This window comes from Nonomuraea sp. NPDC051191, from assembly GCF_044455665.1.
Classification (GTDB): domain Bacteria; phylum Actinomycetota; class Actinomycetes; order Streptosporangiales; family Streptosporangiaceae; genus Nonomuraea.
In genome coordinates this window covers 1-115,343 of record NZ_JBITEZ010000023.1, presented here as the reverse complement: position 1 = coordinate 115,343, position 115,343 = coordinate 1, and the positions used below count along the sequence as shown (strand labels likewise).

Below are 115,343 nucleotides of genomic sequence, written 5' to 3'. Positions count from 1 at the left end.
TTCGGCACGTGCGGCCGCTTCGAGGAGATCTCGACCGGGCGTGACCACGAGCAGTTGATGGTCAACGTGGTCGCCCTCGTGGACCTCACCCACGAACTCCTGCCCAGCATGCTCGCGCGCGGCGGCGGCTCGGTCATCAACGTGGCCTCGAACGCCGGGTTCCAGCCTTCGCCGTACTTCGCGGTATACGGAGCGTCCAAGGCGTTCGTCCTGAACTTCGGTCTCGCTCTCCGCCAGGAGTACCGTAAGCGCGGCATCCGCGTGCTCACCCTGTGCCCCGGCCCGGTTGAGACCGGCTTCTTCGAGGCCATCGGCACCCGCAACGCCGCCGTCACCGGCTCGTTCACCACGCCGAAGCCGGTCGTGCGCGCCACGTTGCGGGCGCTGGAGCGCGGGCGCGGCTACGTCGTCCCCGGGTTCGGCAACGCGCTGGGCGCGCACCTGACGCCGCGCCGTCCCCGCATGCTGGTCGCGGCGATCGCCGAGCGCGTCACCCGCAAGGTCCTGGTCGCCGAGGGCAAGGCTCCGGTGGCCTCCGCCGAGTCCGCAGCGTGAAGCTCTCCGCTCCCCTCGCCGCGGGCTCGGCGATGCTGCTCGTCGGCACCTCGACCGCGGTATCGGCGACCGTCGCCGCCTACCCCGTCTTCACCGGCCAGGCCCTGCGTTACGCGCTCGCCGCGGTGATCCTCCTGTTCGTCGTCCGTCGTCAGCGGCTCCCCCGCGTCCGGCTGAACGCGCGTGACGTGCTGCTGCTGTTCGCGCTGGCCGGCACCGGCCTCGCCGGGTTCAACCTCTTCCTCGTCGAGGCCACCAGACACGCGGGCCCCGCGATGATCGGCACGGTCATCGGCGCGGTGCCGCTGGTCATGGCGCTCGTGGGACCGTTGTTGGAAGGACGGCGTCCCGCGCTCCGCACGGTCGGCGCGGCCCTCGTGGTCGCGCTCGGCGCGGCGGTCGCCGCCGGGCTCGGATCGGGAAGCGTGAAGGGCCTGCTGCTGTCGCTGGGCGCGCTCGCCGGTGAGGTGGCCTTCTCGCTGCTGGCCGTGCCCTTGCTGCCCAAGCTCGGCCCGCTGCGGGTCGCGGCCTATCCCGCGGCATTGTCGGTGCCGATGCTGCTGGTGGCGGGGCTCCTGCTGGAGGGCACGTCGGCGCTTCGGCTGCCGACGGCCGGGGAAGCGGCCGGTTTCGTCTACCTCGGCGCGGTCGTGACGGCCGCGGCCTTCTTCCTCTGGTACGACGCGCTGCGCCGGCTCGGCGCCGACCGCGCGGGACTGTTCGCCGGGCTCGTGCCGGTGGGCGCGTTGCTCACGACCGTCGCCCTCGGCCTCGGCGAGGCGGGTCTCGCCGACGTGGCGGGAGCGCTGGTCGTAGCCCTGGGCGTGGTGCTCGGGGGGCGCGGTCAGCGGGCACCGAGAAGGCGGTTGACCGCCGTGACGACGGGCGCCGCGCCGTCCTCGGCCGCCACGCCCGCAGCCGGCGCTTCGGCCCGTTGACGGAAGCCGGGCTCGGTGAGCGCGGCGGTGAGGGCGTCGGCCAGGCGGGCGGGCGTCAGGCGGCGGAACGGGATCGGCGGCGGCGCCACGCCGAGCGCCGCCAGCCTCGACGCCCAGAACGGCTGGTCGTTCATGACCGGCACCGCCACGGCGGGCACGCCCGCCCGCGCCACGGCTCCCGTCGTGCCGCCGCCGCAGTGGTGGGCCACCGCCGCCACCTGGGGGAACAGCGAGTCGTGCGGGACGTCGCCGACGCCCAGCACGTCGTCGGTGATCGGCCCCTCTCTACCTGTCTGCACCACTCCGCGCAGACCCGCCCGCCGCAGGGCGTCCACGACCAGTTCCGTGTACGGCTCGGCCCGCGTGCCCGCCAGGCTGCCGAAGCCGACGAACACCGGCGCGGGACCCGCGCCCAGGAAGTCCGTCAGCACGGGATCCGGCTGCCAGCCCCTCGGACGGACCGGTCACCAGTAGCCGGTGACCTCCAGCCCGGGACGCCAGCCGGTCGGCCGGGGCACGACGAGCGGGCTGAAGCCGTGGAAGTCCGGCCGTCCGGGAGCCCCCGGTTACTCACAGCTACTTTGCGTCTGGTGGCACGGACCCGAGCGGAGGGCCATGTTGGCGAAGCGGGCGAGCGCCTCCGCCGTACGGCCGCCGGAGTGCAGCGCCTCGATCAGCGGCGCCAGCGCTGCCACGGCCGCGCCCGGATCGGTCTCGGTCACGGCGCGCGCCCAGCGCGGCGAGACCTCCTTGCGCTCCTCGCCCAGCGCCCTTCGGGCCCGTTCCACCCACTCGCCGGGCACCCCCGCCAGCGGTTCGCCGCGCCACAGCGTGAGCGCCTCCTCCAGCAGTGGCCCCGGATCGGGTGCGGTGACCGCGCGCTCGGCCGGCGTGCGGAAGCGGGTGACGTCGACTGCTGACTCGTCCACGTCGAGCAGGTAGCCGCCCAGCCTGCCTAACACGTCGCCGTCGTCGCCGAGCACCTCGCCGTGGACCTGGGTAATGATCGTGTACAGGGTCTTCCTGGCGCCGTTCGGCACCTGCTCTCCCCAGATCCTGTTCTACAGCGTCTCCTCCGATACGACGTGCCCGACCTTCCAGGCCAGCGCGGCCAGTGCGAGCGCCACCTGCGGAGGACGTATCGGGATGATCTTGCCCGCGCGTTCCAGTTCGACCGGCCCAAGCAACCGAATCAGCACGATCTTCGAGCGTAGTCATTGAGATGGCGTTGAGAATTCGCTGAGAACGACGGGCCATACTGCGTGCGGTGTCGTCGTGGACGGAGACGGTGATCATGCTTTACGTTGCTGTTGGGTGTCGTGTGCTGCTGGTCATCGTGTTCGCGGTGGCGCTGGCGAGCAAGGTCTCCGGGCGCGAGGCGTGGCGGCGTTTCGCCACGTCGGTGACGGACATGACGACCTGGCGCTCGCCGGCCGTCCCGTTCGCCGTGGCGGCGGGCGAGGCCGCGGTGATCGTGCTGACCGCGGTGCCGTTGGGGTGGGCGGGCGCGGCCGGGTTCACGCTGGCGGCCGTGCTGCTGGGCGGGTTCACCGTCGCTACCCTGCTGGTCATGCGGCGGGGCGCCGCGGTGCCCTGCCGGTGCTTCGGCGCTTCGGAGACACCGCTCGGGGTGCCGCACGTCGTCCGTAACCTGGTGCTCGTTTCGCTGGCCGTACTGGGACTGGTGGCTACGGCGGGATCGGGTGCCGCGGACGTGGGGATCGCGGTGCTGGCCGGGCTGCTCGGCGCGGCGCTCGGGGTGCTCTTCACCCGCTGGGACGACCTGGTGTCACTGGTCTAGGTTGGCCGGGTTCTCGCTGTCCGGAGCCTGCGTGGCCGGGATGATCGGGGCGAGGGCGGAGGCGGGGCTGCCCGCGAGCGCGGCCCTCTCTCCCACGCTGCGCAGGATCGTGCCGCGCGGCGGACCGCCTCGGCCTGCGGGGCGGGCAGGTGGCGGCGCATGGTCCGCTCCTTGCGCCACCGCTCGCGTGCCCTGGCCCTGCGCTCGGCGCGCAGGTACCCGACCAGGCGGTCCAGGTGCCTGCGCAGCTCGCCGTACAGCGGGCGCTGCTCCTCGTCGGGCGGGTTCTCGCGCAGGGCGGCGACCAGGCGGTCGCGGTCCTGGGTGGCGCGGCGCAGCAGCCGTTTCAGCTCGCGTTCCTGCTCCTCGACGTGCGAGCCGAAGCGTAAAGGCTGCGCGCGATGGTCGACGCTCTGCCGGACGGCCCCCCCGCAGGACGGCGTGACCGCGCCGTCCTGGTGCTCGGCTTCGCGTTGATGGGCCCGCCGCTCGCAGATCGCCGACATCGACATCGGCGACCTCACCTTTACCGCCGACGGCCTGGAGCTGTACGTCCCCTTCAGCAAGACTGACCAGGACGCCCATGGCGAGATCGTCGCCATCCCCTACGGCCAGCATCCGCAGACCTGCCCCGTCCGGGTGACCCGCGCATGGCTCGCCGACCTGGCGGGCGCCGGCCTGACGACCGGGCCGCTGTTTCGCCCGATCGACCGGCACGGCCGCATCGCCGCCCGCGCCCATCCGGCTGCCGGTCGCGGCCGCCGCGAACGGCTGCCCCCGCAGACCGTCAACCTGATCGTCAAACGCGCCGCCGCAGCCGCCGGCCTCTACCACGCCGAGGCCTACACCGCCCACGGCCTGCGCGCCGGCGGCGCCACCTCCGCTGCCAAGGCCGGCGCGCCCATGTCCGCGATCACCCGCCATGGACGCTGGGCCGACGGTTCCCCCGTCGTTGCCGGCTACATCTGCCAGGCCGACAAGTGGAACGACAACCCCCTGCACGGGATCGGACTATGAGATCGGCGGCAGCCAGTCCGCGGTACACCGACAGGTTGGAGATCCGCTTCGTCCGGCCTCGAATATTACGGGTGTTGAGGCATCTGGCGGTACACCGCCGATTCTCACTTGTTGTAGCAGCTTCGGGAGTCTTGAGCTGATCCCGGTGGATGCGTGTCGTGGGTCGGGCGGGGCAGGGGGCAGAGTGGGCGACGGCGGTGACCATGTCGCGTGGCCTGCGGCTGGTCCCAAAACGCGGCCGAGGCGATGGGGGCTCGCCGGGTAGGGTCTGGAGGAGCCGGCGGTAGAAGTCGGCGCCGAGCCGAAGAGGTACGGCTAGATCTTCCGGGCATGGCATCTGCTCGTGTCCGTGCTGCTCAGATCTCGCCAAGCGCCGCTGCCGACGGAGAATCCGGTTCCACGGTGTAGAGGCCGAGCGTCTGGCGTGGGGCCCCGGCCGAGGTGAAGGCCTCGAAGCCGAGGGTGAGTTCGCCGGCGCGACAACCTGCAGGACGTCCGCTCATCCTGTCCCGATGCCGTGCGTCACGGTTCAGGATCCGAAGTCGTTCGAGGCGTCAGCCGATGGCCTGTCGCCACGCCGGGGCGAGCGCGATCCGCCGGAGTTGCTCAAGAGTCAGCGCCGGTACGCTGCGGTCGGCGGGAAGACGGTAGGCGCCCGCGTTGAGTGCCGAGATCACCACCCTCAGGCCGTCCGCGCCGAGGGTGTCGACGGTCCATTCGATCGCGCCCGCTCCCCCGCGCGGCGCCGGCCCCTGGCGCACCCCGACGCGAGTGCCGTCAGGCAGTGTGGCGGCGTTCCGGAACACCTGTGCCATGGCAGCGTCACCCGGCTTCCACTGCTGGACGTTCACGGCGACCAGGCTCTTGCCGTGGCCGTCGTCGGCCGTGACATGCCCGAAGCCGTCGGCACCGCCCGGTCGCCCGGCGCGCACGCCTGCCGGAAGCAGTCGCTCGATGACGCGACTGATCTGCGGCGCGGTCAGCCGGGGTACCGATCCGGTACGGGAAGCGGCAGGGGGCGCGGGCATGGCCACGAGAACCGGGTGCCACACGGGAGAGGTCGCCACGGCGGCGAGTTGCTGATGAGTCAGAGGAAGAGTGGACCGACCGGCCGCCGACACGAAGACCTGCCTGCCGTCCCCGTAAGTGAGCAGAGCACTGAGGAGTTCGCCCCCTGACGGGTTGTTCTCATCGCTCGGGGAGCGGTCCAGCACGAGCCTGGCCCCGCTGGGCAGGACGGTCAGGATGCAGCGGCTGTAGGGGTGATAGGCGGAGTCCGGGCACTGGGCGTACTGGACCGGAACGGGGACGGGCCATCTGTTGAGCTTCACCACTACTTTCGCCGAGCTCCCGCCCGTCTCGAAGAGCACTTGAGCGGAGGGCGCCGGACCGGGCTCGGCGCTCAGTCCCCGTCCCTGCTGCCCTGAGAGTCTTCCCGGCGGAAGCTGGGTCTGGAGCAGATGAACCATCTGCTGGGCGGATACACCCGCTGCGGCGGATTCCGCGGGCCGAGCGGCAGCGCAGCCGGCGACGGCGAGGACGGACGTTGCGATCGAGGCGAGCAAGCGGACTGTTCTGCGCGGCCAGACTGGCATGGCGGGCCTCCGTTCATTCGATTCACCGGGCCTGCCCGGGGGGCGTCCGCCCCCCGGGCAGGGACAGGTCAGGCTCCGGGGTAGGAGATCGAGCTGATGGAGTTGTCGTAGGGGTAGTCCAGCGCGTTCCAGACGGAGTTCGGCGCGAAGTAGCCGTAGGTGCCCTGGAAGTTGACGTTCGTCCAGGCCTCGATGGCGACCGAGTTGGTCTTGATGGAGGAGATGGCGTCGTTGTAGGCCCAGGCGCGCAGGTCGGGCACCCTGGGCGGGTTGGTGTTGGTGCCGGTCAGGCAGGCGCGGGTGATCTCCCACATGTTCCAGTCGTCGCACAGCTTCCACGTGCCGGTGGCGGCGGCAGCGGGGCCGGCCGCGACGCCGATGATCCCGATGCCCAGGACCAGGCTCGTAGCGGTCGCGATCAGGGCCTTACGGAAACCTTGCATGAGAACTCCTCCTTCGGTTCTTTCCTCCGCCCCTTGACGGAGGCTGTTCGGACGTGGTCGAGGACGGGCTTGTCATCGAACCCTGAGTGGATCTGGCCTCTATGCACCATCCGCCGATACCTGCATCACTTCCAGTGAATGATTGGATACTCTGGGCAACCTCGAAAGGGAGGGCTTCGAGCCGATCCGGAGCGTTCCTTCGCGCCGGATCCGAGCGGAACAGTGCCGGAACGTCATGGGAGCGCCGCTTCGGGCGCCTACGCTGCAGAGCTGAAGTGGTCAGGTCTCCGGCGTGGACTCAGCGGGACTCGACGCCGTCGGCCGGCTGCGCTTCGAAGTAGTCACCGTCTGGTGGTAGTTGCCCTGCGCGCCGGTGCCGGTGGCGGTGCGGATGGGCCGGGAAGCGGTCGTGACAGTCGCGGCCTGCTTGTCCCCGGTGGAGGTGGCCTGGTCGGACATCTCTGCTCCTTTCCGTAGCCACCGGGCTCGCTCGTCCGGGTCGCTGGGGGCTGATGTCCTCACGATCGCGCGCGGTCGGCTCGCTTCGCGCCCGTGGTGGTCCCTGGCCCTACCCTGGCCGCCCCGAGGCCGATCGGACGGGCGGCTGTCGTACCGTCGCGGGCCCGATGGCCCGCAGCGCTCGCGCCAGTTCCTTGCGCGAGGTGATGGCCAGCTTGATGAACACCTCGCGCAGGTGCCATTCGACCGTGCGGTGGCTCAGGAACACCCGCGCGGCGATCTCCGGATTGGTGTGCCCGTCGCGGGCCGACTGCGCGATCTGCGCTTCCTGCGGGTCAGCTGCACGCCCGGGTCACCGGTTCGCCTGTGCACGGTGTCCCCGGTTTTCCCGGCTGAGTGCTGTCGGACGCCACCCTGTGACCACCGTTCGTCGGCAGCAGGCTCGTCGATCGGCCCGGATCAGGGCGTCGTCGACGGCCGCTGCGCGATGACGTTCGCGAAGTCCTGAGCCGCCGGCGACATCAGGCTCGCGCCCAGGCCGTGGCCTTCTCCACGGGTGAGACGCCGTACTCGGCCTCGACCGCTGCCGCGATCAGGTGGCAGAACAGGTAGCGCTGGAGTGGTGCGAGCCCGAGTCTGGCCAGGTGGCCGTAGAGCATGTTGATGGCCAGCCGGTGACCGAGGAACCAGTCGGAGCCGAGCACCTCGTTCTTGTACCGTCCGGTGGCCAGCAGGATCTCGTGGAAGTCGATGGTGTGGAGCTGGCGCATCTCGGGTTCGGGCGCGGCGGCGTCGAGGTCGATCTTCCTGTCGCGGATGAGGGGTGCGGCCATGGCCTTCCTGCGCTCGACGTAGTCGAGCCATTCACGGACGTGCGGCGGGGTGCGGCCCTCGTCCACCTCGGCCACCCGGCGGCGCACCAGGGCGCGGAGCTGCCGCTCCTGCTCGCGGTACTTGGCCTCGAAGCCGGCGCGCACGCCGTCGCGGTCCACGCAGTAGGAGGCGAAGGCGTCGGCGTGGGAGCGGAAGGACATGTACCCGCGCGAGATCGGCGGCACGCTGGTGTGCGCGAAGGCGATCATCAGGTCGAGGCTGAGCTGGAAGAGTGACAGCTCGCCCCGGCGGATGGCGGCCAGCGTCCCGAACGCCATCCGGGTGCTCTCGGCGTGGTAGGAGTCGAGCAGGTCCCGCAGGGTACGGCTGCCGAGCACGTGCAGGCGGTCCTCGTACGGTTCAGTCTGGAGCGTGTTGTCCGGATGCCACGGCCGCAGCGGTCCGTGGTCGCTCTCCCGGACGGCGAGCGCCCGGTGGGCCTGCTCCAGCGCGGCCTCGTCCAGAACCGCCCGAGAAGGGTGTTCGCGCAGGTAGCGGCCGAGCCGGTCGGTGGCCAGCGGCAGGATGTCCGAGTGCCAGGCGTCGGCGGGGGCCTGGAGGTTGAGTCGCAGGTGCGGCCCGCGCCGCCAATGACGTACGAAGTACGGTCGCCGCACCCGCTCCCCCAGTTCCTCCAGCAGCGGTCGCACGGCGTCGAGGATCAGCCCGTCCTGGTCGGCCTGGTAGTAGCGGACCTGGATGCTGTGCCAGGGGGTCGTGAGGTCGTTCACCGGTGCTCCAGTTCGCGGTAGGTGGTGCCGACGAGGTGACGCAGGTGCGACTCGTGCCCGCCCGACAGGCCGAGCCGGTTGCACAGCAGGTGGACGCAGCGCAGGAGGAGGACCAGCAGGTCGCCGCGCGGCCGGGTGACGCCGGAGGGGACGAAGGTGGATTGTGCGGGTTCCGGATTGAATCGGCCGGTGGCCTGGAGGTCCAGGACACGATGACGAAGGGTGTCGATCGAGCGCCACCAGGCGCCGAGCGGATCGCCGGCGCGGGGGTGTTCCTCGCCGCCGGCGATGCGGTGGCTGCGCAGGAGCTGCGCGGCGAGCGCGGCCCGCTGCCCATCGGAAGGCCCCGGCTGGTCGGACGGTTCTCCAGGGGCGCAGCGGCGGTCGCGGGTGGTGGAAAGCGTACGGGCGAGGCGGGCGGGGTCCGGTTCCCAGGCGGCCAGGGTGAGCATCAGGGCGAAGGCGGCGAACCCGGCCCGGCGTCCGGGCCCGATCTCGCCCTCCAGCAGGGCGAGCGCGATGCGGCTGGAATCGTGGAAGTGCCGCTCGGCGGCCTCGACCGCCTCCGGCCCGCCGTACGTCCCGTACTCGGGGCGGTACGCGATGGCCTCCACGTCGTCGCGGACGCGTACCCGCCGGTCGTAGTGGAGGAGGTGCTCGGCTCTGGCGTACCGTTCGGCCGTGGCGGCGTACCGGCCGGGGTCCCAGGAGGCCGGCGAGGGGTGGGCGGCGAGGTGCCGTTCCAGCGCCGCCGTGGCACGCTCGGCCACCTCCTGCGGGCGGGCGGACGGCAGGAGCCGCAGCCGCAGATGCGGCCCGCCCTCCCAGTAGCGCAGGAAGAAGTAGCCCGTCAGCAGGCCGTTGGCGGCGAGCTCGCGAACCAGCCCGCCGACCGCCTGGACGATCAGCCGGTCGGTGCCGCCCTGATGGAAGGCGTGCAGTGAGATCCACGGCTCAGCCATCGCCCACCTCCACCACGTACTCCGTGACGTGGCCGTCGCCCGGCTCGGGCAGCACCTCCTGGAACGCCGTACAGGTGCCGCTGTCGCCGAGCTGCCGGTCGAAGGCGGCGACCAGGGAGGGGTCGGCCAAGTCCAGGAAGGTCGGTTTCGCCAGCCGTGCCGTACGCATGGGGTCCTGTCCCCACGTGCCCGGGTCCAGGGAGAAGACGAAGCAGCGGGGCGGGATGCCGGACGCGGCGAACCAGCGGGCCAGCGCCAGCAGGTGCTCGGTCTCGGGCTCGCCGGGCCGGCGTCGAGGGACGTCGGTCGTGGCCGCGTACCAGGTGGCGCGGGCCACGACGACCGGGCCCAGCCACACCCTGGACCTGCTCACGACCGCTTCAGGCGGCTGACGTGGCGGCTCGGCGAACAACGCCCAGGTCGGCACCGCGACGTTGGGCTGGTCGCCGAACAGGTGCAGCAGCAGCCGGGCCGTACGCGGCAGGAACGGCGTGGCGATCAGGCCCGTGTGGCGGGGCAGGACGCGGCGGCCGTCGGCGGCGCGTACCAGCTCCAGCTCCCCTGCGGCGGGATCGTGGCGGACGGCCAGCTCGCCCAGCGTGAGGCGCGCGCCGGGCGGCCGGTCGGAGACCGCGCCCGGATAGCTCAGCTCGTGGACGGTCGTGGCCGAGCGCAGGTTGACGTTGTGACCGAACAACCCGGTCATCTCGACCGGAAGCCCGCCGTTCTCGGGTTCGGCGGGATTCGGCTCGTCCGTGAGACCCGCGACCGTCAGGAGCCGGTGGACCCGGCTGCGCGCGGCGCCATGACCGGCTGCCACGCTGTTGAGCACCAGCCGCACGGGCCCGTCCCCCGGCAGAACCTGCACGTAGCACGCCAGCGAGCGCACCGGCCGGGCGCTGCCCGGCCGCCCGGACAGCCAGTCGGCCAGCATCTCCGGCTGCTCGTGCAACACGCTCAGCGTACGGTCGCGGAACCGCCGCAACTCGACCGCCGCGGGCAGTGTGCTCACACTCTCCGCCGCCGCGCCGCCGCGATGGAGCAGACTGTGCAGCGCCTGGCCCTCGGGGGTGGCGAGCTGCGCGGCCAGCGTCCGGTGGAACCGGACGAACGGGACCTGCACCCCGGCGCCGGACGCCCGTACGAAGAGGTCGGCGGCCAGCAGCCGGATCTCGTTGTCGCGCTGGAAGACCCCCAGCAGCTCGCGGAGCAGGTGAAGGTCGTCCAGCGCCGCCCGCCAGGCCCCCTCCCCCAGGCGCACGGCGGGTGCGACGAAGACGGCGTTGTCGCGGAAGAGGTTCTTGTCCGGGAGGCGCGTGCCGGGCGGGGCCAGGCGGCGCAGCGCGGTGCGGGCCTCGTCCTGGAGGGCCAGCTGCCCGGACAGCCCCGCCGCGCCGGGAGCGCGGGCCACCACCCGCGCGAACGCGGTGAGCACGTCGGCGGCGGGACGCGGCGCCAGCCCGCGGGCCAGGTCGGCGAGATGGGCGGCGGACTGATCGGCGACCGGCGCGAACCTCTCCAGCACCTCCAGCTCGATCAGCCGGGCGAGCGTGTCGGGCGGGACGAGCCGCCGCGCCTCGCCGAGCGTGGTCCCGTCGGTCAGCGAGTTCAGGAGCCTACGCAGCGGCGGCGTGGCCCGGACGCTCCGGTAGGCGTCCTCGGTACGGCTGAGGTACCACAGGCGGTCGTCTTCCCCGGTCAGGCTGGCGTTGGGCCTGACCAGGAAGCGGGCCGCGAGGTCGTCGTCGGTCGCGGCAAGGTCGCCGAGCAGCCTGCGCAGCAGCCACAGGTCGGGCTCGGCCGCGACGCGCCAGTTCCCCTCGCCGGTCGCGGTGACCGGTTCCGGCCCGGGATCCCAGCGTCCGAGCCCCATCATGGTGAACGTCGAGTACGGGCTCGTCTTGGCCGCCACCCGCGAGAGGTACCGGCTCAGCCGCAGGTCCAGCCGCCGGGACGGCGTGGGTACGGGCGAGTCGAGCCAGCGCCGCAGCGCCTCGGCCAGCGACGGGCTGGCCTGGACCAGGCCGTGGGTGAAGACGTCGGCCGAGGCCCATTTACGAAGGTTGCGATGCCTGTCCTGGCGTTCCTCCTTCAGGAGTGCGGGCAGCGCGGCCCGCAGCCGCTCGTTCTCTCGCGACGTCTTCAGCCACCGCCGGACCCGCCGGTCCAGCTCGGCCGGAAGCTCGGCCGAGCCGGCGAACGCCGCAGGACGGCGTCCGTTGTACAGCGCCCGGCGGAGGGCGACCAGGCGGGACCTCGCCCGCCCCGAAGGGACGTCCGCGATGCACGGCTCCAGGGCGAGCGCCAGCTCGCGCCCTTCCGCCGCCAGCCCGGCCTGCTCCTTGAGAATCACCTGGACGGTCTGCCAGGTACGGCCGCACCGCAGATCGTCAAGAACGGCCGCGGGCAGGGCGGCGACCCTGACCACCACGATGTCCGGGCGCCGACGCCGGATCGCCATGCGGATTCCGCTGCTCTTCTAGATCAGCCAGCTCTTGCCCGAGGTGCATCCCGACGCACCGATCTCGGTGTTGCCCAGGCCCATGGCCACGGCCTCGACGAGCACCTCGGAGCCGGGAAGCTCCACAGTGGCGACGTCAAGCGCGTCCAGGTCAAGGGCTTCTTCGTGCAGGTCCATGCTGCCTCCGTTTCCGAACGGGCGCCGTTCGCGCCGCGACACTCTGTCAAGAGATCACGGAAAACGGCACTCGTCCACATTTCGGCATATATCGGACGGCCTGGAAATTGCGGATAAATGCCGCCGTAGTCGCCTGCTCAACGATGAAATCGAACGACGCAGCCGGGGCGACGGCGGCCCACTCTGGAACGAGAAACGGCGCAGCCCTGCGCGCAGCCGACGCCTTCCGCGCGGACGCGATCCGCTTCCGAGACTTGGTCACGGCAGAAGCCACCCAAACCAGGGGTGAAGACCCTCTTCGCCCAGGGACTGCAGACGCGGGGGCCACTCGAACTCAACCTGGGCGACCGCCTCGGCGACCTGTGAAGATCAACGCAACGTGAGCCCGCTTCCTCTGTGGACGACCCCGAGAGCACGCTCGACCGTCTCGTCGTTCTCTCCGACCGGCGCGACATAGTCGAGCACAGCACGGGCCGCCGACTCACCGAGTGTGCGGGTGATCACCCACGTGGCAAGGTACTGCGACGCAAGGCACCCACCAGCCGTCGCGATGTTTCCCTGGGCATGGAAGGGCACATCCAGGACCGTGACATTCTCCGCCTCGACGAACGGCCGACTCGTCCGGTCAGTGCAGACCGGCATACCGCCCAGCAACCCCAGGCGCGCCAGCACCAGTGCCCCGGAACACTGCGATCCGATGAGCTGCCTTCCGGGATCGAGCGGCAGCATGGACAGCAGCCGATCGTCGGCGACCACGTCGCGGGTCTTCACCCCGCTCCCGATGAGCACGACCTCGGCCTCGGTCACGAACTCGATCGGCCGCTGCCCGGTCACCGGAACGCCGTTCATCGACGTGACGACGGGCGTCGGCGTGGTGATGAACGCTTCCAGCCCGTCGGCCCGGCACCGGTTGATCAGCGCCGAGGCGATGAAACTGTCCAACTCGTTGAACCCGTCGAAGGTGACCACCGCTACCCGCATGACGACTCCCCGAAATCAGACCCGACAGCTGCGGCCAGGTTGGCGCGCGCCATCCTGACATCATCACCCATCTATGGCCTTTTGCTCTATCGGGGCAGATGTTGGATCGAGCTGGAGTCCTTGAGCCCCGCAGGTGACGACCGCGACTTCGCCGTCCGTGACCACACCGGCTTCGGAACCGCCCCGCTGGGCAGATGGTCCACCTCCAGAAGGATCACGGTGCCCTCGATCGTCGGCAGCCCAGCCGAATCGACCCAGGCCGCACGGCGGGTCAACCGCGGGTGCAGCCGATCCCAAGACCAGGCGGTGGCGCGCCCATACAGGCGGGTTTCAGCTTCGGTGGCCACGTCAGGCTCGTCCCAACTGCCCAGGTCACCGAAGACGAACTCGACCCCATGACGCGGCAGCTGGCCGTTGGTCCCCGGCACCCGCGCTGGGGCCGACCAGCGCAGCACCCGATCCGAACGCATCCTGGCCGGGATCTGGATGGGCAGATCACGCAACAACCATGCCAAGCGCGGTCCGTCATGACCCGCATCGGCCACGATCAGGATGTCGGGGTCACCGCACTGCCAATGCCCGGCAGCCATGAGCCGCTCGAGCACCTCGCGCAGCTGGGCGGCGGTCACTGCGGCCAGATCATCTCCCGGCGCCAGCCGGAGCGCATCCAGCGGTGTCGTCCACGAGCCGTGGCCCGTCTCCAACGCCACCACTAACGAGTACTGCCAGCCCGGGATCATGATGTGCTGGTCCTTACCCCGCCCATAGGTGTGGCACAAGATCCGCTCCGGCGAGGTGTGCGCGTCCGGCCGCAGCCGGCAAGTCACATCCACTGCCAGCACCAACCACCCGTCTGCCGCTCTGGGCAAGGGCACTGTGCTCAACGCCTGACGCAGGCGCCCCACGTCGAGCCGGCCCCGATTCAACGCCGCATACAGCGCCCCATGGCCTCGACGGTACTCACCGACCAGGGACAACTCCACCAGCGAACACACTGGTGCATCACTGCATAACACCGCCTCCCCGTGCATCAACCGGACATAGATAGGCACACTAGTCGTCACGACAGCCCTTGGTCATGAATCTTCTTCCCTCGACAAGGAGAATGATCACCCAAGGGCCGTCTTGTTGAGGAATCTGGCCCGGCCTCACCAGCCACCAAGGTTGCAATCAAGCTAGAACAACATCCCCGACCTTCAAGAGCTCAGCTCAGGACAGCAACCGACTCTCCAGTAGAGGGCCTGACCTCGGCAATGAGTGCTCGTTTGGGCTGGTGACACGTTCGTCAACGACCTCCCGAACCCTCCTGGACGCTGGTCGCCGTCCAGGACAAGGCCAGCTCGCTCAAGCTGGAGCTCTCCATGTACAAGCATGCCAAGTCCACGGGTACGAGACCACCGCCTCTCACGTCCCGATGATCAGTCAGTCATCCTTGGTCACCGCATCATCCAGAACGCCGCCCGCTCTCTCAGCTGATCTCAGATCGCCACGTTCGGCGAGGGAGGCCGGATACGGGCAGGTATTCATGTTGCCTGCGAACGTCCGGCGGAGCTCCGGTCACTCGGCCGACCTGGAGATCCACCGTTCATCGATCTCTCTCACAGCAGGCCGCGCAGCACCGGCTGGAGGGCGCGGTGGAAGGTCGGGTACGCGAAGTGCATCTCCGCCAGCGTCGCGATCGGGACCTGCGCGTGGATCGCGGTAACGAGGGCGGATAACACCTCGCCACCCATGCTGCCGACGACGGTCCCGCCGATCAGCACACCCCGCTCCACGTCGGCCACGAGTTTGATCGGGCCGCTCTCGCCGGCGATCCAGCCGCGCGTGCCCAGGTCGCCGGTCGCCGTCCTGACGTCGACGCCGCGTTCGCGGGCCGCTGCCTCGGTGAGGCCGACGGAGCCGACCTCGGGCGCGGTGAAGGTGACACGGCCGACGGCCCGGTAGTCGGCCCAAGGGCCGTCGGCACCGGTCAAGTCGCGGATGACGAGGTCGGCCTGGTACATCGACATGTGCGTGAAGGCGCCCTTGCCGGTGATGTCGCCGATGGCCCAGACGCCGTCGGCGACGCGCATCCGCTCGTCGGGGTCCAGGACGCGGGCCTGCGGGTCCAGCCCGACGTGCTCCAGGCCGAGATCGCTCAGGTTGTTGCGTCGGCCAGCGGCGACCAGCAGGCGTTCCGCGATGACCACGTCATCGTCGAGGTGGATGCTGAAGCGGTCGCCGTCGTGCTCGACGCGTTCGGCTCGCGCCGACGTACGCACGGTGATGCGGTCGGCGGCGAAGGCCGCCGCGACCACGGCGGACGCCTCGGGCTCCTCCACGGCGAGCAGCCGATCGGAGGCCTCGATCACCGTCACCTCGACTCCGAAGGCGGCCAGGGCCTGGGCGAGTTCGCTGCCGATCGCGCCGCCGCCGAGAATGGCCAGGGAGGCGGGCAGTTCGGTGAGCCGGACGACGTCCCTGTTGGTCCAGTACGGGGTGCCGGCCAGGCCCGGGATCGGCGGCGCGGACGGCGATGTGCCGGTGTTGAGCACGATGCCGCGCCGGGCCGTGTAGGACGTCGTCGACCCGTCGGCCGCGGTGACGGTGACCGTACGGGGCCCGGTGATACGGCCACGGCCGCGCGCGAAGACGGCCCCGGCGGCGACCAGCCGGTCGACGGCGATCTGGTCGTTCCAGTCGTCGGTGGCCTCGTCGCGGATGCGGTCGGCGACCGGTCTCCAGTCGGGGTGGACGCTCGCCGTCTTGGCGTGCCGGGCCGTGCGGAGCTTGTCGGCCGCGGCGATCATCATCTTGCTGGGAACGCACCCGAAGTACGGGCATTCGCCACCCACTAAGCGCTCGTCCACGCCGACGACCGACAGGCCGGCCTTGGCCAGGCTCCCGGCCACGTGCTCGCCGCCGGGGCCCAAGCCGATCACTACGACATCGCACTCCATGACCTTGTCCCTTTCCTGTGGGTCTGTCTTGTCCTATGACCATGCAGTACCTCCCCGTCGCGTCGCACCCGTGTTCGCCCCTGGGCCGTAGGCCAGGGCTCGTCCCTGGTGCGACGGGAGCGCCGCCCGGACCAAGCTGAGGGCGTTCATGAAGGAGGAAGACATGATCACCACCAAGACCATCACCGTGGACGGGCTCACCGTCCGCTACGCCGAGACTGAGCCGGGCGGTCCCCACGCGCTGCTCCTCAGCCCATGGCCTGAGAGCCTGTACGCCTTCGAGCCGATGTGGGAGGAACTGGCGGGCGGCGTCCACCTGGTTGCCGTCGACCTGCCCGGGTTCGGCCGTTCGCAGGGTCGCCCGGACGTCCTCACCCCACGCGCCACCGGCGCCTTCATGCTCCGGCTCATGGACGCCCTCGGGCTCGACCAGACTCACGTCGTCGGGCCGGACGTGGGCACCAGCGCCTCGCTGTTCGCGGCGGCCAGCCGGCCCGAGCGCTTCCACAGCCTCGTCATCGGCGGCGGAGCCGCCTCCGCAAGCCTGGAGATCGGCGAACCGCTCGCCGCCTGGGTCCGTGACCCCGACCTGACCTGGTACGAGCGCAACGCCCCCGAGATCATGCGAATGACCCTGGACAACATCTACCCGGCCACGCCGCTGCCCGAGCACGTGCGCGAGGACTACACCGCCTCCTACGCCGGGCTCCGCTTCGCCGAATCGATGCAGTACGTCCGCACCTACCCGACCGAGCTCGACGCCCTCGAACCGCTGCTCCCGGCCATCCGCACCCCGGTCCGGATCATCGCCCCCGCGAAGGACCTGGTCGTCCCGCGCGCCCACGGCGAGTTCCTCGCCACCCGGCTGCCCAACAGCACGCTCGACGTCGTCGACGCCGGGCACTTCGCCTGGGAGGAAGCCCCGAAGGCCTACGCCTCCCTCGTCCTGGACTGGTGGGACCGCCACCAGCCCACGGAAACCGGAAGGTGAACATTATGAAGCGGACGGACCTCAAGGTCGAAGCCGTCGTCATCCCCGTATCCGACGTCGACCGTTCCAAGAAGTTCTACCAGGACCTGGGCTGGCGGCTGGACGCCGACTTCGCCTTCGACAACGGCTTCCGCGTCGTCCAGGTCACCCCGCCGGGATCGCCCGCCTCCATCCAGTTCGGCACTCTGATCACCGGCCAGAAGCCCGGCACCGCCGAAGGCGTCTACCTGGTCGTCTCCGACATCGCCGCCGCCCGCGAACAGCTCGTGGCCCTCGGCGCCGACGTCAGCGAGGTCTTCCACCCGGACGCGCCCGGCGCCCAGTTCGGCCAGGTCCCCGGCGGCCAGGCCGACGGACCGGCGCCAGAGCAGGCCAGCTACGGCTCCTTCGCGACCTTCCACGATCTGGACGGCAACGCCTACCTGATCCAGGAAGTCACCACCCGCCTGCCCGGACGGATGGAGGGCGACGCCACCACCTACACGACGGAGCATGACCTGGCCGGCGCGCTCGGGAGGGCCGCGACCGCACACGGCGAGCATGAGGCGCGCAACGGCGGCGCCTTCGACGAGAACTGGCCGGACTGGTACGCGGCCTACCTCGTCGCCGAGCAGCACGGCGGCCCGCTGCCTCGATGAGGACAGGCCCATGCCAGCCGGGCGAAATGATCCCTAGACTCGGGGTGTGGCAGCAGCGCCGATCCTTCACGGACGCCGAACCGAACGCGAACAGCTGGATCAGGCGCTGCGCCGGGTCAGACAGGGCCAGAGCGCCGCGCTGGTCCTGCGCGGCGAGGCGGGCACGGGCAAGACCACGCTGCTGCACCACCTCGAAAGCCAGGCCGACCACTGCAGGATCGTCCGGCTCACCGGCGTCGAGTCCGAGCTTGAGCTGCCATTCGCCGCACTCCACCAGCTCTGCGCCCCGATGCTCGCCGCCTCCTCCACCCTTCCGGAGCCGCAGCGGCAGGCGCTGAAGGTGACCTTCGGATACGCGGCCGGAGCAGTCCCCGACCGGATGGTTCTCGGTCTCGCGGTGCTGGGGCTGCTCGCCGAGGCGGCCACCGAGCAGCCGCTCGTCTGCCTCGTCGACGACGCCCAGTGGCTCGACGCCGCCTCCAGGCAGGTGCTCGGCTTCGTCGCCAGGCGACTGCTCGGCGAGGCGGTGCTTCTGGTCTTCGCCGTCAGAGAGCCGAACCAGGACACGCTGCTGGCCGGGCTGCCTTCCATGACCGTGGACGGCCTGGCTGAAGCCGACGCGCGTGAGCTACTGGCCGCGGCCACCCCTGGACGGCTGGACAGCCGCGTGCTCGACCGCATCGTGGCCGAGACCCGCGGCAACCCCCTGGCCCTGCTGGAACTGTCCCGCAGCGGCCGGGCAGAACTCCTCGGCGGCTTCGCCCTCCCGGCCACCGGCGCCGACGCCCTCCAGGACCGCTACGAGCGCCGCATCCATGCGCTGCCGGAACCGGCCCGCCTCCTGCTCCTGCTCGCCGCCGCCGACCCGACCGGCGACGCCACCCTGCTCTGGCGCGTCGCCCACGAACTCGGCCTCGGACCACACGCGGTGGCCCCGGCGCAGGAGGCTCAGCTCGTCGAGATCGGAAGCGGCGTCCTGTTCCGGCACCCGCTGATCCGCTCGGCCGCCTACGCCGCCGGCACCGCAGGGGAACGACGGGCCGCGCACCAGGCGCTCGCCGCCGCCCTGGACCGTGAGACCGACCGGCAGCGACGGCTGTGGCACTTGGCGGCGGCGGCTGAAGCCCCCGACGACCCGCTCGCCACCGACCTCGCCGAAGCCGCGCAGGACGCCCGCACTCGCGGCGGGATGGCTGCCGCAGCTGCCCTGCTGCGCTGCGCGGCAGAACTCACCACCGACCCCTGGCTCCAGGTCGAGCGCACGCTGGCCGCCGCACAGGCCAGCCTTGACGCGGGAGCCTTCTCCGCCGCGCTCGGCCTGCTCGCCCGAGCCGAAGGCCTGCCCGCCGACGACCTGCAAAGCGCCAGGATCGACCTGATCCGCGGCCGCACCGACCGAGCCGCCCATTCCGGCAGGCAAGCGCCCGCCGTACTGCTTCGGGCCGCCAGGCGGCTCGAACCCCTGGACGCCCGGCTCGCTCGGCGCACCTACCTCGACGCGTGGAGCGCGGCCCTCGTCGCGGGTGGCCTCGCCCACCCCGGCAGCGACCTGGCCGCCGTCTGCGCCGCCGCCCGCCAGGCGCCGCCTGGAGCCGAGAGCGCGGCCGATCACTTGCTGGACGGCCTGGCGGCCCTCATCACCGACGGGCCTTCGGCGAGTCGTCCGCCGTTGCGCGAAGCCGTCATGGGTTTCCTCGACCACGACGTACCGGCCACCCTGTGGCTGGACTGCGGCGTGCTGGTCGCCAACGCGGCCCTGACGCTCTGGGACTACGAGCGCTGGGAGGCGGCCAACGCCCGGCACATCGAACTCGCCCGCGCCGACGGCGCGCTCGCGCCGCTCGCCAACGCGCTCAACGTACGGCGGGTCATCGCGCTGTGGCGCGGCGACCTGCGGCAGGCCCGGGAGCTGGGCTTGGAGGAGTCGACCGTCAAGCACGTCACCGGCACGCGCCGGGCTTCCTACGGTGAGTTGTTCCTGCTCGCCTACCAGGGGCACGCGGACCAGGCACTGCCGCTCATCGTGGAGGCGGCCAGAGAGGCCACCGAACGCGGTGAAGGGCTCGGTCTCTACTTCACCGACCGGGCCACCGCTCTGCTGCACCTGGGACTCGGGCACTACGCCGAGGCGATGGCCGCCGCCGTACGAGCCGCGAGCGGCAACCTCGGCCCCTTCACCGCCCAAGCCCTTCCCGACCTGGTCGAAGCCGCCGCGCGCAGCGGCGAGGCCGCGCTCGCGCACACCGCGCTCGCCCGCCTCACGGCCTTCACGGAGAACGCCGACCAGAACTGGGCGCGTGGCCTGGAGGTCCGTTCACGAGCCCTCGTCAGCCACACAGACGAGGCCGACCGGTACTACGCCGAGGCCGTCGAACGGCTCAGCCGTACCCGGCTCTCCTTCGAGCTGGCCAGGACACAGCTGCTGTACGGCGAGTGGCTGCGCCGCGAGCGCCGCCGCATCGACGCCCGCCACCACCTGAAGCCGGCGTTCGAGGCGTTCGTCGACATGCGCGCCGACGGCTTCGCCGAACGCGCCCGCCACGAACTCCTGGCCACCGGCGAGAAGGTCCGCAAACGCACCGCCGACACCGTGGACGACCTGACACCGCAGGAGGAGCACATCGCCCGCCTCGCCCAGGACGGCCATACGAACGCGGAGATCGGCGCCGAGCTCTATCTCAGCGCCCGCACCGTCGAGTGGCACCTGCGCAAGGTTTTCGCCAAACTGGGCGTCACCTCCCGCAAGGAGCTTCGCGACACCCCGATCCACCCGCCCAGACGCTGACACAGTGACCAGCTCAGAGCCGCACCCCAACCGCTCGGAGGAACTGGGTGTGGAGGCCGGCACAGACTCTATGTTCGGCGGTCTCGCACCCCTGGACGGCCCAGATCCGCGGCCAGTGTGCGGCGGACCCGGCGCAGTCCATCCGGCGAGCTGGAGGTCAGGCAACTGCGCCTGACCTCCGCATGCGCTTGCCAAGCAGGAGTCGGCGACCTGGACGACCTCGCGCCAACCCGGCCGGACCGGCACGCAGACTTTCCAGAAGATCGTCACATTGCGCTCCAGGACGGCCCGGACGCCGATGGGCGGCGGCCGCGGGCCCGCGTTCTTCGCTCATGGCAGGGGTCTTCCATCGAGCCTGGCCGAGGCCTCGCCGAACACCGCCTGGTCGGTCTGGGCGAGGAAGTCGCCGGGAAAGCCGAGGGTGAAGTCGGTGGCCGCCTCCAGGCGTCGTACGGCGTGGTCGGGCAGGGTGAGGTCCAGGGCGCCGAGGGTGTCTTGGAGTTGCGCTGCGCTTCTGGCGCCCAGGATCGGGTGCACGGCGGCTGATCGCGCCCGGGTCCAGGCGATGGCCACCTGCGCGGAGGTGGCGCCGATCTCGTCTGCGACCTCCCGCACCGCCTGGGCGACGGCGTGCTCGCGGGCTCCGAGGGAGCGCGGGCTGACCCGGGTGCTGGCTTGTGGCCCGCCGGCGAAGGTGAACTTGCCCGACAGGACGCCGTGGGCAAGCGGTCCCCAGGCGGCGACCGTCAGGTCGAGCGTCTGGGCCATGGGCAGCAGTTCTCGTTCGATGTCCCGGTTGAGCAGGCTGTAAGGAGCCTGCAGGGCCGCGAACGGGGTCCAGCCGCGCCACTCGGCCAGGGTGTTGGCCTGCGCGATAACCCAGGCAGGCGCGTCGGACATGCCGATATGGAGGATCTTCCCGGCGCGGACGGTGTCGTCCAGCGCCCGCATGGTCTCCTGGATCGGGGTGTGCCGGTCCCACAGATGGACCCAGTACAGGTCGAGATAGTCGGTACGCAGCCGGCGCAGGCTGGCTTCCAGGGACAGGGTGAGGTTCTTGCGGTGACTGCCCGCGGCGTTGGGATCACTGCCGTCGCGTGAGACGGTGTACTTGCTGGCCAGGACGAACCGGTCGCGGCGGCCGGTCAGCAGTTCGCCGAGGATGGTCTCGCTGCGCCCGCCCGAGTAGAAGTTCGCGGTGTCGATGAGGTTGCCGCCGACCTCGCCGTACAGGTCCAGGATGCGGCGGGCCTCCTGGGGCGAGGCGCCGAGCTCTTCCTCGCCGAAGGTCATCGCGCCGAGGAAGACCTCCGAGACCCGCAGTCCGGTACGGCCAAGCAGCCGGTATCGCATGCTCATGCGCCCACCGCCTTTTCCTGGCGCAGCGGCTGCAGCGCTCGGGACCAGGCGATGACCTCGTCGAGCAACTCGTTCAGGGTCGGCTCCTGGTGCAGGCCGGGGGCGATGGTGCCGGGCTCGGCCGGATCGGTGATCTCGAAATCGGTGAAGGCCGACAGCGCGACCTGGGTGCGCACGTTGGCGACCTGGAGTTCGGTCATGATCTGCCGCAGATGTTCCACGGCGCGCACGCCGCCGTGGACGCCGTGGCTGACGAACCCGGCGGCCTTGTTGTTCCACTCGGCGAACAGGAAGTCGATGGCGTTCTTCAGCGCGGCCGGGGCCGAGTGGTTGTACTCGGGGGTGACGAACACGAACCCGTCGAAGGAGGCGATGGTCTCGGCCCACCGGTTGGTGTGCGGATGGTGGTAGTCGCCGAACAGGGCGGCCAGCGGCTCATCCAGTATCGACAGGCCGTATTCGACCAGGTCGACGACCTCGAAGGCGACCTCTCCCGAGGTGACGGCGGGGTGCCGGGCGGCGACATCGGCGACCCAGCGGGCCGCTACGGCGGTCCGGCGGCGCGGACGGGTGCTGCCGATGACAATGGCGATCTTGATCATGCGTGGTTCTCCTCACAAGGTGCCGCCTGGGTGGGGCGTGAGGTAAAGTACAACGTGCATGGCAAAAAGTAAAACGATCAATGCAAAACTGTCGGAGGACCCCAGATGACCACGGACGACAGCACGACACCCCGCCCTCGCCGAGGGCCGACCGGCAAGCGGCAGGCGATCCTGGACGGAGCCCTGACGGTTTTCGCCCGCGACGGCTACACCCGTTCCAGCGTGGACGCGATCTCGTCCGAAGCGGGGGTGTCGACCCGGACCATTTACAACCACTTCACCGACAAAGCCGAGCTGTTCGGCGTCGTGATTCAGGAAAGCGCCAAACAGGCCGCCGACATCCAGATCGCGATCATCGACCGCCACCTGCGCAAGGTCACCGACGTGGAGAGCGACCTCATCGAGTTCGGGCGGGACTGGGTGACACCGAGGCCCGACAGCGCCGCCCATTTCTCCCTGGTCAGACAGATCAACGCCGAAGCGGACCACATCCCTCAGGAAGCCATCGACACCTGGCAGGAGACCGGACCCCGGCGGGTCCGCCGCGAACTGGCCGCCCACCTGCGGCAGTTGGCGAACCAAGGGATGCTCCGCATCGACGACCCCGACCGCGCGGCGCTACACCTGCTCCTGCTGATCTCAGCCGGGTTGCCGGCGCCGCACACCACCCTGTCCGCCGAGAAGATCACCGAGACGATCACCGCGGGCGTCCATGCCTTCCTGCACGGTCACCTGTAACACAGCAGCACGCCCGGACACGAGTGACACCTGACGCAGATGGCGCGAAGACAGTGTGCAGCCGCTGACGCGAGCTGAAGAGGGCCCCTTGAGCAGAACTCCGAGCTGGGATCGGGGTCCTCTGGCTGCCGACCTCAGACTCCACGTCCCAAGGCTTGGCATGTACTTCGCTGATTTCACTAATGCTCAACCGAGCGCTCCCGGCACTGGGCATCAGCGCCCTCTAGATCAAGCAGCCAGCTCGACGTCGGTGAAGTCGACCTCTTTGAGCAAGGGGTCGAACGGGTCTGGCCGATGGCGCAGCTCGTCGGTGGCGTACGCGCCGAAGCGGCTGATATGGGCTCGCAGGTAGGGGGCGATCTGGCCGAGCCGGTCGGCGATGATCCGCCAGCCCTCGGCCACCATCTGCCGCACGACGTCGGAGATGTCCAGGGCGTTGTGGAAGACGACCAAGTTGGCCAGCAGCGTGTTGAACTTGATCAGTTTCTCCTGCTCTTCGGGGTCGTTGTCGGCCAGCATCTCGGCCAAGTCGTCGCGGGTGAGGCCGGCGCGCAGGAAGTGCCCCAACAGCCCCCCTGGTGGGCTAGATCAGATCCGTCAACCGCGCCGAACGTCCGGCCCGAACTGAGCAGGGCCTGACGTTCGCGTCCATGCGAGATTCACCGCGCTGCCTGGTAGATCACAGGACCGCAGCCGTAGTGAATCTCTGCAGCCTGGGTTTGGACGGATCACTATCTCAGACCGCTCTGAACGCGATCACGCCGCTTTGGCCTGGTCTTCTCTACTCCAGAAGCACCAGTTTCGCCCCTCGCAGAGCGCTATCTCAGCGTTCGTCGCGCAATTCCGGGAGGGGTGGCGTTGTCGCCGCAGGTGGACTGGAAGGGGTAGCCCGGAAAGTAGGTGGCCCAGTTCTCCGGCGTGAGGCCTTGGCCTGCTCGTCGGCAGATGGTGGCCGCTGCGGCCGCCGAAGTGAGGTCGAATCGCTGGTAAGGGATGCGCCCGGCCGATACGTACAGGGCGTTGTCGCGCAGGGTCATGGCCAAGACCATGCTGCCGGGAGTCATGACGGGTGCTCCGATGGGTTGCCGGGTATCGGTGTCCCACAGCTGAATCGCGCCGTTGGTCATCCCGACGGCGAGCACCCGCGCATCCGGGGAGAAGGCGAGGGCGCTCACTTCCGCGGCCGAGGCCGTGGAAGTGAGCGTGCCGAGGTAGCGTTGCACTTTGCCGTCCCACAGCGCGGTCTGCCCGCTCCCCTTGCCGACGGCGAGGTAGCGTCCGTCCGGGCTGAAGGCCAGCGCGTTGGCCACACCGATTCCGCCCGCGCGGCGGACTGGCACTCCCGTCGGGGTGAGATCGGCGACGTGCCCCTTCGAACTGACCAGCAGACGCTCGGTGGGATCGACGGCGAGGCGGCCGCCGATGACAGGCACGGTCGCGGCAATGCGGCCCTTGGCCGGATCCCAGACGGTGGTCATTTGGGCCCGGAGGACATCGCCGGTGGATGTGGTGACCAGCAGGCCGGGGCCCGCGAAGGCGAGGCCACCTCCTCCCAATCTCAGGGGAGGCGAGGTCGCGCTGACGCGCCGGCTGTCAAGGTCCCACATCCATGCCCTGCGCAGCGGGGCTTGAAGCATGTTGCTGTAGGCCAGGACCCGGCCGTCGCGTCGGAAGGCGGCGATCGCCCAGCATCCGGACGTGCCTGTGATGGTTGCCGAGCAGCGCAGTGGCGGCGGGCCGGGTAGGCGCTGCCCGCTGGTGCCGTCGCGTACCTCCACGCGGTTGTCGTACATGGTGGCAAGGCGGCGGCCGTCGGGGCTGAAGGTCGCGCCGATGGCCAGGCCGCCTCCCCAGTCGCTGTCGAAGACGGCGTTGAGTCGGAGAGTGCGGACGGTGTTCAGTGTCGAGAAGATGGAACTGTTGAGCGTCCCGGCCAGGTAGCGGATTCGGCCGGCGGCCGGGTCGATCCTCAGGTCGAACGCGAGTTCCTCGCCTAGCGGCTGCCGGAACAGGGGCGCATCGGTCTGACTCAACCGCCATACCAGGAGCTCATCGAGGCTGGCCGTAGCCAGGAAGGAGCCGTCCTGGCTGAACCCGACCTCATACACCCCCGGCGTGGCGAGGGCAGTGGCCTCCTTGCCGTCGGGCAGGTGCCACTGCCGGACCCGGCCGTCTTCGGCCAGTAGCAGGCGTTGTCCGTCCGGAGCAAGGAACAGTCGCCCTTCCTGACACTGGCGGGCCGAGAGTGTCGGTGCCCAAGATGTCGCCGTGCTCTCGCGGCCGTTGTCCAGGTTCCACAGCTGGATCGGTGCGCCGGGCACGCACAGCGCCATGATCTTGCCGTTCGCGCTGATCGTGGCGTCGGGAGCGCCGGATTCGAGGACCTCCCGCCCTTGGGCGCGCGCCATGGCCACCGGGCGGACATCTCCCCGTTCGTGCGGCCCAGACTTCTTTCGGGGAGTGCTCACCTGCAGCGTCTCCTGCCGGGTGGCAAGGTCCCACAGGCGGACGCGGTAGCGGGCGCCGTCCGCACGGTAGGTGATGACGTGATCTCCGCTCCGGGTGACCTCGACGCCCTGATCGGCGGCGTCCAACGGCGAGGGTTCTTGACGACCAGTGGTCATGTCCCACAGCGTCACGTTCCGCTTGTTTGATCGGCCATGCCGCAGAGGGAGCCAGCGGGCATCGCCCATACCCATCGCGGCGTCGGGCAGGCGCTCGGCGAGACCGGGAGCGGTGGAGATCGTCCGGTGGCTGTCCACATCCCAGCGCGTGACGCCGGAGGCGCCCGCACTGACGAGCGTGCGGCCGTCGGTGCTGAGCCAGCGCAGGGTGGCCAGGTCGGGGTCGGGGTCGGTGAAGGTGTCCTGCTGGGCCTGCCGGCTCGCGGTCAGCAACGCGCCGCGGGTCTCTGGTAGGTCGGCCAGGTGCCAGGCGGCCAGGCTGAGCTGCATGGCCAGGCGCGGGTCGGACTGGCGCAGGCTCTCGGCGGTGCCGATCATCTGGCGGGCATACGCCTCGCGCTGCCGCCTGCTGCTGACGGTGTTCTGCTGCCAGGCCAGCGACGCCGCCACCAGCGCGAGCGTTGCCACGACCGACAGGACCAAGGTACGCAGGCGGCTTCGGCGGCGTGCGCCGTGGTGGGCGGCTGAGCTGGCCTGCAGAAAGGTCCGCTCCTCGGGGGTGAGCGTGTCGAGGTGCTGGGTGAGGTGTTCGCGGGCGGTGGCCAGTTGCAGCCCGCGGTAGAGGGTTCCGGGGTCGCGGGCGTGGTCGTTCCAGGCGGTGGCCGCTTCGGTCAGGCGGCGGTGGACGCGCAGACGTTCGCGGTCTTCTTCCACCCAGGCGCGCAGGCGGGGCCAGGCGGTCAGCAGCGCCTCGTGGGCCAGGTCGGCGGTGTCGTCGTCCAGGGTGATCAGGCGCGCGGCGGCCAGTCGTTCGAGCAGGACGGGACCGGGGTCGTGCGGGTCGCCGGTGAGCAGTTCGGCGCGCCGTACCGGGCGGCGGGTGTCCAGCGCGCCCACCTCACCCGGCGTGACCAGGCGCAGCAGCAGCTCGCGCAACCGCGACCGCTCGACGGCGGCGAGGTCGGCGTAGAGGTTCTCGGCAGTGTGGGCGACGGCGCCGTGGATGCCGCCGGTGGCCTCGTAGTCGGCCAGGGTGAGCGCCTTGCCGTGGTGGCGGCGCCAGGTCTCCAGCAGGGCGTGCGACATCAGCGGCAGCCCGCCGGGCTCGCCCGCCACCTCCTCGATGACGGTGGCGGTCAGTTCACGCTGGACGATCAGCCCGGCGGCCGCCGCCGGTCTGGTGATCGCCTCACGCAGCTCCGCTCGGCTCATCGGGCCGACCGGGACCGTGGAGTCCCGGACGGCTTCCATCAATGCGGGATGGCGCGCGCAGTGGTCGAAGAAGTCCGCGCGGACGGCCAGGACCACCCGGCTGCCCCGATCTCCGGTGCCGGCGTTGACCAGGGCGTCGATGAAGGCACGCTGTTCGTCCGGGTCCTGGCACAGCGTGAACGTCTCCTCGAACTGGTCGACCACGATCACCCTCCCCGCGGCCGCCTCCGGCAGCGCCGCCCGCGGATGGGAGCCCGGTGTCACCACCCGCACCGTGCGCGGCCGCAGCTTCGGCACCAGCCCGGCGCGCAGCAGCGAGGACTTGCCGCAGCCTGACGGGCCCACCACCACGACCAGACGATGTGCCTCCACCAGCTCGGCCACCCGCTCGACCAGCGCGGTCCGGCCGAAGAAGTACGCCTGATCGGCGGTCTCGAACCTGGCCAGCCCCCGATACGGCGCCCTGGCCGCATCCCCGCCCGAGCCGGTGGCCACACGGACGGCGGCAAGGGCCTCCTCCCACCGGGTCCGCCACTGCTCGACGTCCCCGCCGCACGCCTGCACATAGGCCAGCGTGACCGGCAGGGTCGGCAACCGGTCTCCCGCGGCGGCCTGCGCCAGCGTGGCGGCCGAACACGGCACCCGCGCGGCCATCGCGCGATACGACAACCCGCCTGCCTCATGCCGGAGCTTGCGCAACTCCACTGCGAAGGCGGCTACCGGACCGTCCGCCGGATCGACCGGCCGTTCACGACGTCCCACACGATCCCCCATATCCCCGAATACGGGCAAACCAGCACAACGTACCCAGCCATGTGGAAGTGATCAAGTTTTGTCCAGGCGGCGAGTCGGGGTTCCAGACAATCCATCAGCCATCAAAACTGGGGCCCTGATGCCCCTGCTCGAGCGCACCTCCTTCACCGAATGACGAGAGGGAAATCGTGATCAAAAAGATGCCGATCCGACGTCTGACCGCAGGTCTGGGTAGTGCCGTCGTAACGCTGGCAGGCGTCGCTGTTCTGTTCACCACCGCTCCCGCAGGAGCCTCGACCAGCACAGCCGCCAGCCTGAGATACGCATGCAAGTACGACGGCAGCATCATTCGTAGTTCTCCCTCCATCCAGCTCAACACCGTCGTCGCGGAGTGCCGGGCGGGAACGACCCTCTTCCCGAACTGCTGGGTGCGTGGAGAATCCAGCGGAGGCGACAACCGCTGGTACACCTGGGCCAACAGGTCTCGCTACATCCACTTCAGCCAGGTCACCACCTCCGGGACCGGCGGTGGAATGGCTCAATGCAGCTAGTTCCCGGCGCAGCCGCTAGTGCCGGTGGACCCACGAGTAGGCGGCAAACCCGTTCAGGAAGCTGGTGTTGATCCGGAAGTCGGTCCCTTCCGACTCGGTCACGTACCAGGACGCGGACAGGTTGTGCCGTGACCGGGCCGAACAGGCCACGCCGGATCACGCACCCCTGTCCTGGGTGCCCTTCACATCCAGGCCGCTGACCCGATCCGGGCGTGTGGCGCGGACCGGGATGGCGAAAACGTGAGCGAGCGGGACACGGCGTCCACAGTCGGGCCAAGCACGGTGAAGTCCGACCACTGGCCGACGTGCAACGCCCGACAGATGCAGAGCCATGAGATGTCCGTCCCGGCTCAGGCTGGAACAGCGGGACATGCGGCGGCCCCGCGTTGCGCACTGAATCCGTGCCCGCCCTGGGCATGGGCGGACATCACACATCAAGAGTGACGAGAGGTGACGACATAACCAAGACGACGCTCAACCTGGCCGCGATCGGGCTGCTGACCGCAGCCGGACTCGCCATGGCCGCCGGCCCCGCAGCCGCCAAGGAGGAACCCTGGCCCAGCTCGGGCGGGATCGCCCCCATGGGCAACGACTACTGGCCCCACAGCGGCGGGATCGCCCCGAAGGACGACTACTACCCCGGCAACGGCGGCTGAGGTCCGTGCTGGATTCCCGGCCCGGACCATGAGCAAGGCCAGGCTCGCGCCCTCACCGAGGGAGAGCGAGCCTGGCGCCCGCAGGTAGGAAGGGCCCCTGCCCTCCTCGCGTTTCGCAACCCGCCCACATGCTCCTCGGCTGCCGTGTCCGCCTGGGCGAGCGCCCACCTCACCGCCCGCACCTCTGCGCGGGGCGGCCCTGATGCCCGATGTGCCAGGTTCGGGGATCCCCCGACGACGTAGACCTGGCACCCATCGGGAACGGCCAGTGAGGATCGGCGTTCCGAAGGTTCGCAAGCCGCCTATGCGCCCGCCCGCGGGCGCATACCGTCAGGGGGCGTGACCAGCCTGCCTGCACCCCCGCACGCCTTCATCAAGCCGCTCGACCCAGTCGACCGGGTCAACGTCGTCACCGATCCCGGATGAGGCGCGGCGCATGGTTTCGGCGGTGCCGAAGCCGCACCGCCTGGCGATGACGTCGACGCCCTCCCGGCTGCTTTCCAGCGACATCCGGGCAGCTTCGACGCGAACGCGTTCTACATAACGGCCAGAGGCGTGCCCAGTTCGCGAGCGAAGAGTCGGTTGACGTGCCGGGGACTGATCGACAGCCGGTCGGCCATCGTCGAGACGGACAGATCGGCGGCCGGGTCGGCGGCGATGTCCACGAGCAGCTGGCGTAGCGCGTCGTCGCCAGGTGCCCGGGCACGGGACCACGTGCTGAACTGGGGCTGTGCGCCTGCCGATAACTACATCCGCCCAGGTCATGGCTCTGCAAGGGCTTCGCCTTGGTGTACGCGAGTTCCGGTCACCCGGGTGACGGAAACGGGTACGGCAGGATGATCCGCTGTGCTGCTTCGCTTGGCCTGTCTGACTGTCACGAACGCCTTCGCCGCGCTGCGGTTGCTGCCCATGAGCGATCGAGACAAGGACGTGGAGATTCTCGTTCTGCGTCACCAGATCACCGTCCTGCATCGGCAACTCGTCGCTGACACCCGAGTGCGATCCGTGCCCGAAGACAGGGCCCTTCTCGCCGCGCTCCTGGCCTCACTGCCCCGCGAGTCCTTACACCGGCTACGGCTCCTCGTCCAGCCGGACACCGTCCTGCACTGGCACCGCGGCCTGATGAGACGTCGTCACGCCCGTACCTGCCAGCCCAGCGGCCCGGGCGCTCACCGAACCGAGCTGGGGCTACCGGCGGATCCACGGAGAGCTCACCACGCTCGGCATCAAAGGCGCACCGTCCACCGTCTGGGAAACCCTCAAAAGGGCAGGCCTCGACCTGGCACCCGAACGAGCCTCCACCACCTGGGGGAAGTTCCCTGCGCTCATGGACGAGGTCCTCGTCGAGGCCGGCATCAACATAGTGCTCACCGGCATTCGGATGCCGCGAATGAACTCCATCATGGAGCGATGGGTGCAGTCCTGCCGTCACGAACTGCTCGACCGCTGCCTCGTCTGGAACGAACGCCACCTACGGCACGCCCTGCGCGAGTACGAACACTTCTACAACCACCACCGAGCCCACCAAGCCCTGAACCAAGCCGCCCCGCTGCGTACCACCCCGGACCCGATCACAGACCTCGGACGAATCACCAACCTGACCATACGTCGCATGCCGCTTGACCAGCATGGACGTAATTCTCGACAGGCGCAGTCCCGGCCATCTGCCCCCATCTGAACACCGCCACCAACCCCCACACCCGCTGTCTCTTCCCTGGCCGCCGAGCCGACCAACCCACCAACCCCGGCACGCTCCGCGAACATCTACGCCTCGCTGTATTCCTCACTGGCACCGCACGACCAGCAGGACTGCGCCAACTCGTCCTCCAGGCCCCCGCACTGGTCATTGCCAGCGCCCTCGGCTTCCACGACAAAACCACCACCCGAGTCGCGGCTGACGCAGGCGGGAACCTGGAACCGCCACGCCCCGAATGACCACTCACAGTGAACGAGATCAGGGTGACCGGCTCGAATACAGACCACTTGATCAACGGCTTCTACCAGTCTCGACCCCGGTGGTGCCGCATCACCAGGGTCGGCAGATCCGGCTGGGCGACCCCGAGCACGCCCCCGCCCACGGCCGCGCCCTGGCCGCGGGGCCCGTGGCAGGGCCCCGTCCCGTCTGCCACCGTCCCCAAAGACGCCAAGGATCCTCTGAGCATCGGACTGCAGGCCCGCAGCCGCCTGCCGGCCGTAGCGCTGGACCGGGGACGTCCCCGTCTGGGCAGGCTGAGGAATCTCGCCGCCCGGCTGAAGGTGATCGGGTTGCCCGCGGAGGATTAGCCGTGACGCAGGAGCAGCACTCCGCACTTACGGTACTCGGCGGCGCTCAGGGCGGTCTCGTTGATGTCGGCGAGGGTGACCGCGGCGCCGGACTCGGCGAAGGCGCGGGCGGCTCGATCAAGACCGTGTGAAGTTTGTCCATCTTGGACGTAGGGTGGCCCGATGCCCGGATCCTTGCGTGCGGCCGTGCTGGCAGGAGTGTCGATCCTCCTCTGCGGCTGCTCGGCCACGCCGGCGGCGGCCCCACCGTCCCCGACCGCCCTGGCAAAGCCGACATCCACCCCCATCTGTGACGGCCAGCTGCCGCCCACGGGGCCGGAGAAGACCGCCTACACCGATCACATCGATGACTGGCAGCTCGCCAAAGCCGTCAAGGACGGGTTTCCCGACGACCTGGCGGTCAAGCGGGACGGGACGGTATGGGTGGTCGGCATGGCCGAGGTGCCGGTAAAGCCCCATCTGGACAAGGAGCAGGGGTGCCTGGTCACGACCGACACCGAGCGCCGGGGGAAGGTGTGGCGGTACGACGCGGGTACGTGGCATGTGGTCGCTCCGCCGCGGAGGTGCTCGGACCACCTGTCCAAGGTCGACGTGACCGAGGACGGCAGCCTGTGGGTGTACGGCAAGCGACTGGAGAAGGATGACCAGGTGTCCTGCGTGGCTCGATGGAACGGCAGCGGATGGGAGGCGCGGACCGTCCGAACGGAGAACCCGGCCGAGGAGACCAAGGCGCTGACCGTCAGCGGCACCGATCCGTGGTTCATCGACTCCCGGGGGAGAACCGTCCGGCTGACCAAGGGGAAGCTCTCCGCTCACACACCGGTTGCGGAGGCTGACGTGCTCGCGCGAGGGCAGGGAGGCGCGCTCTGGGCGGCGGGAGTCCAGGGTGCACATCGCATCCAGCTCGCACGATGGGATCGCGGGCGGTGGCAGCGCGTTCCCGACCTGGCGCTGCCCCATCCGAAGGGAGAGCCGAGGGCCTGGCTCGCGTGCGACAGCATGGTCGCGACCGGGCCTGATGACGTCTGGGTGGCCGCCTCCTGGACCTGGTACGCGAGCGACGAGTCGGAGCCCGGGCGGCAGGTCCTGGCCCATTGGAACGGCTCGGCCTGGTCATGGCACACGGGCAGGGTGGCACTGCCGGACAGAGAGGCCGACCTCGCCCCGGATGGGCAGGGTGGCGTCTGGCTCACCTCCCTCGACGACACCGCCCTCGAACACGTCACCGGCCGGCGTCACGAGCCGATCAAGCTACCCGATACGGAGGAGGATTTCGGGCTGGGCATGCGGCTGTCCCAGCGTCCCGGCACCCACGAGGTCTGGGTGCTGAGCCAGGGGAACCTCTGGGTCACTCGGAGGGAAACTGGCTAGCGAACGGCTACTTGGCGGCCGAGGTTGCCCAGCGCCTGACCTTCGCCGTGCCGGTCGTCCAGCTCCGGGCGGCGTTCAGCGCGATGCCCGTGACAGTGAGCATGTCGCCGAGGTGTCGACGCCAGGCCCCATACACCTGGAAGCACTCCACCAGGGTGTGATGACGGCGCGGAGACGACCAGTCTGGTGGGCGTGTGGCGGCGACCAGGTTTGAGGCGTTCCGTGTCGAACCAAGCCGGCGCGGCAGCTCGGTCAACGAACATCTCGGGCGTCTCCTGGCCGGGAAGCGCCCGCAGCCAAGCGGGAGCCGCGTACGCCGCGGGTAGTACGCGAAAAGCCGGTCCAGCGCCACCTCCCGCCCATCGTCAAGGGGTCCCGGTAGCAATGGAGCAGAATCCAACGGTGCTGCTGCTGACCTGCGGGAACTCCTTGAGAAACACCATCGCGGGACGGCTGCCCCGGAGCCCGTCGATGCAGGTCAGGCGCATATCCGTTGGATCTTCCGCTCAGCGGGGCGCGTGCTGACCACGGTCAATGAGCTGCGCGACCGCGGCATCACGGTGGTGTCGCTGCCGGAGAACGTCGATCTGGGCACCAAAGAGTGCCGGTTCATGTTGGGGTGCCGGTAAGAAGCGTGTCATGAGCCCCAAACGGCGTTGATCTTGCTGTGACTTGCCTGGTCAAGGCTGGGCGGTCATGAAACACCCCCGATGCCCACCCCACCCGTGAAGGTCACGGTTTACGACAACCTCCGCACACCGGGATCTGCGGATTCTGACCGCGATCGGCAGCGGATCGGTTCAGTTGCACCCCGCTAAGGGCGGCGTCTGATGCGCGGGGAGAGAAACACGCCGACCTGCTCGCTGGCGCGGGTGGTCAGGGGCTGACCGAAGGGCTGGCCGGTGACGGTGTCCCACAACCGCACTGTTGTGTCCGTGCTGCTGGAGGGACTCTCCCCGCCGGGAGGCGCATGGCCGGCGTCGCGGACTTGCCTTTGGTTGGAGTAGGTGCGTCCTGCACCCCGGCCCATGCCGTAGACGTTCTGCGGCACGAACCTGACCGGGTCGGGCAGATGGAGGTCCCCGTGTTCGGGATGGGACAGCAGGGGCCCAGTGGTGGTTGTCGGGCAGGTCGCCCTTGCCGTCATGCGGGGCGGTGGCCGCGATCGCGTACACCTCGCCGCCCAGGAGTCGGCCAGGACGGACCGCGGCCACCCTCGTCGCGGCGGCCGAGCCCAATGGGGGTGGCCGCCAGGTAAGACAGACGTGACATTTCATGCGGGCGGCGCTTCAATGGCTCGATTATGGACGATGCCGAAATGACGGCGGAGCGGGTGGTCTCGCCCGTCCTCGTCGGCCGGGACGCGGAGCTGCGGCGGCTGCGGGCGGCGGTGCGGCGTCCCCCGGCCGTCGTCATGATCGAGGGCGAGGCCGGCATCGGCAAGACGCGGCTGGTCAGCGAACTGGCCGCCGAGCTGCGTGACCGGCCGTCGCCCGTCGCCGAGCCGCCTGATCGGCCGCCGCTCGTCGGTGGGTGCCCGCAGATTCGGGAGCCGTTCCCGCTCGGGCCCGTCATCGAGGCGTTGCGCGGCGCGGCCGGGAGGTTGCCCGAGGGCGGCCTGTCGCCGGTGACCGGCGCGCTGCGCCCGCTGCTGCCCGAGCTCGCCGCCGTCCTCCCGGCCGAGCCCGGCCCGCTGGACGACCCCGCCGGGCTGCGGCATCGCGTGTTCCGCGGGCTCGCGGAGCTGCTCGCCGCGCTCGGCCGGGCCGTCCTGGTGCTGGAGGATCTGCACTGGGCCGACGAGCAGACGGTCGAGTTCCTCGGCTACCTGCTCGCCGACCCGCCGCCCGGGCTCGTCCTCGTGCTCACGTTCCGTGGTGAGGAGGCTGGTCCCGGGCTGCGGGCGCTCACCGCGCGGTTACGTCCTGAGCTCGCCCATGCCCACCTCGTGCTGGCCCCGCTGGACGCCGCCCGGACGAACGAGCTGACGGCCTCGATCCTGGGCACCGCGCAGGTGTCGGACGAGTTCGCCGCCTACCTGTGCGAGCGTACGTCGGGCCTGCCGTACGCCATCCAGGAGCTGGTCGCGCTGCTGCGGGCCCGCGGCGTCCTGGTCCAGCGCGGTACCAGGTGGGCGCGCAAGACGCTCGACGAGCTGGGCGTACCGGCCGGGGTGCGCGACTCCGTACTGGAACGGGTGCGCGGCCTGAGCGCGAACGCGCAGGCGGTGGCGGAGGCCGCGGCGGTGCTGCGGGTGGCCGTGCCGGTGCCCGATCTCGTGGCCACCTGCCGCGTACCGGAGCAGGACGCCCACGAGGGCCTGGACGAGCTCCTCGACCGCGGCCTGTTCGCCGAGCACGCCGGTACGGCGGGCTTCAGGCACGCGCTGGCCGTCCAGGCGGTGTACGGGAGCATCCCGCTGCCCAGACGCCAGGACCTGCACGTCCGCGCGGCCAAGGCGGTGGCGCGGCAGAATCCCACGCCGCTCGGCCAGATCGCCCACCACCACCGTCACGCCGGTCAGCACGACGCGTGGGTGGACGCCGCGGAGGAGGCGGCCGACCGGGCCGTGGCCCTCGCCAACGACGCGGAGGCCGAACGCCTGCTGGAGGCGGTCCTTCGGCACGCGCCCCTCGCCCCGGAACGCGAGGGCAGGCTGGCGGCGAAACTGGGCTGGGCGGGCGGTTACGCGCTGGGCGCCGACGAGCTCATCGGCCTGCTGCGCGCCGCCGCCGCCCGCCAGCCGCCCGGACCGGCGCGCGGCGAGCTGAACTACCTCATCGGGCTGAAGCTGGAGGCCGGGGGTGCCGCGCCGGAGCTCATCCGCGAGGCCATGATCGAGGCGGTCGCCGATCTCGCCGACCGCCCGGTGCTGGCCGCGTACGCGATGGTGGGCCTGGGCATGCCGAGAACGCCCGGTGTCCCGCTCGCCGAGCACCTGCGCTGGCTCGACCTGGCGCTCGAACGGCTGCCCGTGATCGCGGAGCCCGAGCGGCGCATCTCCGTGCTCGGCAAGGTCGCCATGGTGCTGACCCTCGTCGGCGACCCGCGCGGGGCGAGCCTGACCGGGCAGGTCGTGGCGCGGACCGGCGGCCGTCCGACGAACCGGTGGGAGGTGGTGGCCTACGACTCGATCGGCGAGGTCGCCTGCCTGGCCGGACATCACGACACCGCGTACCGCCTGCTGGACGCCGCGCTGGCCGAGGCGGCCGAGCACGACGTCACCGGCCTGATCGAGTCCAGGTGCCGGTTGAACCTGGCGACTCTGGCGTACTGCCGGGGTTCCTGGGACGGCGTGGCGGACGAGCTCGAAGCGTTACGGGTGCGTTTCGCCGACCTGCCCAGTTTCCGCCTCACCGCGGACACCGTGTCCGGCTGCCTGGCCCTCGCGCGCGGGCGGGCCGACGCCGCGCGGCTCGACGACCTGGTGCGCGCGAACCTGGAGACGGGCGCGGCCGACGTGCTCGCGCTGCCGGTGAGCGCGCTGCTGCGGCTGGCCGTCGCACAGGACCGGGCCGGGGAGGCCGTGGCGCGTACCGGCGAGGCGTTCTCGTTGTGGGCGGCCAAGGGGTTGTGGCCGGTGGGTGTTCGGGCGGTTCCCGCGCTGGTCGAAGCCCTGGTGGGGCTCGGCAGGGTCGAGGAGGCCGGGGAGCTGGTGTCACGTCTCGAAGGCGAGCTCGCCGCGCTGGACGCGCCGCTCGCGCGGGCGGCGCTCGGCCATGCGCGGGGCTTCCTGTCCGCCGACGCCGTGCGCTTCATGGACGCGGCGGCGTCGTACGAACGGCTGGGGGCGCCGTACGAGGCGGCGCAGGCGCGCGAGCACGCGGCCGGGCTGCTGCTCACCGCCGGTGACGAGCGGGGGGCGTCGATGCTGGAGGCCGCCCTGCACGCGTACGGCGGGCTCGGCGCCGCCTGGGACCTCGACCGGGCGGGCCGGCTGAGCAGGCGCTGGGGCCTGCCCGTACCGGCCCGGCATCGCGGCGGCCCGCGCGGTTACGGGTCCGCGCTCTCCCCCAGGGAGGACGCGGTGGCCAGGCTGGCCGCCACCGGCCTGACCAACAAGGAGATCGCCAAGGAGCTGTTCCTGTCGGCCAAGACCGTGGACAAGCACCTGGGGTCGGCCATGCGCAAGCTGGGCCTGCGCTCCCGCGCGGGGCTGGCGCACCGCCTCGACGCCTGACTATTGGGGTGTTTGCCCCATAGGTAGCCATCTGTCGCTCCTGTGACGCTAGGCGCATGCCCGAAGAGCCCGATCCGAAGGACGAGCAGGACACACCCGAGCCCGAGGCCGAACCCGAGGCCGAACTCGAAGAGGGCTGGGTCGACGCATGAGGAGAGAGGCAGAACCCCCGATGCCAACCACCAGAAGGCGGCCGTGGCCGCGCGTGTTAGCGGGCGCGGCCGTAACGGCACTGGCCGCGGGCCTGCTCACCCCGGCGACGGCCCTCGCCGCGCCCGACGAGGGCGACACCGGCGTCGTCACGCTCCCCGGGGCCGCCGGCGGCGAATGGAAGCTCACCCTGATCACCGGCGACACCGTCCACCTCGCCAGGGACGGCGACGGACGCTACACCGCGACCCCCGAGGCCGTCCGCCGCCCCGACGGTCACACCCCGTTGTTCCGCAGCGAGGCCGGCCCGGAGGGGATCTTCGTGATCCCGGACGACGCCCAGCCCGCCCTCGACGCGGGCGTCCTGGACCTCAAGCTGTTCGACGTCCGCTACCTGGCCGAGAACGGCTACGCCGACGGCACGGCCGACCGCCTACCGCTGATCGTCCAGTACCAGGGCACCCAGAAGAGCACCGCCCGCGCCCTGCCCGACAGCACCACCACCCGGTCGCTGCCGAGCATCCACGGCGCCGCGCTCACGGTCGACAAGGCGAAGGCGGACGAGTTCTGGGCCACCCTGCGCGACTCGGCCAATGGCAGGACGAAGCTGGCCGGCGGCGTCGGCAAGGTCTGGCTGGACGCCAAGGTCAAGGCGGACCTGGCCGAGAGCGTGCCGCTGATCGGCGCCCCCGAGGCGTGGAAGGCCGGCTTCGACGGCTCCGGCACGACGGTCGCCGTGCTGGACACCGGCGTCGACGCCACCCACCCCGACCTGGCCGGCCGGATCGCCGACAGCCGCAGCTTCGTCGAGGGCCAGGAGGTGACCGACCACCACGGCCACGGCACCCACGTCGCCGCGACCGTGGGGGGCTCGGGCGCGGGCTCGGACGGCACGCGCAAGGGCGTCGCCCCCGGCGCCAGGCTCGTCATCGGCAAGGTGCTGGGCGACTCGGGCTCGGGCGACACCTCCGACATCATCGCCGGCATGGAGTGGGCCGCCACCGAGGAGAAGGCGAAGATCGTCTCGATGAGCCTCGGCGGCAACCCCACCGACGGCACCGACCCGCTGTCCCAGTCCGTCAACGACCTGAGCGCCTCGACGGGCACGCTGTTCGTGGTCGCCGCGGGCAACGACGGCCCCGGCAAGGAGACGATCGGCGCGCCCGGCGCCGCCGCGTCCGCGCTGACGGTCGCCGCCACCGACAAGTCCGACCGGCTCGCGAGCTTCTCCAGCCGCGGGCCGAGGGCCGTGGACGGCGCGCTCAAGCCGGACATCGCCGCCCCGGGCGTGGGCATCGTCGCCGCCCGCGCCGCCGGAACCTCGCTGGGCAGCCCGGCCGACGCCCTCTACACCAGCCTGAACGGCACCTCGATGGCGACCCCGCACGTCGCGGGCGCGGCCGCGCTGCTGGCCCAGGAACATCCGTCCTGGGACGGCCGGCGGCTCAAGGCGGCGCTGATGTCGACCGCCAAGGACGCTGGATACTCCGCCTACGAGCAGGGCGCCGGCCGCGTCGACGTGGCCAGGGCCGTCTCCCAGGCCGTCGTCTCCACCACGCCGAACCTGGACTACGGCGTCATCCCCGTAGACGTGAACGACACGGTGGACAAGACCGTCACCTACGCCAACGACGGCGCCGCCGAGGTGACGCTGACCCTCGCCGCCACCCTGGGCGAGGCCAAGGACGCGCTGACGTTCAGCGCCCCGTCGGTGACCGTCCCGGCGGGCGGCACCGCGTCCGTCACCGTCACCCTGCGCCCGGACGGCCTGCCCAAGGGCGGCTACACCGGCGCCGTGGTCGCCACAGGCCCGTCCGGTACGCACGTCACGACCCCGGTGGGGCTGCGCCGAGGGCCCAAGAAGGTGCCGCTGACCGTGCACCTCATCGACAGGTACGGCAACCCGCCCTCGCCGGTGGTGACCTGGGTGGACGCGAGCGCGGTCGACGTCCCCGACACCTACGGCGTCAGCTCGGCCGAGTTCGTCAGCGACGGCGTCTACCGCTACATGGTCGAGCCGGGCACCTACAGCGTCCAGGCCGGCATCCAGCACAACACGACCGACAGCGGGCCTCCTCCGGTCGCGCAGCTGTACGACCCCGAGGTGGTCGTGCCGGAGGAGGGCGCCGAGATCACCCTCGACGCCCGCGAAGCCGTGCTGCTGCGCGTCCAGACGCCCAAGCCGATCGACTGGCGGCACGCCAGAGGCACCATCTCTTTCGTGCGCACCGCCTGGGACGGCACTTCGCTGTCGTCCGGGAACATGGGCGCCCTCGGCATGAACGACTGGTACATCAGCCCCACCAAGAAGGTCACCAAGGGGAAGCTGCTGTTCTCGGTGCAGGCCACGGCCGCCAACCCGCAACTGGCCGTGCGCGCCGTGTCCCCGCGGAAGTACACGATCGACGCCAGAACCTATGAGTACTTCGACCGTGGGCTGAGCTTCGACCTCGGCTGGGACATCCCGTTCCCGGCCGGCACCCGCCGCTACGACCTCGCGTACGTCGGCGGCGGCGCGAACCCGAAGGGCGACCTGCGCGGCAAGCTCGCGCTGATGACGATCGACCCCGATGACGCCTGCCTCATCGAACTCGAGCGTCTCCAGGCGCTGAAGGCCGCGGGCGCCGCAGGGGTCGTGCTCTTCGCCAACCGCGTGTACCCCGGCTGCTCGATCCCCGCCCCGCCCAGCGGGGACGAAAAGCCGGAACTGCCGGTGATTCAGATCTTCAAGGCCGTCGGTGACCAGCTCCGCGCCCAGCTCGCGGCCAGCCGGGTCACGCTGGAGATCACCAGCCAACCGATCATCGACTACACCTACCAGCTCCTGAAGTACGAGGACGGCAGGGTCCCCGACCCCGTCTACCGCTTCACCGACAGCGGCCTGCGGGCCGTGGACACCGCTTACCACACGCCGATGAGCCTCGACAACCAGATGGAGATCTGGCACAGCCGCAAGCCGCTGGAGCGGGTCACGTTCTCGACGGCCTTCCACTTCGCCGCCCCCTCCAGGCGGATCGAGTACTTCAGCCTGTCCGGCGCGGACACGCTGCGCGAGGGGACCGTCAGCGGCACCGACACGAAGACCTGGGGACTGGAGACGACGATCGAGAAGCCCGGCAGGGAGACCAGGCGCTGGGGCACCGGCCCGGGCACCCCGGGCGGCATGGTGATCCCGCAGGTCCCCGGCGTCGAGGAGAAGGTGTTGTGCGCGATGTGCCGGCGCGGCGACACGTTCCTGCCCGCCTACACCTTCGTGACCGGCGACGGGCGGCTGGCCATGACCGGCGGCAGCGTCAACACCAACGCGAAGCTGTTCAGGGACGGCAAGGAGATCCCGCGCGTCGCCGGCGCCGCGTTCCCGATGTACACGCTGACCAAGGAGGAGGGCGTCTACCGGCTCGAACAGAGCGGCTCGGGCTCCGTCAACGCCTGGACCTTCCACTCCAGGGCCCGTGACGAGGACACCGTCCCGCCCACGACCGCCTGCCACCCGACCATGGGCTCGTCCGGTTCGTGCAACCCGCAGCCGCTGGTGTTCGTCGGCTACGACCTGCGTGACACCCAGGCCCTGGACACCTCCGTACGGGCCGGTGGCCGGCACACGTTCCAGATCGACGTGACCCATTCCCCGTCGGCCGAGCGGATGCCGGCCGTCGCGGGGCTGAAGCTGGCCTACAGCACCGACGATGGCCAGACCTGGAAGGACGCCAAGGTCCGCCGGGTGGCTACCGGCATCTACACCACCACACTCACCTACCCCGCCCTCGCGGATACGAAGGGCGCCGTAACCCTCAAGGCCGAAGCCTGGGACACCGAAGGCAACAAGGTCGAACAGACCACCACCCGCGCCTTCCCCCTGCGCTGACCCCTGGACCCGAATCCGTGCCCGCCACCCACCCAGGGCGGCGGGCACCTGCCTGACCGCCGCAGGACATCGCATCTCGTACCGGAGCGGCGGGTGACGCGGGTGGAGGGTCGGGATGCCGGCGTCGGCTGGTCCTGCGGAACCCTCTCCACCCTGGCGATATGCGCATATACCGCGACAAGCTTCTCGGTCGTCGTCCGTTACAGTTTTTCCATGCTGCGGGGGCGGGATGACGATCAGCGTGCTGTCGACGAGGTACTTGAGGGCGCGCGGGCTGGGCGAAGCGGGGTTCTCGTCATCTATGGAGACCCGGGGATCGGTAAGACCGCGCTGCTCTCCTATGTGACGGGCCGGGCCGCCGACGCGCGGGTCCTGCGGTGCGCCGGGGTGGAGACCGAGGCCGAGTTGCCGTTCGCTGCCCTGCATCAGCTCCTGCGTCCCGCTCTGGCGCGGGTGGACTCCCTGCCCGAGCCGCAGGCGGCGGCCCTGCGCGGGGCGCTGGGTCTTGGCGCGGGCGGGGGTGAGGACCGCTTCGTGATCGGCCTGGCGACGCTCTCCCTGCTGTCGGAGCTCGCCGAGGAGGGCCCGCTGGTCTGCCTGGTGGACGACGCCCACTGGCTGGATCGGGCGTCCGCCGACGCGTTGCTGTTCGCGGCGAGGCGGCTGGACGCCGAGGGCATCGCGTTCATCTTCGCTTCGCGCGACGGCTTCCGCGCGCCCGGCCTGCCGGAACGGCGCCTGCGGCCGTTGGCCCCTGAGGCTGCCGCCGCGCTGCTGCGCGACTGCGACCCTGACCTGGCCGACGCGGTGAGGGCCAGGGTTCTCGCGGAGAGCGGCGGCAACCCGCTTGCGTTGATCGAGCTGCCCCGCACCGGGGACCGGCTCGCGCCCGCGCCTCTGCCGCGCCGCATCCAGGAAACCTACGGGGCCCGCATCGACGCGCTGCCGCGCCAGACGCGGCTGATGATCCTGGTCGCCGCGGTCGAGGGCACAGGGGACCTGGGTGTCGTCCTGCGCGGAGCCGAGTCGCTGGGCGTCGGCCCGGAGGCGTTCGGCGCCGCCGAAGGTCTGGTCGCGGTCGATGGCGGCACGGTGACCTTCGCGCACCCGCTGATGCGGGCCGCCGCCCTCCACGTGGGCCTCCTGGACGAGCGCCTCGCCGTGCATCGCGCGCTGGCCGAGGTGCTGCATGACCAGGAGGACCGGCGGGCCTGGCATCTGGCCGCGGCGGCGCTCGGCCCCGACGAGCACGCGGCGGCCGCGCTGGAACGTACCGCGGAACGGGCCAGGGAACGGCAGGGGCACGCGGCCGCCGCCGCCGCGCTCGAACGGGCCGCGGAGCTGACTGCCGACCGCGTTCAGCTCGCCAGGCGGCTCACCGAGGCCGCCGTGGCCGCGGCGGACGCCGGTTCGCCCGAGCGGGCCCAGGAGCTGGCCGAACGCGCCGCTCCCCTGATCGACGCCCCTCGTCCCGCCGCTCGGCTGGCCGGGCTGCGCGCCAGGATCGCCTTCGAGCGCGGAGCTGTCCACACCGCGCACGACCAGCTCCTGGCGGGGGCCGTGCGCATCGCCGAACTGGACCCGGGCGCGGCCGGGCTCATGCTGGTGGACGCGGCACGCAACGCCTCGCAGCTCGGCGACCCCGCGCTGCTCGTAGAGGCGTCGAACCGGTTGCACGAGCTCCGTCTGGGCCCGGAACACGGGCTGGACTCCGCCGTGGCGGCCGTCGCCGCCCGCGCGGAGTCGCTCATCGCGGGCCCGGCCAGGGCCCTGCCCGCCATGCGGCCGCTGGTGACCGACGCGCGCCGCATCGAACGCGGCTCGTACGGCCTGCGTCTCAACGCCGCGTTCGTCGCGGGGCTCGTCGGCGACTTCCCCGCGCAGCAGGAGATCTGCGCCGCCCTCGTCGAGGAGTGCCGCTCGCTGGGGACGACCGGGTGGTTGCCGATCGCGTACGCGACGCTGGCCTCCGCCGAGCTGCACCTGAACAGGTTTCGCAGCGCCATGTCCGATGCTGAGGAGGGGTTGCGGATCGCGCTGGACAGCGGCCAGCCCCACCGGACCGGCTATCTGGAGGGTGTCCTGGCCTGGCTGGCCGCCGTGCAGGGCGACGACGCGCGGTGTGCGGAGTTGGCCGTCCGGTGCCGGAATCAGTTCGCCCTGACCGGGATCGTGCACGGAATGGCCTGGGGTGAGTGGGCGCTGGCCATGCTCGACCTGAGCCGCGGCCGGCACGCGCTGGTGCTCGACCGGCTGGAGGAGGCTCAGGCCGGGCCGGTACGCCACCAGAACCAGGCCGTCTACTTCGCCGCCGACCAGGTGGAGGCCGCTGTGCGGGCCGGTGAGCCCGGACGGGCGGCGGAACCGCTGGCCCGGTTCGCCGAGTGGGCGGCCGCCGCCAGGATGGATTGGGCCGATGCCGTGCTGGCGCGCTGCAGGGCTCTGATGTCGGGGCAGGAGCAGCATTTCGTGACCGCCCTGCGGCTGCACGGGCCGCGCGAACGTCCTATGGAGCGGGCCAGGACGGAGCTGCTCTACGGCGAGTGGCTGCGCCGCGAGCGCCGCAACAGGGATGCCCGCACGCACCTGCGGGCCGCGGTGGAGATCTTCCAGCGGCTAGGCGCGCAGCCGTGGGCCGAGCGGGCGGCCGGGGAGCTGCGCGCGGCCGGCGACAGCGGCGCCGTGTCCGTTCCCGCCGACAGGCGCGGCGACCTGTCGCCCCAGGAGCTGCAGATCGTCCGGCTGGCCGTGACGGGGCTGACCAACAGGGAGATCGGTGCTCGCCTGTTCATCAGCCCCAAGACCGTCAGCTACCACCTCTATCGCGCCTTTCCCAAGCTGGGCGTCTCCTCCAGGGTGGAGCTGGCCCGACTCGACCTCGGTGAGAACTAGCGAGGGCGTCGCAGGGCGGGCACAATCGAGGCGAGTACGCCGAGGAACGCGCATCCTCCAGCCACAGCGGCGACCGAGGACCACGGCAGGCTGATCGAGACCGGCCCCGCGAGCTGCACCAGGGAAGCCCACAGTCCGGCGAGGCTGACCGCCGCCACACCCGCGGCCAGGACGACGCCGATGGCGACGACCAGCAGAGCCTCGCCCGCGGCGTAGCGGAGCACCTGGTCGTGGGTCGCGCCGAGCAGGCGCAGCGTGCCACGCTCGGCCTTGCGGCCGGAGGCCGCCATCAGCAGCGTGTTGACCAGCGCGATCGCAGCATAGGCCAGGATGATGCCGAGGACGACGAGCAGCCCGAGCCTGCTGGCCGAGCCACGCCGATCCCTGGTCTCCGCCACCCAGCTCGCCTTGGTGACGGCTCGCGCGTTGTGTCCGGAGACGGCGCGCTCCAATGCCGCCCGAACGGCGGCCGGTGATGCTCCCGGACGGAGCTTGAGGTAGGCGGCGGCCGTCGGCGCGGAGCGGGCCTGCGCTCGGGTGATGTAGGAATCGGCCGGTGCGTCGGCGCCGAGCAGTCCGACGACCTTGAGTGAGGCTTTGCTGCCGTCCGCGCGCCACACCTTCGCGGTCGCACCGAGCCTCATCTGCCAGGTCTCGGAGACGATGATGCCGTCATCGTCCAGATCGGCGAACGACCCCGCCGTCAGCGCCACATCCAGTACGGCGGGCAGCCGGGCCGGGTCGACGGCCTCGGCCGGGCGTTGGATGAGCACGGCGTCGCCTTCGAGGGTGTAGAGGCTGGTCGGCGCCGTGACCGCGACATCCACGCCGGGAAGTGCGCGCAGGCGTTCGACGAGCTTGCGGTCCAGTCCTGCGCCACCGGTGGGGAGAACCAGGTAGTCGGCGCGCACCGGAGCCGCCTGCGCCGCGGCCTTGGCGGTGTCGGTCATCGCGGCGCCGCCGAGCAGCGCGGCGGCCAGGCCGACGGCGATGAGCACGGGAGCGGCGACCGCGGCGGTCTGCCGGGCGGAGGCGACGGCGGCGGCGGGCACCAGGGTTCCGCCCGCGCCGCGCAGGTGGTCCATCGGGGCGGCCAGGAGCCGGGTGACCGGCCGCACCAGGGCGGGGGCGAGTATCCCCGCACCGGCGACCAGCAGCATCACGATCGGCATGAACGACTTGTTGTTCGTCGCTCCTGCCGGGTCGCCGATGGCGGTCACAGCCATGCTGACCAGCGCCGTCCCGACGACGGCCGCGCCCACCACCCAGCGGCCCCACGTCATCGCTCGCGGCTCGACGGCCACCTCGCGCATGGCCTCGGCCGGACGCACCCGCCCCGCCCGCCCGGCCGCGAGCGCCACCCCGGAAAGTGCGACCACCACGCCGGTCGTGAAGGCCACGACGGACGGCCAGGTGTCGGTGCTCGGCACCAGCCAGCTCGGTGCCATCCCCAGCCCGACCAGCCAGTCCAGGATCGGACCTGCCAGGAAGGGGCCGATGACGGCGCCGGTCGCCGCCGCGATCACAGCGACGATTCCGGCCTCGCCGTACAGCATCCTGCGTACCTGACCCGCGGTGGCGCCGACGGTGCGCAGCAGCGCGAACTCGCGCCGGCGCTGCACGACCGCGAAGGCGAACGTCGAGGACACCACGAAGATCGCGATGAATACGGCGAACCCTGCGGCGATGCCGACAATCGTGCCGGCGTTGTTCCTCGCCTGCTCGTCGCTGTCCCTGGTGGGGTCGAGGAGAGCTCGATCCTGCCCGGTCAGCACCCTGGCGGTGCTCCCGACCGCGGCGCGCACCTCCTGCGGCGGGAGCCACAGCGCCAGCGCGTCGATCCGCGACGAGAGCCTGGCCGCCTCCGCGTCGCTGAAGAACACGGTGCCCGGCGCGGTCGTCACCCCCACGACTGTGTACGGTTTCGCGCCCTGGGCCGTCACCACCCGCACCAGGTCGCCGACCCGGGCTCCCCCACTCACGACGATTTCCCGTGGCCCCGCCGGCGCGCCGCCTTCGACAAGCCGCTGGGGCGCGGTGCGTGAGGCGGACCAGGGACGCCCGACGGCGGCGGGGCCACCGGCGAGCTGCGCGGCGAAAACCCGGTCGGCGACCGCGTCGGGGAAGCGTCCGGCCAGGCTCGCCGGCAGTCCGCGCGGCTCGGCCAACGGGGCGCTGGTCTCGCCCAGGTGGCCCTCGACTCTCAGCCGGTCGTCGGGCACCACTACCACGGGGGCCGAGGCATAGCGCTGCGGCCCCCTTTCCGGCGAGCCGACCGTAGTGGCAAGGACCTGCCCCATCGCGGCCATCAGCGCCGCGCCGAGCGCCAAGGCCAGGAACGTGCCGGCGAAGGACACCATGCGGGTACGCAGGGTGCTGAAGGCAATGGTCAGCATGCTTCCTCCAGCAGGAGCATCCGGGCGGCCACGACCTCGGCAGTGGGGTCGGGGAGCTCTCCGCAGATCCTGCCGTCGGCCAGGAACAGCACTCGGTCGGCGTACGCGGCGGCCACGGGGTCGTGGGTCACCATCACGATCGTCTGCGCGTGCAGGTCGACCAGGCCGCGCAGCAGGCGCAGCACGTCCCTGCTGGTGTTGGTGTCCAGGGCGCCGGTCGGCTCGTCCGCGAACAGCACGGCCGGCCTGGTCACCAGCGCCCGCGCGACGGCCACCCGCTGTTGCTGCCCGCCGGACAGTTCGGCGGGGCGGTGTCCCGCGCGGTCGGCGAGCCCGACCGCGTCCAGGCTGTGCCTGACCAACTCAGGGTCGGGACGACGGCCGGTCAGCCGCAGCGGCAACGCCACGTTCTGGGCGGCGGTGAGCGACGGCAGCAGGTTGAACGACTGGAAGACGAACCCGATCCGGTCGCGGCGCAGCAGGGTCAGCTTCCGCTCGCTCATCTTCGTCAGGTCCCTGCCGTCCACCATGACCTGGCCCGAGGTGGGTCTGTCCAGCCCGGCCGCGCACTGCAGCAAGGTCGACTTCCCTGAGCCGGACGGGCCCATCACGGCGGTGAAAGTGGCCTGGCGGAAGCCGACGCTCACGTCGTTGAGTGCGACGACACCGTGTGCGTAGTGTCTGCTCACCGACGTCAGCTCGACGGAGGTCTCAAGGCGTTCCATCAGTTTCACAGCGGTCCTGTCCGTTCCCATCAGCAGCGATATCTGTCACGAACGATAGAGAGGCCGGTCATCCCTCCGGTATCGGACAAGTGACTAGGAACTGCTCCGCCACGGACTAGACGGTCACCCGATTCCGGCGGCGCGCCGGCGTTCGTAGCGTTCCCTCATGACTTCCCCCTACCGCTTCGCCAGCCTCGCTGATCAGCGGGCTTGCGGACGATCTCCAACGTTGTAAGCAGGGTGTCACGGACCCAGTCCACCAACCGGCCGGCAAACCCCTGGTCGGCGAAGACGTGCCGGATCGGGGTCGTCAGACACGCCGACAGCAAGGCGGTCTTGGCACCGTCACGGTCCTGTCGGCTCGCCGCCATCACCGCGACGGTGACCAGCAGGCCGGTGGTGTCGGTGATGATGAACCGCTTGCGGCCGTTGACCTTCCTACCGGCGTCATAGCCGCGGCTGTCACGCCCGACGGTGTCGGCGCCCTTGACGCTCTGGGAGTCGATGATGCCGGCGGACGGCTCGTCGTCGCGGCCGTCCTGGCGGCGGGCCTTGATGCGCAGCTCGCGCAGCAGGGCCTCGGTCACGCCGGCCTGCCTTCTCTGGACGGCCGCCGCTGTTGGGCTCGGGAAGCAGAGGCGTGATGAGGTCCCATTGGGCGTCGGTCGGGTCTGAGGGGTAGCGCTGCGCCCAAACACGCTCCAACTCTGTCGGGGGCTCCCCTATGCTCTGGCCACCGGCCGGGTTCGTCCCACCTGCGCAACCGTGCGGCTCCTGGCGTTTACGGCATGAGAGCGATGATTGCTGAACGCCTTGGCGAACCCGATGTCCTGACCCCCGCCGACCTTCCCGACCCGACGCCGGGCCCCGGCCAGATCCCCCTTGACGTCGAGGCCGCCGGTCCCAACTTCGCCGACGCCGAAACCTGCCGCTCCAACTGCCGTTTATTCCCGGCGGCGAGGTCGTCGGCCGCGCCCCGGACGGTCGCCGCATGCTCGCCTTCGCCAGTGGCGCCTTCGCCACCAAGGCGCTGGTGCGGGACCCGGCCGAGATCCCCGAGGACCCCTCCGCGAGTGCCGCACTCGCCCTCCCGGTCCAGGGCCTGACCGCCTGGCACCTGCTGCGTACGGCCGCGCGGGTCAGCCCCGGCGAAACCGTCGTCGTCGACGCCGCCGCCGGAGGCGTCGGCACCTGGCGATCCAGCCGGCCAAGGAGTTCGACGCTGGACGGGTCATCGGCACCGCCTCCACCCCCGACAAGCGTGGCCTGGTCCTCCGGCTCGGCGCCGACGCCGCCCCCATAGACCCCAGGATCCTGGGCGAGCGCAACATCGCCGTCGGCGGCTACTGGCTGGGCGCCCACCTGGACGCGGCGGCGGCCAGACTGGCCGACAGCGGCATCCACCCGTGTGACGAGGTCGCGATGAGGCATCCCTCCTCGGCCACCGGCTCAGTTGCGGACGGCTCGTTGCAGGACGGCTTGGATGTGATCCGGGTCGGCGGGAACGTTGTCGAGGAGGATCGCGGTGCACAGCCCGTCGGAGGCCGCGACGAGGGCGGCGATGGCCGCGGGGTCGTCGGTCAGCGTGGTGGCGAGTTCGGCGATGTTCTGCCGCCAGCGTCGTGCCACGGGTCGCAGTGCGGGGCGGCGGGCGGCCAGGGTCGCCAGCTCGCGTTCGGCCAGGGCGCGTTCACGTCCGGAGCCGGCGGACTCGGCGATGAGGTGGGCCAGGCCGCTGAGCTTGTCGCCGGGTTTGTCGATGATGTCGCGGATGCGGGCGGTGTAGGCGTCGGCGACCGTCGTGAGGGCGGCGACGAGCAGGTCGTCGAGGGTCGCGAAGTAGTAGGTGCTCAGGGACGTCGTGGTGCCGGCCTGCTTGGCGACCGTGCGGTGGGTGACGCCGGCCGCGCCGTCGCGGGTGACCACGGCAAGGGTGGCCTCGATGATCTCCGCGCGCCGTTTCTCGCCGCGCGCGCGGCGTCCGTCGACGTGCTCGCTGTCGTCGGCGGTGTCGTCCTTGCTGCTCCTCGGCACGACGCCCAGGATAGTCGGACCGTCGTTCAACCGTCGGTGTCACGGTTCTGCGTCTCCCCGAGCGCGGGCACGTGACGCAGCATCCAGAAGCACAGCGCCGTGGCGGCGGCGATGGCGACCCCCGCGACCAGGGAAGCGACATTGAGCCCGCTGGCGAAGGCCCGCTGCGCCGCCTCGACGGTCCCGGGCGGAAGGCTGCCGCTGATCGCCGTGGTCGCGTTCAGGCTGTCGGTGAGGGCGCCGGAGCTCTCCGGCGTCAGACCTTCGGGCACTGTCACCTGGGTGCGGTAGACGGCGGTGGTGAGGCTGCCGAGCAGGGCGACGCCGATGGCGATGCCGAGCTCCTGGACCGTCTCGGAGATCGACGCCGCCGACCCGGACCGTGCTGCCGGCACCGCGCCCACCACCATGTCGGTGCCCAGAGCGGCGAGGGCGCCCAGCCCGAGATAGACGAACGTGAAGCCGGCCGCCACGGACACCTCGTCGTCGAGTCCCGCGGTGGCGAGCAGCGCGTAGCCGGCGAGGGACGCCCCGAGGGCGGCGCCCATGACCGAGCCGGGGCGGAAGCGCCGGGCGACCAGAGGAGCGCCGATGGCGGCGGCGACCATCGCCAGCGCCGGCGGCCCCATCCAGAGCCCCGCCTCGAAGGGTGTGAGCCCCTCGACGAGCTGGAGGTACTGCGTGACCAGGTACATCGAGCCCCCGACTCCGACCAGGCCGATGAGCAGCACGCCCAGGGCCACGACGAAGGCCCGGTTCCCGAACAGTGCCACGTCCAGCAGCGGATCGGGGAGGCGGCGTTGGCGGCGTACGAACACGATCGCGGCCAGAACGCCCGCCATGGCACAGACGAGGGCCGGGCCGCCGGAACCGTCGGAGGCGATGTGCTTGACGGCGTAGATGACCGGAAGGATCGCCGCCAGCGACAGGCACACGCTGACCGGGTCGAGCCTTCCGCTGGACGGGGCCGCGTACTCGGGGAGCAGGGCGCGTGCCCCGGCCAGGACGATGAGGGCGACGGGCACCGCCGCCAGGAACGGCGCTCCCCACCAGAAGGAGTCCACCAGGGCTCCGCCCACGATCGGCCCGGCGGCCATGCCGAGCGCGAACATCGTGGCCCACACCCCGATCGCGACCGCGCGCTGACGCGCGTCGGGGAACAGGTTCGAGATCAGCGACAGCGTGGAGGGCATGAGCGTCGCCCCGGCCACCCCCAGCAGGGCTCGCGCGAGGATCAGCAGCTCGGCCGTGGGGGCGAAGGCGGCGAACACCGAGACCGCGGCGAAGGCGATCATCCCGGCCTTCAGCAACCGGCGCCGCCCGATCCGGTCGCCCAGCGTGCCCATGGTGATGAGGAACCCGGCGACGAGGAACCCGTAGGCGTCCATGATCCACAGCAGTTGGGTGGCCGACGGTGACAGGTCGGCCGCCATGCTCGGTGCCACCAGGTACAGGACGGTCACGTCCAGCCCCAGCAGCACCGTCGGCATGGCCAGCAGTCCGAGGCCGGCCCACTGGCGCGTCCCTGCCCGCGTGAACTGTTGCCGCGTCATCACGTCCCCTTCACTCTCATCATGTTGAACGCTAGTACAACTTGTACGAACGTTCAACATGATGGGTGTGGCGGGCTCGCGGAACCTGAGTCAGTGATCGCCGTGCGCGCCGGTGATGGTGGCGCCGATCTCCGTCATCCGCTCGGCCGCGTAGCCGGGGTCGATCAGCGCCTCGGGGGTGTGGAGGCCGGGCGGCACGGGGGCGCCGCGCAGGCCGAGCAGCCGCTCGACGCCCAGGGCGATGCCGAGCGCCGTCAAGGGGCGCTGGCCCTCCGGGTGGAGGAGGTAGCGGGTCGTCCTGTGCGGTGCGCCCGCGCGGTCCACGCCTTCGAGGTCGATCCTGACCTCCGTGGACGCGGGCCCGCCGCGCCGCCTGCCCGACGACTCGCCGACCGCGAACGCGAAGCGCACGTTGGGCGCGCCCGTCGCGAGGGCCAGGCTCGGCACGTCGAGGATGGGGACGATCTGGCCGGGCAGCACGGTGCCGTCGACGCCGGTGACCTCCACCTCCGCGTCGGGGCCGGTGACCCAGTGGAAGACGCCGTCGCGGCGGAGGTGTCCCGCCGAGGTGGCGGCCAGCAGGCGTGCCATGTCGGCCGTGGCCGCGGGGCCGCCGCTGTCCTGTTCGTCCAGCACGCCGCCGATCTCGATGGTGTCGAGCCGGTCGAACTCCCCGGCGAGGCCGAGCACCGCGAGGACGACGAGGCCCGCGTACCAGTGGCTGGCCAGCAGGATCGGTGACGCGCCGGCGCGCAGGCCGGCGGCGACGATCTCGGGTCCGATGTCGACCAGGCCGCTGGAGATGCTGACGTACGGCAGGCCGCGGTCCTGTGCGTAACGCAGCCCGTTCAGGTGGCTGTCCCACACGGTCGCCACGACCGCCGAGTAGCCGTCGCTCCCCTTCAGGCCGAGGTCGCCTCTGCGCAGGTCGATGGTCGCGGCCGTCGCGCCGCCGAGTTCGTCGGCGACCCGCCGGGCGCGGCCGAGGTCGCGGCCCGCGATGGTCAGCGGCAGCTCCGGGTGCCAGCGGCGCAGGAGGGCCGCGGTCCCCGCGCCCGCCTGGCCGGATCCGCCCATGATCAGTACGGAGTGCTCCATGGTGATGTCCTCTCCTTAACCTACATTCTGTAAGTTACATTTTGTAGCTTAAGATGGGAGGCGACGCAAGGGAGGACGATGACCACCGGATCGACACGCCTGTCCAAGCCGGCCAGACGGGAGCAGCTGCTCGACACCGCCATGGCGCTCGTGCGCGCCCACGGCACCGACGGCCTCACGCTGCTCAGCCTGGCCGAGGCCGCCGGGGTCAGCAGGCCGGTCGTCTACGACCACTTCGGCACCCGTCCCGGCCTGCTGATCGCGCTCTACCGGCGGCTCGACGAGCGGCACCGGGCCGCCGCGGAGCAGGCCCTGCGCGACGCCCCGGCGCTCCCCCGCGAGATCGCGCGCGTCCTGAGCGCCGCCTACTTCGCCTGCGCCACCGACATGCCCGAGTGGACCGCCATCTCGGCCGCGCTCAAGGGGAACCAGGAGATGGAGGCGATCGAGCGCGACCTGCTCGACGGCTACACGGAGCTGATGGCCACCGCCCTGCGGCCGTACTCCGGGCTCACGCGGGAAGCCCTCCGACTGCGCTGCGTCGGCGTGCTGGGCGCGGCCGAAGCGATCGCCGCGGAGCTGAACCGGGGACGTGCCACCGCCACCACGGCCATCGCGGCGCTGACCGACCTGACCGTCGGCAGCATTGACGCCGCAGCTCAGACCTGACGCTGTCGCGGGGCCAGCACTTGGCCGTGAGCGTGGGACCGGTCAGCACGGTGGTGCCGCTGGTGACCACGCGGAAGGTGTTCTTCTTCATGCTCTTGCACGTCGCCCGGACGTGGAAGGCCCCCGTCTGGTCGCTGCGCAGCGTCCGGCCCGCCAGCCGCTGCCAGTGCGGGATACCGAGGATCTTCGTCTTCTTCTGCAGCGCCATCCACCACGAGCCGTTCCTGCTGCCCTCAGGTGCCGCTCTCCGTGCCGGAGCGCGCCGGGAGATGGCGATCCCGGCGCGCTCCAGGGGCTGCGGCGTCAGGTCACGGGTTGGCCTTCGGGGTGATCAGGTGCAGCAGGCCCGGCGTCATGGCGTTGCGCATGGCGTAGACCATCTGGTCGATCGTCATGTAGTGGTGCTTGGCCTCCTGCGGGTCCCACACCCGGAATCGGTACGTCTGGCCGCCGCCGCTCGTCGGCTGGGTGGAGAAGCCGTGGATGACCACGTAGTGCCGCAGCAGGCCGTTGTTGACATCGACCCAGGGCAGGTAGTCGGACTTGGCGAGCAGGATGGACGGCTGGCCCTTGGTCGTCAGCGACCACCACACCGCGCTGAAGGTGTTGGCGATGGCCACCGCGTTGTCCTCGTCGGTGTTGCGCAGGTAGTTCTGGTTGTAGGTGTAGCCGACGATCGTGTTGCCGTAGTGGGCCATGTTGGTGGGCAGGGTGCCGAGCTGGCTGGTACCGACCTCGTCGGCGATCTCCCGCTGGGAGGGCACGGGATCGGCGCCGGTGGTGGACAGCACCGCTTGCATCGCCGTCGGCCCGCAGAAGGTGTTGTTCTCCTGGGCCGTGCCGCGGAAGCGCAGGTCGCCGACGTTGCGGTTCTGGGTGTCGCCGTTGAAGGCGTAGGCGACGCTCAGCTCCACCGTTCCGATGAACTGAGGACGCCAGGCCGTGGCGCAGGACCGTACCGAGTCCAGCAGGGCCGATTCGCAGCGCACCTCCACGCTGGAGCCCGATCCCGGCAGGTCGGACAATCGCAGGTTCAGGTGCGCGCGGGTGACGGTCGGCCTGGCCGGGAAGACGTAGGCGACGCCGCGCACCTCCTCCCAGCCGCGCTCCTTGCGGAACTCCAGGCAGGTCATGTTCCAGCCGCCGCCGGGCACGGTGTCGAGCCTGGTGGTGCAGTTCTCCTTGTCCGGCTCGTCGTAGCCGGGGTCGCCGGACCGCTCCCAGACCGTGGAGGAGTCGGCCAGCGGCGAGACCACCGCGTAGATCGGCGAGCCGTGCCCGCCGGGGTGGGCGCCGTACGGGGAGAAGGAGGTGACCTTCGTGACCGCGTTGCCGTAGTTGCCCTCGATGGTGGTGATCAGTCCGTTGCCGTCCACCTCCACCACCACACCGACATGGGTGCTGTTGCCCGCGCTCGTGCCGTACAGCACCAGGTCGCCCGGTCGGATGTCGCTGAGCGAGCGCAACGTGCCGCGGCTCTTGCCCCACCAGTAGAAGTCGCCGCTGTAGGGCAGGAACACGTCGATGCCGGCGTGCCGCCACGTCCAGCTCGCGAACATGCTGCACCAGGCCCAGCCGCACTTGACCGAGCCGCCCGAGCCGTAGGGGTTGCAGTTGTCGCCCCACTCGGCGACGCCGAGCTGGCTGTAGGCGGCCCGCACGATCTGGTCGCGCACGTTGCCGCGGTCGACGGTGCCGCTGCCCGGAGGCATCGGCGTGCCGGGGTTTCCGGTGCCGCCACCGCCCCCCGCGGGCTTGGGGTCGTTGTCGCAGCGCGGCAGGATGATGTCGGACGAGCCGGTCTTGACGTAGTAGTCGGCCACCCACAGCCCGTCGAGGGTTTTGTCCCAGACGGCCGAGCCGCCGTAGTTGAACTCACCGTAGGCCTGGCAGACGATCGCGATGTAGCTGTTGCCGGCGTACCTGTCCTCCTCGCGGGCCGAGCTCAGGCTCTTGCCGTGGTAGCCGTTGAGCGTGGTGCGCACCAGGTAGCGGTTCCCGCCGCCGCCCGAGGGGCCGTCGTTGTCGCAGCGGTTCATGACGATGTCGGTGGAGCCGGTGCGCACGTAGTAGTCGGCCACCCAGAGCCCGTCGACGGTCTTGTCCCAGACGGTTGAGCCGCCGTAGTTCGTCTCGCCGTAGGCCTGGCAGACGATGGTGATGTAGCTCTCCTCGGAGTACTTGTCCTCCTCGCGGGCCGAGCCCAGGCTCTTGCCGTGGTAGCCGTTGAGCGTCGTGCGGATCGGGAACTGGCGGCCGCCGCCCGGCTGCGTGCCGCCGCCGCCCGGGATGCCGAGCGAGGAGCAGGAGGGCATGCCCGGGATCCAGCCGGTGGTGCCGGTGCTGATGTGGACGTCGGGCACCCACAGCCCCTGGGAGGTGTAGTCCCACAGCGTGCTGCCGTTGACGGCGCCGCCGTAGTCCTGGCACTTGATGAGGATCTGGCTGTCACGCATGTAGGCGTCGATCCGTACCCGGTCGTCGGGGTTGGCGCTGCCCCTGCCGTCCAGGTCGACCTTGACCCGGTACGGTCCGTGCAGCGAGCCCTTGTTCGCGTAGCCGTCGATCCCGATCGACAGGCAGCGGGGGACGTCGGGCAGGAAGCCGTCGATCCCGGTGCGCACGTAGGTGTCGGGCACCCACACCTTCTTGGTGGTGTAGTCCCAGACGGCGCTCCCGCCGACCGCCGGACCGGTGTCCTGGCAGACGATGATGACGTCGGCGTCGGCGAGGTAGGCGTCGGTGCTGACGCGGTCGTCCGGGTCCATGCTGCCCCGGCCGTCGATGTCGACCTTCGCCTTGTACGGCCCCGCGTCCGCCACCGCCGTGGTGACGCTGACCAGCGACAACGGCCAGATGACCGACAAGGCGAGCACAATCGTCACTAACTTGCGAAGAACGTGTCCCATACGCGCGGAACTCCCTGGGTGGCGAGGAACGATGCACGATCACGGGGCATGCTGATCATCGTCGCCGTGGCGGCCGACCTCGCTCATCGCCCACACCCCGACAGCTTGCTACGGCGGCGCGCCGCGGTCGTTAGCGTGGGACGCAGACTTTCTACGCACCAGGCGCACTCCGCGCTTCCCGCAGCGCCGTCACGCTGTGGCGGTAGTGCCTGGGCGACATCCCGTACGCCGCGCGGAAGGACCGGCTGAAGTCGGCGGCCCGCGGGAAGCCCCAGCGGGCCGCGACGGCCTGGATCGACAACGTGTGCAGGCGCGGATCGGCCAGGTCGGCGCGGCAATGTTCGAGGCGCCGCCGCCTGATCCAGTCGGTCAGTGTGGTGCCCTGACGCTGGAAGAGCACCTGCAGGTGACGCACGGAGATGTGGTGACGGGCCGCGACGACCCCAGGCCCCAGTTGGGCGTCACCCAGATGGTGCTCGACGAACGCGCAGATCTGCGCCATGAGGCTCCGGTCCCGGGTCTCGGGCGCCAGCCGGTACTGGGCGTTCAGCCGGTGGGCCAGGAAGGCGTGGGCCAGGTCCAGGGTGGTCGCGCCCAGCCGGGTCGCGTCCTGAGGAGACATGGCGGGAACCTCGCGCACCAGGGTCCTGAGGTAGGTGGCGAGCACCGCGCTCAGCCCCCCGGTGGCGGGCATCCTGCGCGACAGCAGGCCGTCGACCTGCCGTTCGGGCAGCGGCAGCCCGGCGCGCGGCAGGTGCATCATGATGGCCTGCGCCTGGTGCGGCCCGTCGAAGGCACCGCCGTCGTAGGGACGCGAGGTCTGCCACATCACCAGGTCACCGGCGGTCATCCGGGTGTCGTCCCGGTTCTGGCAGATCCACATCTCGCCGCCCACGATCAGCGTCAGCTCGTACGCCTCGGGGTCGGAGCGGCGGATCAGCGCCGGGGTCCGCACCGACGTGAGCGCCGGGAAGGAGGTGGTGGTGAGCTGGACGACGCCCAGGTCGATGACTCCGGCGGTGGCACGGAAGTCGGCCATGTGGTCGCTCGTGATGCGGGTGGGTCCCACATCCCGGCTGATCATGTCGCACCACCAGCCGAAGCGTTCCTCGGCCGGCAGGTCCGTGCTCTTCAGGACGACGAAGCTCATCTGCGCAACCTCCACTACTGGACGACCGCCGGCTCCCATGATCGACCAGCGGCGAAGAGCCGGCAGCCTCTGATCGGAGGGCGATGCCGGGCGGGGACTTGAGCAGCGGCGCGACGCCGGCGGACCCACGCCTGAAACCGTGCTCGTCTACCCGATCAGCCGACAGGCCAGACATGGCATCGGCATGAGCCCGCCGGGACATGGCTCTTGGGAACCCTTGATCGGAACCACTCGCGCAGCCGTGCTCCACGCTGTCGGCTCCGGCGCCACCACCACCTCACCTCGCTGGGTGCCGACCTTCACCAGCAAGCCGCACTCCCCAAGATGCCGACCGGGCCCTGGCACGTTTGGGCGAAGTCGCTCGCGCCGCAGCCTCCCAGGGCGCTGGACAGAAGGAACTGCGAGCTTCGGAGCGACGTTGACGGCCCTGGCAGTCTCCCCCGGACCTTCGCCCCGGAGCCGTCCGCCCCGGGACGGAACTCGCCGATCGGGCTCGCCGGAGCGGGCCGGACGGCGAGGGCTACGGGCGCTCGGGCGTACCCAGCAGGCCGCGGTTGTACGCCTCCGCCACCGCCGACGCGCGGTCGTTGACGTCGAGTTTCGCGTAGATGTTCAGCAGGTGCGTCTTGACCGTGGCCTCGGTGATGAACAGCCGGGCGGCCGCCTTGCGGTTGCTGTGGCTGGCCGCGACCAGCCGTAACACCTCCAGCTCGCGCTGGCTCAACGGCCCGGTCGAAGGCGCCGGGGTGCGGAGCCGGCTCATCAGGCGGGCGGCCACCGACGGCGAGAGCGCGGCCTCGCCGCGCGCGGCCGAGCGTACGGCACGGACGAGTTCCTCGCGCGGCGCGTCCTTGAGCAGGTAGCCGGTGGCGCCCGCCTCGATCGCGGGCAGCACGTGGCTGTCGGTGTCGTACGTCGTCAGCACCAGCACCCGGGCCGGCACACCGCGCCTGGCCAGCTCGCCGATCGCGGTGACGCCGTCCATACCCGGCATCCGCAGGTCCATCAGGATCACGTCCGGCGCGAGGGCCTCGGCCAGCCGAACCGCCTCGGCCCCGTCCGACGCCTCCCCCACCACGGTGAACTCCGGATCGCGGGCGAACATGCTGCTCAGCCCGTCACGCACGACCGGGTGGTCGTCGACGACGAGCAGCTTGATCGCGTCACTCATGTGCCTGCCTCCGGCGTGTGCGCGGGCAGGCAGGCCGAGATCCCGGTCCCGCCGCCCAGCTCCGATTCGATTCGCAAAGCGCCCGACAGCGCCTCGATCCGCTGCCGCATCGCCACCAGCCCGAAGCCCCCGTCGTGACCGGCGCGCGCGTCCAGGTCGAAGCCGGGGCCGTCGTCGCGGACGTCGAGCACCGCCTGCCGGTCGGTGTAGGAGAGGGTGAGGCCGACGCGGGTGGCGGTGGGCGCGTGCTTGGCGACGTTGGCCAGCGCCTCCTGGGCGACCCGTAACAGGGCGACCTCGGCCTGCGGGGGCATCGTCCGGGTCTCGCCGGTGACGGCCACCTGGACCGGAAGGCCGTGGCGCGCCGACCACTTGGCCGCCACCTCGGTGACGGCGTCGGCCAGCCGGCCGGGCTCCAGGGGTTCGGGACGCAGCTCGTTCACCGAGCGCCGCGCCTCGGTGAGGCTCTCCCTGGCCAGCGCGGTCGCCGCCGCGTGGTGCCGCCGCCACGCGGCCGGGTCGTCGGCCGCCTGCTCGGCCGCCTGCAACTGCGTGACGATGCCGGTCAGGCCCTGGGCCAGGATGTCGTGGATCTCCCGCGCCATCCGGGCCCGCTCGTCCAGGACGCCGGTCTCATGAGCCTGCTCGACCAGCCGTTCCTGGAGTGCCGCGTTCTCGGCCAGGGCCGCGGCCAGCCGGGCGTTGGCCTCCCTGCTCTCGCGCAGCGCCGTCTCCCGTGCCGCGTAGTAGCGTGCGCCGACCTCGCTGAGCCAGGCCATCAGGCACATCGGCACGACGTTGACGGTCAGGACCCCCAGGTACTCCAGCAGGCCCGTCCAGGTGCCGAAGTCCAGGCCGGCCGACTGCGCCGTGCCCGCCACCACCGCGACGCCCGCGATGAAGTACAGCTCACGCGGCCAGCCGATGATCCGGAAGGCGTAGAAGTACAGCGCGGGCGTGTAGACGCCGAACCACGGATCGCGTACGACCATGACCAGCCCGAACAGGATCAGGCCCGCGATGAACACGCTCATCACGCCGACTCGCCCGCGCCACTGCGGGTGCAGCGTGAAGAGCACGAGCTTCCACACCGCGGCTGCCGCGCAGAGCGCGAGGTCGAGGGCGAGCGAGCCCGGCTGGTCGTGCTTGACGACGATCGTCAGGGCGGCCATGACGGCCAGCAGCACGTACGGGACCACGGTGATCATGGGAAGGAGCCGTCGCTCCCAGCCCGCCGGCGCGGCCATCCGCCAATTGTCCATCGCTCACCTGCTCCCAGAACAATCTAGCCGCCGCCGTCGAGACTCCCGCGCCGCTGGAAGCACCGTCCGGCGCACTCGGGTCGGCGCGCTCAGCCCCGGTCCGCCGGCCGCCGGTTGAGCTGGACGACCACGGGCAGCAGGAGCAGGCCGCAGACACCCTGCTCCAGCTTGAACCACAGCGGGAACAGACCGGGCAACGCGATGATCACCACGATCGCGACCAGCATGATCGAGGTGACGATCCGCAGCCGCAGCAGCATCTTCCGCTCACCCCTGGCCGCCCGTACCGCGAACAACCAGGTGACCAGCGAAGCGACGGCGACGAGCGTGCCGCGGACCCACACCGAGTCGGGGACCATCGCCGCGTCGTTCCGGAACACGACCATCGTCACCAGCGTCAGCACGCTGACCACGACGTACCCTCTGACCAGCCACACCATGTTGCGCATCTCGACCATCTCCGTCCTTGCTGCTCACCGACGGGATTCAGCGTCGCAACAGAGGCGCCCTGCGCGGATCGCCCGATCCGCCGATTGGGCGGTGGATTCGCGCGACCGTTCAAGTGGTGGAGCCGATCAACCGATCGGTGGAGCACGCCCTGGCTGAACGCCCCGGTCCGGGACGACCGTCCCGGACGCGAGGACGGTGAGCGCTCAGAGGAGACCGCACGCGCGGCAACCCACACCAGCGGTGCCTTCAGATGCGTGTGCCCAGCGTGCGGAGACGGCGAGCAGACCGGCGGCCAGGGCGCGGCCGTGCGCGGCGGCGTGCTCGCCGTCGCCCAGCCGGATCCGCCGGTCTTCGTGGTGCAGCACCCACGGCGCCGTCCGGCTGCCGGGCGACTGCGATGCCTGCGCCGGCCAACCTCACCCCGCGAGCCCCCTCACCGAGGTCGCCGCTGAGGTCGGCCAGTTCGGGCAGCACCAGCCCGGCAGCGGTCTGGGCGGCGGCCAGCCGCTCACGTAGCTCCCGCACCTGTTCCTTGAGCTTGCTTTCGGCCCGGGCGGCGCGGGCCTGCAGCCGCGCGGCGAGCACGAACCCCGCCAGCACATCGGTCTCGAACTCAGCCAGCTCCTGCGGCCCGGCCGAGCCGCGTGCCTCGCGAAGATCCCGCACGACCGACAGGCTCAACCCACGTCTCCTCGTCTTCGACGCCGATGTCAGACGATCGAGGAGGACGATGGACCTTCACAATCTGCGAAGTCTCATCAACTCTGAGAATTCTCGGAGCTTCAGGAAGAAGCCCCAGGTCCAGAGGCAAGACCGGCCACAGAGACGTCAAGGAACCCAAGGCTTACCTCCTGGTAGCCGGCACGTCGATCGCGTGCCCGTCCTGGGTGGCCTTGTACCAGACCTCCCGATCTGGGCGTCAACTCTGCCCGTGCTCAGCCGCGGGGAATCGACCTACAGTTTTGGCCTTGCACCCACAACGAGCCCTCTGCCCAGCCGGTGTGACAGGCGTAGTAGATCTGACCTGCCGCGCCGATGACGAAGTTGCTCAGGGGACCCCAGTGGCCCGTGTTGCAGCTGGTTCCCCGGACGGTGGATTCAGAGGCATCGACGGATTCGCATGTTATGACGGTGGCGGCGTGGGCTGCAGGGAGCGGTGCGGCGGCTATCGCAGCAGCAGCGACGAGAGGGGCCAGCAGGGGCAGAGCGAGTCGCATGATCGGATCCCTTCCGGAGGTGTGGGCGTGGCGGACGCCACTCCATCAATCATTAACTCTATGTAGTTATATGGCCACTATCTGTAGCGGAAGGTTTGACATACTCGCCCGCGCTCTCGGCAAAATCAGAACAGCCCGGCGAACCCCATCGCCTCCTCATCAAACGCCACCACAGGAACGGGCACCCCATTTCCCAGCCCGCGTCTCTCCCGATCAGACGTCCTGGTCCTGGCCCAGCCGCCCCACGATTCGAGCCTCACGCCGCACCCATCATCCCGGCGCCGGAACTCCTCCCCGCCCGCGCCACGAGCCGCTCTCCTGCTCGGTCTCGAAGAAGTCCGGACCGATGCTGATCTCCCGGGACCGGCCCGTCCCCCTACCTCCTGGGAGATCGTCGTGGTGTCGGCGGTACGCACCGGACGCCTTGTTGTCCCAGGTGGCCGGAGGCCCGCCGCGCCGCTTGACGGAGAAGCGCACGCTGCTCTTCTTCGCGAACTGCTGCTCGACCGCCTCGGCGACGGAGTCGAGGGACTGCGACCCGGGAGCCGCATCACCAGCACGGCACTACCTCGCCACGGCAGCGTGGCACGCCCCGGGAGGGGTAGCCCGGTCGGCAGGCAAGCCGGTGGCCTACCGCCGACGCCACCCGCGAGGACCTGCCCGACTTCGCTGCTTCCCACGCGAGACCTGGCTGGTCGGCGCGCTGCCGGCCGAGCAGACCGACGAACGGACCGAAGCACGCCGCAACATGGGCTTGGACGTCCTGGCCGAAGCCCGTATCCAGCCGATCCCGACCAGCGCAGCGCAGACACTTACCCGCTTGACCTGCAGAAACGGGCGGCCCCGCCCCTTCCGCCGCGGCGAGCGGAGAGGACGGGGACGGGTTCCCTCGGCGGTGAGCGGTCAGAAGGACGGATGCGTGTGCACCCGTCGTCCCTCCACGTAGGTGGCGAGGACGGTGATACCGCCCAGGTCACCGGGAGGGACGGCGAACGGGTCGGCGTCGGTGACGATGAAGTCGGCGAGCTTGCCGGGCTCGATGGTCCCCGTCCGGGTGTCGAGGTGGTTGATCCGGGCGGTGCCGATCGTGTACGCCGACAGGGCCGCCGCCACCGGGAGGCGCTGCGCGGGCAGGAACGGCCGCCCCGATCCGTCGGGGAGCATCCGGTTGACGGCGACGTGGATGCCGAGGAACGGATCCGGGCTGCTCACCGGCCAGTCGCTGCCCGCGGCGAGGGCGGCGCCCGAGCGCAGGAGGTCGCCGAAGGGGTACTGCCAGGTGGCGCGCCGGTCGCCGAGGAAGGGAATGGTCAGCTGGTCCATCTGCGGCTCGTGCGCCGCCCACAACGGCTGGATGTTGGCGGTGACCTCCAGGGCCGCGAACCGCGGCACGTCGTCGGGATGGACGACCTGGAGGTGGGCGATGTGATGCCGGTTGCCCTTGCGCCCGTTGACCTTGAGCGCCGCCTCGAACGCGTCCAGCGCCTCCCGGGCGGCTCGGTCGCCGACCGCGTGCACGTGGATCTGGACCCCGACGGCGTCCAGCCGGGTGATGTGGGCGCGCAGGTCCTCGGGTCCGATGAAGCTGATGCCGCTGTTGCCGGTCCGGCATCCGCAGCCGTCCAGGTAGGGGGAGGTCATGGCGGCGGTGTAGTTCTCCGCCACGCCGTCCTGCATGATTTTCACGCTGGTGGCTCTGAACCGTCCGGTGGTGGTACGGCGGGCGAGCAGTTCGGGGATCTGCTCCTCGCCCCGATCCCGGTCCCACCACAGGGCGCCGACCACGCGCCCGGTGAGCATCGAGGCGTCGGCGGCGGCCTGGTAGGCGCGCTGGACCTCCGGGCTGACCATCGCGTCCTGCCATGCCGTCACTCCGGCCTGGTGCAGGCGTCGCTGGCCCGCCTGGAGGCCGCGGAGCAGGTCCTCGTCCGTCGGTTCGGGCACGTGCCTGCCCACGAGCGAGGCGGCGCCCTCGTGCAGGGTTCCTTGGGGGGTGCCGTCCGGTTCGCGTTCGATGCGGCCATCGGCCGGGTCGGGGGTGCCGTGGTCGACGCCGCACAGTCGCAGGGCCTCGGTGTTGACCCATGCGCCGTGCCCGTCCCTGTTGGTCAGGTAGACCGGCCGGTCGGGGACGACCTCGTCGAGCGCGATCCGGCTCGGTGTGCCGCCGGGGAACCATTCCATGGACCATCCGCCGCCGGAGATCCAGCGCGTCTCGGGATTGGCCGCGGCGTACGCGCGGACCGCGGCGAGGGCGTCGGCGGCGTCCCGCGCCTCGTGCAGGTCGCACCGGGTCATGGTGAGCCCGGCCAGGACCGGGTGCACGTGGGCGTCCTGGAATCCGGGAAGCAGGGTCCGGCCGGCCAGGTCGACGACCTCGGTCCGCGGGCCCGCAAGGTCGCGCATCTCCTCGTCGTCGCCGAGTGCCAGGATCCGCCCCTCGCGTACGGCCACCGCACGGCTCGGAGTGCCGGCCATGGGGCGTACTCGGCCGTTGACGAACAGGATGTCGGCAGAAGTCATGAAACTCTCCTCAGAGCTGCGGGCGGGTGGACCACGGCAGGACGCGTTCGACGGCGGCGCCGATGTGGAAGACGGTCGCGTCGTCGTAGCTGCGGCCGACGATCTGCACTCCGGTCGGCACGCCGTATGACGACAGGCCCGACGGGACGTTGAGCACGGGGCAGCGGCTGGCGATGTTGAACACGGGCGTCAGCGAATACTCCAGGTAGTGGTCGAGCTGGACGCCGTTGACCGTCAGCTTCGTGTCCACGTAGTCCTCGCCCGCGGGCAGCGCGGCGGCGCCGGCGGTGGGGCAGATCAGCGCGTCGTACCGGTCGAGCAGGTCACCGATCACGGCGTAGACGCGGCCCTCCAGCTCCAGCCCGGCCAGGAAGCCGTCGCGCGCCAGCGCGGCGCGAGAGTCCTCGGCGAAGGCGAGGGCGTAGGGCGTGAGCTCGTCGCGGTGCGCGTCGGCCACGCCGGCGACCATGGGCCCGAAGATGGCGCCGAAGTGGATGAAGGCCGCGCGCATGACGTCGGCGCGCCGCAACGGCACTTCCACCTGCTCCACGACGGCCCCGGCCGTGGCCAGCGCGTCGGCGACCGCGCGGGTGTTGGCCGCGACGTCCGGCTCGATCTCCCAGTTCCCCAGGTCCGGTGAGTACGCGATGCGCAGCCCTGCGACGTCGCCGAGGCGTTCGGGGACGTGTACGGCGGGGCGGATGGAGACGACGTCGGCCGGGTGCGGCCCGACGATGACGTTCTGCAGGAGCGCGCAGTCGGCGACGGTGCGGGCCATCGGGCCGTCATGGCAGTAGTGGTCCAGGTTGTACGGCGACATCGCGGGCACCCGCCCGTAAGGCGGCTTGTATCCGACCGTTCCGGTGGCCGCGGCGGGCAGGCGGATCGAGCCGCCGATGTCGGACCCCGTGGCCAGCGTCGCCGTCCCCGACGCCAGGGCCGCGCCCGCGCCGCCGGAGGAGCCGCCGGGCGAGTAGTCCAGGTTCCAGGGGTTACGGGTGATGCCCCACAGCCGGGAGTGCGTGTAGGCGGCGCAGCAGAACTCCGGCGTGGTGGTGCGGGCGTGGACGATCCCGCCGGCGGCGATGACGCGCTCCACGACCGGGTGGGTGGCGTCGGCGACGTGGCCGGCGTAGGCCAGGGAGCCGTCGCTGGCCCGCCTTCCCGCGATCGGCTGCTCGTCCTTGGTGGCGACCGGGAGCCCTTCGAGCGGTCGCGGCGACCCGTGGACGTAGGCGTGCTCGGCCTTCCTGGCCTGGTCGAGCGCCTGCTCGAACATCGTCTCGCTGAGCGCGTTGACCCGGGGCTCGACGGCCTCGGCCCGCTCGATGACCGCGGTCATGAGCTCGACGGGCGACAGAGCCCGGGTCCTGAACAGCTCCAGGGCTTGCGTGGCGGGCAGGTGCGCGAGGTCACTCACATGATCTCCTGAAGGGCGCGCCGGTCGGCGGCGATCTGTACGGGGTCCCAGCCGGGCCGCGGCACGGAATGCAGCAGCAGGCGGGTGTAGGGGTGCTGGGGGGCGGCCAGGACCTGCTCGGTCGGCCCGGCCTCGACGACCTTGCCGCGGTACAGCACGACGATGTCGTCGGCCGCGTGCCGGACCAGGGCCAGGTCGTGGGTGATGAACAGGTAGGCGATGTCGAGAGTGCGGCGGATCCGCGCCAGCAGGTCGAGGATCTGCGCCTGGATGGACACGTCGAGCGCCGAGGTGGCCTCGTCCAGGATGAGCACCTTCGGTTCGGTGGCGAGCGCGCGGGCGATGGCGACCCGCTGGCGTTGCCCGCCGGACAGCCGTCTGGGCAGCGCGGCCGCCTCGCGTTCGCCGAGCCCGACGCGTTCCAGCAGCTCATCGCGCCGGGCCTGCCGGGCCTGCCGGTCCATGGCGAAATGCAGGCGCAGCGACTCCTCCACGCATTCGCTCACGCTGATGCGCGGATCGAGGGAGAGGTAGGGGTCCTGGAAGACCATCTGGATCTCCCGCGCCCGCGCGAGCCTGGCCCGGCGGCCGCGCGGGACGCGCGAGCGGTCGCGGCCCTCGACGCCTATCCGTCCCGCGTCCGGGATCTCCAGGCCGACGAGCATGCGCGCGGTCGTCGTCTTGCCCGATCCCGACTCGCCCACCACGGCGAGCGAACTGCCCGCCCGCAGCGAGAAGGAGACGCCGTCCACGGCGGTCTTGCCGCCGAACGCCTTGCGCAGCCCCTCGACCTCCAGCACGTTCTCAGTCATGGACCGGCTCTCCCGCTCTCAGGCACGCCACCTGGGCGTGCTCCAGGGTCTCCAGCACGGGCCGCCGCTCCCGGCACCGCTCGACGGCCAGGTGGCAGCGGGCCGCGAACGCGCAGCCGTCCGGCGACTCCGCGAGCGACAGGGGCCTGCCCGGCACCCCGTGCGGGGGCTCGTGCGACTCCAGCCGGGGCGTGGCCGCCAGCAGCCCGGCCGTGTACGGGTGGCGGGGCCGGGCGAAGAGCTCGCCGGTGGCCTGCTCCTCGACGATCCGGCCCGCGTACATCACGTAGATGCGATCGCAGATGGCCGCGGCCAGCTCCAGGTCGTGGGTGACGAACAACATGCCCATCCCGCGCTCGGTTCTCAGGTGCGACAGGATCGCGATGACTTCCGCCTGTGTGGTGACGTCCAGCGCGGTCGTCGGCTCGTCGGCGAGCAGCAGGTCGGGCTCGGCGGCGAGCGCCCCGGCGATCATCACCCGTTGCAGCATCCCGCCGGAGAACTCGTGCGGGTGGCGGCGCAGCGCGGCTCGCGGGTCCTCGATTCCCACCGCCTCCAGCAGCCCCTCCGCACGATCGAGGGCCTGCCGGTACGGCAGGCCGCCCGCCCGCAGCCCCTCGGTGACGAAGTCGCCGATCCGCCGGACGGGATTGATCGACGCCCGCGGATCCTGGAAGATCATCGCCACTCGGCGACGGCGCAGGTCACGCAGTCCCGCGGCGGTCTGCGACAGCACGTCCTGGCCGTCGACCAGGACGCGCCCGCTCACGGCGGTCTGCCGGGGCAGCAGGCCGAGCACGGCCCGGCAGGTGACGGACTTGCCCGACCCGGACTCGCCGACGAGCCCGACGGCCTCGCCCTGGGCGACCTTCAGCGACACCGCGTCCAGGATGGGCCGTGCGGCCTGGCCGGGCGCCAGCCGTACGGTCAGGTCGTTGATCTGGAGCATCAGCGCTCCCTCCCGGAGACGCGGTCGGCGATGCCCTCGCCGACGATGCTGAAGGCCACCACCGTGACCACGACGGCGGCGCCGGGGACCAGCGCGGGCAGCATGGCGCCCTGCAGCAGCGCGGACGCGCCCTCGTTGATCATGGCGCCCCAGTCCGGGACGGGCGGCTGCGTGCCGAACCCGAGGAAGGACAGCGCCGCGAGGTCCATGAGCGCGTACCCGAAGTTGATCGCCGACTGCGCGAGGATCAGCGGCACGACGTTCGGGACCAGGTGTCTCAGGCAGATGACCCAGCCGGACCAGCCCTGCACCCGGTAGGCGTGGATGTAGGGACGGGACATCTCCCGCAGGGCGACGCCGCGCGCCAGCCGTCCGACGTAGGGGGTGTACGCGATGCTCATCGCCACGACGGGCGCGGTCAGACCGGGCCCGAACATGGCCACCAGGCTGATCGCCAGCAGCAGCGCGGGGAAGGCGAAGACGAAGTCCATCGCGCGCGACAGGACCGCGTCGGCGACCCCGCCGGTCCAGGCGGCGAGGACGCCGAGCAGGGTGCCCGCCACCGTCGACAGGGTCACCACCAGGAGAGGGCCGAGCAGTCCCGCCCGCGCGCCGAAGATCAGGCGGGACAGGACGTCGCGGCCGGACTGGTCGGCGCCGAGCAGGTGATCGGCGCTCGGGCCGCTCAGCGCGGCCGAGAAGTCGATGGCGAGCGGGTCGTGCGGCGCCACGACCGGGGCGAGGATCGCCACCGCCACCAGGACGGCCAGGACGGCGACGCCGGCGACGGTCGTCCTGTCGGCCGGGAGCCGGTATCGGCGGTGGAGGGTCACGGCTGTCAAGGGGACTCCTTCGCTACGCCCTGCGCAGGCGCGGATCAATGGCCGGTTGGACCAGGTCGACCAGCAGGTTGGCGCCCACGAAGACGACGACGATCAAGGTGGTGACGGCCTGCACGACCGGGAAGTCCTTGACGGTGACCGAGCTGACCAGCAGCTGCCCGATCCCGGACAGGCCGAAGGCGGTCTCCACGATCGAGGTGGCGACGAGCAGCCCGGCGATCACCGTGCCGGTGACCGTGCTGATCGGGCCGAGCGAGTTGCGCAGGACGTGGCGCCGGATCACCGCGTTCTCCTGGACGCCGCGCGAGCGCGCCACCTCGACGTGCTCGCGGGCCAGCTCCTCCAGCATGGACGCGCGGGTGACCCGGGCCAGCAGGCCGGCGAACGTCAGGGCGAGCGCGGCCGCGGGCAGGGTCAGATGCCAGAGCCGGTCGACCAGCCCCTCACCGTTGCCGAAGGCGGGGAACCAGCCGAGCTGGACGGAGAACAGCGAGATCAGGCCGATCGCCGCGACGAACGAGGGGGTCGCGGTGGCCACCCCGGTGCCGATGAGGACGACCCTGTCGAGCGGGCCCGGCCGCAGCGCGGCCAAGGCGCCGAGGATCAGCCCCGCGGCCACGATGAGCAGCCCGGCGTAGCCGACCAGGAAGAGCGTGGTGGGCAGCCTGGCCAGGAGCAGACCTGTCACGTCCTGGCGGAACTGCACCGAGCGGCCGAAGTCCCCGGTCACCGCGCCGCCGACCCATTTGAGGTACTGCGTGAGGAACGGATCGTCCAGGTGGTACTGGGCCCTGATCGCCGCGATCGCCTCCGGGGACGCCGAACGCCCTTGGGTGAGGAACGAGGCCGGGTCGCCGGGAGCCAGGTACACGGCGGAGAACACCGCGAACGAGGCCCCCAGCAGGGTCGCGACCAGCCCGGCGAGCCTGCGGGCCAGGAAGGCGCCCATCAGTCGGCCGACCCGAGCACCGCGGCCCAGGGATAGACGAGCTGGGTGATGCCGGTGGGCGCGCCGGTGAGCCGCTTGTTGAGGAACATGCTGTGCGGCACCTCGTACAGCGGGATCCACACCATGTCCCGGACGGCGATCTCCTGCAGCTCGGCGACGACGGCGGCGCGGGCCGCGGGGTCGGCCTCGGCGCTCGCCCGGTCGACGAGCTTGTCGTAGTCGGGGTTGGAGTAGCCGCCGTAGTTGGCGAAGTTGCCGGTCTGCAGGATCCCGTAGAACTCCAGCGGGTCGGGGGTCGAGTCGTACCAGATGGTCATGACCAGGTCGATGCCCTCGCGGGCCTTGGGGTCGGAGAACAGCGCGGAGTAGGCGTCGGGGGCCACCGCCTTCTGCTCGACCTGGAGTCCGATGGCCTGGCCCGCGGCCTGGACGGCGTTGGCGATGACGCCGATGTCGGGAGCCATCGTGCTCGTGGCGATCACGATCTTCCTGCCTGTGCCGCCGGCCTCCTTGACCAGCTTCTTGGCCGCTTCGAGGTCGGTGTTCAGCTCGGGGAGCTTGGCGTAGTACTGCTGGGCGGCCTCGGGGGCGATCCCCCACGCGCCGATCGCCGCCGGCGCCTTGGCCGGTGTGGCGACCCCGGCCACGCTGGCCTTGAGGATGTCCTTGCGGTCGAGCGCCATGGACAGCGCCTTGCGCAGCCTCAGGTCGCCGAGCGTGCCCTTGAGGTCGAGCGGGATGAGGCTGACGGCGGCGGTGTTGGGGCCGAAGTACAGTTTGCCGCTGGAGGCGGCGCCCAGGCGGGTGAAGCCGGTGGTGGGGACCAGGTAGCTGCCGTCCGCCTCGCCCGAGAGCAGGGCGTTGACGCGGGCCGCCGGGTCGGAGATGAAGACGTTCCGGACGGTCGCGGCCCTGGCCTTGAGCGCGGCGTCCCAGTAGCCGTCGAAGCGCTTGAGGTTGATCGCCTGGCCCTTGTCCCACCTGTCGAGCGAGTACGGCCCGGTGCAGTTCACGCCCTTGTCCGGGGTGCCGTACCCGGTGCCCTCGCGGGCCAGGAACGCGGCGCTCTCGATGGTCCCGGCCGATGTGCCCATCTGCTCGTTGAACAGCTGGTCGGGCTTCTTCATGTGGACGGTGACCTCCATGGGGCCCGTCTTCTCCACCGATTTGACGTTCTGGTAGGACGAGACCCAGTACGACCCCACCTTCGGATCCATGTGCCGGCGCATGCTGGCGACCACGTCGTCGGCGGTGAGCGGCGAGCCGTCGTGGAAGCGCACGCCCTCGCGGATCGTGTACACCCAGCGCCCGGGGTCGGGCGATTCGGCCTTGCTCGCGAGCCCCGGCTCGACCCGGAAGTCGGGCGTGATCCGCATGAGCTGCTCGCACACGTTGGCGAGCACGGTGTTGGGCGGGTAATCGAAGGCGTAGGCGTAGTCGAGCGACTGCGGCTCCGCGTAGAGCGCCCAGGTCACGGCGTCCACCGGGCCCTTGGCCGGCGGGAGGTCCGCCGTGACGGTGAAGGCGCCGGCTCCGGACGCCTTCGGAGCGGCCGTGCCGCCTCCGCAGGCAGCGGCCGCCAGTACGGTCAGCGCCGCGGCGGCGAGACGAGCGGTACGCATCGGACCACCTCTTCCTCGTGCGGGAAAGTGCCACGAGTATTGGTGAAGGAACGTTCCTGCACAAGACACTGAAGGAACGATTCAGCAACGGTCAGCGAGGTGGCGAATTGCCTGACATCCTGCAAAGATCGGACCCATGGAAGAGCCAGAGCGTAAGGTCGGCGCGCGCGTGCGCCTGGTCGACGTCGCCCGCGCGGCGGGGGTGTCCAAGACCACCGTCTCGGACGCGCTCAACGGCGCGGGCCGCCTCCCCGACGCCACCCGCGAGCACGTCCGGCAGGTGGCGCGCCGGCTCGGATACCGGCCGAACGCCACGGCGCGGCGGCTGCGCGCCGGGCGCTCACGCCTGCTCGGCCTCGCCGCCCGCGAGTTCGTCGAGCATCCGTGGTTCTACACCGAGCTCGCCTACTTCGCCCGGCTGACCGCCGCCACGACCCGCGCGGGCATGACCCACGGATACGGCGTGGTGCTGCTGCCCACCACCGGCCCCGACGACTACTGGACGGACCTGCCTCTCGACGGCGTGTTCGTGGTGGATCCGGTCGAGGGAGACCCCCTGGTCGGAGACTTTCTCGCCGCGGGAGTGGCCGTGGTCTCCGACCGCAGAGCCGTGGCGGGGACACCGTGGCCATGGGTCGACTTCGACTACGGCGCGGCCCTGCGCGGTGTGCTCGACCACCTGGCGGCGGCGGGCGCCCGGCGGATCGCCGCGGTCGGCGCCCCGACCACGGCCTGCTACCACCGGGATTCCGTCCAGGCCTACCTCGACTGGTCTGCGGAGAGGGGCCGCGTCCCGTTGCTGGCCCAGCTCGGCGGGCCCGGCTTCGAGCCGACGCTGGCCGCGGTGGAGAGGTTGCTGGGCGATCCCGAGCCGCCGGACGCGCTGGTCGTGCTCGTCGAGGTCAGCCCGTCCCTGCTCCTGGACAGGATCCGCAAGCTCGGCAGGTCGGTGCCCGGCGACCTGCTACTGGTCTGCGCGACGGAGGATCCCACAGCGCCGTTCACGGATCCGCCCGTCAGCACGCTCAGCTTCCTGCCGGTCGAGACGGCCGACATCGCGGTCGGGATGCTCGTCGACCTCATCGAGGGCCGCGGTGTCGCGGGCGGCCGGCTGCTCCAGGCGAGGTTCGACATCCGCGCCTCCTCCGATCCCCGCTCTGCGCCGGGAGGCTGATCACTTTCGAGCCGGGCGCAGGGTCGTCCACGCCAGGGTGAGGGCGGTGCGGAAGGTGTCGGCCTGGTCGGGCGACAGGCCCGAGATCATGCGGTCCTCAAGTTCGGCGGCGGCCTCGGCGTGGGCGTCGAGGAGCGCCCGGCCCTCGTCGGTGAGGTAGAGCAGCAGTTCGCGCTTGTTGGCCGGGTTGGGCGAGCGGCGGATGAGGTGACGCCGGTCGAGGGCGCCGATCAGGTCGGCCATGGCCTGCGGGGTGACGAAGGAGTCGCGGGCGAGCTGGGCGGCGGTCATCCCGTCCTTGTGCTGCAGCACGGTGAGCGCCGTGTACTGCGGCGTGGTCACGCCCGAGTCGCGCAGCATCTCGTCCAGGCGCGACTTGATCGCCAGTTCGAGCCGTTTGACGGCGTACAGCAGCGACGGGGTGGGGCGGGGCGGGGCGCTGGCCATGACGAACAGTATCCCAGCCAGTCATTGACAGGAAACCTGATGATACTTCAGCCTTCTTCATCAGGATTCCTGTCAATTGGAGAGCCTGTGATCCCTCCCTGCCCTGACCTGCCCCCCTCACTGGCCCCGTCACTGCCCTCGTCACTGGCGCTGGAGCGTCACGGGGACGTCGCGGTGCTGTCGTTGAACCGGCCGGCCAAACGCAACGCGCTGGACGAGGCCACGATCGCCGGGCTCGGCGCCTTCTTCGCCGCCCCGCCCCCGTGGGCCATGGCCGCGGTGCTCGCCGCCGAGGGCGCACACTTCTCCGCCGGGCTCGACCTCGGCGAGCTCACCGTACGAGACGCCGTCGGCGGCCTGCACCACTCGCGCGGGTGGCACGAGGCGATGGACCGGATCGGCCACGGTGTCCTGCCGGTGATCGCGGTCCTGAAGGGCGCCGTCATCGGCGGCGGCCTGGAACTGGCCGCGGCCGCGCACCTGCGCGTCGCCGAGGAGTCGGCCTTCTTCGCCTTCCCCGAGGGCAGCCGGGGGCTCTTCGTGGGCGGCGGCGCCTCGGTCCGGGTCTCCCGGCTGATCGGAGCTCAGCCGATGATCGACATGATGCTCACCGGAAGGGTCCTGACGGCCGCGGAAGGCGAGGCCCGCGGCCTGGTCGACTACCGGGTGGCCGAAGGCGACGGGATCACCAAGGCCCTGGCCCTGGCCCGGCAGGTCATCGGGAACTCGCCGATCGCCAACTACGCCGTCCTGCACGCCCTGCCGCGCATCGCCGACGCCGACGCCGAGACGGGGCTGCTCCTGGAATCCCTCATGTCGGCCGTGGCACAGAGCAGCACGGAGGCCAAGGCCCGGATACAGGACTTCCTCGACGGCAGGGCCGCCAAAGTCGGCCCTCCGGGAGCCGCCCGATGAGCACCCCCCTCCCCCCGACAGAGCCGCTGTACGTCCCCGGCCCCGAGCAGATCGCCAGGGCGCACGCCACCGGCTTCATCGGCTGGCTCGCCCGCGAGCGCGGCGTGACCGTACCGACCTGGAACGAGCTGCGGCACTGGTCGGTCACCAGCATCGAGGACTTCTGGGCAGCGGTGTGGGACTACTTCGAGATCAAGGCCCACGCGCCCTACGACAGCGTCCTGGCCGAACCGGGCATGCCCGGCGCCCGCTGGTTCCCGGGAGCGACCCTCAACTACGCCGAGCACTGCCTCGGTACGCCCGAGGACGCCGGCCAGGTCGCGGTCGTCGGCCATTCCCAGACCCGGCCGCGCGTCGAACTCACCTTCGCCGAGCTCGCCGAGCAGGTCCGGCGCGTCCGGGCCGGCCTGCGGCGGCTCGGGGTGCGGCGCGGCACCCGGGTGGTCGCCTACCTGCCCAACTGCCCGGAGACACTGATCGCGTTCCTGGCCACGGCGAGCCTCGGCGGCATCTGGGCGAGCTGCGCCCCGGAGTTCGCCGCCCCCGCCGTGGTGGACCGGTTCGGCCAGATCGAGCCGGCCGTCCTGCTCGCGGTGGCGGGCTGCACCTACGGGGACAAGAAGATCGACCGGCGCGAGCAGGTCCAGGCGATCCGGGACGGCATCCCCTCGCTGGAGCACGTCGTGCACGTCCCGTACGGCGGGCTCGACCTCCCCGGCGCCTTGTCCTGGACGGAGCTCGCCGCGCCCACGGACCAGGCGCTGAGGTTCGAGCCGGTGCCCTTCGACCATCCCCTGTACGTGCTGTTCTCCTCCGGTACCACCGGTAAGCCGAAGGCCATCGTGCACGGCCACGGCGGCATCCTGCTGGAGCACCTGAAGAACCACGCCTTCCACTGGGACCTGGGCCCCGGCGACCGGCTGCTGTGGTTCACCACGACGGCGTGGATGATGTGGAACACGCTGGTCTCCGCGCTGCTCGTGCGCTCCTCGATCGTGATGATCGACGGCAACCCGCTCCACCCCGACCTGCGCGCGCAGTGGCGGCTCGCGCAGGAGACCGGCGCCACCCTCATGGGCGCCAGCCCCGGCTACCTGATGGCCTGCCGCAAGGAAGGGGTGCGGCCGGGTGAGGAGTTCGACCTGTCCCGGCTGCGGCAGATCGGCGTGGCCGGCAGCCCGTTCTCCGTCGAGGGTTTCCGGTGGGTGGCCGAACAGTTCGGCCCCGCTGTCCTGCTGAACGTCGGCAGCGGCGGCACCGACGTGTGCACCGGCCTCGTCCAGGGATCGCCGTTGCAGCCCGTGTGGGAGGGGGAGATGTCCGGGCCGAGCCTCGGCGTGGACGCCAAGGCGTTCGACGAGCACGGCAACGTGGTGGTCGGCGGCGTCGGCGAGCTCGTCATCACCACGCCGATGCCCTCGATGCCGGTACGCCTGTGGGGCGACGAGGACGGCCGCCGGATGCGCGAGACCTACTTCAGCCGTTATCCCGGCGTCTTCCGCTTCGGCGACTGGTGCCGTTTCTCCTCCCACGGCTCCTGCGTCATCACCGGCCGATCGGATGCCACGCTCAACCGCGGCGGCGTCCGGCTGGGCACCGCCGAGTTCTACCGGGCCTTGCAGGACGTCGAAGAGGTCACCGACAGCCTCGTCGTCCACTTGGAGAGCAAGGAGGGCGACATGGGAGAGCTGATCCTGTTCGTCACCCTCGCCGACGGGCTCGTCCTGGACGAGCCGTTACGCGCCCGCCTGATCGCGCGTATCCGCGCCACACTGTCCCCGCGGCACGTGCCCGACGCCGTCCTGGCCGTCCCCGCGATGCCCTACGGACGAACCGGCAAGAAGCTCGAAGTCCCCGTCAAGAAGATCCTGTTGGGCGCCGCCCCTGACGAGGTCGCCTCGGCCGGCTCCCTCCTGGACCCGGCGGCGCTCGACGCGTTCACCGCCATCGCCCGCGACCGCGCGAGGCAGGCGTGAAGAGCCCGGCGGACCAGCCGGTCGCCGTCATCGGCACGGGCGTCATCGGCGCCGGATGGGCAGCTCTGTTCCTCGCCCGCGGCCTCGACGTCACCGCCTTCGACCCCGTCCCGGACGCCGAGGAACGGTTGAGGGCCGCGCTCGACCTGGCCTGGCCCGCGCTCACCCGGATCGGCCTCGCCGACGGCGCCTCCCGCGACCGGCTCACTTTCACCGCGACCGCAGGTGACGCCGTCGCCGGAGCGCGGTTCGTCCAGGAGAGCGGGCCGGAACGCGTCGACCTCAAGCGCACACTGCTGGCCACGCTGGACGAGGCGACTCCGCCGAGCGCCCCGATCGCCAGCAGTTCGTCGGGCCTGATGCCCAGCCACCTACAGGAGATGTGTCCCGCTCATCCCGAAAGGGTGCTCGTCGGACACCCGTTCAACCCCGCCCACCTGATCCCGCTGGTGGAAGTCGTGGCCGGCGAGCGCACCGGCCTCGACATCACCCGGCAGACGATGGACTTCTACCGCTCCGCCGGCAAGCGGCCGGTGCTCGTGCGGCGTGAGGTTCCCGGGCACCTCGCCAACCGGCTCCAGGCCGCCCTGTGGCGGGAGGCGTACTCGCTGGTGGAGCGGGGAGTCGCGAGCGTCGCCGACATCGACGCCGCCATCGCGCACGGCCCCGGCCTGCGGTGGGCCCTGCTCGGCCCGCTGGTCAACCAGCACCTCTCGGGCGGACCCGGCGGGATGGCGCACACCCTGCGCCACCTCGGCCCGCCGGCCCAGACCTGGATGGACGACCTCGGCACGCCGCGGCTCACCCCCGAACTCGCCGGCCTGCTCGTCGACGGCGTGCGCGACGAGCTCGACGGCATCGACCAGGAAGCCATGACGGCCGACCGCGACGCGCTGCTCGTCGGCCTGCTGCAGGCCAAGCGCCGGCACCACGCCCTTCCCTGACACACCGAGAAGGAACGATGATCTACACCCCGCGCATCGACCCGGACGCCATCGTGGCCCTGGACGTCCACGCCCACATCGAGGCCGACCACCACGGCCGCCTCTCCCTCGACGCCGAGCTGATGGCGGCCTCGGCGAAGTACTTCAAAGCCGGTCAGGACCGCACCCCGACGATCGACCGCGTCGCCGCCTACTACCGGCAGCGGAACATGGCCGCGGTGGTCTTCACCGTCGACGCCTCCACCGAACTCGGCCACCCGGCCCTGTCCAGCGAGGAGATCGCCCGTCAGGCGGCCGAGCACGCCGACGTCCTCATCCCCTTCGGCTCCGTGGATCCGCGCCGCGGCCCGGCCGCCGTCGCCCAGGCGCGGCGGCTCGTGCAGGAGTTCGGCGTGCTCGGCTTCAAGTTCCACCCGAGCCTGCAGGGCTTCACCCCCAACGACCCCGCCCACTATCCGCTCTGGCGGGCGCTGGAGGACCTGGGCAGCGTCGTGCTGTTCCACACCGGCCAGACCGGCATCGGCGCCGGCCTGCCCGGCGGGCGCGGCATCAAGCTGCGCCACTCCGACCCGATGCTGCTCGACGACGTCGCCGCCGATTTCCCCGGGCTCACCATGATCCTCGCGCACCCGTCCGTTCCCTGGGTCGACGCCTCCCTGTCCATCGCCGGCCACAAGTCCAACGTCTACCTCGACCTGTCCGGCTGGTCACCGGAGTACTTCCCGCCGCAGCTCGTCCGCCAGGCCGCCGGGCCCCTGCGGCACAAGGTCCTGTTCGGCTCCGACTACCCCGTCCTCACCCCCGACCGCTGGATGGCCGACTTCGCCGCCCTGGACGTCAAGGACGAGGCCAAGCCCCTCATCTACAAGGAGAACGCCCTACGCGTTCTCGGCCTGCGCAGGGCGAGTCGATGAACGCGGCCCGGGTACGGTCAGCCGACTGCGTAGGCGCGGGTCACCGTCTGGGTGACGCCGTCGCCGGCGGTGTCCTTGACCGTCGCGCGCAGGGAGACGAACCCCGACGAGCCTGGGTTGGCGACGGTCGCCGTCCAGCCGGAGGCGGCTGCCCGGGTCCTGACGGGCTGCCATGTGGCGCCGTCGTCGGTGGAGAACTCCAGCTTGACCGTGCGCACCGCGGCGCCGCGGGCGCCGGGGTTGCGTTCGATCCACATTGACAGCTGAGTTCGTGACCCGGGTTCGGCCCGGTTCGCGGTGTCGAGGCCTCTGGGCGCGTACCTGACCGCCATCAGCGGCAGGGGCGTGGCCTGCGCCGTACGGGCCGAGCGGAACGTCCAGACGGCGTCGACACCTGTGGACAGGGCGTTCACGGACATGTCCCTGTGCGAGGACACGGCGAGGGTGTAGGTGCCGGCGTCCTGCGGCAGCGTCGCGGACAGCGCGCACTGATCGCTGTTGCCGGGCGCGCACCCGGCGATGCCGCTGGTGGCGATCTGCCTGCCGTCGCGCGAGAGGGTCAGGGTGCCGGTGGCGGTGGCGTCCATGCCGGTCAGCTCCGCGACGCCGTCGGTGTAGAGCCGGCCCGCGAAGAACTGGAGCGTGTCCCCGCTGCGGCTGCCGCCGGGCGTGGCGAACGACGGACCCGCGACCGCCGCGTTCCAGACCTCGGAGAAGGCGCGCTCGCGCACCGGGCTCGTGCCGATCTGCCGGGAACCGCCCGTCTGGAACTCCGAGGACCAGGCGAGCCCGGGGCTCCGGTAGTGCGTCATGGCGGAGGGCAGCGGGATTTCCCTGGTGGGCAGGGTGAGTGCCCAGATGCCGGCCGGGTCCAGCGGTCCCGTCCACATGGTGCCCGTGCCGGTCGCGCCCGAGGCGCGGAACGTCTCGGATGCCTTGACCAGGTCCCTGGTCCGCGCCGAATAGGTGGGGTCGTCCGGGATGCCGCCTGTGCGGCGGTCGACGAGGTCGTAACGGTAGGGGCTGGGCGCGGCGTCCTTCTTGTGCCAGACGCTCCAGGACTCGTAGGTGAGCCCTGGTTGCCGGACGGGAATGACGTAGTAGCCCTCATTGGGGTCCTGACCGGAGGAGTACCAGCCGTACTGCCATGGACCGTTGGCGAGGTGGAGGCCGAACTCCTGGTCGGCCGCGGCGGTGGGGTCGTCCACGGCGAACCGGATCCGCTTGCCCTCGCGCGCGTCGACCGTGATGCGCACGTCGTCGTCATCGACCGCGAGCGGCCGGTGTCCGGTCGTCAGGACGACGGGGTCGAAGTCGTAGATCTCGGTGTAGAGGTTCCAGGCGCCCTTCGGGAGCCGCGCCTTCGCCACCCCGTCGCGGAAGCGGAGGGTCCGCTGAGCACCGCTCGCCTGGTCGTAGACCATTCCGTACGCCCTGCCGGCCGGAACGCCCGACCTGGCGACAGCGGTGACGGTGACGTCGTGGGACTCCGGTTCCACGTACGCGCCCGCCGGCGTACGGAGGACAGTGTCGCCGGAGGTGGCGGTGAGCACGCCCGGGTAGTCGCCGGCGGCCTTGCCGGCGACGTCGACAGTGAGGGAAAGGGACGCCTGCCCGCCCGCCGGGACCTCCAGCTTGTCCTGCGGCAGCTTCAGCACGTCAGTGTCGGTCGTGAGGTTCAGGGTGACGGGGGTGTCCCCGTCGTTGGTGTAGGTGATCGTCCGGGTCGCCTGGTCGCCACCGGTGTGCTGCCACGGGAAACCGGCCCAGACAGTGGCGGGAGAGGCGATCACCGGCTGCGCCAGCGCGCGGGGCACGTCCACCCGCCCGGCGCCCTGATCGTAGAGGCCGGTCCCGCTGGTCGGCTTGGCGCTGTCGACCAGCGCGGCCTTGAGCTGCTGCCCGGTCCAGCCGGGGTGTCGCTGGGCGAGGATCGCCGCCGCGCCGCTCACGTGCGGCGCCGCCATGGAGGTCCCGCTGTGCGCCACGTGGGGCCCGTCTGCGGTGCCCTCGGCCGCTGCGGCGACGATGTCCACGCCAGGGGCGGTGATCTCGGGCTTGATCGCGTGATCGCCCGCTCTGGGGCCCTTGCTGGAGAACTCGGATACCCGGTCCGACCGGTCGACGGCGCCTACGGAGAGCGCGGCGTCCGCGGTGGACGGGCTGGTCACGGACCCTTCGCCGCCCTCGTTGCCGGCCGCCACCACGAAGAGCGTGCCCGTCCGTTCCGACAAGGTGTTCACCGCCTGCTCGACGGGATCATCGCCGGGCTCGTCCACCGTGCCGAGGCTCAAGTTGACGACCTTGGCGCGGACCTCGGTGGCGGCCCACTCCATGCCTGCCAGCAACGCCGAGTCGGCGATACCGTCGACGCCGCCCACCTTCCCCATGGCGATGCGGGCCCCCGGCGCGACGCCTCGGTACTTCGTCCCGGCCCCGGCGACGATCGAGGAGACATGCGTGCCATGGCCGACGCGGTCGGTCATGTCCGGCTCGTCGGAGAAGTTGCGCTCCTGGGTGACGACCCCCTTGAGATCGGGATGCCCGGCGTCGTAGCCGCTGTCGAGCACGGCCACCGTGACGCCCTGGCCGGTGAACCCCTGCTGCCACGCCTCGGTCGCGCCGATCTGCGCGGTGCTGCGATCCAGCGTGAAGGACCGGCGCCCGTCGAGCCAGATCTTGCCCTTCCCCGCGGCCGGCGTACGAACCCTGCTCACCAGATCCCTCCACGTCCGCGCGGCGGTGCTCTTCGGCACCCGCACCGCCGCCACGCCGAGGCCGTCGAGCTCGCGGGTCAGGCGCGTCCCGCTCAGTGTCGGGGCCGGCTTCTCCCCCAGGGCCTGACTGATCAGCGGGATCTCGTCCGTGTCGGCGTCGCCGTACCTCCATGCGAGAAGCCGGGTCACATCGAAGAGCCGATCGTCGAGCAGTCCCTCGCTGACGAGCGGGAACGCGTCCGAGGGGATCACGTAGAGGTGTCCGTCGCGCAATTGCGTCGAGTAGCGGACCTGCCGTCCAGGGGCGCTCTCCACCCGGTGGCCCCGGCCGCTGACCGTCACCTTGTCCCCGGTCAGGAGCGTCACGCTACCGGAAACGACCGGGCCGGATCCTACGGGGGCCTGCTGCGGAGCCGCGGCGAAAGAGGGTTCCTGAGCCGTGACGACTGCCAAGGAACCGGCCAGTACGGCCGTCACCAATCCTGTTCGCAAAGTTGTGAATGCCACACCCCTACTTGGACGAACCGGCGTGAAGCGTTATGAGGCACGTCCGGAGGGGCGACACTCGGCGTCCGGCCGTTTCTGTTACTTCTGGGCGAGTGCGGCCTGCGATGTCTGCTGGTGAGCGGGTGCCGAGGCCGGGCGCCGTACCAGGAGAAGGGTGATCGCGCCTGCGGCGAGGCCGATCGCGCCGGCGGTCAGGAAGGTGGCGTTCAGGCCGGAGGCGTACGCGGCGGCCTGGGAGACGGTGTGGTCCAGGGCGTCTTGCAGCTTCGAGCGGAAGACGGTGCCGAGGACGGCGACGCTGACCGCGAACCCGAGCTGGCGGAAGGTGCTGACCGCCCCGGCCGCCATGCCGGCGCGTTCCGGCGGCACCGAGGCCATCGTCGCGGCCGTCACGTTCGGCACGGCCACCCCGACCCCGACCCCGACGACGACGGCTCCGGGGACGAGGGCGGCCCAGCCCGAGTCCCCGGTCAGCACCGCCTGGCCTGCCACGCCGGCGCCGACGAGCAGCATCCCGAGGCCGATCGTCCAGCGCGGCGAGACGGCGTGCAGGAAGCGGCCGGACAGCAGAGAGATCACCAACGACACCGCGGGGATCGGCAGGATCACCAGCCCGGCCTGGAGCGCGCCGAGCCCCTGGACGGACTGCAGCCACATTGAGGTGTACACCAGGTACGCGAACGCCGCCCCCGACATCGCCAGGGAGGCGATCATGATTCCGGTGAAGGACGGGCTGCGGAACAGGCGAAGGTCCAGGATGGGGGACGGGCTACGGGCCTCGACCGCGACGAAGGCGGCCAGCGCGATCGCCGCGGCGGCGAACGTCCCGACAATGACGGGCGATCCCCAGCCGTCCTCGCCGGCCCGGGTCAGCGCGTAGACCGACGCGCCCGCCGCGGTGGCGAACAGCGCGATGCCCGGCAGGTCGATCCGCCGCGCGTCCGGGTTGCGGGTCTCGTCCACCACGCGCAGGGTCAGCGCCACGGCGGCCACGCTGACGGGCAGGTTGACCAGGAACGTCGACCTCCAGCCGAGTTGCTGGGTCAGCAGCCCGCCCAGGATCGGCCCGATCCCGGACGCGGCGCCGTTGACCGCGCCCCAAACGCCGAACGCCACGCCCCGGTCACGTCCCTCGTAGGAGGCACCCACGAGCGCCACCGTCGTGGCGAACATCATCGCGGCGCCCGCGCCCTGGATGGCCCGTGCAGCGATGAGGGAGCCCACGTTCGGGGCCAGTCCGCTCGCCAGCGACGCCACGGCGAAGGTGACCAGGCCCACCACGTACACACGGCGGCGACCGAGCAGGTCGGCCAGCCCACCCGCGCCCAGCAGCAGAGCCGCGAGCGCCAGCGCATAGATGTCCATCACCCATTGGAGAGACGAGAACGACGCCTTCAGCGACGCCGCCATGTCCGGCATCGCCACCGTCACGATGTTGACGTCCACCAGCAGCATGAACGTTCCCAGGCTGACGGCGGTCAACGGCCCCCACTTGCCCATGATGATCCTTCCGATCGTTATGCGAAAACGCCTCAACGATCAGCGCAAATATGCGGGAAAGCCACTTGGAAGCCGTCACCTTCCTGCATTTCGACATCAAATAGGATCACATGGTGAAATCCGACGTCGCGGACGAACTTGACCGCCGCCTGATCCAGGCACTCCAAATGGACGGCCGCGCCCCGTTCGCATCGCTGAGGTCCTCGGCGTCTCCGACCAGACGATCGCCCGCCGGTACCGTCGGCTGCGCTCACGCGACATCCTGCGCGTCGTGGGCGTCCCGCCTGTCAGCTACGTCGCGGAGGGTCGGTGGATCCTGCGCCTGCGGTGCGTCCCAGGCGCCGCCCGGAGCGTCGCCGCCGCGCTGGCGCGCCGTCCCGACACCACCTGGGTGCAGCTCGTCTCGGGCGGCACGGAGATCCTCTGCGTCGTCCGCGCCCGGAGCGAGGTCGACAGCGAGCAGCTCCTGCTGGACCGGTTTCCGCGCGGCGCCCGGGTCGTCTCGATCGCCGCGCATGCGGTCCTGCACACCTACTACGGCTCACCGCACGTGATCCGTGGCCTCGACGCGCTGTCCCCGGACGAAGTCGAACGGCTGCGCCCCGCGCCTGCGCCGGACACCGGCGAGATCGACTCCCTCGACCCCGGCGACCAGCGCCTGATGGACGTCCTGGCGCGCGACGGGAGAACGGGCCTGGCCGAGCTCGCGGCCGCCACCCGCTGGTCGCAGTCCACCGTCGCCCGGCGTCTGGAGCACCTGCGCGCGACCGGCGTCCTGCACTACTACGCCGAGTTCGACATCGCCTACGTCGGCCTGCGCAGCGTCGCCCGGCTGTGGATCACCGTGCCGCCGGCCGAGCTGGTGGCCACCGGGCAGGCCCTGGCCGAGCACCGCGAGGTGGTGTTCGCCGCCGCGACCACCGGCCCGACCAACCTGGCGGTCCAAGTCGCCTGTCGCAGCTCCCGCGATCTCTACCGCTACCTCACCGAACGCGTCGCCGCCCTGCCCGCGATCACCCATGTCGAGACCGCTCCGATCGTCCAGAACGTCAAGCGCGTCGGCACTCACCTCGACATCGGCCTTGGGATCGGCACGGTCGTCGGCGCCGACAACGATCATGGTCGTTCAGGCCCTTCATTCGGGAAGCCGCGATGAGACCTGAGCAGCCCCGCGTAGTGGTAATGCCGTTCGGTGCGGAATGTGGCGTGGTATTCCACGGTCAGGTGCCGGTGTGAATCACTCGTTTGCCTCGTGCGTGTCCGATCCCGGTCAGCTTGTGGCCTGGCCGGGGTCCTCCAGCGGGTAGATCTCCAACGGCCGCTGTCCGGCCGGCGTCGCAGCGCAGTCCGGGGGTACGCCGCCTCCCGCCGCCGGCCAGACCTACGTCCGCCGGGTCGACGACCTCACGGGCCCCGCGCAGGTGGGCGCCGAGCTCGCGGCGAAGGGCCTCGTTCATGACCGCCGGCCTATGATCCGATGAACGCTCCCCTGCCTGTCGGCGGGCGCCCGGCGCCACTGTGGAGGCCATGAGCGATGACATGTGGCGACTGCGTGGCCGGCCTCAGGCGAGGCTCCTCCAGCGCGTCCTGGATGGCTTCCATGCGCCGAGGCGAGGGTGAACGCCGCCGTTCAGCCCCGACAGCGTCAGCGGCCGGCCGCGCCCGAGGCGGGCACGTCCCCGGCTCTCAGCGCAGCGACTGGGCGTAGCGGAACAGGCCGGTGGGATCGTAGGCGGCCTTGATCTCGCGCAGGCGCGGGAGGTTGTCGCCGTAGTAGGCCCGGCCCCAGTCCTCCAGGTCGGCGTCCGGGTAGTTGGGGTAGACCCCGCCGGACGACCACGGCGACACCCGGTCCCACGACTCGCGCAACCACGCGTGCGCCTCCCGCCGCCGCTCGTCGGAGGCGCGGAAACCGACCTGGACGGCCTGCTTGAGCATGAACCGCGGGCCGCGGTGGACGAACGCGGTCGCGTCGGGGGCCGGGCGGCCGATGGCGCCCGCCCACGGCACGAACTCCAGGTCCCGGATCTCGCCGCGCACCCGGTCGGCGACCAGCCGGTCCAGCAGGTCCTCGACGGCCGTACGCGGCAGGAGGCCGTCGAAGAAGCCCGATTTGTTCAGGCGCAGCCCGGGCCGCTCGCCGTACGGCAGCTCGGTGACGGGGCCCTGCCCGCCGTCGGCGTAGGCGTGGTGGCAGGCGGCCGCCGCGCCCTCCAGCCGGGTGAGCCGCAGGCGGCCCGGCGGCGCGAGCGCGTCGACGACCTCGGCGGCGCGCTCCTCGGCGCCGACGACGACGCCGAAGAGGACGGCCTGCGGCGGCTCGTCCGGCTCGTCCCCGGAGACGACGGCGATCTCCAGGTTGACCTCGTCCGGCGCGTCGGGCGCCCACCGCTGCCAGGCGTCGATGAGGTCGGCGGCCCGCTCGAAGTCGCAGACGGCCTGAACAGCGGTGACCGGCACGATGGGGCGAGTACGCAGCGTCATCCGGGTGACCACGCCGAAGTTGCCGCCACCGGCCCCGCGCAGCGCCCACAGCAGATCGTCGTCCGCCTCGACGCGTGACCCGTCGGCCAGGATCACCCGCGCCGCGAGCAGGTGGTCGGCGCCGAGCCCGTGCAGGCGGCTGAACACGCCGTATCCACCGCCCAGGACCGCTCCGGTGACACCGACCGCCGGGCACCAGCCGCAGGGCACCATGCGCCCGTGCTCGGCCAGGCGCCGGGCCAGCTCGCCGATCCGCACGCCGGGGCCCACCCGCACGCTCTCCGCGCCGACCTCGATCTCGTTCGCCGCGCTGAGATCGACGAGCAGGCCGCTCGTGGAGGAGTGCTCGGCGAAGCTGTGTCCACCGCCGCGCAGGGCGAACGGCATACCGCGGGCGCGGACGAGCTCAAGGACGCCGACCACGTCCGCCTCGGAGGCGCAGCAGGCCACGGCGGCGGGCAGCTTCTCGGTGAGCGTGCCGAGGAAGGGCTTGCGCCTGGCCTGGTAGCCAGGCTCGCCCGGACGGATCACGCGCGGGCCGGTCACCGGCGTGCCGGCTTTCCGGTCTGCAACGCGTACAGCTCGGCGTAGCGTCCCCCCAGCGCCAGCAGGTCCTCGTGGACGCCCTCCTCGGCCACGCGCCCCTGGTGCAGCAGGTAGATGCGATCGGCATGGCGGACGCTGGTCAGCCGGTGCGTGATGAGCAGAATGGTCCGTTCTCCAGCGATCGCGCGGAGGGTCTCGTAGACGGCGTACTCGGCCTTGGCGTCCAGCGGTGCGGTCGGCTCGTCCCAGATCAGCAGGGCGCCGTCCCGGAACAACCCGCGGGCCACGGCCAGGCGTTGCCACTGGCCCGCCGACAGCTCGTGGCCGCCCTTGAAGTGTTTGGACAGCAGGGTGTGCCATCCGGCGGGCATGCCCGCGACGACGTCTTCGGCTGCGGCGAGCGAGGCGGCCTCGCGCAGGGCGTGGTCTTCCGGGTCCGGGCGGTCGTGGCGGCCGATGCGGACGTTGGTCCGGGCGTCGTGCGGCCAGCGGACCGGGTGCTGCGGGACCAGGACGACCCGGTCGGCCAGGGTACGCGGGTCCAGGAGGGCGGTGTCGATCCCGTCCCATCGCATGGTTCCGCTGGTCGGCCGGTAGAGCCCGGCGAGGAGCCTGGCCAGTGTGGTCTTGCCCGAACCGTTCTCGCCGACCAGCGCGATCGTCTGCCCGGCGCGGATGGTCAGGTCGATGTCGCGCAGCGCAGGAGTCCGCCTGCCGGGGTAGGCGAAGCCCACGCCGCGCAGGGTGACGCACTCTGGGGAACGCGGGACCGGTACGCCGGACGCCGGTCGTCTCCTGGCGTCGGCGTCGGCGAGGAAGTCCTGGTAGTCGGCCACGTACAGGGACTGTTCGAACAGCTGGTTGGCGGCCTGGGCGAGTTGCCGCAGCGCCGCGGCGGCCACCCTGACGGCGATCACCGCGGTGCCCGCCGCGGCCGGCGCGATCCAGCCGGCGTGCAACATCAGACCGAGTACGGCCAGCACCCCGGCCAGGGCGAGGCCGGCCAGCGCGCGGCCCGCGGTCCTGCCCCGCGCCATGGACACCCCGACCTGGGTCTCCCTCTGCTTCAGCACGTCCGCCACCTGGCGGTACTCGGCCAGCACGTACGGCTCGGCCTGGCAGGCGCGCAGCTCGGCCGCCGGTTCCCGCTCGGTGGACAGCTCGGCGAGCATCTGCACCCGGCGGTTCAGCGTGACCATGCTCCGCATGCCGGCGTACCCGCGCCGCGCGACCGTCAGCACCGCCCAGGCCTCCGGGATCATGCCGGCCACGAGCAGCGGCACCAGCAGGGGGTGCAGGACGGCCAGCCCGGCTATCGCGGCGGTCACTCCGCAGACGGCGCCGAGCAGGTCGATCGTGTTGCCGACCGCGCGGTCGAGGTGGAACAGCCCGCGGTCGCGGGCCCGGTGCAGGCCGTCGTAGAAGTCGGCGTCGTCGAAGTCGGCGAGTCGCACGTCCAGGGCGGCGGCGAACAGCCGTTCCTCGGCGACCCGGCGCAGCGCCGGTTCCAGCCGCGCCCTGGCCAGCTCCACCGCGGCTTCGGCCGCCGCGCGCAGCGACAGGATCCCGGCGACCAACGCCAGGCCGGGGGCCGCCGCCACGAGCCGGTCGGGCGCCGCGCCTGACGCGATCAACTCGTCCAGCACGGCCACGCTCGTCAGCAACCCGCCGGCCGTCGCGGCGCCCGAGGCGAGCTGAAGGACGAGGATGGCGATCGCGGACCGGCGCCCGCTCCGCCAGATGAGCCGCAGCACCGGCACGGTGACCGCCAGCAGTTGCCGCGGCGTGCGGCGGGATCCGTCCGGCTGGTCGAGGTGCCAGTAGGGAGTGACGAGTTCCTCGTCCGCCTTCTCGTCCACGGGGCTCACGTCAGGTCCGGCAGCAGCACGGACGGCAGTGCGCACTCGGGGTGCATGCGGAGCAACTGGTAGGACACTCCGCCCAGGCCGGGCAGCAGGCCCGGCGCGAAGGCGTCCCTGGCCAGGCCGCTGACCGGGCCGTTGGTCTCCAGGCTGCCCAGGATGACGGCGTCCAGCCGGTCCCGCTCGACCGGTGCGACGCCGGCGGCCCGGGCCTGCTCGATCGTCTCCCAGCAGCCGAGATCGCCGTGGCAGAGCGTGTGGTTCCAGCCGATCCCGTCGGCCCAGCAGGAGGCGGCGGCGCGCGCCAGCCTGTCGCGCCACAGGGTGCCGCCCCCGCGGGCCAGTCGGTCGGCGGCGACGAGCCCGATCCCGCCCGCGCCGTGGCACCACGCCTTGGCGGCGAAGCCGTCGTTGCGAAGGTCCAGCCAGCCGCGCTGCTCGGCGTCGTAGAGGGTGTCCTCGTAGGCGAAGGCGGCCTCGGCCAGCTCTCTCATGCCCTCGTGGTCACCGGGGGAATCGGCGAGGCGCGCCAGGGCCCAGCCGATGCCGCTCGCGCCGTGCGCCAGCCCCCCGAGTCCCTGCGGGAAGCGGAGGCTCGGCCAGCACACCCCGCCGGGGCGGCGCTCCGCCAGCCCCGCGAGGCGCCGGCCGATCGTACGGGACAGCCCGGCCCAGCGCGCTTCGCCGGTCTCCCGGCTCAGCAGGAGGAGGGGAACGATCGCCCCCGCCATCCCTGACAGCAGGTCGTAGCTGTCGTCGGCCTCGATCGAGTCCGGCAGCAGTCCCGCCAGAACGCGGGCGCGCTGGAGCGCTTCCTCCCCGACGACGCCCAGGGAGCGCAGCAGCAGCCAGCTCCACACCTGCGAGGCGATCCCCAGGTAGGCGCCGGGAGGCTCCGGCCGCAGGCGTATCCCTTCCTGCCGCCTGGCGGCGTCGCGGTCCTCCATGGCGCGGATCGTGCGCAGGACCGCTTCCAGGAGCCCGTCCAGTTCCGCGATCGGCTCGGCCCTGCCGTCCGCGGCTTCCCGGAGGTAGGCGCTCAGCAGGATCGCCAGGCCGTGGGCTCCGCCGTACAGGTCGAGCGACAGCGGCTGCACGGCCCAGCCGGTGAGGTCGAGCACAGGCGTGATCCACGTGACCGTGCCGTCCGCACCGCGCACGGCGCTGTCCAGGACCCCGCGGAGGATGCCGGCGGCCGCCGCGCGCCGCCGGGGCTCCAGCCGTTCGGTGCGGACGAGGCCGGGCGGGAGCCGTTCGAGGTCCGGCATCCAGCCCTCGTTGAGGTACGCGCTGACCAGAGCCGCCTGAGCCACCGCGCGGTCCAGGCCGTGGTCGCGCTCCCGCCAGCGGGCCACCGCACCGGCGACCAGATCGCTCTCCGGGCCGCACCTGGTGTCGGCGGGGCCGCGGAGCATGCCGACGCGCGGCGTGGTGTCGAACATCGGGATGTCGCCGTGGCACAGCTCGTCCACCTCCGCGGCGATGATCGCGGCGTCGCCGGGAGCCCCTGGGACGTTCTCCGACATCTTCGCCAGCAGCCGGGCGGCCTTCGCGCGGGCGTCCGCCTCGTCGTGGAGCGCGGCCGGATGCCACAGCATGCGCGCCAGTTCGGCGTACGACTCGGTGGAGCGCAGCACCGCGCGGACGGGGCAGTCGGCGAACGGCGCCAGCAGCGGCTCCAGCTTGCCCGACCGGTCCAGCTCGGTCAGGCGGTCGTCGAGCTCGTCGAGGCCGGCGATGATCAGGTCCCAGTACCGGCCGAGCACCGGCTCGGGGCTGGGATGGTTGGCCGCCGGCGGCAGCGTCACCCGCTCGGTGCCCATCCTGGGGCTGTCGGTGCCCGCGCCGAGCACCACCGGCAGCTCGATCTGCGGCTGCTGGCCGGGCAGCGCGCCCGCCGCCGACATGTCCACGCCTCGCCAGCCGAGGGCAACCCCTCGTCCCGGGAGCAGCCCGATGCCCAGCACCGAGCTGTTCACCAGCTCCACTGCCATGTCGAAGGCCTGGCCGTACCCCGAGGGACGGGCCTTGGCGTGCGGGGCGAACAGGCTCTCGCAGTCGACGACCACGGGGTGCGGCCCGGCGGCGATGAGGTTCTCGGCGTGCAGGTCGTTGCCGCCGAGCAGGCGCATGAGCGCCAGCCAGTGGCCCAAGCCGCGGTAGAACGCGCCCAGTTCCTCGGCGTCGCCGCAGTGGCGGTGCCCGATGTGCTCGGCCCAGCCGTACCCCGGCCTGGTCACGACGGCGGGTACCCGCATGGTCGAGACGCCGAGGTGCGTGAGCAGGTCGGCGAGTGCCGCGTCCACCGCCAGCGAGCGCGGCTTGTAGACCACCCGTCCGTCCCCGCCGTGCAGCACGACGACCGTCTGCCCGCCCCGGTGGCTGTCGCCGGCGCCGAACTCGACGCGGTCGATATCGCCCGACGGCGCTCCCGGAAGCGAGACCAGCATCGCGCGGTCCTCGGCGAAGCGTTCGGCCAGGCGGAACGCGGCGGCACATCGATTGCGGATGACCGTCGTGAGCCTCGGCATCATGCCGGGGTAGAGCACCGCCAGATCGTTCCAGAATGCCGGTTGCGCCGCACTTCGCTGCCACTCCCGCCAGCGGGCGGCGGGGTCGGCGGCGGTCAGGCGCCCGGACAAGCGGGCGGCGTTCACCTCCAGCACCAGCACCCTGGTGATCTTGCGGCGGACCTCCTCCTCGACGGACAGCGCAGCGCCTGACAGGACGGCGCTGCGCTCGGCCGGCGCAAGACCGGTAAGTGCGCGCAGCCGGGCCCCGAGGTCGGTCAGTGCGGGTCCGATCAGCGGGTCCAGCGGAGGGTCGAACTCACCGGCCATGCGCTCCGCCCCTGCTCAGCAGCACTGATAGGTTCTGGAACCCGAGCAGGCGGTCCCGCATCTGCCGGAGCCGCCCGGCCCTGTCATGGTGATCTCCGACTCGACGTACATGCCGGGCATCAGCGGGCCTGCCGGGCTGTCCGGGTCGTCGCCCGTCCTCCAGGCGGCGATGATCTCCTCGGCCCTTTCGAGGGTGACGGTCATGTTCGCTCCCTTCTCGAATCTGGCCCCATGATTCGGGGTCGGCGCAACGCCTGATAGGCCTCATAACTGCGCACTTGACGACAGATAAGGGATATGAGATAGACAGGCGTGATCACCGTTTCTGCGGTAGATGATGACCAGATGCTCATCGACGGGCTGGCCGCCTGGCTGGCGGACGTTCCCGACGTACGGCTGACCGGATGGGCCGCCTCCGTCGCCGAGCTGCTCAGGACCGAGCCGTTCCCGGCCGACGTGGTGCTGCTCGAGGCGCGGCTCGCCGACGGCTCCGACCCGGTCGAGAACGTATGCGCGCTGGTCCTGCTGCGGCGGCGGGTGCTCGTGGTCAGCGCGATGCCCGGCGGCAACCTGGCCAGGCGGATGATCGAGGCGGGAGCCGGCGGATACCTCACCAAGAACCACAGGCTGGAGAGCCTGCTGTCCAAGGTCAGGGAGCTGGCCGAGGAGAAGACGGCCTGTCCGCCCGGTCCTGCGGCGGACCACACGGCCGGGCGGGATTGCGTCCGTCCCGTCCTGTCCCCTCAGGAGCACGCGGTGCTGCTCGCCTACGCCTCCGGAATGACGCTCGCCGCGGCGGCGCGCAGCGCCGGAGTGCGGCCGGGAACCGCCAAGAACTACCTGGAACGTGTCAAGGAGAAGTACCGGAAGGCCGGGCGCCCGGCGTACACGAAGCTGGAACTAGCGGTCCGGCTGAGAGAGGACGGCCTGGCCATCTGACCCTTGTCGCCGGATCGGGGCGTTTCTCGTTGCGCCGGCGGAACATGGCCACCCCGCCGCCCTTCGAGGGAACGCGATCACGGGCCCGACCGATTCGGACAGTCTCAGAGGACCCCGGTAACGCCTTCGCTACTTGCGGTCCACTTGCGCCGATTCGGGAGCATCCTGGAGACCATGTCGAAGACGTCGTCCGGTGCGGAACGCACGACGGGATCGCGGTTGTGGCGGATCGTGGCCATCGCCGCGGTCGTCGTGCCGGCGGTCTGTCTGGCGGCCGGGGTGCTGTGGTTCTTCGCCGACCCACTACACCTGTCCGACCAGGTGCTGCAGGTGCTGGATCAGCGGGCCAGCGTGGTCGGCCTGTTCACCGGCATGACACTTGGAGCGGCGGGGCTGGTAGTCGCTTTGGTGGCGCTGCGGGCGCAGGTCCGCGCCGACCGCCGGCCGGCTGCCGGCACCGCGCCTGGCACGCCGGCCGCCGAGCCGGGTGCGCCGCCGCGGGCGCCGGTCTCGGAGGAGCGGTCGGCCGCCATCGGCGGCGACAATTCCGGCATCGTCTCCACCGGTGAGGGCGCGCGGAATGTGCAGATGCGGGCGGAGGCATCGGGGAAGGGCCGGGTGTACCAGGCCGGCGGCGACCAGACCGTCAATGAGCGATGACCACGCTTCCAGCGGCTGATTCCCCGCAGCGACAGCCGCCCATCCAGATGGATGCCACCGCCTCGGGGCAGGGACGCGTGTATCAGGCGGCCGGTGACCAGACCATCAACCACCATTACCCGCCCCGGCCGGAACCGGGCCAGATCGTCGAGGGCGACATCCCGCAGTGCCCGCCGGGCTTCCAGGTGCGCCCGCGACTGCGCCGGCGGCTGGCCGACCTGCTGGGCGAGCCTGAGCAGGACGGACCGGGAAGCGGTGACGGCGGAGCGGTGGTGATCTGCGCGCTGGCCGGCACGCCCGGGGTGGGCAAGACGTTGCTGGCCGCCTCCTACGCCTGGGCCTGCCAGGCCGCCCGCTGGCCGGTGATCGCCTGGATCGCCGCCGAGAGCACCGACCAGATCGTGACCGGGCTGGCCGCCCTGGCCGAGCGGCTCGGCCAACGTCTGCCCGACGACGACGCCACCACGGCCGCGACCCGGGCCAGATCCTGGCTGGCCGCCACCACCCGGCCCGCGCTGCTGGTCTTCGACAACGCCACCGACGTCGCCGTGGTGCGCCGCTGGTGCCCGGCCACCGGCGCCACCCGCGCGCTCGTCACCACCCGCAACCGCGCCTTCCTGCGCTCCTATCAGCCACTCGAGGTCGACGGGTTCACCCCCGACCAGGCGCAGGCGTTCCTGCACCGGCGTACCGGCCTGGACGACCCCGGCGGCGCCGCCGAACTCGCCACGGAGCTGGGACACCTGCCGCTGGCGCTGGCCCAGGCCGCCTCCGTGATCAACCGCCTGCATCTGGACTACCCCGGCTACCTGGACCTGCTGCACGCCTTCCCCATCGGCGACTATCTGCGTGCCCACGACGGCGACGCCTACCCGGCCGGCACCGTCCAGGCCATCATGCTGTCGATCACCCAGGCGGAGGCGTCCCTGCCCGCGGCCCCGCACCTCCTGGCGATGCTCTCGGTGCTGTCGCCGGCGGGCACCCCCCTGACGGTGCTGTCGGCGGGGAGCAAGGCCAGTAGCCACCCGGTGCACCTGCGGGAAACGCTCGCCGCCCTGGCCGACAACTGCTTGATCTCCTTCAGTGAGGACGGCGCCACCGTCCTGATGCACCGCCTGGTGCAACGCGTGCTGCGCGAACGCGCCACCCACCACGGCCACCTGTCCGCCGCCCTCGCCCGGGCCATCGGCCTGCTCCATGCCTTCAACGCCACCCTGCCCTACGGTGCCGGCACCTGGGCGGCCCGCGCCCAGGTCGAGACGCTGATCGACCAGACCAGCACCGTCTATCACTGGGCCCTCGCCGGCGGTGACCTGCCCGCCGAGCTGCTGGCTCTACGCGGCTGGTGCGGCCGTTACCTGTACGACCTGGCCGACCTCACCCGCGCCGTCCCCTTGTTCGAGGTGACGCTGGCCGACCACGAGCGGGTGCTGGGCGCCGATCACCCCTCCACCCTGGCCTCCCGCAACAACCTCGCCGGCATCTACCGGGTGGCCGGGGACCTGGGCCGGGCCATCCCGCTGTCCGAGGCAGCCTTGGCCGACTGTGAGCGGATGCTGGGCGCCGACCACCCCGACACGCTGACCTTCCGCAGCAACCTCGCCGGCACCTACCGGGCGGCGGGGAGGCTGGGCCGGGCCATCCAGCTGTACGAGGCCGCCCTCGCCGGGCGAGAGCGGGCACTGGGCGCCGACCACCCTTCCACGCTGAACATCCGTAACGACCTCGCCCACGCCTATCAGGCGGCGGGGGACCTGGGCCGGGCCATCCCGCTGCACAAGAGCACGCTGGCCGACCGCGAGCGGATCCAGGGTGCCGACCACCCCGACACGCTGATCTCCCGCAACAACCTCGCCACCGCCTACCAGGAGGCGGGTGATCTACCCCGGGCCATCCCGCTGTACGAGGCGACGGTGGCCGACCAGGAACGGGTGCTGGGAGGCGACCACCCCAACACCCTTACCTGCCGCAGCATCCTCGCCACCGCCTACAGGCAGGCGGGTGATCCACGCCGGGCCATCCCGCTGTACGAGGCGACGGTGGCCGACCAGGAACGGGTGCTCGGCGGCGACCACCCCCACACCCTGGCCTCCCGCAACGACCTCGCCGCCGCCTACCACGCGGCAGGCGATCTACACAGGGCCATCCCCCTGTACGAGGCCACACTGGCCGACTGCGAGGAGGTGCTCGGTGCCGAACATCCCCTCACTCGTGCCGTGCGGGGAAATCTTGGGGCGGCTGCCGCGGCCGCTCATCGTGACGTTGGAGGGTGAAGGCGAGTGTTCCCGAGGTGGGGGAAGTACCCCTCGTCGTGATCTTCAGCGGTACGTGGCAGGGCATCTTCGCTGCTGCATCGCGTCCATTCGAAGACGTTCGCCCGGGTCGACTTCGGCCAATTGAAGACACCCGCCCCCTACGTCACCCTCCCGTCTGGCGTGGTGCCGGCCGGAGAGCGAAGAGCGCCTGCCTGGGCTGGTCGGTTCGGTGTGCCGTTCATTCCGTCGGACTACAGGGTCGCGATGACCAGCCCGAGCACGAAGAGGCTCGCCAGCGCGAGAACCACGGAGAGTCGCATGGGTCAACCTTAGGTTGACGCTTCCATCAACGTCAACCCATGGTTGACGGAGGTGGAGAGCCGTGCCTGGCGCGGCCGTCGCGCTTGCCGAGGTCGGTGTCGGCACGCCGGCACGGTGACGTGGGAGCCACTGCGCGCGGATGGTCGGACTTGCCGGGCCTGATCGCGGCTGTTGGGTCAGTTCTCGGCGAGACGTGCCTTCTTGACCTTGTTGCCGCAGGTGTTCATGGAGCACCAACGGCGGTTGGCTCCGCGGCTGGTGTCGAGGAAGAGTCCCGCGCATCCGGGGCCTTCGCAGCTCTTGATGCGGCTGCGGTCGGGGCCCCCGAGGACGTGGATGGCATCTGTGGCCAGGACCCCGAGGGCGTCACCGACAGGCGTCGCCGCGGTCAGGCGCCATCCTGCGCGATCGCGTTCGAGCGCGGCCTTCGCGTGCCCGGCGGCCGCGACCGTGTTGAGAGTGCGGACATCCTCCGAATCGGGCCGTTCACCTGCGGCGATCGCCGACCCGATCCGGTAGATCACCTCGCGCAGCTCGACGGCGTCCTTCAGATCGGCCGGCGACACGTCCGTGGCGTCGAGCCCTGTCGCCTGCAGCCACATCTTCAGTCGTGCAGGGTCGGTCAGCCGCTCCCGTGGCGCCATGCCGGCTCGATCGCCGACGGTGGCGGTGAACCGGAACGCCAGGACCTCGTTGTCCATGCGGAACACACGACGTACGTCCTCGGCCATCCCAACCTCCACAGCAAGCGACGACACCTTTCGAACCGTCTTAACCGGTTCGACATGATGGTACCCCTATGACATCGTGGAACCACCTTAGGTGGTTCACAGAGAGGGTTCTCCGCATGAGCGACATCGCGGTCATCGGTCTGGGAGCAATGGGACGGCCCATCGCACGCAACCTCTTGAGAGCCGGGTACGACGTCGTGGTGTGGAACCGCTCCGACAGGCCCGCGGACGAGCTCGTCGCGGCGGGTGCCCGGCGAGCCGCCTCGGTCGCCGAGGCCATGCACTCGCCGGTGGTCTTCTCGGTCCTGGCCGATGACCGGGCCGTCGCCGAGACGTTCGTCGACTCCGGCGTTCTCGCTCGGGCCCCGGGCGGGACCGTTCACGTCAACCTCGCGACGGTGAGCGCCGGCCTGGCCCGCCGGGCCGGCGCGGCGCACGCCGAGCACGGTGTCGGGTACGTCGCGGCACCGGTCTTCGGCCGTGTTCCGGTCGCCGAAGCCGGAGCGCTCAACATCCTCGCGGCGGGCGAGCAGGGGCTGATCGACCGCGTGCAGCCGCTCTTCGACGTGATCGGCTCGCGGACCTGGCGACTCGGCGACCGTCCGGAGCAGGCCAACGTCGTGAAGATCCTCGGGAACTACCTGATCGCCTGCGCGATCCAGTCGCTGGGCGAGGCTGTCAGTCTCGCGGAAGGCGCCGGTGTCGACTCGGGGCGGTTCGTCGAACTGCTGACCTCGACCCTCTTCCCGGGAGCCGTCTACACCGGCTACGGGTCGATGATCGCCGAACGGCGCTACCAGCCGCCCGGATTCACTGCGGTCCTGGGCCGCAAGGACCTGCACCTCGCGCTCGATGCCGCGAACGACCACGACATTCCGCTCCCGATCGGTGAACTCCTGCGGACTGTCTTCGACCAGGCCATCGCCGACGGTCACGGGGCGGACGACTGGGCGGTCATCGCGGAACGGCAGCCGCGGTGACCGCCGTGGAGGCGGCCGGGCGATCACGCCACGAGGCAGCTCTCGGCGTTCCGCGAAGTCTTCCGAAGCCGACCACCAGGCCTTCTGACGCGGGCCCGGTGAACCGCGCGGCTCACCGGGAACGGGTCACGGGCTGGTGATGACGCCGCGGGGGGGCCAGGTCGAACCTTCCCTCGACGATGACGTTGTCGCCCACCTTGAGCCCGTCCCCGACGCAGCGGGGGTTGACGGTCGCGATGCGCAGGTGGTCGCGGTCCTCCAGGAGGATCGCGCCGCTGGTGTTGTCGTAGGTGGCGTCGGCCTGCCCGGTGGCGGTCAGGACGCAGCCGTCGCTGCTCTCCACGCCCACGCTGGCCCCGGACACCCGGCCCGCGACCTTGCCGGTGCCGGGGTCGGGGTCGAACGCCGTCGCGTCGAACTTCAGCGGCAGGACGTCGGCCGTGACGTCCAGGGTGGCGCCCAGCGGGCCCGCGCAGGTGACGCCCACGGGGGCGAAGGAGATGCCGGTGATGGAGATGACCCCCGCACCGGGCAGGCCCGTGCCACCCTCCTGTTCAGCCTCGACCGCCCTCCTCCGACGTGGTCGATGCCGAGGCGGGGCCCTTCGGGCGGTTCCCCCGTTCGGCCTCGCCAGGAAGGCGCGGGGCTCAGGGCGCGAGGTTGTCGAGAGCGACCGAGTAGACGACCCGCTGATCTTCGCCTTCGGTCAGCCCCCACAGCTCGCCCCCGGTGCCCGAGTACCACAGCGACAGGTCCTCCGGCCGGTAGCCCCAGTCCGTACGGGCCGTCATCGTCATGGAGGCCAGGTCCACCGACGCGAAGCGCCTGGAGTACGGGACGTTGACGAACTTGCCGGCGCTCATGTTGACGTAGAGCCGGCCGTCGTGGAGCTGGACGCCCTGGACGTCGCTGATGGCGTGGGTCTCCGCCGTCGTGGGCGTGGTGGACTCCCAGGCCGCCGTCGGGGTCAGGCCGAGCCGGTAGTCGCCGGTCTCGGCCGAGCGGAAGGCGTAGCGCGCGATCCGGGTGCCGTTCAGCGGCTGGGGCTGGCCGTTCAGCCATGTGGCCCGGTAGTCGCCCACCACGAGGGCCTGCCGGCCGGTGCTCGTCCGATCCAGCGAGATGTAGTCGAAGTGCAGGTCGGGGCTGACGAAGTTGGCCACCTCCGGCATGACGTACTGGTAGTCGTCGAGCTTGGTCTGATGGCGGTAGATCCGGCGGGTGTCGAACACGCGGATGGCGCTGCGCTTGGCGCTCGGGGCGCCGGTGCCGTCGGGCCAGCCGGGGGTGGTGGCCATGAACAGGTAGGGGCCGCTCCAGGCCAGGCCGCCGCCGTGCCCGTAGATCCGGCTCAGGGTCCCGTCCGGACGGACCCAGACCGGCAGGACGGTCCGGTAACGCATGTCGTTCAGGTTCACCACCGACAGCCGCACCGAGTTGGCCAGCGAGTGGGTGGGCGGGTTCTGCCAGGACCAGCTCGTGATCAGCGCGTCCTTCGAGGTGGGCACCGGAGCGGCGTCGTTCCTCGCCTCACCGGAGGTGGCCAGGCCCTGCGGCACCCAGGCCGTCTCGCCCGTCAGGCCCTGCAGCTTGGCGTCCCAGCAGAACGCCCTGCCGACGCCGCCCGTCGTCGGCCCGAAGGACTGCATGCGCGAGGCGCAGGCCGGGTCGTCGGCGGGCGTCGGGAGCTGGGTCCGATCGTCGCCGCTGAGCACCTGGTCCAGGGTGGTCAGTGCGAACGCGTCCTCCATGGGCTGGGTGTACGGCTCGGCCCCGACCGTGAGCGACAGGCCGGTGAGCGCGTCGCCGTTCAGGCGCTTGAGCGGCGCCACCACCTGGGCCGCCGCGGCGGCTTCTGTGGCCGCGGACGCAGGGGCCGCGGTGGTGGGGGCCGCCGGCGCGGTGCTCATGACGGTGGCCGTCATCGCCAGCGCGATCAACATCTTTCCCAACGGATCCTCTTCTCGCTGTGATCGTCAGGCGTCGCAGGACGCCTTCTGGGTGGGCCAGGCCCGCCGGCACCACCGGGTGTTCACGCCGGGCCGGGCGTCACGGGCGACGCGGACGTGCAGGGTGCCCGCCTCGTCGTAGAGGGCGGCCTTGCCGTACCGGTAGGCCAGGATCCTGGCGCCGTCGAACGTCCACCATTGCCCGCTGTCGCCCGGCGCGCAGGGGGTCAGGAGCGCGTCCTGGTTCTTGGGCCCCCGGGCGGTCAGGCATCGGCGGTCGTACCTCTCGTGGTCATTCCGGATCATGAACGTCCCGGGCACCCCTGTGGCCCGGGAGATGTCCTCGACGTGCCAGAGCTGCCACCCGTCCTCGGGCTTGCCGGCCTCCCGGTTGCAGGCCAGGGAGCGGACGTCGTCGCCGTTGTTGGCGTCCAGGCAGTCGCCGGTGCCCGCGTTGACGAACCTGACGACGCCGGTGCCGCCCGCCGCCGGAGCGGCGGTTCCGGCGGGCACCGGCGTGAGCAGCGACAGGGTCAGGGCGACGAGCAGGCGCATGGATCTCCTCGGCTTCTCGGCGGCGTGGCAGGTCCCCCAGTCTCGGCGTGGCGATCATTGTCCGGAAGCCCGTTTCGCACCCTGGACAAACTTGATCAAATCGGGGTGAAGACGTATTTTGCGCTGGTTTGTGGTTCTCATGGGACCTAGGGGGAGCGCATGGGACGTCGTGAACAGGTCGTGGATCCGATGGACGGCCCGGTCGCCGCTTTCGCGGTCGAGCTGCGCAAGTTACGGGAGCAGGCGGGGTCCCCGTCCTACCGGGTGATGGCCGCGCGGGCCCGCTTCGCCGCCTCCACGCTGGCGCAGGCCGCCGCCGGGGAGAGGCTGCCGACTCTGCCGGTCACGTTGGCCTACGTCCGCGCCTGTGGCGGCGACGAGCGGGAATGGCGGGTCCGCTGGGAGGAGACCCTGGCCGCCGATCGGGAGTGGGCATCCGTGGCCGCCGCGTGCGAGCGGGCGCCGTACCGGGGGCTGGCCGGCTTCGAGGAGGCCGACCGGGCCTACTTCTTCGGCCGGTCCTCGCTGGTGGAGCGGCTGGCCGGCATGGTGAAGGCGCACCGGATGGTGATGGTGGTCGGCCCGTCGGGCTCCGGCAAGTCCTCGCTGCTGCGCGCCGGGCTGGTGCCGGCGCTGCGGCCGCGCGCGGCGCGCGTCGTCACGCCGGGCGTCCATCCGGCCCTGCCCGCCGCCGCCGCGGGGGAGCTGGTCGTGGTCGACCAGTTCGAGGAGGTGTTCACGCTGTGCGAGGACCCCGGCGAGCGTGGGGCGTTCATCGACGCGCTGGTGGCCGCCGAAGGCGGGGTCGTGCTCTCCGTACGCGCGGACTTCTTCGGACGGTGCGCCGACCATCCCCGGCTGATCGAGGCCGTCGAGGAGGCCACCGTCCTGGTGGGCCCGATGAGCCCGGCCGAGCTGCGCCAGTCGATCGTCAAGCCCGCGGCCACCGCCGGCCTGATCGTGCAGCGCGAGCTGACGGCCCGGATCCTGGAGGAGGTCACCGGGCAGCCCGGCGGCCTGCCGCTGATGTCGCACGCCCTGCTGGAGACCTGGAAACGCCACCACGGCAAGGCGCTGACGCTGGCGGCGTACGAAGCCGCGGGCGGCATCGCGGGCGCGGTCGCCCGCACCTCCGAGGAGCTCTACGCCGACCTGACCCCGGCCCAGCAGGACAGGCTGCGCCACCTGCTGCTGCGGCTGGTCATGCCCGGCGAGGCGGGCACGCAGCCCACCCGCCGCCCGGTACGGCGCTCGGAGCTGCTGACCGGCGACCCCGGCGACCCGGGCCCCCTCCTGCTCGAGCGCCTGACCGCCGCCCGCCTCGTCACCCAGGACGGCGACACGGTCAACCTGGCCCACGAGGCCCTGCTGACCGCCTGGCCCCGGCTGCGCGCCTGGGCCGAGGAGGACCGCGAACGCCTGAGAGTGCACCGGCGGCTCACCGAGGCGGCCGACACGTGGGAGGAGCACGGCCGCGACCCCGGCGCCCTCTACCGGGGGCTGCGCCTTGAGCTGGCCCGCGAACACCTCACGGCCCGGACCCTCACCCCGGCCGAACGCGCCTTCCTGGCCGCCAGCGACGGCGAGCGCAGGAAGGGCAGGCGGCGCACCGCGGTCCTGGCCGTCCTGGCGGTGTTCCTGCTGGTCACGACGTCCCTCATCTGGCAGCGGAGCCTGGTGAACGGCCAGCAGAAGCGGGAGCTGCACGCCCGCGGCATCGCCGGGACGGCCGAGACCCTGCCCCTGTCGGAACCGTCCCTGGCCATGCGGCTCAGCCTGGCCGCCTGGAAGCTGGCCGACCTCCCCGAGACCCGCGCGGCCCTCCGCGCGGCGAGCCTCCAGCCGCAGCAGGACGTCTTCGCCGACCAGGACACCTCCCCGGACACCCGGCGGAGCCTGAGCGCCGACGGCCGCTGGCTGATCAGCGCCACCGCCACCCGGGTCACCCGCTGGGACCTGCGCACCCACCAGCCCCAGGTCACCGCCGCGCCGGTCCACTCCGACGCGGCGGCGCCGCCGCTCGTGTGCAGACCTGGCGAACCGCTGCGCCTGCCCGACCCCGCGACCGGCCGCCTCGCCGCCCCCGCCTGGGCTCCCACCCCGACCGCCGAGCAGTGCCGCGAGGGACGCCTGCGCCTCTCCCCGGACGGACGGACGCTGCTCATGGCCACCCCCGCCCTGGTCAGGGTGTGGGACGTGGCCTCGGGAACGGAGGCCGCCGCACTCAGCGCGCCGGGCGTGCGCGAGATCGGCTTCAGCGCCGACGGCGCCTTCGTCGCGACCGCCGGCGAGGACGAGCTCCAGGTGCGCGCCACGAACCACCTCCAAGGAGTGCTCCTGCGGCACCCGCTCCACGGCGACGTGGTCGACGACCTCTGGATCGGCCCCGACGCCGGGGAGATCCGCTACCTGACCGGCCCGACCGTGCAGACCCTGCGCATCGGCTCGGCCTTCACCCGCGACTGGCGCGAGGAGAGGGCGATCTCCGCCGCCTTCAGCCCGGACGGCAGGAGCCTGCTCCTCACCTACCGGGACCGTGTCGAGCTGCGCGACGCGAGGACCGGACAAGAGCTGCCCGGTCCGCCCCGGCCCTCCTGCCCGACGCCGTGCTGGATGCAGGCCGCCTTCAGCCCCGACGGCCGGATCCTCGCCTACGGCGACGCCTACGCCGCCTCTTTCACCGCGACGCTGTGGGACCTGGCCGGCCGGCGGATCACCGGCCAGTCGCCGCCCTTCCGCCACGGCGGGCCGCTCGCCTTCGCCCAGAACGGCGAGCTGCTGCTCATCAGCGGCGCCTCGGTCGGGCAGGAGGCGCTCACGAGCTGGAACACGCGCACCGGCGCCGTCGCCGCGTCCCCCGGCGTCACCGGCAGCCGGATCGCCGTCGCCCCGCGGGGCGAACGCCTGCTGACCGATCAGGGCGACATCGCCTCGCTCCCGCCGTTGCGGCGGGCCGGCGGCGGCCCCGGCCCTGGCCCCGCGGAGGCGCTGGCCTTCAGCCCCGACGGTCGGTTCCTCGCCACCGGCGACACCAGAGGACGAACCGCCCTCTGGGACGGCGACCTCCGCCGCAACCTGGGCACGCTGCCCCCCACCGCCCCCGGACCCGTGACCGCGCTGGCCTTCTCCCCGGACGCCGGCTTGCTCGCCGTCGGCACGGAGGGAGGCGTCGTCCAACTGTGGGACACCGCCGGCCGCCGGCCTGTCGGCCCGCCCCTCGCCACGCCGGGCGGCGCGGTCCTCGCGCTGTCCCTCAGCGGCGACGCGCTGTCGGTGGCCGGCAAACACCTGCCCTTCCAGCGCTACGACCTCAGCGCCGCCGGGGCTGCGAGCACCGTATGCCGACGGGTCGGCCGCGGGCTCGATCGGGACGAATGGGCGAGGTACTTCCCGGACTTCCCCTACCAGCCGACCTGCGGGCCGCAGGATCGCTGACAGACTTGGGAACGGCCCAGCCTCGGGTGCCGTTGAGGCCTGGTGCTAGCGCCAGGATCTCCGCGGCTCTGGCCGCCGTCTCGTAGAGCATCCGCCACAGCGCAGCTCCCTCGCCATAGTCGAAGACCTCACTCATCGTCGGTGTTCCCCAGTCCCGCGCCGTTCCGGTTCGGCCCTCCGCTCCCGAAGCTGACCCCAGCCCCGAAGTAGCTGTGTGAGTGATCACGATTGCGGTTCGTGGTCGTCGCGGGTGAGTGAACGAGGCCGGTTGGCCGGAGCCTCTGCTTGATCGTGTTCGTGTCGGGGACGGTCAGGTGGAGGGCGGTTTCGGGTGCGTCGGGAGTGGGAGCCGGAGGAGCTGATCGCGGCGTGGACGCTGCTCGACGGCGACTGGGAGCTGGTGGGGAACAAGACGGGCGCGACGCGGGGCAGGTGAAGGTCGACCTGGTCTTGTTCGCGGAGTACCCGTGGTCGGGGTCGACGATCGCGTGTCACCGCAAGCAGGTGCGAGATGCGCTGGGGTTCCGGGAGTCGACGCGGGCGGATGAGGATGTGCTGGCCGAGTGGCTGGCGGATTCGGCGCGGTTGTTCTGTGGGAGCTGGCCACGGGTGAGGACGGGCTCCTGCTCGAGCTGAAGTCCGACCCCGGACGGCTGGGGCTGGAGACGCTGCTGGAGGAGATCGTCAAGCTGCGGCGGGCCAAGGTGCTGGGGCTGAGTACAAGCGGGAAATGCGAGGGACGAACAAGCACTACGTCTACACCTTGGTGTCCAAGAAGGCGATCCAATCGATCAAGGACAAGGTGAAGGCGAAGACCTACAGGTCAACCCGCCATATGAGCCTGGCCGAGCTGATCATCAGTCTCAACCGGCTCTTGCGCGGGTGGGCGAACTACTTCCGCCATACGGTGGCGAAGAACATGTTCAATGCGATCGACTCCTTTGCCTGGCATCGTGTCGCGAACTGGATTTTCCGCAGACACTCGCTGCTCAGCCGTCAGGAGACGCGCCGCCGATTCCGCCGGCCGGGGCACCCACCGTGAGCAATCACGGCAGGGCGCCTCGGTCCGACCCGGCAACGGCGTTGATCGTGTTGTGACTTGCCTGGTCGATGCTGGGCGGACATGACGCACTCCCCGATGCACATCGACGAACTGGTCGACGGGTACAGCTCCTCGTCATACAGCGGGTTGCCGTACCTGGACAGGACCACGGTGGCGCGGCAGGCGTGCAGGCCATTACCGGCTCACGTGTGACAGACGACCTTGGTGAGCAGCGTGCCAGGAGGCAGGCCGCCGATCAGGTCGTCGACGAAGCGCCGCCACTCCAGCGCCCGTGCTTCCTCCACGTCGGCCCGCAGTCCGCGATCGCCGCGTTCGTGCCAGCGCCCGCCTTCGACGAGACAGGCCGGATGCCAGCCCGTCCGCAGCAGGTACTCCTCGCGGGTGAATCCGCCGATCTGGATCTCGTCGAGCGAGTCGCGGTGCTCGGCGGCCTGGTAGGCGTCCCAGGCGCGCCCCGCTGCTTCGGCCGACTCCCGCTCCATGGCGACGAAGTCGATCTCCTCGACTACCGACTGCGCGCCGTATAGCACCTCACCGGGCCTGCCTCGACGCCAGAGCCGCGCGTGGTCGCGGATGTCGGGCCAGCCGGCGTAGGCGGCCTCGTCGAGGACGACCGCGCCACCCGGCCTGGTCCGTAGCGGCCACCACTCGCTGTTGACAAACCAGTAGTCCCAGCGCGCCAACGGGTTCTCGTGGGAGTAGAAGTACCAGCCGCGCTCGTCCTTGTCGATCTCGTCGCGCTCGCCGAGGAACTCGTCGAAGGTGCTGCGCACGTACGCGGCGATCGCGGCCTCGTCCGCGTCGGGCCCCAGGCGCCCGGCCCACATGCCCTGCACGAATCCGTCCTGGAGCTCGTCCTCGGTGATGTAGCGGCGGAAGGCGCCCACCCGGGTGCGTTTCGCATACGGCGCGAGCTGCCGCCCGACCTCGGGCCCGATGACGAGCACTTCGAACTTCACGTGATCATTATGGCGTCGAGAATTCGGGGCCGGAATTGCGATTCGGGCCCTTTGATGCAGGCCGTCCTGCGCGATCGCCTTCGACGAAGCTTTGCCGCGATCCAGCGGCCCCCAAAGCGGATCCATAGCGAGGCCGCGCATACTCGTGGTCGCGCACAGCCGAACAGGGGGCCGTCGACGCTCACCCGACTCAGCCAAGGTGCCGGCGGGCGGGCTGCCGATTGTCCGAACGGCGAAAGGGGCTACCAGACAATCGGCGGGATGCTGAGACTGAGGGCCTGCCGGCGACCTGACGACGTGGGGATGTCGATATGGGCGCCGACAGGCGAGGGCTGTGAACTGCCTGTTCCTGCTCAGGCTGGAACAGCAGGACAGGCGGCGGCCCAGCGTCTGCACTGGATCGCGTGCCCATCCCGGGCACGGGCGGAGATCACGCACATCGAGAGTGGCGAAAGGTGACGGCATGACCAAGACGACGCTCAAACTGGCCGCGATCGGGCTGCTGACCGCGGCGGGGCTCGGCCTGGCCGCCGGCCCGGCAGCCGCCAAGGAGGAACCCTGGCCCAGCAGCGGCGGGATCGCCCCCATGGGCGAGGAAGCCTGGCCCGGCAAGGGCGGGATCGCCCCGAAGGAGGACTACTACCCCGGCGGCGGCACGGTCGCCCCGATGAAGGAGGACTTCTACCCCGGCACCGGCGGCTGAGGCCCGTGCTGGCTTTCCGGCCCGGAGCGTGAGCAAGGCCAGGCTTCCACCTCTGCCAAGGTGTGAGCCTGGCCTGCATGGGCCTGAGCGGCCCCCTGTCTGAGACTTGTCCCGGGCAAGGTACATCCGCGGCGACCGGATGTACCTTGACATCGGCGTGGCGGGCGCCTGCCACGCTCGCGAGTTCGGCGGCTGGGTGATGTGTTCGTGGGGAACTACCAGGATGGCGGGCGCGGGCCCGCCTGGACGTACCGTCAGTTTGCAGGCCAATGCGGCCGCAGAGCTGCCGGGCCTTGTCGCCGACGTTCATCAACAGCCTGGTCGCGGCGTAGCGTCAGCAGCCTTGGTCATGTGGTGATTCGTCCCAAGGTGTTCGTTCCTCGCTGGCACCGCCAACGACTCCCGCGAGTCCCTACGCGTCCGCGCGCGGACGCGTAGGGACTCCCGAAACTCCCGGAACCACCCTGGCCACTCATCCGCCCGCCCCGGTAGGCGCCAGATCGACGTCATGAGGGATCCCGGCCCGGCACATCGGGCACCAGGGCCGCCCCGATCGGGGGTTCAGGTCGGCGCCGCCGGCTCCGATGAAGGGGACCGTTCGCCGAGCTGTGAACGGCCCCCGCCATCACCTCGAACGTCGCTCGCTTACCCCGAGTGACCAGGCCCCCAGGCCCACCCCGGTCAGAGCGCGAAGTCCACGGCGAACCTCTGGTACACCTGCTCCTTGGCCGTCTTCGCCTTGGGCGAGTACGCGGCGTAGAAGGACTTGCCGCATTCCAGGTCCTTCAGCGCCGTCTTGATCTCCTTCTCCAGGTACGGCTTGGCCTGCTCCGGCTTCAGCGGCGGCATCAGGGCCAGGGTGCGGCCCTCGGGCGCCTTCGGCAGCGAGCCCTTGTGCAGTTTCCTGGCGACCTGCGTGGCCTGCTTCACGAACGCCGACCGACCGCGTTCGGCCAGGACCGAAGGCCTGGTGTCGCTGATGCCCAGGCACGCGCCGAACCGCTTGCCGAGCCGCGCGAGCCGCTCGTCCTTGTCGAGAGCGGCCACGGACTTGCCCAGTGCCGCGTTGAGCTGGGTGAGGTAGTCGCCCCGCTGCGAGGTGACGGTGAGGCCCAGGTGCTTCTCGGCCGCCTCGGCGAAGCAGGCGTCGTCGGCCGCGCGCCACTTCTTGAGCTCGTCCGCCGGCATCGCCATCAGGTTCTTGTTGTTCACGCTTTCCCCGGACACCGGGTTGACCGCCGGGTCACCCGGATAGACCAGCCTGGACCAGACGCCGAACCCGTACTTGGCCCGGTACGCGCGCAGCGCCTCATGGTCGCCGGCCAGCCGCTCGAACTCTCCCGGCTGCCACTTGCGCTTGACGATCGGCTCGGCCAGGTAGGTGAGCCCCTTCTCCTGCATGCAGGCCACCCTGGTCTGCTCCATGGCGGCCTTCTTCTCGTAGGCGGTCTGCGTCTCCGGTGAGGGGAGAGCGCTGAACGTACCGATGAGCAGGGTGGCTGCGACAGCCTTCGCTGCGATCAACATGGTTTGCTCCTTTATTTGGGCATGCGAAACCACGCATGCGAAATGGCGCATGCGTAACAGCGGCATGCGAAACAGAACTTCCGGCCGAAAGGCCGGATCGGGGGAAAGTCTCAGCAGGGGATCTGCACGCGGGACGCGTTCGGCGACACCTCGGGCAGACCGGGGACGACATCGACGGCGAGCACCGCGGTGCCGTTCACCTTGCCCTTCCGCTCGATGACCTCGCCGAAGGGCATTTTCGCCTTTCTGTCCGCGGTGTTCACCGTGCGCTCGCCCAGGTAGCGATAGGTGCGCTTGTCGAAGATCAGGTCCGAGCGCCTGCCGTCGCCCTGGTCCATCCCGACGGCCAGGCCGGGCCGACCGGCGACGTCCACGGCGTCGGGGATGAGCACGATGCCGTCCAGCCCCGAGGCCACCTGGTAGAGCGCGGCGCTCAGACTGGGGCGAACCACCGACTCGGTGACCAGGCCCTGGAGGGAGGACCACATGCGCAGCGGATCCGGGCCCGTGTCGGCCACGATCTTCGCGCGCACCTGCGCGGGGTCCGTGGGCCAGCTGCGCAGCCGGGCGTAGGCCGGTTGGCCGGGGCAGGCCGCGGGCTCGTACACGGTGTCCTCGACGCCGTGGTCCCAGCGGTTGCGGGGCGCCGGTCCCGTGGCCGACACGGACTGCTCGCGGCTCAGCCAGGGCTTGCCGACGTCAGCGGCCTCCCAGCGTTCCTCGTTGACCATCACCTTCGTGTACTGCCGCGTGCCGGCCTCGTCCGGCGCGAACAGGCTGCGCTGGGCCAGCATTCTGGTGTGCACGTACTGGCCGGAGGCCGGCACCGTGTCCGGCTGCTCGGCGGCGGCCCGCGCGGCCAGCTTGAGCAGCGTCTGAGCGTCGGCGGGCGGCGCGGCGAGCGGGTTGCCCGGGTCGGTGCCGCCCAGGCCCACCTGGGCGGCGAGGATGCCAACGGTGAGCGCCGCTGCCATGGCGCCGGCCAGGGCGACTCGCCTGGTACGCAGGAAGGCGCCGGGACGGGCGAGCACCCCACGGCCACGCGGTCGGGCGAGCACTCCCCGTCCGCCGGGACGGGCGATCGTGGACATCAGGGCAGCCCGGGAGGCCGCCAGGTCGTGCGCGCTCGGCTCGGGCTCATCGGCCCACAGGCGGCCGAGGTCCTCCATCTCATTCATGGTCCGTCCCTTCCAGAGCCTGCCGGATCTTCCTGCGCGCCCGGTTGAGCCGGGAGCGGACAGTCCCGACCGGGACGTCCAGCGCCTCGGCCACCGCCTCGTACGTCAGCCCCGCCCACGCCACCAGCAGCAGCGTGTCCCGGTCGCCGGCGCCTAACCCGGCCAGGGCCGCCACCAGCGGCTTGTTCACCGCGAGCGTGTTCACGCTGTCCTCCACCAGCCCGCCGCCGATCTCCGCCGGATGTACGCCACCACGCACGTACGCCCGGTAACGGGCCTCCTCACGCCTGCGCCTCTTGCCGATCACGTTCGAGGCGATGCCGTACAACCAGGGCCGGGCGTCGTCCTGGCAGGACCGGTAGCGGTGCCGGTGCTCGAACGCCGCCAGGAAGGTCTCGGACACCACGTCCTCGGCCGCTCCCGGACCGAGCCTGCGCGCCGCGTAACGGTGCAGGGCGGGAGCATGCCGGTCGAACAGCGCGGCGAATGCCTGCGGCTCCCGCAGGGAGCGGTGGATCAGGTCGCTGTCGGCGGCCTCGGCTGTCGCCGGTTCGGCCATGAACGGGTCAGCTCCTTATCGCGGGTGCGGGCAGATTCACCTGTTCTTACCGCTGCTCCGCCGAAAGGTTCACACCGGCGCCCTGCCATTTCTGCCGCGGCAACGGCTCTGCGTCTGTCCTCTACAACAAATTCCTCGCGGTAGTCGGGGGCCTGTGGGAAGGTCCTGACAGGCAGGCAGGCCTCGCGCTCATGCGGCGTCTGAAGTCCCCTTGTGTCTTGTGATTGGACTCGTGTCCCTCTCTGTTGAGGAGCACGAACCAAGCACCGCAGCTGGACCGGGTCGCCGATCAGCACCACCTTGGTGACGGTGCGTCTGGCCTCGCTCAGCAGGGCGGCCAGTTGCCGGTCATCGACGATCGCGCCTTCGTCGACCACTCGGACGTTCACGCCGTCCGGGCCGGGGCCGCCGGTGACCACCAGGCCGCGGCTCTCCCACGCCGGAGCACCGCGCGAACGCGTGCGTCGAGCACCCTGGGTTGCACCGGTTTGACCACGTAGTCGTCGGCGCCCGCCTCCAACCCGGCCACCACGTCGATATCATCATCCGGGTCAGGGCCAGCTCAAGGCCCTCCCGCACGGCCGGGTCATCCTCGATCAACAACACTCGCGACACGCCGCCGAGTTTCACAGCCCGCGTCGTCCACGCCATGTCGTGGTCGTGCCACAAGCTCGCAGCCCGTGGCGCCGCTCGACGGTGAGAGGCGCACAGCCTGGGCCGTCGACAAACGGTGACATTCGGCGGACGACGCGCTCATATTTGGCGCCAATGGTGGTTCGTCATGGACGAACCACGCACCATCCCTCCCCGGCCCCGAGACAGGCTGTACGCCGCGGCCACGCTGGTGCTCGCCGTGCTGCTGCTGCCGCCAGCCTTCGTTCGCCATCCAGGCCGCGCCCGCGAACTGGCCTGCCGCTGGGCGTTGCGGATGCGATTCCCCGCCGAGAACCTCGCCGGGCTCACCGACGGCGCGATGGCCGCGTTCACCGCGGCACGCACCGAGGCGCTGTGGCGTCACGGCCAGCTCATCGGCGTCACCTCCGGATACCGCGACCCCGTCGTCCAGCAGCGGATGTTCGACGACGAGGTGCGCCGCTCCGGCTCTCCGTTCCTGGCCCGCATGCTCGTGCTGCCACCGGCCGAGTCCAGCCACGTCAAGGGCATCGCCCTGGACGTGCGCCCGCACGAAGGCGCTCGCTGGCTGGAGGAACACGGCGCCCGCTACGACCTCTACCGCCTGTACGACAACGAGTGGTGGCATTTCGAGCACCGCCCGGACAGGCGGGGCATACCGCCGCGACGGCTCCCCCACCCCGGCGTGCACCACCTCTTCGAGAAGGGGTAGCGATCCATGTCCGGTTCTCTGGGGCGGCGGCTGCGCGCGGCGCGCGAGATGGCGTTCGTGGGGCGGGAGGAGGAGCTCGCGGTTTTCACCACGGCGCTGTACAGCGGCGCCCGCAGCGTCCTGTACGTGCACGGTCCGGGCGGCATCGGGAAGTCGGCCCTGCTGCGGCGCTTCGCCGACGAGGCCGAGACGGCGGGGCGGCCCGTGTCCATGCTGGACGAGCGCCTGATGGACCCGGCGGCCTGCCAGGACGACGCGGTGCTGCTGTTCGACGGTTTCGACCGCGTGCAGAGCCTGGAGGGGTGGCTGCGCGAACGGTTCCTGCCGCGGGTGCCCGCGGGGGCGCTGGTGGTGATCGCGGGACGGAACCCGCCGGATGTGCGCTGGCAGGCGGACCCGGCATGGGCGGGGTCGCTGGAGGTGCTGCCGCTGCGCGATCTGCGGGCCGCGGACGCGCACACCCTGCTGGACGCCGCCGGCGTGCCGGCCGAGGTGCGCGAGCCGCTGCTCGCCTTCGCCGGCGGTCACCCGCTGGCGCTGCTCCTGGGGGCGGCCGTGGCGGCGAAGGACGGCGGGCGATGGAGGCCTGATCAGGACCTGGTGGCCGAGTTGCTGGATCAGCTGGTGGGCGAGCTGCCCTCGGCCGCGCACCGGCGTGCCCTGGAGATCTGCGCGCACGCGTACACGACGACGGAGGACCTGCTGCGGGTGGCCTTCCCCGAGGACGCGGGGACGCTGTTCCGCTGGCTGCGGCGGTTGCCGTTCGTCGAATCGAGCGGTCTCGGGCTGTTCCCGCACGGCGTGGTCCGGCGGCTGCTGGAGGCGGACCTGCGCTGGCGGGACCCCGAGGCGTACACGGTGATGCACGAGCGCGTGCACGCGCGCGTGGCGGACAGGGTGCGTACGGCGAGCGACGCGGACGTGCCCGGCGCGGTGGCGGCACTGCTCCATCTCCACCACGGGCCGCCTACCGGCGACGGCGAGTTCCAGGAAGAGGCCTTGCCACAGGCGGAGGCCGGCATCCTGGTACAGGCAGCGGCATTCTGGGTGGAGCGTCAGCCGGAAGCGTTCCGCCTCTATCGAAGCGCCGAGACGGGCGAGCCGGTGGCTCTCTCCGCGTGGCTGCGGTTGACGGAGCTCGATGAGGAGGAGCTGGCGGCCGATCCCGTCGTGGCCGCGGCGTGGGCGCACGCGCGCGCCACCACCCCGCTGCGCGCCGGTGAGCACCTGGCGGTCAGCAGGCAGTGGGTGCTTCCGCCGTACCGCGGTAACTCGGTGTTGCTGGAACTGATCCAGTGGCGAGCGCTCGGCAACTGTCTGCGGGCCGAACGGCTGGCCTGGTCGTACCTCGAAGCACGGACGGAGCGGTATCACGGGATGCGTGACATCTCCGGCGGCCTGTTCGTTCACGACTGGCGGGCGGTGCCCGCGCAGGCGTGGCTGGAGCAGATGGTCAAGAGGCCCGCGAGCGGCCCTGGCGCGGCGACGGCGAGACTGGCGGTGCTGTCCAGGGAGGAGTTCGCCGACGCGGTCCGCGGAGCGTTGCGCAGGTTGCCGCGGCCGGACGAGCTGGCCACCTCCCCCCTGACGCGCACCAGGCTGGTCGCCGATGAGCAGAATCCCGCCACGGCACTGGGTGACCTGCTGCGCCAGGCGATCGGCGACCTGAGCGAGGACCCGCGCTCGGTCAAGTTCCACCGGGCGCTGTCCGTCACGTTCCTCTGCGGTACGCCCACGCAGGAGCTGGCCGCGGAACGGCTCGGCATCCCCTTCACCACCTACCGCCGCCACCTGGCGGCCGGCATCGAACGGGTCTGCGCCGACCTGTGGCACCGCGAGCTGTACGGCACCAGCCGTACGTGAATCACTCGGCGAGGGCGAAACCGACCGCCGCCTCGGCGTGCAGCCGGGCGCTCGGCAGCACAGGGATCGGGCTGTGCTTCTCACTGATCAGCAGCTCGATCTCCGTGCAGCCCAGGACGACGCCCTCCGCGCCATCGTCGGCGAGGTCCTGGATGATCCGCGCGTAGGCGTCCCTGGACGTTTCCCTGATCACCCCGCGCACCAGCTCGTCGAAGATCACGTCGTGGACCAGCTTCCGCTGTTCGCGACGCGGGACGACCACCTCGACGCCGTGGGCGGCCAGCCGATCCAGGTAGAAGGGCTCCTCCATGGTGAACCTGGTGCCGAGCAGGCCGACCTTGCGCATGCCCCTGGCGCGGATCTCGGCGCCCACGGTGTCGGCGATGTGCAGCACCGGCACGCCCACGGCCCGCTCCACGTCGTCGCTCACCCGGCTGAAGGTGTTGCTGCAGACGAGCAGGACGTCGGCGCCGGAATCCTCCAGTCGCCTGCCCGCACCGGTCAGCAACGTGCTCACCTCGTCCCAGCGGTCGGCGAAGATGAGGTCCTCGACCGTCGTGTAGTCGACCGACCAGATGAGGCTGTTGGCGGAATGGCTGCCGCCGAGGTGCTCGCGGGTGCGCTGGTTGATGATCTGGTAGTAGATCACCGTCGATTCCCAGCTCAACCCGCCGATAAGACCGATGGTGCGCATGGAACTCCGTTTCGCCGGCTCGTCGCCGGAAGGCTTGACAGGGTGGCTGGTCATTCGGCAGAACAGAAGCTGTTCAGGCGTCGGCCAGCGCGCGGGCGCAGGCGCCGAGCCCGATCTCGCTTGAGGCCTTGACGAACACCACGTCGCCCGGTTCGAGCAGCGAGCCGGCCAGCTCGGTGGCGCCGGACACGTCCTCGACCGTGTGGACGGCCACGCCCCGGTTCGCGGACTCCGCCGCCCACGCCATCGCGAGCGGATCCCCCTCCCCTACCGCGATCAGCACGTCGAAGCGGAGGTCGGCGACGAGCCGGCCGATCTCGGCGTGCCGGGCGCGCGAGGTGTCCGCCTGCTGCCCCATCGCGCCGAGCACGGCGACGGTACGGCGGGCGCCCGCCACCGCCCGCACCGCCCGCAGCCCGGCCTTCATGGACTCGGGGCTGGCGTTGTAGGCGTCGTTGACGATGGTGATGCCGTCACGTCGTTCGACGATCTCCAACCGGCCCGCGGAGCGCCGCCGGGCGGCGTTCAGTCCCTCGGCGATCTCGGCGGCGCCCAGGCCGAGCGCGGTGGCCACGGCGGCGGCGGCCAGCGCGTTGCCCACCTGATGCTCGCCTATGAGGTCGAGCGTGACCGGGGCGCTGCCGTCCGGCGTCACCAGCTCGAACGCGGGCCGCGCGCGGTCGTCCATCCGCACGCCTTCCGCCCGCACCTGTGCCCCCGCCGCCGCGCCGTACAGCAGGACCTTGGCCCTGGTACGGCCGGCCATCCCGACGACGTACGGGTCGTCGGCGTTGAGCAGCGCGAACCCGTCCGCCGGGAGCGCCTCGACCAGCTCGCCTTTGGCCTCGGCTATGTCGGCCGGCCCGGATCCCATGCGCTCCATGTGCGCGCTGCCGACATTGAGCACCAGCCCAAGCTGCGGTGGCGCGAGTCCGGTCAGGTACGTCAGGTCGCCCTTCCTGCTCGCCCCCATCTCCAGCACCAGGTACCGGGTGGCGGCATCGGCGCGCAGCACGGTGAGCGGCAGGCCGAGCTCGTTGTTGAACGACCTGTCCGTGGCGACCGTCTCGGCGTGCCGTTCGAGCACCTGCGCCAGCAGGTCCTTGGTGGTGGTCTTACCCACGGAGCCGGTCAGACCGATCACGGTCGGGCTGATGCGTCCGAGCAGGCGCTTGGCCAGCACGCCGAGCGCGAGCTGTACGTCGTCGACCACGAGGGCGGGCACGCCGACGGGCCGCGAGGCCAGCACGGCGACGGCGCCGCCCGCGACGGCACGGGCCGCGTAGTCGTGGCCGTCGACGCGGGCGCCGACCGTCGCGGCGAACAGGCCGCCGGGCACCACCTCGCGCGAATCGACTGCCGCGGGCGCCGTCACCAGCGCGCGCGGATCGCGCACGTCGTGCAGGCTCGCGCCGACGACCTGCGCGATCCTCTCCAGCGTCGTGGCGATCACTTGCCGCTCCTGACGGTCACTTGCCTGCTTCTGGCGATCACTTGCCGCTCCGGGCGAACGCGAGGTCGATGAGGCGGCGCAGCAGATCCGGGTACGGGACACCGCTCTCGGCCCAGGCCCTGGCGTAGACGGAACGGGCCGTGAAGCCGGGCATGGTGTTGATCTCCAGCACGTACAGGCGTCCCGACTCCTCCTCGTAGAGGAAGTCGACCCTGGCCAGGCCGTAACCGCCGATCGCCTGGAAGGCGCGCAGCGACATCTCGCGCACGTCCTCGGCCACGCGTTCAGGCAGGACGGCGGGGATCGTGGCGATCTCGGCATCGCTGAGGTACTTGGCCTCGTAGTCGAGCCAGTCGCCTGGCACGAGGAGCTCGCCGGGCAGCGACGCCTCCGGGAAGTCATGACCGCCGAGCACGCTGCAGATGAGCTCGCGCGCGGCTACCTCCTGCTCGACGATGACCAACCGGTCGTGGGTCAGCGCCAGCTCCACACCCGCGCGCAGCTCCTCCATCGTGGTGACACGCGAGATGCCGATGGAGGAGCCCAGACCGGACGGTTTCACGTACATCGGCCAGTCGAGCGACTTCACCAGCCCCCAGGAGTCGAGGGTGGCGCGCCATTCGTGCTCGGTGAACCACACACCCGGGGTGACAGGGATGCCCTCCGCCAGGAACGCGCGCCGCATCGCGACCTTGTCCATCGCCACGGCGGAGGCCAGGACGCCGCAACCCACGTACGGGATGCCCAGCGTCTCCAGGTGCCCCTGGACGACGCCGTCCTCGCCGAACGGTCCGTGCAGCACCGGGAAGACCACGTCCACCTGATCGCGTCGCAGCTCCACCGGCCACCTGCCCTGGCGGTCGATGATGACGGGCACGGGCTCGTACAGCTCCTTCGGCAGGGCGTCGAGCACGGCGTGTGCCGACAGCAGCGACACCTCGTGCTCGGCGGACGGCCCGCCGGCCAGCACCGCCACGCGTACGCGTTCTGTCACTATCGATCAGCCTTCCTAGGTGGGACGGTCGCAGGACCTGCCCGCCGAGTGTCGGCATTTCACCTGACCAGTTTCCAGGCCATTCACTGTCCAATTTCCGGCTATGGACGCATGAGTGGGCCGAAGATGTCCACGCCCATCTCCCAGGCTTGGCGCTGGGAGAGCAGCCGTCCTGCCGCCTGCGGGTGCGCCTGGTTTCCACGCCTGTGCCGCCGCGCTGTCGGCGAAGAAGCCGATGTGGCCGCAGCGCACCTCCGCGGCGGCACCCTCACAGCAGGCCTGCTCCTGCACCGGCCCGGCCGGCGAGGCCGGGCATATCCGAAGCATCGAGATGAGAAGGACTCCATGAGCACCGCGCGACTGACGCCCCTGCTGCGTCAGATATTGCCCGTCATCCCCGACGGTGCCGAGGTGAGGACGGCGACACTCGACCTGCCGCCGGGTGATCCGAGCACTCCACCGCATCGCCACTCCGGCCCGGTCTTCGGCCACCTCCTGGAAGGCGAGCTGCTCTTCGAGTTGGAGGGCGAACCACCCCGGGTGATGCGCCAGCACGCCCCGCGCAACCTGGTCGGCCACCTGACCGCCATGGCCCGCAGCGGCGACCTGGCCGACGTCCAAGGCGACGTGCGTCAGGAAGCCACCCGGCAGCAGGCGCGCACGGCCGCTGGCGACCGCCGCTCGCGGCCCTGCCGCCCGCACGGCGAGCCCGGCGGCGCCGACCTGCGTCCCCGCTCGGGAAGCCCCTGGTGCCCGTTGTGCCGGGCCGGGAGACCCGGCGACCACCTGGCGCCCACCGGGACCGGCGGATGAGGGCGGGAAAGTTCCGGGAGTGCCTACGCGCCCGCGCGCGGGCGCGTAGGCGTCAGGACGTCCTGCTCCCGAAGGCGTCCCCAGCGCTGGTGATGATCAGGTCTGTGGTGGCGTCGTTGGCGGCGGAGACGGTGGGGGTGTCGCCGGGGTACGCCTTGGCGGCGATCTTGCCAACGCGGGGCGGTCCAGGGCGGGGATCTTGGAGGTGGTGGCGGGGTCCTCGAAGAGGAGGACGCCGTCGGCGGGGTGGAATCCCCTGGGCGACTCCTTCGGTTCGCACGAGGAGGCCGGCCTCGGTCAGGATGTGCCGCTGGCGGAGCAGGGACTGGGACGCGGTGGCGACGCGGGAGTAGACGATCTGCACCGGGACTCCTCGGAAAGGGGCGTGGCGCCCCGTTCTGTCTGTCGGGAAATCCTGTCGTCAGTCTTCGCTGGAAATCAGCCGCCCAGAGCGATATTTCATCCCGTGGTATCCAATTTTATGAGGCGTCGGGAGCCGGTCGGGAAACCACCTAATCCCGACACGCTTCGAGTGCGACTTAGCGCTTCAGTCGGCAGGAATCGCCCACTGAAGCGCGAAGCCATGAACAAATGATCGTTACGGAGCTTCTAGCTGGCTTCGAGAACGAAGAACAGGAAGCACAGAAACCTCGTGCCGGTGATCTCGCGGAGCTCCTCGGGGAACAGCTCGCGGGCTTCCGGCACAAACGGTGGTTCGCTGATGACACTGATGCGAAAGCCCGCCGCGGTGAAGGCTTCGGTCATCGCGTGCAACGGCCGGTCCCAGAACTTCATGTGGACGGTCTGCCCACCTCTGGTCCATTCGTCGGTCCGGCTGCAGGTCTCGAAGTACTTGAACTTTTCTCCAGCCATGTGCTGCATGAGCGTAATGCCGAAGGGGTGATGGACCGAGACGAGGAGTCGGCCACCTGGCTTCAGCACGCGCCGCAGCTCGGCCAGCGTCGGTCCCCAGTCTTCCAGGTAGTGCAGCACCAGGGACGCGATGACGTCGTCGAACGCCTCGTCAGGGAAGGGCAATGGGTCAGCCAGGTCAGCGACCTGCAGATCCGCGTCGGCGCCCAGCCGCTGCCGGGCCTGCTCCAGCATCCCGGCGCTCGCGTCGACGCCGGTGACGGTGGCGCCTCGATCGCGCAGCGCGGAGAACAGGGGGCCTGAGCCGCAGCCGGCGTCGAGGATGCGCCTTCCGGTCACGTTCCCGGCAAGCTCCAGCATCGCGGGACGCTCGTAGTACGCATTTGTGAGGCTGGTCTCGTTCTCGGTCGCGTACCCCTCGGCCATCCTGTCGTAGTCGTTGAATCGGGGCGAAGATGCGGTCTCAACGTACTTCTCGGGCGTGGCAGACATCAGGCCATTGTGGCCCATCAGTCACGGACGACACTCCGTCGTCGTACGCAGGTGTGATGGGCAGGGGTCTCGGAGGGGAACCCCTGGTGGGAGGAGTGGCCGGGGATCCGGGTGGACGCGTACCTGCGCGCGAGCACGTGGCTGGGCGGCGGGGAGACCCGCTTCGACCGGCTCATCGACCAGTCCTGGAAGACCCGCGACGCAGGCGGCGGGTTCGCCGGGATCGCCGTGGACCCGCCCCGCGCGGACGTCGAGGTCGGCAAGCCGGTCTCCTTCAAGGTGACGTTCTTCGGCCTGCCCACCGCGCCGGTCACCTGGAAGGTCACCGCCGGGCCCGGCGCCATCGACGCGGCCGGCAAGTACGTCGCCGACCGGCCCGGCGTCGCCGAGATCACCGCCACGGCCTCCGGCCGTACGGTGTCGGCGCTGGTGTTCGCGCAGTGCTGGCTGGAGGCGTCCCCGCCGGCGCTCGGCATGCTGGGGCCGCCGCTCAACGTGGCGGCCACGGCCGGGGCGGCCTCCGCGACCGTCAGGTGGGACCCGCCCCGGGTGCTGGGCGGCCTGCCCGTCCGCCGGTACGCGCTGATCACCTCTCCGCCCGGCCGGACCACGTACGTGCCGGCGGACCGGACGAGCGCCGTCGTCCAGGGGTTGCGGGCGGGGCAGGCGTACAACGTGATCGTGTACGCGATCACCGACGTCGCGATGAGCCCGCCGTCGTCGTCCGGCGGTTCCGTCACACCGACGAACTGACCAGCGGCGGGGGGGGGGGGGGGGGGGGGGGGGGGGGGGCGGCGCGCCCGGGGGGGGGGGGGGCGGCGACCCCCGCCGCGCGGGGGTGGG

96 protein-coding genes and 1 pseudogene (1 of these 97 running past the window's edge) are annotated in these 115,343 nt (G+C 71.3%); 35 read left to right on the top strand and 62 right to left on the bottom strand.

All coding sequences use genetic code 11. The features are described from left to right. Together ACIA8R_RS46020 and ACIA8R_RS46015 are read left to right on the top strand one after the other, a co-directional pair. Window positions 1–555: the 3' portion of an SDR family NAD(P)-dependent oxidoreductase gene (locus ACIA8R_RS46020; RefSeq protein WP_397044168.1), read on the top strand. 267 nt of this gene lie to the left of the window's left edge; the window shows 555 of its 822 coding nt (coding positions 268–822); the start codon falls outside the window, past its left edge; it ends in the stop codon at window positions 553–555. Next, window positions 552–1,493, top strand: coding sequence for a DMT family transporter (locus tag ACIA8R_RS46015; protein ID WP_364103966.1), 942 nt, complete (start codon window positions 552–554; stop codon window positions 1,491–1,493). Before ACIA8R_RS46020 ends, ACIA8R_RS46015 begins: the two co-directional genes overlap by 4 nt. Here the strand turns inward: ACIA8R_RS46015 and ACIA8R_RS46010 are convergent. The 3 genes from ACIA8R_RS46010 to ACIA8R_RS46000 all read right to left on the bottom strand — a co-directional run bounded on the left by ACIA8R_RS46010 (window position 1,400) and on the right by ACIA8R_RS46000 (window position 2,692). Then, window positions 1,400–1,924 carry a nucleotide disphospho-sugar-binding domain-containing protein gene (locus tag ACIA8R_RS46010; protein ID WP_364103969.1) on the bottom strand — a complete coding sequence of 175 codons (525 nt, stop codon included), beginning with the start codon at window positions 1,922–1,924 and terminating at the stop codon, window positions 1,400–1,402. The genes ACIA8R_RS46015 and ACIA8R_RS46010 overlap by 94 nt on opposite strands. 135 nt (window positions 1,925–2,059) lie before the next feature. Then, window positions 2,060–2,533, bottom strand: a complete 474-nt coding sequence (locus ACIA8R_RS46005; protein ID WP_364103972.1) for a bacterial transcriptional activator domain-containing protein — start codon at window positions 2,531–2,533, stop codon at window positions 2,060–2,062. Between the two features lie 21 nt (window positions 2,534–2,554). After that, entirely contained in the window at window positions 2,555–2,692 is a 138-nt protein-coding gene (locus tag ACIA8R_RS46000) for a hypothetical protein (RefSeq protein ID WP_364103975.1), read from the bottom strand. Between the two features lie 95 nt (window positions 2,693–2,787). Here ACIA8R_RS46000 and ACIA8R_RS45995 point away from each other — a divergent pair, with 95 nt between their 5' ends. After that, window positions 2,788–3,294 (top strand): MauE/DoxX family redox-associated membrane protein, encoded by a 507-nt coding sequence (locus tag ACIA8R_RS45995; RefSeq protein ID WP_357706043.1) that lies wholly within the window; start codon window positions 2,788–2,790, stop codon window positions 3,292–3,294. On the opposite strand, the gene ACIA8R_RS45990 is transcribed toward ACIA8R_RS45995, so the two are convergent. Next, a complete protein-coding gene (locus ACIA8R_RS45990; protein ID WP_397044165.1) occupies window positions 3,291–3,806 on the bottom strand; it encodes a hypothetical protein in 516 nt (171 codons plus the stop codon). The genes ACIA8R_RS45995 and ACIA8R_RS45990 overlap by 4 nt on opposite strands. 127 nt (window positions 3,807–3,933) lie before the next feature. Here ACIA8R_RS45990 and ACIA8R_RS45985 point away from each other — a divergent pair, with 127 nt between their 5' ends. After that, window positions 3,934–4,311 carry a tyrosine-type recombinase/integrase gene (locus tag ACIA8R_RS45985; protein WP_397044163.1) on the top strand — a complete coding sequence of 126 codons (378 nt, stop codon included), beginning with the start codon at window positions 3,934–3,936 and terminating at the stop codon, window positions 4,309–4,311. A 554-nt stretch (window positions 4,312–4,865) separates the two neighbouring features. Here ACIA8R_RS45985 and ACIA8R_RS45980 read toward each other — a convergent pair. The 11 genes from ACIA8R_RS45980 to ACIA8R_RS45930 form a co-directional block, all read right to left on the bottom strand. Further along, the gene (locus ACIA8R_RS45980; RefSeq protein ID WP_364103985.1) at window positions 4,866–5,681 is read right to left on the bottom strand and encodes a hypothetical protein; all 816 of its coding nucleotides are present in this window, start codon (window positions 5,679–5,681) and stop codon (window positions 4,866–4,868) included. A gap of 293 nt (window positions 5,682–5,974) precedes the next feature. Then, window positions 5,975–6,349 carry a hypothetical protein gene (locus ACIA8R_RS45975; RefSeq protein ID WP_364103988.1) on the bottom strand — a complete coding sequence of 125 codons (375 nt, stop codon included), beginning with the start codon at window positions 6,347–6,349 and terminating at the stop codon, window positions 5,975–5,977. A 279-nt stretch (window positions 6,350–6,628) separates the two neighbouring features. After that, on the bottom strand, window positions 6,629–6,808 hold the full coding sequence (locus ACIA8R_RS45970; RefSeq protein ID WP_364103991.1) for a hypothetical protein: 180 nt from the start codon (window positions 6,806–6,808) through the stop codon (window positions 6,629–6,631). Window positions 6,809–6,917: 109 nt separating this feature from the next. Further along, window positions 6,918–7,127, bottom strand: a complete 210-nt coding sequence (locus ACIA8R_RS45965; RefSeq protein ID WP_364104034.1) for a helix-turn-helix transcriptional regulator — start codon at window positions 7,125–7,127, stop codon at window positions 6,918–6,920. Between the two features lie 202 nt (window positions 7,128–7,329). Beyond that, window positions 7,330–8,412 (bottom strand): thiopeptide maturation pyridine synthase, encoded by a 1,083-nt coding sequence (locus ACIA8R_RS45960; protein ID WP_364103994.1) that lies wholly within the window; start codon window positions 8,410–8,412, stop codon window positions 7,330–7,332. Continuing rightward, window positions 8,409–9,374: a lantibiotic dehydratase C-terminal domain-containing protein gene (locus ACIA8R_RS45955; RefSeq protein WP_397044160.1), complete on the bottom strand. Its 966-nt coding sequence runs from the start codon at window positions 9,372–9,374 to the stop codon at window positions 8,409–8,411. Before ACIA8R_RS45955 ends, ACIA8R_RS45960 begins: the two co-directional genes overlap by 4 nt. Further along, window positions 9,367–11,835: a hypothetical protein gene (locus ACIA8R_RS45950; protein WP_397044158.1), complete on the bottom strand. Its 2,469-nt coding sequence runs from the start codon at window positions 11,833–11,835 to the stop codon at window positions 9,367–9,369. Before ACIA8R_RS45950 ends, ACIA8R_RS45955 begins: the two co-directional genes overlap by 8 nt. An 18-nt stretch (window positions 11,836–11,853) precedes the next feature. After that, window positions 11,854–12,012, bottom strand: a complete 159-nt coding sequence (locus ACIA8R_RS45945; RefSeq protein ID WP_185845188.1) for a hypothetical protein — start codon at window positions 12,010–12,012, stop codon at window positions 11,854–11,856. 369 nt (window positions 12,013–12,381) lie between these two features. Next, window positions 12,382–12,993 (bottom strand): hypothetical protein, encoded by a 612-nt coding sequence (locus tag ACIA8R_RS45940; protein WP_397044156.1) that lies wholly within the window; start codon window positions 12,991–12,993, stop codon window positions 12,382–12,384. An 86-nt stretch (window positions 12,994–13,079) separates the two neighbouring features. Next, entirely contained in the window at window positions 13,080–14,024 is a 945-nt protein-coding gene (locus ACIA8R_RS45935) for a transposase (RefSeq protein WP_397044243.1), read from the bottom strand. A 567-nt stretch (window positions 14,025–14,591) separates the two neighbouring features. Next, entirely contained in the window at window positions 14,592–15,914 is a 1,323-nt protein-coding gene (locus ACIA8R_RS45930; protein ID WP_364104009.1) for an NAD(P)/FAD-dependent oxidoreductase, read from the bottom strand. 181 nt (window positions 15,915–16,095) lie between these two features. On the opposite strand from ACIA8R_RS45930, the gene ACIA8R_RS45925 reads away from it, so the two are divergent. Genes ACIA8R_RS45925 through ACIA8R_RS45915 form a run of 3 tightly spaced genes read left to right on the top strand, consistent with a single transcriptional unit; the run spans window position 16,096 to window position 20,346 of the window. After that, on the top strand, window positions 16,096–16,923 hold the full coding sequence (locus ACIA8R_RS45925) for an alpha/beta hydrolase (protein WP_364104012.1): 828 nt from the start codon (window positions 16,096–16,098) through the stop codon (window positions 16,921–16,923). Between the two features lie 5 nt (window positions 16,924–16,928). Continuing rightward, the gene (locus ACIA8R_RS45920) at window positions 16,929–17,561 is read left to right on the top strand and encodes a VOC family protein (protein ID WP_364104015.1); all 633 of its coding nucleotides are present in this window, start codon (window positions 16,929–16,931) and stop codon (window positions 17,559–17,561) included. A gap of 46 nt (window positions 17,562–17,607) precedes the next feature. Beyond that, on the top strand, window positions 17,608–20,346 hold the full coding sequence (locus ACIA8R_RS45915; RefSeq protein WP_397044153.1) for a BREX system ATP-binding domain-containing protein: 2,739 nt from the start codon (window positions 17,608–17,610) through the stop codon (window positions 20,344–20,346). A gap of 330 nt (window positions 20,347–20,676) precedes the next feature. Here the strand turns inward: ACIA8R_RS45915 and ACIA8R_RS45910 are convergent, their stop codons facing one another. Continuing rightward, window positions 20,677–21,699 carry an aldo/keto reductase gene (locus tag ACIA8R_RS45910; RefSeq protein WP_397044242.1) on the bottom strand — a complete coding sequence of 341 codons (1,023 nt, stop codon included), beginning with the start codon at window positions 21,697–21,699 and terminating at the stop codon, window positions 20,677–20,679. Window positions 21,700–21,701: 2 nt separating this feature from the next. Next, a complete protein-coding gene (locus ACIA8R_RS45905) occupies window positions 21,702–22,307 on the bottom strand; it encodes an NADPH-dependent FMN reductase (protein WP_397044151.1) in 606 nt (201 codons plus the stop codon). A 105-nt stretch (window positions 22,308–22,412) separates the two neighbouring features. Between ACIA8R_RS45905 and ACIA8R_RS45900 the strand changes: the two genes are divergently transcribed. After that, window positions 22,413–23,045: a TetR/AcrR family transcriptional regulator gene (locus ACIA8R_RS45900; protein ID WP_397044149.1), complete on the top strand. Its 633-nt coding sequence runs from the start codon at window positions 22,413–22,415 to the stop codon at window positions 23,043–23,045. 228 nt (window positions 23,046–23,273) lie between these two features. Here the strand turns inward: ACIA8R_RS45900 and ACIA8R_RS45895 are convergent, their stop codons facing one another. Next, window positions 23,274–23,612, bottom strand: coding sequence for a Tn3 family transposase (locus ACIA8R_RS45895; RefSeq protein WP_397044147.1), 339 nt, complete (start codon window positions 23,610–23,612; stop codon window positions 23,274–23,276). Window positions 23,613–23,863: 251 nt separating this feature from the next. Next, entirely contained in the window at window positions 23,864–27,550 is a 3,687-nt protein-coding gene (locus tag ACIA8R_RS45890; RefSeq protein WP_397044145.1) for a hypothetical protein, read from the bottom strand. 272 nt (window positions 27,551–27,822) lie between these two features. Here ACIA8R_RS45890 and ACIA8R_RS45885 point away from each other — a divergent pair, with 272 nt between their 5' ends. Both ACIA8R_RS45885 and ACIA8R_RS45880 read left to right on the top strand, forming a co-directional pair. Further along, complete coding sequence (locus tag ACIA8R_RS45885; protein ID WP_364100506.1) at window positions 27,823–28,185, top strand: hypothetical protein; 363 nt, start codon at window positions 27,823–27,825, stop codon at window positions 28,183–28,185. A gap of 440 nt (window positions 28,186–28,625) precedes the next feature. After that, window positions 28,626–28,841, top strand: a complete 216-nt coding sequence (locus ACIA8R_RS45880) for a hypothetical protein (RefSeq protein WP_364100503.1) — start codon at window positions 28,626–28,628, stop codon at window positions 28,839–28,841. Between the two features lie 330 nt (window positions 28,842–29,171). Here ACIA8R_RS45880 and ACIA8R_RS45875 read toward each other — a convergent pair whose 3' ends face one another. Together ACIA8R_RS45875 and ACIA8R_RS45870 are read right to left on the bottom strand one after the other, a co-directional pair. Further along, window positions 29,172–29,351, bottom strand: coding sequence for a hypothetical protein (locus tag ACIA8R_RS45875; protein WP_364100500.1), 180 nt, complete (start codon window positions 29,349–29,351; stop codon window positions 29,172–29,174). Window positions 29,352–29,377: 26 nt separating this feature from the next. After that, window positions 29,378–29,506, bottom strand: a complete 129-nt coding sequence (locus ACIA8R_RS45870; RefSeq protein ID WP_364100497.1) for a hypothetical protein — start codon at window positions 29,504–29,506, stop codon at window positions 29,378–29,380. A 662-nt stretch (window positions 29,507–30,168) separates the two neighbouring features. Between ACIA8R_RS45870 and ACIA8R_RS45865 the strand changes: the two genes are divergently transcribed. The 6 genes from ACIA8R_RS45865 to ACIA8R_RS45840 all read left to right on the top strand — a co-directional run bounded on the left by ACIA8R_RS45865 (window position 30,169) and on the right by ACIA8R_RS45840 (window position 43,582). Further along, window positions 30,169–30,519 carry an integrase core domain-containing protein gene (locus ACIA8R_RS45865; protein WP_397044142.1) on the top strand — a complete coding sequence of 117 codons (351 nt, stop codon included), beginning with the start codon at window positions 30,169–30,171 and terminating at the stop codon, window positions 30,517–30,519. Between the two features lie 607 nt (window positions 30,520–31,126). Continuing rightward, on the top strand, window positions 31,127–31,255 hold the full coding sequence (locus tag ACIA8R_RS45860; RefSeq protein WP_364100491.1) for a hypothetical protein: 129 nt from the start codon (window positions 31,127–31,129) through the stop codon (window positions 31,253–31,255). 31 nt (window positions 31,256–31,286) lie between these two features. Continuing rightward, window positions 31,287–32,495: a hypothetical protein gene (locus ACIA8R_RS45855; RefSeq protein WP_397044141.1), complete on the top strand. Its 1,209-nt coding sequence runs from the start codon at window positions 31,287–31,289 to the stop codon at window positions 32,493–32,495. A 1,303-nt stretch (window positions 32,496–33,798) separates the two neighbouring features. Next, window positions 33,799–36,675, top strand: coding sequence for an AAA family ATPase (locus ACIA8R_RS45850; RefSeq protein WP_397044139.1), 2,877 nt, complete (start codon window positions 33,799–33,801; stop codon window positions 36,673–36,675). A gap of 172 nt (window positions 36,676–36,847) precedes the next feature. After that, window positions 36,848–40,690: a S8 family peptidase gene (locus ACIA8R_RS45845; protein WP_397044137.1), complete on the top strand. Its 3,843-nt coding sequence runs from the start codon at window positions 36,848–36,850 to the stop codon at window positions 40,688–40,690. 213 nt (window positions 40,691–40,903) lie between these two features. After that, window positions 40,904–43,582, top strand: a complete 2,679-nt coding sequence (locus tag ACIA8R_RS45840; RefSeq protein ID WP_397044136.1) for an ATP-binding protein — start codon at window positions 40,904–40,906, stop codon at window positions 43,580–43,582. Here ACIA8R_RS45840 and ACIA8R_RS45835 read toward each other — a convergent pair. From ACIA8R_RS45835 to ACIA8R_RS45825, 3 genes are all read right to left on the bottom strand, one after another. Then, complete coding sequence (locus ACIA8R_RS45835) at window positions 43,579–45,978, bottom strand: ABC transporter permease (RefSeq protein WP_397044134.1); 2,400 nt, start codon at window positions 45,976–45,978, stop codon at window positions 43,579–43,581. The two genes, ACIA8R_RS45840 and ACIA8R_RS45835, sit on opposite strands and share 4 nt — an antisense overlap. Continuing rightward, window positions 45,972–46,703, bottom strand: a complete 732-nt coding sequence (locus tag ACIA8R_RS45830) for an ABC transporter ATP-binding protein (protein WP_352364994.1) — start codon at window positions 46,701–46,703, stop codon at window positions 45,972–45,974. The genes ACIA8R_RS45835 and ACIA8R_RS45830 overlap by 7 nt, the downstream gene beginning before the upstream one ends. Window positions 46,704–46,867: 164 nt before the next feature. Then, the gene (locus ACIA8R_RS45825; RefSeq protein ID WP_397044132.1) at window positions 46,868–47,290 is read right to left on the bottom strand and encodes a transposase; all 423 of its coding nucleotides are present in this window, start codon (window positions 47,288–47,290) and stop codon (window positions 46,868–46,870) included. 404 nt (window positions 47,291–47,694) lie between these two features. Here ACIA8R_RS45825 and ACIA8R_RS45820 point away from each other — a divergent pair, with 404 nt between their 5' ends. Further along, a complete protein-coding gene (locus ACIA8R_RS45820) occupies window positions 47,695–48,006 on the top strand; it encodes a hypothetical protein (protein WP_397044130.1) in 312 nt (103 codons plus the stop codon). Between the two features lie 146 nt (window positions 48,007–48,152). Here the strand turns inward: ACIA8R_RS45820 and ACIA8R_RS45815 are convergent, their stop codons facing one another. The 3 genes from ACIA8R_RS45815 to ACIA8R_RS45805 all read right to left on the bottom strand — a co-directional run bounded on the left by ACIA8R_RS45815 (window position 48,153) and on the right by ACIA8R_RS45805 (window position 51,388). Continuing rightward, entirely contained in the window at window positions 48,153–48,737 is a 585-nt protein-coding gene (locus ACIA8R_RS45815; RefSeq protein WP_357703749.1) for a TetR family transcriptional regulator, read from the bottom strand. A gap of 26 nt (window positions 48,738–48,763) precedes the next feature. Continuing rightward, entirely contained in the window at window positions 48,764–50,290 is a 1,527-nt protein-coding gene (locus ACIA8R_RS45810; protein ID WP_397044128.1) for an MFS transporter, read from the bottom strand. A gap of 90 nt (window positions 50,291–50,380) precedes the next feature. Further along, on the bottom strand, window positions 50,381–51,388 hold the full coding sequence (locus ACIA8R_RS45805) for a hypothetical protein (RefSeq protein ID WP_397044126.1): 1,008 nt from the start codon (window positions 51,386–51,388) through the stop codon (window positions 50,381–50,383). Between the two features lie 78 nt (window positions 51,389–51,466). On the opposite strand from ACIA8R_RS45805, the gene ACIA8R_RS45800 reads away from it, so the two are divergent. Next, a complete protein-coding gene (locus ACIA8R_RS45800) occupies window positions 51,467–52,057 on the top strand; it encodes a TetR/AcrR family transcriptional regulator (RefSeq protein ID WP_397044124.1) in 591 nt (196 codons plus the stop codon). A gap of 308 nt (window positions 52,058–52,365) precedes the next feature. Here the strand turns inward: ACIA8R_RS45800 and ACIA8R_RS45795 are convergent, their stop codons facing one another. The 13 genes from ACIA8R_RS45795 to ACIA8R_RS45735 form a co-directional block, all read right to left on the bottom strand. Continuing rightward, on the bottom strand, window positions 52,366–54,924 hold the full coding sequence (locus ACIA8R_RS45795; protein WP_357703759.1) for a C39 family peptidase: 2,559 nt from the start codon (window positions 54,922–54,924) through the stop codon (window positions 52,366–52,368). A gap of 193 nt (window positions 54,925–55,117) precedes the next feature. Further along, entirely contained in the window at window positions 55,118–56,116 is a 999-nt protein-coding gene (locus tag ACIA8R_RS45790) for a helix-turn-helix domain-containing protein (protein WP_397044122.1), read from the bottom strand. A 520-nt stretch (window positions 56,117–56,636) separates the two neighbouring features. Next, window positions 56,637–57,287: a response regulator transcription factor gene (locus ACIA8R_RS45785; RefSeq protein ID WP_364100445.1), complete on the bottom strand. Its 651-nt coding sequence runs from the start codon at window positions 57,285–57,287 to the stop codon at window positions 56,637–56,639. Beyond that, window positions 57,284–58,549 (bottom strand): sensor histidine kinase, encoded by a 1,266-nt coding sequence (locus tag ACIA8R_RS45780; protein WP_397044119.1) that lies wholly within the window; start codon window positions 58,547–58,549, stop codon window positions 57,284–57,286. Before ACIA8R_RS45780 ends, ACIA8R_RS45785 begins: the two co-directional genes overlap by 4 nt. Window positions 58,550–58,638: 89 nt before the next feature. Next, window positions 58,639–59,007: a hypothetical protein gene (locus tag ACIA8R_RS45775; protein WP_397044117.1), complete on the bottom strand. Its 369-nt coding sequence runs from the start codon at window positions 59,005–59,007 to the stop codon at window positions 58,639–58,641. 238 nt (window positions 59,008–59,245) lie between these two features. Continuing rightward, window positions 59,246–59,680, bottom strand: coding sequence for a hypothetical protein (locus ACIA8R_RS45770; RefSeq protein WP_397044116.1), 435 nt, complete (start codon window positions 59,678–59,680; stop codon window positions 59,246–59,248). Window positions 59,681–61,119: 1,439 nt separating this feature from the next. Further along, window positions 61,120–62,739 carry an amidohydrolase gene (locus ACIA8R_RS45765; RefSeq protein ID WP_397044114.1) on the bottom strand — a complete coding sequence of 540 codons (1,620 nt, stop codon included), beginning with the start codon at window positions 62,737–62,739 and terminating at the stop codon, window positions 61,120–61,122. A gap of 10 nt (window positions 62,740–62,749) precedes the next feature. Beyond that, window positions 62,750–64,159, bottom strand: coding sequence for an amidase (locus ACIA8R_RS45760; protein ID WP_364100431.1), 1,410 nt, complete (start codon window positions 64,157–64,159; stop codon window positions 62,750–62,752). Further along, a complete protein-coding gene (locus ACIA8R_RS45755) occupies window positions 64,156–64,971 on the bottom strand; it encodes an ABC transporter ATP-binding protein (RefSeq protein WP_397044112.1) in 816 nt (271 codons plus the stop codon). The genes ACIA8R_RS45760 and ACIA8R_RS45755 overlap by 4 nt, the downstream gene beginning before the upstream one ends. Next, window positions 64,964–65,920 carry an ABC transporter ATP-binding protein gene (locus ACIA8R_RS45750; RefSeq protein WP_397044110.1) on the bottom strand — a complete coding sequence of 319 codons (957 nt, stop codon included), beginning with the start codon at window positions 65,918–65,920 and terminating at the stop codon, window positions 64,964–64,966. The genes ACIA8R_RS45755 and ACIA8R_RS45750 overlap by 8 nt, the downstream gene beginning before the upstream one ends. Next, window positions 65,920–66,753, bottom strand: coding sequence for an ABC transporter permease (locus ACIA8R_RS45745; protein ID WP_357704019.1), 834 nt, complete (start codon window positions 66,751–66,753; stop codon window positions 65,920–65,922). The genes ACIA8R_RS45750 and ACIA8R_RS45745 overlap by 1 nt, the downstream gene beginning before the upstream one ends. A gap of 22 nt (window positions 66,754–66,775) precedes the next feature. Next, window positions 66,776–67,711 carry an ABC transporter permease gene (locus ACIA8R_RS45740; RefSeq protein WP_125645850.1) on the bottom strand — a complete coding sequence of 312 codons (936 nt, stop codon included), beginning with the start codon at window positions 67,709–67,711 and terminating at the stop codon, window positions 66,776–66,778. Then, complete coding sequence (locus ACIA8R_RS45735; RefSeq protein WP_397044108.1) at window positions 67,711–69,333, bottom strand: ABC transporter substrate-binding protein; 1,623 nt, start codon at window positions 69,331–69,333, stop codon at window positions 67,711–67,713. The genes ACIA8R_RS45740 and ACIA8R_RS45735 overlap by 1 nt, the downstream gene beginning before the upstream one ends. A gap of 136 nt (window positions 69,334–69,469) precedes the next feature. On the opposite strand from ACIA8R_RS45735, the gene ACIA8R_RS45730 reads away from it, so the two are divergent. Then, window positions 69,470–70,507 carry a LacI family DNA-binding transcriptional regulator gene (locus ACIA8R_RS45730; protein ID WP_364100420.1) on the top strand — a complete coding sequence of 346 codons (1,038 nt, stop codon included), beginning with the start codon at window positions 69,470–69,472 and terminating at the stop codon, window positions 70,505–70,507. On the opposite strand, the gene ACIA8R_RS45725 is transcribed toward ACIA8R_RS45730, so the two are convergent. Continuing rightward, on the bottom strand, window positions 70,508–70,954 hold the full coding sequence (locus ACIA8R_RS45725; RefSeq protein ID WP_364100417.1) for a MarR family transcriptional regulator: 447 nt from the start codon (window positions 70,952–70,954) through the stop codon (window positions 70,508–70,510). Window positions 70,955–70,993: 39 nt separating this feature from the next. Between ACIA8R_RS45725 and ACIA8R_RS45720 the strand changes: the two genes are divergently transcribed. Genes ACIA8R_RS45720 through ACIA8R_RS45705 form a run of 4 tightly spaced genes read left to right on the top strand, consistent with a single transcriptional unit; the run spans window position 70,994 to window position 75,703 of the window. Further along, entirely contained in the window at window positions 70,994–71,869 is an 876-nt protein-coding gene (locus ACIA8R_RS45720) for a crotonase/enoyl-CoA hydratase family protein (protein WP_397044105.1), read from the top strand. Further along, window positions 71,866–73,845 carry an acetoacetate--CoA ligase gene (locus ACIA8R_RS45715; protein WP_397044103.1) on the top strand — a complete coding sequence of 660 codons (1,980 nt, stop codon included), beginning with the start codon at window positions 71,866–71,868 and terminating at the stop codon, window positions 73,843–73,845. The genes ACIA8R_RS45720 and ACIA8R_RS45715 overlap by 4 nt, the downstream gene beginning before the upstream one ends. Further along, a complete protein-coding gene (locus ACIA8R_RS45710) occupies window positions 73,842–74,789 on the top strand; it encodes a 3-hydroxyacyl-CoA dehydrogenase NAD-binding domain-containing protein (RefSeq protein WP_397044101.1) in 948 nt (315 codons plus the stop codon). Before ACIA8R_RS45715 ends, ACIA8R_RS45710 begins: the two co-directional genes overlap by 4 nt. Window positions 74,790–74,806: 17 nt before the next feature. Further along, window positions 74,807–75,703: an amidohydrolase family protein gene (locus ACIA8R_RS45705; RefSeq protein ID WP_397044099.1), complete on the top strand. Its 897-nt coding sequence runs from the start codon at window positions 74,807–74,809 to the stop codon at window positions 75,701–75,703. A 17-nt stretch (window positions 75,704–75,720) separates the two neighbouring features. On the opposite strand, the gene ACIA8R_RS45700 is transcribed toward ACIA8R_RS45705, so the two are convergent. Both ACIA8R_RS45700 and ACIA8R_RS45695 read right to left on the bottom strand, forming a co-directional pair. After that, window positions 75,721–78,786 carry a S8 family serine peptidase gene (locus ACIA8R_RS45700; RefSeq protein ID WP_397044097.1) on the bottom strand — a complete coding sequence of 1,022 codons (3,066 nt, stop codon included), beginning with the start codon at window positions 78,784–78,786 and terminating at the stop codon, window positions 75,721–75,723. Window positions 78,787–79,005: 219 nt separating this feature from the next. Next, complete coding sequence (locus tag ACIA8R_RS45695) at window positions 79,006–80,427, bottom strand: MFS transporter (RefSeq protein ID WP_397044095.1); 1,422 nt, start codon at window positions 80,425–80,427, stop codon at window positions 79,006–79,008. A gap of 271 nt (window positions 80,428–80,698) precedes the next feature. On the opposite strand from ACIA8R_RS45695, the gene ACIA8R_RS45690 reads away from it, so the two are divergent. Then, window positions 80,699–81,583: an Lrp/AsnC family transcriptional regulator gene (locus tag ACIA8R_RS45690; RefSeq protein WP_397044093.1), complete on the top strand. Its 885-nt coding sequence runs from the start codon at window positions 80,699–80,701 to the stop codon at window positions 81,581–81,583. Window positions 81,584–82,113: 530 nt separating this feature from the next. On the opposite strand, the gene ACIA8R_RS45685 is transcribed toward ACIA8R_RS45690, so the two are convergent. Genes ACIA8R_RS45685 through ACIA8R_RS45670 form a run of 4 tightly spaced genes read right to left on the bottom strand, consistent with a single transcriptional unit; the run spans window position 82,114 to window position 88,363 of the window. Further along, the gene (locus ACIA8R_RS45685) at window positions 82,114–83,457 is read right to left on the bottom strand and encodes an FAD-binding oxidoreductase (protein WP_397044091.1); all 1,344 of its coding nucleotides are present in this window, start codon (window positions 83,455–83,457) and stop codon (window positions 82,114–82,116) included. After that, window positions 83,454–85,316: an ABC transporter ATP-binding protein gene (locus ACIA8R_RS45680; protein ID WP_397044089.1), complete on the bottom strand. Its 1,863-nt coding sequence runs from the start codon at window positions 85,314–85,316 to the stop codon at window positions 83,454–83,456. Before ACIA8R_RS45680 ends, ACIA8R_RS45685 begins: the two co-directional genes overlap by 4 nt. A gap of 5 nt (window positions 85,317–85,321) precedes the next feature. Then, complete coding sequence (locus ACIA8R_RS45675) at window positions 85,322–88,159, bottom strand: type 2 lanthipeptide synthetase LanM family protein (protein WP_397044087.1); 2,838 nt, start codon at window positions 88,157–88,159, stop codon at window positions 85,322–85,324. A gap of 15 nt (window positions 88,160–88,174) precedes the next feature. After that, complete coding sequence (locus ACIA8R_RS45670) at window positions 88,175–88,363, bottom strand: DUF6229 family protein (protein WP_364100389.1); 189 nt, start codon at window positions 88,361–88,363, stop codon at window positions 88,175–88,177. Between the two features lie 141 nt (window positions 88,364–88,504). Here ACIA8R_RS45670 and ACIA8R_RS45665 point away from each other — a divergent pair, with 141 nt between their 5' ends. From ACIA8R_RS45665 to ACIA8R_RS45655, 3 genes are all read left to right on the top strand, one after another. Then, on the top strand, window positions 88,505–89,098 hold the full coding sequence (locus ACIA8R_RS45665) for a hypothetical protein (RefSeq protein ID WP_397044085.1): 594 nt from the start codon (window positions 88,505–88,507) through the stop codon (window positions 89,096–89,098). Window positions 89,099–89,272: 174 nt separating this feature from the next. Continuing rightward, window positions 89,273–89,758 carry a hypothetical protein gene (locus tag ACIA8R_RS45660; protein WP_397044083.1) on the top strand — a complete coding sequence of 162 codons (486 nt, stop codon included), beginning with the start codon at window positions 89,273–89,275 and terminating at the stop codon, window positions 89,756–89,758. Next, complete coding sequence (locus tag ACIA8R_RS45655; protein ID WP_397044081.1) at window positions 89,755–92,031, top strand: tetratricopeptide repeat protein; 2,277 nt, start codon at window positions 89,755–89,757, stop codon at window positions 92,029–92,031. Before ACIA8R_RS45660 ends, ACIA8R_RS45655 begins: the two co-directional genes overlap by 4 nt. Window positions 92,032–92,510: 479 nt before the next feature. Here the strand turns inward: ACIA8R_RS45655 and ACIA8R_RS45650 are convergent, their stop codons facing one another. Continuing rightward, complete coding sequence (locus tag ACIA8R_RS45650) at window positions 92,511–93,065, bottom strand: CGNR zinc finger domain-containing protein (protein ID WP_397044079.1); 555 nt, start codon at window positions 93,063–93,065, stop codon at window positions 92,511–92,513. A 68-nt stretch (window positions 93,066–93,133) separates the two neighbouring features. On the opposite strand from ACIA8R_RS45650, the gene ACIA8R_RS45645 reads away from it, so the two are divergent. Beyond that, a complete protein-coding gene (locus ACIA8R_RS45645; protein ID WP_397044077.1) occupies window positions 93,134–94,045 on the top strand; it encodes an NAD(P)-dependent oxidoreductase in 912 nt (303 codons plus the stop codon). Window positions 94,046–94,157: 112 nt separating this feature from the next. On the opposite strand, the gene ACIA8R_RS45640 is transcribed toward ACIA8R_RS45645, so the two are convergent. From ACIA8R_RS45640 to ACIA8R_RS45630, 3 genes are all read right to left on the bottom strand, one after another. Then, the gene (locus tag ACIA8R_RS45640; protein WP_397044075.1) at window positions 94,158–94,532 is read right to left on the bottom strand and encodes a hypothetical protein; all 375 of its coding nucleotides are present in this window, start codon (window positions 94,530–94,532) and stop codon (window positions 94,158–94,160) included. A 160-nt stretch (window positions 94,533–94,692) separates the two neighbouring features. Continuing rightward, complete coding sequence (locus ACIA8R_RS45635; RefSeq protein WP_397044073.1) at window positions 94,693–95,997, bottom strand: hypothetical protein; 1,305 nt, start codon at window positions 95,995–95,997, stop codon at window positions 94,693–94,695. Between the two features lie 24 nt (window positions 95,998–96,021). Further along, complete coding sequence (locus tag ACIA8R_RS45630) at window positions 96,022–96,549, bottom strand: ricin-type beta-trefoil lectin domain protein (protein WP_357703811.1); 528 nt, start codon at window positions 96,547–96,549, stop codon at window positions 96,022–96,024. 159 nt (window positions 96,550–96,708) lie between these two features. On the opposite strand from ACIA8R_RS45630, the gene ACIA8R_RS45625 reads away from it, so the two are divergent. Together ACIA8R_RS45625 and ACIA8R_RS45620 are read left to right on the top strand one after the other, a co-directional pair. Next, complete coding sequence (locus tag ACIA8R_RS45625; RefSeq protein ID WP_397044071.1) at window positions 96,709–99,984, top strand: NACHT and WD repeat domain-containing protein; 3,276 nt, start codon at window positions 96,709–96,711, stop codon at window positions 99,982–99,984. 730 nt (window positions 99,985–100,714) lie between these two features. Next, window positions 100,715–101,026 carry a group II intron maturase-specific domain-containing protein gene (locus ACIA8R_RS45620; protein WP_397044069.1) on the top strand — a complete coding sequence of 104 codons (312 nt, stop codon included), beginning with the start codon at window positions 100,715–100,717 and terminating at the stop codon, window positions 101,024–101,026. 203 nt (window positions 101,027–101,229) lie between these two features. On the opposite strand, the gene ACIA8R_RS45615 is transcribed toward ACIA8R_RS45620, so the two are convergent. Then, window positions 101,230–102,006 (bottom strand): hypothetical protein, encoded by a 777-nt coding sequence (locus ACIA8R_RS45615; RefSeq protein ID WP_397044068.1) that lies wholly within the window; start codon window positions 102,004–102,006, stop codon window positions 101,230–101,232. 463 nt (window positions 102,007–102,469) lie between these two features. On the opposite strand from ACIA8R_RS45615, the gene ACIA8R_RS45610 reads away from it, so the two are divergent. Further along, window positions 102,470–102,709 (top strand): hypothetical protein, encoded by a 240-nt coding sequence (locus ACIA8R_RS45610; protein WP_397044066.1) that lies wholly within the window; start codon window positions 102,470–102,472, stop codon window positions 102,707–102,709. Between the two features lie 681 nt (window positions 102,710–103,390). Here the strand turns inward: ACIA8R_RS45610 and ACIA8R_RS45605 are convergent. The 5 genes and pseudogenes from ACIA8R_RS45605 to ACIA8R_RS45585 all read right to left on the bottom strand — a co-directional run. Continuing rightward, window positions 103,391–104,236 carry a hypothetical protein gene (locus tag ACIA8R_RS45605; RefSeq protein WP_397044065.1) on the bottom strand — a complete coding sequence of 282 codons (846 nt, stop codon included), beginning with the start codon at window positions 104,234–104,236 and terminating at the stop codon, window positions 103,391–103,393. A gap of 110 nt (window positions 104,237–104,346) precedes the next feature. After that, on the bottom strand, window positions 104,347–105,414 hold the full coding sequence (locus ACIA8R_RS45600; RefSeq protein ID WP_397044063.1) for a CU044_5270 family protein: 1,068 nt from the start codon (window positions 105,412–105,414) through the stop codon (window positions 104,347–104,349). Next, window positions 105,407–105,973, bottom strand: a complete 567-nt coding sequence (locus tag ACIA8R_RS45595; RefSeq protein ID WP_357703826.1) for an RNA polymerase sigma factor — start codon at window positions 105,971–105,973, stop codon at window positions 105,407–105,409. Before ACIA8R_RS45595 ends, ACIA8R_RS45600 begins: the two co-directional genes overlap by 8 nt. Next, window positions 105,931–106,350, bottom strand: a complete 420-nt coding sequence (locus tag ACIA8R_RS45590; protein ID WP_397044241.1) for an AAA family ATPase — start codon at window positions 106,348–106,350, stop codon at window positions 105,931–105,933. Before ACIA8R_RS45590 ends, ACIA8R_RS45595 begins: the two co-directional genes overlap by 43 nt. Window positions 106,351–106,406: 56 nt before the next feature. Next, window positions 106,407–106,520 (bottom strand): annotated as a pseudogene (locus ACIA8R_RS45585) (DNA-binding response regulator); the annotation flags it as partial. Between the two features lie 234 nt (window positions 106,521–106,754). On the opposite strand from ACIA8R_RS45585, the gene vanY-N reads away from it, so the two are divergent. Together vanY-N and ACIA8R_RS45575 are read left to right on the top strand one after the other, a co-directional pair. Continuing rightward, complete coding sequence (vanY-N, locus tag ACIA8R_RS45580) at window positions 106,755–107,318, top strand: D,D-peptidase/D,D-carboxypeptidase VanY-N (RefSeq protein WP_357703830.1); 564 nt, start codon at window positions 106,755–106,757, stop codon at window positions 107,316–107,318. Window positions 107,319–107,324: 6 nt separating this feature from the next. Further along, window positions 107,325–109,181, top strand: a complete 1,857-nt coding sequence (locus tag ACIA8R_RS45575; RefSeq protein WP_364100343.1) for an ATP-binding protein — start codon at window positions 107,325–107,327, stop codon at window positions 109,179–109,181. Window position 109,182: 1 nt separating this feature from the next. On the opposite strand, the gene ACIA8R_RS45570 is transcribed toward ACIA8R_RS45575, so the two are convergent. From ACIA8R_RS45570 to ACIA8R_RS45560, 3 genes are all read right to left on the bottom strand, one after another. Then, entirely contained in the window at window positions 109,183–109,875 is a 693-nt protein-coding gene (locus tag ACIA8R_RS45570) for an aspartate/glutamate racemase family protein (protein WP_357703834.1), read from the bottom strand. A gap of 73 nt (window positions 109,876–109,948) precedes the next feature. Beyond that, complete coding sequence (gene murF, locus ACIA8R_RS45565; protein WP_364100337.1) at window positions 109,949–111,328, bottom strand: UDP-N-acetylmuramoyl-tripeptide--D-alanyl-D-alanine ligase; 1,380 nt, start codon at window positions 111,326–111,328, stop codon at window positions 109,949–109,951. 37 nt (window positions 111,329–111,365) lie between these two features. Next, the gene (locus ACIA8R_RS45560) at window positions 111,366–112,322 is read right to left on the bottom strand and encodes a D-alanine--D-alanine ligase family protein (RefSeq protein WP_397044059.1); all 957 of its coding nucleotides are present in this window, start codon (window positions 112,320–112,322) and stop codon (window positions 111,366–111,368) included. A 345-nt stretch (window positions 112,323–112,667) separates the two neighbouring features. Here ACIA8R_RS45560 and ACIA8R_RS45555 point away from each other — a divergent pair, with 345 nt between their 5' ends. Next, a complete protein-coding gene (locus tag ACIA8R_RS45555; protein WP_397044057.1) occupies window positions 112,668–113,135 on the top strand; it encodes a hypothetical protein in 468 nt (155 codons plus the stop codon). A 52-nt stretch (window positions 113,136–113,187) separates the two neighbouring features. Here the strand turns inward: ACIA8R_RS45555 and ACIA8R_RS45550 are convergent, their stop codons facing one another. Together ACIA8R_RS45550 and ACIA8R_RS45545 are read right to left on the bottom strand one after the other, a co-directional pair. Further along, a complete protein-coding gene (locus tag ACIA8R_RS45550; protein WP_397044056.1) occupies window positions 113,188–113,499 on the bottom strand; it encodes a hypothetical protein in 312 nt (103 codons plus the stop codon). Between the two features lie 245 nt (window positions 113,500–113,744). Next, window positions 113,745–114,500: a class I SAM-dependent methyltransferase gene (locus ACIA8R_RS45545; RefSeq protein ID WP_397044054.1), complete on the bottom strand. Its 756-nt coding sequence runs from the start codon at window positions 114,498–114,500 to the stop codon at window positions 113,745–113,747. Between the two features lie 111 nt (window positions 114,501–114,611). Here ACIA8R_RS45545 and ACIA8R_RS45540 point away from each other — a divergent pair, with 111 nt between their 5' ends. After that, window positions 114,612–115,253 carry a fibronectin type III domain-containing protein gene (locus tag ACIA8R_RS45540; protein ID WP_397044052.1) on the top strand — a complete coding sequence of 214 codons (642 nt, stop codon included), beginning with the start codon at window positions 114,612–114,614 and terminating at the stop codon, window positions 115,251–115,253. Window positions 115,254–115,343 lie beyond the last annotated feature (90 nt).

Bases quoted from the DNA above. Each gene is read 5' to 3' on its own strand.
- ACIA8R_RS45940 (WP_397044156.1), bottom strand. From the start codon at position 12,993: ATGCGGGTAGCGGTGGTCACCTTCGACGGGTTCAACGAGTTGGACAGT.
- ACIA8R_RS45610 (WP_397044066.1), top strand. From the start codon at position 102,470: ATGACCAAGACGACGCTCAAACTGGCCGCGATCGGGCTGCTGACCGCG.
- ACIA8R_RS45675 (WP_397044087.1), bottom strand. From the start codon at position 88,159: ATGGCCGGTGAGTTCGACCCTCCGCTGGACCCGCTGATCGGACCCGCA.
- ACIA8R_RS45865 (WP_397044142.1), top strand. From the start codon at position 30,169: ATGGACGAGGTCCTCGTCGAGGCCGGCATCAACATAGTGCTCACCGGC.
- ACIA8R_RS45775 (WP_397044117.1), bottom strand. From the start codon at position 59,007: ATGGTCGAGATGCGCAACATGGTGTGGCTGGTCAGAGGGTACGTCGTG.
- ACIA8R_RS45630 (WP_357703811.1), bottom strand. From the start codon at position 96,549: ATGCGCCTGCTCGTCGCCCTGACCCTGTCGCTGCTCACGCCGGTGCCC.
- ACIA8R_RS45875 (WP_364100500.1), bottom strand. From the start codon at position 29,351: ATGTCGCTGGAAAGCAGCCGGGAGGGCGTCGACGTCATCGCCAGGCGG.
- ACIA8R_RS45600 (WP_397044063.1), bottom strand. From the start codon at position 105,414: ATGAATGAGATGGAGGACCTCGGCCGCCTGTGGGCCGATGAGCCCGAG.
- ACIA8R_RS45835 (WP_397044134.1), bottom strand. From the start codon at position 45,978: ATGCTGACCATTGCCTTCAGCACCCTGCGTACCCGCATGGTGTCCTTC.
- ACIA8R_RS45850 (WP_397044139.1), top strand. From the start codon at position 33,799: ATGGACGATGCCGAAATGACGGCGGAGCGGGTGGTCTCGCCCGTCCTC.
- ACIA8R_RS45620 (WP_397044069.1), top strand. From the start codon at position 100,715: ATGCGAGGGACGAACAAGCACTACGTCTACACCTTGGTGTCCAAGAAG.
- ACIA8R_RS45645 (WP_397044077.1), top strand. From the start codon at position 93,134: ATGACATCGTGGAACCACCTTAGGTGGTTCACAGAGAGGGTTCTCCGC.
- ACIA8R_RS45955 (WP_397044160.1), bottom strand. From the start codon at position 9,374: ATGGCTGAGCCGTGGATCTCACTGCACGCCTTCCATCAGGGCGGCACC.
- ACIA8R_RS45820 (WP_397044130.1), top strand. From the start codon at position 47,695: ATGCTCGCCTTCGCCAGTGGCGCCTTCGCCACCAAGGCGCTGGTGCGG.
- ACIA8R_RS45990 (WP_397044165.1), bottom strand. From the start codon at position 3,806: ATGTCGATGTCGGCGATCTGCGAGCGGCGGGCCCATCAACGCGAAGCC.
- ACIA8R_RS45695 (WP_397044095.1), bottom strand. From the start codon at position 80,427: ATGGGCAAGTGGGGGCCGTTGACCGCCGTCAGCCTGGGAACGTTCATG.
- ACIA8R_RS45625 (WP_397044071.1), top strand. From the start codon at position 96,709: ATGGGACGTCGTGAACAGGTCGTGGATCCGATGGACGGCCCGGTCGCC.
- ACIA8R_RS45750 (WP_397044110.1), bottom strand. From the start codon at position 65,920: ATGCTCCAGATCAACGACCTGACCGTACGGCTGGCGCCCGGCCAGGCC.
- ACIA8R_RS45780 (WP_397044119.1), bottom strand. From the start codon at position 58,549: ATGGACAATTGGCGGATGGCCGCGCCGGCGGGCTGGGAGCGACGGCTC.
- ACIA8R_RS45755 (WP_397044112.1), bottom strand. From the start codon at position 64,971: ATGACTGAGAACGTGCTGGAGGTCGAGGGGCTGCGCAAGGCGTTCGGC.
- ACIA8R_RS45740 (WP_125645850.1), bottom strand. From the start codon at position 67,711: ATGGGCGCCTTCCTGGCCCGCAGGCTCGCCGGGCTGGTCGCGACCCTG.
- ACIA8R_RS45925 (WP_364104012.1), top strand. From the start codon at position 16,096: ATGATCACCACCAAGACCATCACCGTGGACGGGCTCACCGTCCGCTAC.
- vanY-N (WP_357703830.1), top strand. From the start codon at position 106,755: ATGGACGAACCACGCACCATCCCTCCCCGGCCCCGAGACAGGCTGTAC.
- ACIA8R_RS45785 (WP_364100445.1), bottom strand. From the start codon at position 57,287: ATGAGTGACGCGATCAAGCTGCTCGTCGTCGACGACCACCCGGTCGTG.
- ACIA8R_RS45975 (WP_364103988.1), bottom strand. From the start codon at position 6,349: ATGCAAGGTTTCCGTAAGGCCCTGATCGCGACCGCTACGAGCCTGGTC.
- ACIA8R_RS45805 (WP_397044126.1), bottom strand. From the start codon at position 51,388: ATGGAGCACTCCGTACTGATCATGGGCGGATCCGGCCAGGCGGGCGCG.
- ACIA8R_RS45595 (WP_357703826.1), bottom strand. From the start codon at position 105,973: ATGGCCGAACCGGCGACAGCCGAGGCCGCCGACAGCGACCTGATCCAC.
- ACIA8R_RS45605 (WP_397044065.1), bottom strand. From the start codon at position 104,236: ATGTTGATCGCAGCGAAGGCTGTCGCAGCCACCCTGCTCATCGGTACG.
- ACIA8R_RS45765 (WP_397044114.1), bottom strand. From the start codon at position 62,739: ATGACTTCTGCCGACATCCTGTTCGTCAACGGCCGAGTACGCCCCATG.
- ACIA8R_RS45715 (WP_397044103.1), top strand. From the start codon at position 71,866: ATGAGCACCCCCCTCCCCCCGACAGAGCCGCTGTACGTCCCCGGCCCC.
- ACIA8R_RS45830 (WP_352364994.1), bottom strand. From the start codon at position 46,703: ATGGAACGCCTTGAGACCTCCGTCGAGCTGACGTCGGTGAGCAGACAC.
- ACIA8R_RS45845 (WP_397044137.1), top strand. From the start codon at position 36,848: ATGCCAACCACCAGAAGGCGGCCGTGGCCGCGCGTGTTAGCGGGCGCG.
- ACIA8R_RS45905 (WP_397044151.1), bottom strand. From the start codon at position 22,307: ATGATCAAGATCGCCATTGTCATCGGCAGCACCCGTCCGCGCCGCCGG.
- ACIA8R_RS45995 (WP_357706043.1), top strand. From the start codon at position 2,788: ATGCTTTACGTTGCTGTTGGGTGTCGTGTGCTGCTGGTCATCGTGTTC.
- ACIA8R_RS45910 (WP_397044242.1), bottom strand. From the start codon at position 21,699: ATGCGATACCGGCTGCTTGGCCGTACCGGACTGCGGGTCTCGGAGGTC.
- ACIA8R_RS45730 (WP_364100420.1), top strand. From the start codon at position 69,470: ATGGAAGAGCCAGAGCGTAAGGTCGGCGCGCGCGTGCGCCTGGTCGAC.
- ACIA8R_RS45790 (WP_397044122.1), bottom strand. From the start codon at position 56,116: ATGAGCTTCGTCGTCCTGAAGAGCACGGACCTGCCGGCCGAGGAACGC.
- ACIA8R_RS45840 (WP_397044136.1), top strand. From the start codon at position 40,904: ATGCTGCGGGGGCGGGATGACGATCAGCGTGCTGTCGACGAGGTACTT.
- ACIA8R_RS45705 (WP_397044099.1), top strand. From the start codon at position 74,807: ATGATCTACACCCCGCGCATCGACCCGGACGCCATCGTGGCCCTGGAC.
- ACIA8R_RS45655 (WP_397044081.1), top strand. From the start codon at position 89,755: ATGACCACGCTTCCAGCGGCTGATTCCCCGCAGCGACAGCCGCCCATC.
- ACIA8R_RS45545 (WP_397044054.1), bottom strand. From the start codon at position 114,500: ATGTCTGCCACGCCCGAGAAGTACGTTGAGACCGCATCTTCGCCCCGA.
- ACIA8R_RS45950 (WP_397044158.1), bottom strand. From the start codon at position 11,835: ATGGCGATCCGGCGTCGGCGCCCGGACATCGTGGTGGTCAGGGTCGCC.
- ACIA8R_RS45935 (WP_397044243.1), bottom strand. From the start codon at position 14,024: ATGCACGGGGAGGCGGTGTTATGCAGTGATGCACCAGTGTGTTCGCTG.
- ACIA8R_RS45555 (WP_397044057.1), top strand. From the start codon at position 112,668: ATGAGCACCGCGCGACTGACGCCCCTGCTGCGTCAGATATTGCCCGTC.
- ACIA8R_RS45810 (WP_397044128.1), bottom strand. From the start codon at position 50,290: ATGACGCGGCAACAGTTCACGCGGGCAGGGACGCGCCAGTGGGCCGGC.
- ACIA8R_RS45920 (WP_364104015.1), top strand. From the start codon at position 16,929: ATGAAGCGGACGGACCTCAAGGTCGAAGCCGTCGTCATCCCCGTATCC.
- ACIA8R_RS45670 (WP_364100389.1), bottom strand. From the start codon at position 88,363: ATGACCGTCACCCTCGAAAGGGCCGAGGAGATCATCGCCGCCTGGAGG.
- ACIA8R_RS45970 (WP_364103991.1), bottom strand. From the start codon at position 6,808: ATGTCCGACCAGGCCACCTCCACCGGGGACAAGCAGGCCGCGACTGTC.
- ACIA8R_RS45735 (WP_397044108.1), bottom strand. From the start codon at position 69,333: ATGCGTACCGCTCGTCTCGCCGCCGCGGCGCTGACCGTACTGGCGGCC.
- ACIA8R_RS45720 (WP_397044105.1), top strand. From the start codon at position 70,994: ATGATACTTCAGCCTTCTTCATCAGGATTCCTGTCAATTGGAGAGCCT.
- ACIA8R_RS45665 (WP_397044085.1), top strand. From the start codon at position 88,505: ATGCTCATCGACGGGCTGGCCGCCTGGCTGGCGGACGTTCCCGACGTA.
- ACIA8R_RS45945 (WP_185845188.1), bottom strand. From the start codon at position 12,012: ATGGACCTGCACGAAGAAGCCCTTGACCTGGACGCGCTTGACGTCGCC.
- ACIA8R_RS45660 (WP_397044083.1), top strand. From the start codon at position 89,273: ATGTCGAAGACGTCGTCCGGTGCGGAACGCACGACGGGATCGCGGTTG.
- ACIA8R_RS45570 (WP_357703834.1), bottom strand. From the start codon at position 109,875: ATGCGCACCATCGGTCTTATCGGCGGGTTGAGCTGGGAATCGACGGTG.
- ACIA8R_RS45725 (WP_364100417.1), bottom strand. From the start codon at position 70,954: ATGGCCAGCGCCCCGCCCCGCCCCACCCCGTCGCTGCTGTACGCCGTC.
- ACIA8R_RS45650 (WP_397044079.1), bottom strand. From the start codon at position 93,065: ATGGCCGAGGACGTACGTCGTGTGTTCCGCATGGACAACGAGGTCCTG.
- ACIA8R_RS45900 (WP_397044149.1), top strand. From the start codon at position 22,413: ATGACCACGGACGACAGCACGACACCCCGCCCTCGCCGAGGGCCGACC.
- ACIA8R_RS45800 (WP_397044124.1), top strand. From the start codon at position 51,467: ATGACCACCGGATCGACACGCCTGTCCAAGCCGGCCAGACGGGAGCAG.
- ACIA8R_RS45855 (WP_397044141.1), top strand. From the start codon at position 31,287: ATGCCCGGATCCTTGCGTGCGGCCGTGCTGGCAGGAGTGTCGATCCTC.
- ACIA8R_RS45575 (WP_364100343.1), top strand. From the start codon at position 107,325: ATGTCCGGTTCTCTGGGGCGGCGGCTGCGCGCGGCGCGCGAGATGGCG.